Origin of the sequence: Kitasatospora sp. NPDC093806, from assembly GCF_040683335.1 — a bacterium.
Classification (GTDB): domain Bacteria; phylum Actinomycetota; class Actinomycetes; order Streptomycetales; family Streptomycetaceae; genus Kitasatospora.
In genome coordinates, this window is record NZ_JBFBDO010000016.1 from 1 (window position 1) to 104,192 (window position 104,192).

Genomic DNA, 104,192 nt, shown 5'->3' on the forward strand with positions numbered 1-104,192 from the left:
GACCTCCCCCTCACCGCCTTCGTCCTCTTCTCCTCCGCCGGCGGCATGGTCCTCGCCGCCGGACAGGCCAACTACGCCACCGCCAACGCCTTCCTGGACACCCTCGCCACCCACCGCCACGCCGAGGGCCTGCCCGCCACCGCGCTGGTCTACGGCCTTTGGGAGACCCGGACCGGGCTGAGCGAGTGGCTGCAGGAGTCGGACCTGGAGCGGATGCGCCGCCAGGGCCTGCCGCCGCTCACCGAGGCCCAGGGCCTGGCCGCCCTCGACACCGCCCTCACCACCGCCCACCCCGTCCTCGTCCCGTTGCGCATCGACCCGGCCGCCCTGCGCAACCGCACCGACGAACTCCCCGCCGTCCTGCGCGCCCTGCGCCCCGCACCCGCCCGCCGGGCGGCCGGGGTGCGGCCGGCCCGTTCCTCCGCCGGTCTGGAGGCGCGGCTGGCCGGGCTGTCGGCGGCGGAGCGGCAGGAGCGACTGCTGCTGCTGGTCCGGGAGCAGGTGGCGACGATCCTGGGGTACGCGGCGGCCGGGGAGATCAGCCCGGAGAAGCCGTTCCAGGAGTTCGGCTTCGACTCGCTGACCGCGCTGGAGTTCCGCAACCAGCTGGGTGCCACGACCGGGCTGCGACTGCCCGCGACGCTGGTCTTCGACTACCCGACGGCGGCGGCGCTGGCCGGTTACCTGGCGGGGCAGTTCGGGGAGGGCGCGGACGACGCCGCGGCGGACCTGCGACTGTTCGCCGATCTCGACCGGATCCAGCAGTCGATCACCCGGGAGGGCCTGGACGCCGTCGTGCGCAGCCGGCTGGGCTCGCGGCTGCGTGAGCTGCTCGCCTCGCTGGACGCGGCGGAGGGCGCGTCGCTGGGCGGGGCGGAGGTGGCGGACCAGATCGCGGCCGCGTCCGACGACGAGATGTTCAGCTTCATCGAGGAGCTGGGGATCTGAGGGACGGCCGGACACCCGGCCGGTCAGCCCACCCGGCTGACCGGCCGGGTGTCCGGAACGACGGACCGTTGATCGTCGTTCGGACAGACGTGTGGGCCGGGTGCCTCTCCCGCACCCGGCCCACACCGCTCACCGCTTCACCAGCCGTCGCTCAGTCCGCCGTCCGGCCGCCCTTCAGCAGCAGGACGGCGGCGATGGCCGCCACCGCGCAGGCGCCCGCCCCGGCCGCGTAGGCGATGTGGGTGCCGTCGACGAAGGCCGTGCCGATCTCGGTGACGACCTGCGGGCGGATCCGCTCCGGTAGCTTGGCCGCGTCCGAGAAGTCCCCGGCGGCGATCCGGTCGACCGCTTCGGGGGGCAGCGGCAGGCCGGCCAGGGCGGTGCGCGCCGAACTGGCGAGGTGGTGCGAGACGAGGGTGCCGGAGACGGCGACGCCGAACACCGAGCCGACCTGGCGGGCGGTGTAGCCGACGCCGGAGCCGGTGCCGGCCCGCTCCTCGGGGACGGCGCGCAGCAGTGCCGCGGTGACCGGCGGGCCGGCCAGGCCGGCGCCGAGGCCGAGCAGCATGAACTGCCACCAGTAGCTGCCGAAGCCGTCCTGGTAGTGGACCAGCCGCAGGCCGAGCAGTCCGCCGCCCATGGCGAGCGCCCCGGCGAGGGCGGTGAGCCGGACGCCGACGCGTTCGGCGACGACGACGCCGACGATCGAGGCGACGGTGACCATCGCCGTCATGACCACGGTACGCAGGCCGGCCTGGACCGGGCTGAGCCCGTTCACCTCCTGCAGGGTGAGCATGAGCAGGAAGACGGCGCCGAACATGGCGCCGAAGACGGTGAAGTTGATGATCGCGCCGGCGGTCACGTGCGGGTGCCGGAAGAAGGCGAGCGGCAGCATGGGGCTGCGTCGCCGGGCCTCCCAGACGCCGAAGGCGATCAGCGTCACGGCCGCGCCGGCGAAGCAGCCGACGATCCGGGCCGAGCCCCAGCCTGCCGAGTTGCCCTCGATCAGGGCGTAGGTGAGCAGCCCGATGCCGGCCACGAAGAGCAGCTGGCCGAGCACGTCGACGGCCTGTCCGGCGTCGGGGCGGGCGCGCGGCAGCAGCTTGGCGAGGACGGCGACCGCGGCCAGGCCGACCGGGATGTTCACCCAGAACACGCTCTGCCAGCCGTACTGTTCGACCAGCACGCCGCCGACCAGCGGTCCGGCGGTGAGGGCGAGGCCGGCCACGGCGGACTGGATGCCGACCATCCGGGCGCGGGCGGCCGGGTCGGCGAACAGCTGGGTGATGATCACCATGGAGACGGGCATCAGCGCCGCGCCGGTGACGCCCTGGGCGGCGCGGGCGGCCAGCAGCATGCCGACGGAGCCGGAGACCGCGCACCAGGCGGAGGTGAGGGTGAAGCCGAGGAGCGCTCCGACGAACAGCCGCTTGGCGCCGATCCGGTCGGCGAGCGCGCCGGCGCCGAGCAGCAGGCAGGAGAAGGTGAGCAGGTAGGAGTCGACGACCCACTGGAGTCCGCTGACGTCGGCGCCGAGCTTGTCCCGCAGGTCGGGCAGCGCGACGTTGACCACGGTGGTGTCGAGGAAGACCAGGAAGAGCCCGCTGAACAGGGCGATGAGCAGCAGCGGGGAGACCGGTGCCGTCCCGGTCTCCCCGCCGGCCGTCGTCCGGTCGCTTCCCGCGGTGGTCTCAGCCATTGCGCGTCCGTCCTTCCCGCAGCCCGTCCTGGGCCGTCCCCTGCGCCGTCCCCTGTGCTGTCCCCTGCGCCATTCCCTGCGCCCGGGCCCGGTACTCGGTGGTGTCGTGGGCGCTGAACACGTCGGCCCCGCCGCCGCGGCGCAGTTCGCGCAGCCGGGCGACGTTGGGCAGCCGGTCGGGCACGGTCTCGACCTTGCGCTGGAAGGCGTTGAGGCCGGGCGTGCACCAGGGCTGGTCGGCGATCTCGCCGTGGAACATGTAGGCGTCCCCGGCGTGCAGCAGCGGGCGGTCGCCGGTCTCGACGGCGACGCCGACGTGGCCGCGGGTGTGGCCGGGCAGCGGGATCAGCAGGATCTCCGGCGGCAGTCCGGGCAGCTCGCGGACCGACTCGAAGCCGAACCAGCGCTCGCCCTCGGTGAGTTCGTGGATCTCCCAGTTCGGGCCGTGGGCCCACTGGCTCTGCCGGTAGCGGCCGCGCTCCAGCTTGCTGGGCGGGTTCATGGCGGCCCGGTACTCGGGGCCGTAGACGTGCACCCGGGCGTCGGGGAAGTCGGCGAGCCCGCCGGTGTGGTCCCGGTCGAGGTGGGTGAGGACGATGTGCCGGACGTCCCGGGGGTCGTAGCCGAGCTCCCGCAGCTGCTGGACGGCCGTCTCCTCGGGCCGCAGGACGGGGCGCGAGCGCAGCAGGAAGGCGCGGCCGAGCCGGCCGACCGGGTCGGCGATGTCGCGGGTGCCGAAGCCGGTGTCGACCAGCACCAGGCCGCCCTCGGTCTCCACCAGCAGGCAGTGGCAGAGCATGTGGGCGGCCTGGAAGTAGCTCCCCTCACCGTTGACCAGTCGACGCGAGGGCGGCCGGTAGGTACCGAAGTTGAGGTGTCTGACGAGCATGTCCCGTCCTTTCTCTGGTGGTTCGGAGGTGGCGCGCGGCGTCCGCCCCCGGAATGCTTACCGCGTACGGCCGGCCTGGTGGGCCAGAAACCGCAGATAGCCCCGCAGCAGCGGGGCGGCCGGGCCGGTCACGGGCAGCCAGGGGGCCCGCTCGCGGTGCCAGGGCAGCGGGGGCGGCGCCTCGCCGGTGAGGGCCTCGGCGAGGTGGCGGCCGGTGGCGGTGGCGAGGGCCAGGCCGTGGCCGCAGCAGCCGCCCGCGTACCAGGTGTGCTCGTCGATCCGTCCGACCACGGGCAGGTCGTCGCCGGTCATGCCGACCTGGCCGGTCCACCGGTGGGTGACGGCGGCCGGTACCGGCAGCCGCCGGGCGAGCCAGTCCCAGCCGCGCCGGTGGGCGGCGGGGTCGGTGGTGGGCGGGATGCGGACGGGGCCGCCGCCCATGACGAGCCGTCCGTCGGGGGTGAGCCGGTAGTAGGGGGCGAGGGTGGTCGCGTCGATCACCGCTTCGGGGCCGATCAGCGCGCGGTCGGCGGCGGTCAGCGGGGCGGTGGCGACGGCGTGCAGTTGCAGCGGTGCGACGGTGCCGACCGGCAGCCGCAGCGAGCGGGTGAAGCCGTTGACCGCGATCACCGTGTGCCGGGCCCGTACCGTGCCGTCGGGGCAGTCGAGTTCGCCGCCGCCGAGGGTGCGGACCGGGCTGTGGTCGAAGCGGCGCAGGCCGCGCCGGGCCAGGTCGGCGGCGAGGGCGGTGGTCAGGGCGGCCGGGTCGAGGGTGGCGGCAACCGGGTGGCGCAGCGCGGCGCGGAACCGGCCGGGCCGGTCCACCGGTTCGACGGCGAGGCCGAGTTGGCGGTAGGCCTCGGCCTGGGCGGCGAGCCGTTCCTCGGCCGGGCCGGTGGTGGCGACGATCAGCTGTCCGTCGGTGGTGAGGCCGCAGTCGGCACCCAGCTCCTCGGCCAGTTCGACGGTCTGGCGGACCCAGTCCTCGCTGGCGAGGTAGCAGGCGCGGGCGGTCTCGTCGCCGAAGCGCTTGCGGGCGCGGTCGATGGCGGGGCCGATCCGGGGGCCGACCAGGCCGGTGCCGCGCCCGCTCGCGCCGGCGGCCGGCCCGGCGGCGTCGAGCAGGACGACGTCCAGGCCGGGGTCCCGGCGGAGCAGGTGGTGGGCGGTGGCGAGGCCCGTGAGGCCGGCGCCGACGATCGCCACGTCGGCGGTGATCCGGCCCCGGACGGGGGGCGCCGCCGCGAGCGGTACGGGCCGCCAGGGCGGCTCCTCGACCGGCGGCGCCCCGTCCCGGACCGTGCCGCCCCGCACTGCCCCGTCCCGCACCGGGCCGTCCGGCGCCGATCCGGGCGTCACAGTTCCGCCGCCAGCGTCCGGAACCGGCGGTCGTGCCAGAGCAGCGGCCCGTCCCCGTCCCGTTCCTCGGCGGTGGCCGTCCGGACGGAGACCACGTGCCCCACCACCAGGCTGTGGTCCCCGTAGACGCGCTCGTCGGCCAGGGTGCAGACGGCCCGGCCGAGGGTGCCGCCGAGCACGGGGACGCCGAGCTCCCACTGGAACTCCACCCCGGTGAACTTGGCCGACCCGCCGCTGCCCGCGAAGACGGTGGCCAGTGCGGCCTGACCGGCCCGCAGCAGGTGGACGGCGAAGGCCCGCCGGCTGCGGAGCGCGGCCAGGGTCGCCGAGCCGGTGGAGAGGCAGGCGAGCACCATCGGCGGCCGCAGCGACACGGTGGTGACGGCCGAGGCGGTGAGCCCGAGCGGTTCGCCGTCCGGGCCGCAGGTGGTGACCAGGGTGACGGCCCCGGCGAGCTGCTGGTACAGGCCCAGGCAGGTCTCCGGGCTGCGGTCCCCGGCGCCGCGGACGGCGAACGCGGTGGTGGCCCGCTGAGCCGTCATGACCGCGCGGAGTCGGCGGTCTCGGGCTCGACCACGATCTCCTGCGCGTCGCCGAGCAGGCCCTCCAGGATGGTGACGATGTTGGTGCGCAGGGCCGCCTCGGCGACCGGGTCGAGGATCGCGGCGAGGGTCGGGATGCCGAGGTCGAAGTCGGCGAGGAAGCGGACCAGGGTGCCCTCGCCGTCGGCCTCGATCAGCCAGTCGCCGCTGAACTCGGCGAAGTCGCCGGTGACCTGCTCGAAGGAGATGGCCAGCTGCTCCGGGTGGAAGCTGTCCCGCTCGGACCACTTGAGCAGGCCGTTGCGGAAGTGCACGGTCCACTCGGACAGCACGGTGCCGTCGGCGGCCGGCGGCAGCACGACGACGCTCTCCACGGTGCGGGTCAGTTCGGGGTAGCGGGCGAAGTCGCTGATCCGGCGGTACGCCTCGGCGGGCGCGACGGCCGGGGAGAGGACGTGGATGCTCACGCTGGGCATGGTGATCCCCTTTCGGAGAATCTGGTGGGTCGGTGGGAGACGGTGGGGCGGTGCGGCCGGGCTCGGTCAGACGCGGGCGGCGACGGCCGCGAGCGCCTCGTCGAGCACGGTCAGGAAGAGCTGGATCTCGTCCTCGGTGAGGATCGCCGGCGGGGTGAAGCGCAGGACCTCGGAGGCGTTCAGCGAGTGGTTGAGCAGGATGCCGCGGTCCATCAGCTCCAGCAGCAGCTCACCGACGAAGCGCTGTTCGGCGGGCTGGACGGCGATCAGCAGGCCGCGGCCGCGCACCTCCCGGACGAGCCGCGGGGCGCGCTCGGCGACGATCCGGCGGATGTCGGCGAGCAGCCGCTCGCCGAGCTCGGCCGCCCGTTCGACGATCTTCTCGTCGCGGATGGTCCGCACGGCCGCGAGGGCCGCCGCGGTGGCCAGCGGCGAGGCGCCGAAGGTGGAGGTGTGCAGGATCGGGTCACGGCCGAACGGGCGGTAGACGTCGGGCCGGGCGAGCATCGCGGCCGCCGGCACCACGCCGCCGGACAGGCCCTTGCCGACCAGCAGGATGTCCGGGACGACGCCCTCGGCGTCGCAGCCCCACCAGGTGCCGAGCCGGCCGAGGCCGGTCTGGATCTCGTCGACGATCAGCAGCGCGCCGAACTCCCGGCAGGCGTCGGCGACGTCCTTCAGGTAGCCGGGCGGGGGGATCCGGACGCCGCCCTCGCCCTGCACCGGCTCGACGATCACGCAGGCCCGGCCGACCCGCTCGGCCAGCGCCGCGCGCATCGCGGCCGCGTCGCCGTAGGGGACCTGGCAGGTGTCCGGCAGCAGCGGTTCGAAGGGCTGCTGGTACTGCCGGTTGGCGGTGACGCTGAGCGCGCCCATGGTCTTGCCGTGGAAGCCGCGCTCGGTGGTCACCAGGGCGGTCCGGCCGTGCGCGCGGGCCAGCTTGAGGCCGGCCTCGGTGGCCTCGGCGCCGGAGTTGACGAAGTGCACGAAGTCCAGGTCGCCGGGGGCGACGCCGGCCAGCGCCTCGGCGGCCTCGGCGGCGACCGGCTCCAGGAAGACCCGGGTGCCGAGCGGGTGCCGGTCCAGCTGGCGCCGGACCGCCTCGACCACCCGCGGGTGGCGGTGGCCGAGGATGAACACCCCGTACCCGCCGAAGTCCAGGTAGCGCTTGCCGTCGGCGGCGGTGATCCAGGCGCCCTCGGAGTGCACCTCGACGACGGTGCCGAGCATCCGGGCCAGCGAGGCCTTGCCGGCGCCGAAGTGCCGTTCGTAGCGCAGCCCGGTCAGCTCCGGGTCCACGTCCGGGGCGAGAACGTCGTCGGTGGTCAGGACGTCGTCGGTGGTCACGCGACGGCCTCCCGCTCCGGCATCTTGCTGGTGATCCAGAAGTCCGAGGCCCGGGCGAAGGCCTCCACCAGCCGGTCGTGGCTGACCGCGTCGGCCATCCCCAGCTCGGCGAAGGAGGACTCCATGGTGGAGGCGACCTGGAAGAGCATCATCAGCTCGACGAAGCCGCGGAACTGCTGGCGCAGCACGCGCGGCATGGAGTCCTCCATCAGCGGCAGGATCAGCCGGTCCAGCGCCTCGGTGGGCATCAGGCGCGGCGGGTGCTCGGGCGGCATGCCGTAGCGCTCGGCGGCGAGCAGGGCCTGCTCGACGCACTCGCCGAGGGTCAGCGACTGCCGGCCGGCGGTGAGCCAGAACTCGCCGCTGGTGGTGCCGCGGCGGACCAGCCGGCCGACGGCCTCGGCCACCACGTCCTGCGGGACGGTGTCGATCGGCGACTCGGGGCCGGCCGGCAGGACCGGGACGGTGCCCAGGATCACCGAGGAGATGACCTTGTGCAGGCCCTGGAAGCTGGAGATCTCGCCGGTCTTGGAGTGGCCGCTGACCACCGACGGGCGGACGATCACGACCGGCTGCCCGCTGTCGCGGACCACCTGCTCGGCGGCGACCTTGGAGTCCACGTACGCGGCCGGGCCGATCTCGCGCTTCTCCTCGCTCTGCGGGCGGGCGACGAAGGCGGTGCTGACGAAGTGGAACGGCACGTCGGCCTGCCGGGCCAGGGCCAGCATGTGCTCGGTGCCGGTGACGTTCGCCGCGAACAGCTGCTCGCGGGTGGAGGCCCAGCCGGTGCGGGCGGCGGAGTGCAGCACCACGTCGGTGCGGCGGGCCAGGTCGCGGAAGCCCTGGGCGCCGAGGCCCAGGTGCTCGTCGGTCAGTGATCCCGCCAGTTCCTCGACCCGGGGGTCGTCGACGGCGGTGCGGTGCCGCAGCGCGATCAGGTGGTGGTCCGCGGCCAGCTCCTCGATGAAGGCCCGGCCCAGCACCCCCGTCGCACCGGTCAGCAGCATGGTCGGCTTGCTCATGTTCCCGTCCTCTTGCGTCGTTTTCCCGTCCCCCAGCGGGGATTTCCAGCACCCTCGGACGTCGTCCGGCGCCCGCGGGCCTTGTCCGGCGCCCCGTCCTCGACGGGCCTAGAGGATCTCCAGCGCCCCGCCGGCGAGGTGGGCGATCAGCGGGTCCGCCATCCGGCCGCGGGCCGGCGGGTGGAGCCCGAGCCCGTTGACGGCGGCGGCGAGGTAGCCGACGTCGCCGGAGCTCATGAAGTTCAGGCCGCCGAGCAGTTCGACGGCGCGCGGCACGACCCGGGCGATGGCGTCCTGCGCGGCGTAGCGCACGTGCAGCGAGTCGACCAGCAGGTCCGGCGCGCAGCGCTCGGCGCCGGTCTGCCGGGCGACGTTCTCGACCGCGGCCATCGCCGCCTCCAGCTCGGTGACCAGCCGGATCCGCTCGTTGGCGGGCACCTTCCCGCTGGCCAGCACGCGCTCGACCAGGGCGCTGGCGGCGCCCAGGTAGCTGGCGGTCATGAGCAGTTCGAACCAGACGAAGCCGGTGGTCTGGATGTCGTCCAGCACCTCGCCCTCGGGCACGTCGGTGCGCACCACCAGGTCCTCGGGGACGACCGCGTCGACGACGGTGACCTGGTCGCTCTCGGCGCCGGCCAGGGCGAAGGAGCCCCAGAACGGCGCGACGCTCAGGCCCGGGTCGGTGGCCGGGATCAGGACGACGGCGAGCTGCTCGCCGGTGCCGTCGGTGCGCGGGACCATCACGCTGGCGGTGAGCAGGTCCATCGAGCGGGCCAGGCTGCACGGCCGCTTGGCGCCGTTGACCACCAGGCCCTGCTCGGTGACCCGGGCGGTCATGCTGGGCTGGAGGATGCTGCTGCCGGGCCGTCCCTCGGCGAAGCCGGAGGCGAGCAGCAGCTTGCTGTCGACGATGCCGGAGAGCAGCATCCACTCGAAGCCGTTGCCGGTCTCGCTCAGCACGACCAGGCTGGCCAGCGAGAAGTGGTGCATGGTGGTGGCGACGGCGAGCGAGGGCGAGCGGGAGCCGATCGCCCGCTGCACCCGGCAGGCGGTGAGCGCGTCGGCGCCCTTGCCGCCGTGCTGGGTGGGGACGAGCAGGCCGGCGCCGCCGGACTCCCGGAACAGTTTGATCCCGGGGCTGTCGGCGTTCTCCAGCTCGCCCAGCGGCAGGCCGGCCAGCTCGGCGTCGAGCCCTGGCAGCAGTGCCTCCAGGGCGGCCCGCTCCCGGTCCAGGAATCCCATGTGTGCTCAACCTCTCGGTGCGTTCGGGTGCTGTGCTGTGACGATCGCCGTCCGCGGTGGTGGCGCGGCGGCGGGTCGGCGGTGCGGCGGCGGTACGGCGGTCCCGCGGTCCGGTGGTGTGGCGGCCGCTAGATCGCGTTGGCGAGGTGCATCAGGCGCAGGATCGCGCCGAGGCTCGGCCGGCCCTCGAAGGCCAGGTACTCGGGCAGGACGGCGTGCGGGTCCCACTTCTCCTTGTAGGCGACCTGGGTCGCCGAGGGGTAGACCTTCTCGCCGTGCTCGGCCAGGAAGCGGACGATCCGGGCCACCATCGGGCTGGCGCCGGGCGGTTCGTGGGCCGGGTCGAGGGCGGTGAACGGGGTGAAGCCGAGGTGCAGCCAGCCGGCGCCGTCCTCGCTGAGCGCGGTGATGGCGTGCGAGTTGATCGCCTCCATCACCCCGGGCGGGGCCTCCCGCCGGCGGCGGGTGAGGTCGTGCAGCCAGCCGGGCCGGGTGCCGTAGACCGGCGAGTAGGAGATGTAGCCGATGACCGCGCCGTCGATCCGTCCGACGAACAGGCGGCGCAGCGGGGCGACCTCGCCGGTGCGCTCGCCGACCATGAAGGTGAGCTCCTTGGCGAAGCGGCCCTTGCCGCGCAGCCAGTCCCGGTCGAGTTCGGTGAGCTCGGCGTCGACGGCGAGCGGGTCGTCCTCGGTGACGACGAGTCCGCTCCGGCCGGCCTTGGAGATCTTGTTGCGCAGCCGGACGAACTTGGAGCCGCGCAGGGTGAAGCGGGACAGGTCGATCGCGTAGGAGGCGCCCATCTGGTTCACCGTGAAGCCGCCGGTGGCGTAGAGCTCGGTGTCGGACTCCTGGAGCTGGATGGCGAGGACCTTCTTGCGCCGGGAGGCGGCGTGCTTGCGGAAGGCGGCGAGCAGGGCCGGCCGGTCGCGGTCGGCGGCGAACGGACCGGCGAACTGGACCAGGTAGCGGCCGGCGGTGCGGTAGGCGACGCAGCCGTCGATGCCCTCGGCGGTGAAGTACTCGGTCCGCGCGTTCAGGGCCAGGAAGGCGCTCGGGTTGTCGGCGTACCGTTCGAGGATCTTGTGGACGTCCTCAAGCACGGGAGTGGCTGACGGCATCGGCGGTGCTCCTCACGGTGGTCGTCCGGCTCTGCGCGGCCGCCGCGGCCGTCTGCCGGTACGCGGCCTCGAACTCCGTGAAGGCCGGGTGCGGCTTGGGTTCGAAGGAGGTGTCCAGCGGCTTGAGCGAGTTGCCGAAGATGCCGCGGTCCCCGAACAGGTGGATCGGCAGCGCCAGCAGCGCCCACTCCGGTTCGACCAGCCAGGCCCAGAGGCCGGCGATCGCGGCGGAGGTCAGCAGGCTGTGCATGACGTTGTAGGCCACGTAGTAGCCCTTGGCGATCTCGCCGTCGGGCGACCGGCGGAAGGCGATCGCCCCCGGGATGTACCCGACCAGGTCGATGATCAGGAAGAGCCCGATGAACACCGGCCAGCGAATGTCGCCCAGGTGTGTCATGGCCAGGAAAACGGCGACACCGAGCCCGGCCAGCCATTCCAGCCTGGTCCACTGGAACGTTTTCTTTGTCTCGAAGCGATTCAGCGCATCCATTCCCAACCCCACCTCGGTACCCGCACGGGCGGCTGCGGAACCCGCCGCGGCGAAAGTCTGCGCCATGCCGCCCGCCCGGGATAAGGAGTCCGATCCCCCTGATCCCCCCCTTTCTTTCCGGCCGGGCGGCGCGGCCGAGTAGGGGTGTCAAGAGGGAACCCGGCGGGACGGCGGCCCAAACGACCGGAACAAGTCATTCCGTATACCCCCCGGCCGCGCCGCGCCCCGGGGCCCGGAGCTCCGTGCCGTGCCCGGTCGGCACCGGCCCGGCAGGGGTCCCGCCCCATCGATAGGGGGGCCACCCACCCCACCCCCCGTCCCCGCGCCCACCGGCGGGTTCGCCGCCCCCGGCGCCCGCCCGGGGCGGTCCGACAGATGGCCGAAAAGCGGCGCACGGGTGGCCGAACGCCGAAAACTAGGACAGATTCCCCCATCGGGCCCCCGACCTCCGCGATACGCTCCCGTAGCGTATGAAAATCCTCTACAGTCCGCCTCACGTCCGGGACACCCCGCCCCGCGCGCCCCGCGCGCGACGGAACGCGTCGCCCGGACGTGCGCCCGGCCGGCGGTCTGGATTGTTATGCAAGCTTTGATGACTTCTTCACTTTGAACACGGGGCACGGGGCATAGGGTCGCCACATCGGCGTTTCTCTGAGCAGAAACACCACCAGGCGGCCACGGTTATCACCTTGCAACAAATGCGTCGGCCTGGTAATCGCTCGCAGCCGTTGGACAATAGGGGGATCAGCGCAATGGCGCCGGTGGAGATGAACGAGGCACTGGACGCCCTGAGGGGGATCTTCTCGGAGAGCAAGAACCGCCGTGGACGCACCATCGTGGTCAGCGGCTCGCTGGCCAGCGGCACCGCCGAGCTCGTGCACGCGTTCTGCGAACAGGTCCAGGACTCCGAGGCACTGCTGCTCACGGCGACGGGTTCGTACTCCGAACGCTCGGTCCGACTCGGGGTGTTCAGCCAGCTGGTGCACAACGCGCCACTGCCGGCCGAGGTCCTGCGCAGAGTCGCCGAGGCGGTGGCCGACCAACCGGCCCGAGAACCCGGTCCCGGCGCGGACGGCGGCCCGCGCCGGGAGACCGGGATCATCCAGGAGGCCTGTGACACCCTGCTCAAGCTGGCCGAACACCGCCGGGTCGTCCTCGCCGTCGAGGACCTGCACTTCGTCGACCAGGCCTCGCTGCGCGCGCTGCTCTACCTCCGGCTGCGGATACGTTCCACCCGCACCCTGCTGCTGCTCACCGAGTGGACCGACTCCTTCACCACCCCGGCGGCCCTGCGGGTCGAACTGACCCGGATGCCGCACCAGCGGATCGTGCTGGACTCGCTCTCCGAGGACGGCGTCGGCCGCCACCTCGCCGCGACCCTCGGCCCGCGCACCGCCGCCCGGCTGGCCGGCACCTACCACCGGCTGACCGCCGGCAACCCGATGCTGGTCGGGGCCCTGATCGAGGACAACGCCCACGCCGGCGAACCGGCCGGCACCCTCCCGGTGGTCGGCGTGGCCTTCGAACAGGCCGTGCTCACCTGTCTGCACCGCTGGGAACTCGGGCTGGTCGACATCGCGCGCGGGGTCGCCATCCTCGGCCCGCACGCCTCGCCCTACCTGATCGGCCGGCTGCTCGGCTCCCCGCCGGATGGCATCGCCCGCGGCCTCAAGGTGCTCGCCGAGGCCGGCCTGCTGGAGGACGGCCACTTCCGCCACCCGGCCGCCGCGGCCCTGGTGCTGAAGAACCTCCCACCCGAAGAGGCCTCCCAACTCCACTCGCGCGCCGCCGAGTTGCTCTACGAGCACGGCGCCACCGCGGTGGACGTGGCACACCACCTGATCGCCCTCGACGACATCCCCGGCCCCTGGGCGGTGGGCCTGCTGCGCGAGGTCGCCCGGACCGTCCTGGTGGTCGAGGACGACGCCCGGCTCGCCACCCAGTGCCTGGCCCTGGCGCTGCGGCACTGCGCCCCCGGCCCGCAGCAGATCTCCGTCGCCGCCGAACTGGCGATGGCCCGCTGGCGCACCAACCCGTCCGCCGCGATCCGGCTGACCCCGCTGCAGGACGCGCTCTCCGGCGGCCGGCTGAGCGAGCGCGACACCGCGATCGTGGTCCGCAACCTGCTCTGGCAGGGCGACCACGAGCAGGCCGTCAAGGCGCTCACCTGGCTGCACGACGGCTCCTCCCGCCCGGACCCGCAGACCACCGCCGAGCTGGACCTCACCTACCAGTGGATCTACGGCCCGCGCCGGCCCCACGGCGCCGGTGCCGGCACCGGCGCCCAGCCGGACGGCCCGTCCGCCCCGGGCACCGGAACCGACAGCGACCCGTGGAGCCGCGCCGCCTCCTTACTGTCCACCGCGCTGCACGAGTGGCACCGCGAGGAGCTGGTCGAGAGCTCCTGGCACCTGCTCAGCAGCTCCCGGCTGAGCGAGACCTCGCTCGGCGTGCTCGCCACCACCCTGCTCTCGCTCGCCTACGCGGACGAGGTCGAGTGCGCCGCCTCCTGGTGCGACAGCCTGATGGCGGAGGCCGTCCGCCGCCGGGCCCCCGCCTGGCAGGCGATGCTCAGCGGCATCCGGGCCGACCTCGCCCTGCGCCGCGGCAAGCCGGCCCTGGCCCGCACCTACGCCCGGGCCGCGCTGGACCAGGCCACCGCGCAGAGCTGGGGCCTGCTGATCAGCTACGCGATCTCCACCCTGGTCATGGCGGCGACCGCGATGGGCGAGCACGCCGAGGCGGACACCGTGCTCCAGCACACCTCGCCGAGCTCCATGTTCGAGACCGTGGTCGGCCTGCGCTACCTGCACGCCCGGGGCCGGCTCTACCTGGAGACCAACCGGGTGCTCGCCGCGTTCAGCGACTTCCGCAAGTGCGGCGACCTGGCCCGCGAGTGGGGCATCGACATCCCGGCGATCACCCCCTGGCGCGGCGACCTCGCCCAGGTGCACCTGCGGCTGGGCGACAAGGACAAGGCCCGGGAGCTGGTGAACGAGCAGCTCGCCCGCCCCGGAGCGGTCGGCACCCGGCTGCGCGGCGTCTCGCTGCGGATCCTGGCGGCGAGCACCGAGGGGCCGCACAAGGTGCAACTCCTGCGCGATGCTGTCAGTCAGCTACGCGCGTCCGGCGATCACCTGGAGACCGCCCGGGCGATGGCGGACCTCTCGCACGCCTACCGGGCGGTCGGCGACCTGGGCAGCGCCCGCCGGGCCGCCCACCTGGCCCAGGAGGAGGCCGACATCTGCCAGGTCCCGGCCCTGTGCGCGGGCCTGCTGGAGTACACCGCCGAACCGGCCGTCGAGCCCGGCCGACCCGCCGCGGTCACCGAGCAGCCGCCGCTGCACACGCCCGACGAGCGGTTCTCCGGCCTCAGCGACGCCGAACTCCGGGTCGCCGCCCAGGCCGCCCTCGGCTACACCAACCGCGAGATCGGCATGCGGCTGTTCATCACCCCGAGCACGGTCGAGCAGCACCTCACCCGGGTCTACCGCAAGCTCCAGATCAACGGCCGGCGCGACCTCCCGCTGGAGCTGCTGCGCAACGCGACCGAGCCGGCCGACGCCCTCGTCCCGGCCGGCGCCGGGCAGCAGCGGCACGCCGGGTAGCCGACGGGAGGGTGGGGCCCGGCCGGAACGTTCCGGCCGGGCCCCACCCGTACGCGGCCTCCGGCCGTACCCTCACCCGGAGAAGATGAGCCTTCCTCATCTTGGTGATTGGCCCGGCGAACGCCCGATGCGGCACAGTGACCCCATGAGCGCGGACACGAGGAGTCACTGGACCGCCGGGGCCGGCCCGGGGCGGCGCCGCCCGGTGCAGCAGCGCAGCCTGGAGCGGTACGAGCGGATCCTGGACGCCTGCGCCGCGCTGCTCGACGAGGCCGGGGCCGCCGCGCTCACCACCAAGGAGGTGGCCCTCCGGGCGCGGGTGCCGATCGGCACGCTGTACCAGTTCTTCGCCGGCAAGGAGGACCTGCTCGCCGCCCTGGCCGCCCGCAACCTCGACCGCTACCTGCACCGGCTCGACGAACGGCTGCGGAGCGGGCCGCCGCTCGGCCCGGCCGGCTTCACCGACCTGGCGGTGGAGGAGTTCGTCGCGATGAAGCGGACCGTCCCCGGCTTCGGCCAGGTGGACTTCGGGCTCGCCGGCGCGGCCGCGCCGAGCGGCGTCCGGGACGACCTGCACCTGCTGGACGTCGAGGTCGACAACAACACCGCCGTCGCGCTGCGGCTCCAGGCGCTCGGCGGCGAACTGTTCGCGACGGCCGACCCGGCGGCCCTGACGCTCGGCCTGCGGGTGGCCCTGGAGGCGGCGGACGCGGTGCTGAAGCTCGCCTTCCGCAGCGACCCGGATGGCGACCCGGCGATGATCACCGAGTGCAAGCGGCTGGTCCGCTGCTACCTCGTCGAACAGCTCGGGTCGCGCTGAGCGACGCTGTTCGCGCGGAGCCCGGCCGGGTGGCCGCGCGCCGTTGCGGGCCGGGCGGGGCGGCAGCAGAGTGGAGTCAGGTGGACGGCCGGACGGCCGCCCCGGCGACCAGCGGCACCCGAGCACACCCGAGCACACCCGAGGAGCAAGACCATGCACGCAGCGGTAGGCGACCAGCTCCACATCCACAGCCGGGCGGTGGGCATGGTCGACCGGAAGGGCGAGATCGTCGAGGTGCGCGGCCAGGACGGCCAGCCGCCGTACGTGGTCCGCTTCGAGGACGGCCACGAAGGCCTGGTCTACCCGGGCCCCGACTGCAACATCGAACCCCGCGAGGCGCTCCACTGACCCCAGCGGCCACCGCCCCGGGCCGGCCCGGCCCGGGGCGGTGAGTCGTGCCGTCACTCACGGAGGCGGACCCGGCGCTGCCCGGGCCGCTCGCCGCCCTCGCCCCACTGCTGGACCAGTACGGCTACCCGGCGGTGGCGCTGTTCGTGCTGCTCGACAACTGCGGCGTCCCCGCGCCCGGCCAGACCATCCTGGTGCTGGCCGCCGTCTACGCCGGAACCGGACACCTGAACTTCGCCGCCGTGGTGGTGATCGCCTTCGTGGCGGCGGTGGTCGGCAACACGCTGGGTCACCTGATCGGCGCCACCGGCGGCCGGGCCTTCGTCCACCGCTGGGGCCGCTACGTCTGGCTCACCCCGGAGCGGATGGCCCGCGCGGAGGCGTTCTTCGCCCGGCACGGCGGCAAGGTGGTGACCGTCGCCCGGTTCATCGACGGGCTGCGGCAGACCAGCGGCATCATCGCCGGGACCACCGGGATGCCGTGGCCCCGGTTCCAGGTGTTCAACCTGCTCGGCGCGGCGCTCTGGGTGGGCGTCTGGTCCGGCTTCGGCTACCTGGCCGGCGCCCACATCGGCACCGTCTACCGGACGGCGGTCCGCTACCAGCTGTGGCTGCTGGTCGGGTTCGGCGTGCTGGTCGTCCTGCTGGCCGCCCGGCAGCTGCTCCGCCGCCGACGACGGCAGCGGAGCACCGGGGATTCCTAGCCGTCGGCTCCTAGCGCAGCCGGAAGACCTCGAAGGCCACCGCGAACCTGGTCCCCAGCCGGCTGCCGACGCCGCTGCCCGCGCCCTCCAGGAAGCCGCGCGCGTCCGCCATCCCGCCGCCCAGCCCGGCCAGGTACGCCCGGTGGGCCTCCAGCGAGGCCACCCCCCGGTCGAAGTGCTCGGTGGTGTCGACCGCGTGCGTCGACTCCGGCGAGGAGGCCGCCCAGATCTGCCGGACGCCGCCCCACGGCTCGTGGCCCTCCTCGACCAGCTCGCGGAAGACCCAGCGGTTCCCGGCGTCCCCCACCGCGGCCAGGGTGGCCCGGCCGACCGCGATGTGGTCGGCCTGGTTGAGGAAGGACCCGCCCCAGGTGTCACGGAAGTTGCTGGTGATGACGATGTCCGGGCGGTGCCGGCGGACCGCCCGGGCGATGTCGCGGCGCAGCGGCAGCCCGTACTCGATCACGCCGTCGGGGTGGCCGAGGAACTCGACGGTGTCGACGCCGACGATGGCGGCGGAGGCGATCTGCTCGGCCTCCCGCAGCGGGCCGCACTCGGCGGGGTCCATCCCGTCGATCCCGGCCTCGCCGCTGGTGACCATCACGTAGACGACCCGCTTGCCCTGGGCGGTCCAGCGGGCGACGGCGGCGGCCCCGCCGTACTCCATGTCGTCGGGGTGGGCGACGACCACGAGGGCGGTCTGCCAGTCCTCGTCGACGGGTTCGAAGGGCGCGGGGGTCTGCTGCTCGGTCATGGGTGGTGCCGCCTCTCGGTCGTACGGTCCCCAGCGGTTCCGACGGTTCCGACGGTTCCGGTGTTACGGATGGTGGAGGTGGTGCAGATGCTTCAGGTGGTTCTGGTGGTCCCGGTGGTGACTCTAGAAGATCATCGGGCCGGTCGGCAGGCGATCGCGGCAGCCGGGCGGCTCGGCGGGGCTTGCCCCTGACGCGCGGGTCAGGGGTTAGCGTCCGGGCACCCCGCGGCGGACCGGCCGCCGCGCCGGCACCCCTGGAGCGCCCGCCATGTCCTCCGTCCCGCCCGCCGCCCTCCCGTCCACCGCCCGCGAGGTGCGGCTCGCCAGCGCGCCCGACGGGCTGCCCGGCCCCGGGCACTTCACCGTGCTGGACGCCCCGCTCGCCGCGCCGGGCCCGGGCCAGGTGCTGGTCCGCAATCTGGCCTTCCTGGTCTTCCCCGGTCTGCGCTCGCTGATCGGCGGCGAGCTGGCGGAGCTGACGGACGCCCCGCTGCCGCCGATCGGACCGGGCCAGCCGCTGTTCGGGCCGGCCCTCGGCGAGGTGCTGGCCGCGCCCGAGGACGGGCCGCTGCGCCCGGGCGACCTGGTCACCCACCTGCTCGGCTGGCGGGACCACGCGGTCGCCGACGCCGCCGCGTTCACCCGGGTGGCCGACCCGGGGCCGGACCGGCTGGCCCTGCTCTCCCCCTCGGTCGCCGCGTACGGCGCGCTGACCCGCGCGACCGGGGTGCGGGCCGGGGACGTCGTGCTGGTCACCGGCGCGGCGGGCGCGGTCGGCACGGTGGCCGGGCAGCTGGCCCGGCTGCTGGGCGCGGCCCGGGTGATCGGCACCGCCGGCTCACCCGCCAAGGCCCGGCGGCTGACCGGGGAGCTCGGCTACGACGCCGCCCTGGTGCGCGGCGCGGGCCCGATCGCCGAGCAGCTCGCCGCGGCCGCGCCGGACGGGATCGACGTGCTGATCGACCTGGTCGGCGGCGAGCAGCTGACCGCCGCCGTGGACGCCGCCCGGCCGGGCGCGCGGTTCGCGCTGGTCGGGGCGCTGTCCGGGCAGCTGGACCCGGCGCGCCGGGGCGCCAGTTCACCGGCGGTGGTCGACACCTTCCGGCTGCTGGCCCGCAACGTCACCGTCCACGGGATCGGCGGGCAGCGGTACGCGGACCTGGAGGAGGAGTGGCTCCGGCGTCTGGTCGGCTGGCTGCGGGCCGGCGAGCTGGTCGTCCCCCGGACCGTGGTGCGGGGCATCGACCGGGCGCCCGAGGCGTTGTCCCGACTGTTCGACGGCGACGTCTTCGGCGTCACGCTCGTCGAGTTGTAGCGGACGCGCACCCAAAGCCAGGGGGACGGATGAGGATCGGCGACGCGGCGGCGGCTGCGGGGACCACGCCCAGGGCGCTGCGCTTCTACGAGCAGCGCGGGCTGCTGCCGCCGCCCGCCCGGACCTCCGCCGGCCAGCGCGAGTACGGGCCGGCGGAGGTGGCCCGGGTGCGGGTGATCCGGGCGCTGCTGGCGCTCGGGCTCACCGTCGACGACCTGGCCGGCCGCGCGCACCGGCTGGACCTGCTCGTCGGTGACGTGCCGCGCGGCTGCGCGTCCGTCGCCGAGGCCGGCCCGGACACCTTCGCCCCGGTGATCGAGCGGCGGCTGGCCGCCCTGGACGCCGAGATCGCGCGGCTGACCCGCCTCCGCGAGGCCTTGGCCCGGCACGCGCCGGGCGGTTCCGGGTAGGCGCCCCCGGCCACCGCCCAAGTTCCAGAGAGTTCTCTGCAGAGAAAGCTATGCAGAGAACTCTCTGCATCTTAGGATCGCCGTATGACCACCGAGCCCCCCACCGCACCCGAGCCCGCTTCCACGCCCGAGCCCCCTTCCGCACCCGGGCGCCCGCAGCGCCGGCTGGACGCGCGCAGCCTGCGCGGGCTCGCCCACCCCCTGCGGATGCGGATCTTCGAACTGCTCAACCTCGACGGCCCCGCCACCGCCACCCGGCTCGCCGAGCGGCTCGGCGAGAACACCGGCACCGTCAGCTGGCACCTGCGCCACCTCGCCGAACACGGCTTCATCGAGGAGGAGGCTGGCCGCGGCACCAAGCGCGAACGCTGGTGGCGGCGCGTCCCCGTCTCCAACTCGCTCGACATCGGCGACTTCCGCGACGACCCCGACACCCGCGGCCCGCTCGCGCTCTACCTGCACCAGCTCGTCCAGCAGTACTTCGACCGGGTCAACGACTACGTCACCGAGGACTGGCCGGACGAGTGGCGTGACGTCGGCACCATCGCGGACTGGAGCCGGCTGCGGCTGACCCCGGCCCAGCTCCGGGCACTCAACGAGGAGCTGGCCGCCGTCGTCGACCGCCACACCCCCGCCCCGGACGCCGAACCCGACCCGGCGGCGCTGCCGATCGTGGTCCAGCTCCAGTCCTTCCCGCGCCGCCCGCGCACCTCCGACAACGAGGACGAGCGGCAACGGAGCGCCGGGTGAACCGCGCCGCGCCCGGCGGGCTGCTCCGCCGGCACCGGGACTTCCGGCTGCTCTGGTGCGGCGAGACCGCCGGAAAGTTCGGCGCCTCCGTCACCGGCGTCGCCATGCCACTGATCGCCGTCGCCGAACTGCACGCCTCCACCTTCGAGATCGGCCTGCTCGGCGCGGCCGCCTGGGCCCCCTGGCTGCTGGTCGGCCTGCCGGCCGGCGTCTGGGTGGACCGCCTGCCGCGCCGCCCCGTCATGCTGGCCGCCGCGGCCGTCTCGCTGCTGCTGTTCGCCGCCGTCCCGGTGGCCGGCTGGACCGGCCGGCTCAGCACCGGCCTGCTGCTGGCCGTCGCCCTGCTCACCGGCACCGCGGCGGTCTTCTTCCAGACCGCCTACACCGCCTACCTGCCCGACCTGCTCGACCCCGCCGACCAGTCCGAGGGCAACGCCAAGCTGCACGGCAGCGCCTCCGCCGCCCAGATCGCCGGCCTCGGCTCCGGCGGTCTGATCGCCCAGCTGGCCGGCGCCGTCAACGGCATGTTCGCCAACGCCGCGACCTTCCTCGTCGCGCTGCTCTGCCTGGGCCGGATCCGGCACCGCGAGACGCCGCGCCCCCGGTCCGCCACCGGCCGGTCGCTGCGGCGGGAGGTCGCCGAGGGGCTCGGGCTGCTCGCCGGGGACCGCTGGCTGCGCGCCCTGACCCTGTTCGGGGCCGCCTCCAACCTCGCCCTGATGGGCTACCAGTCGATCCAGGTCGCCTTCCTGGTCCGCGAGGTCGGCCTGGCCTCCGGCACCGTCGGCGGGCTGATCGCGGCCGCCGCGAGCGGCGGCGTGCTCGGGGCGTTCGCCGCCCGCCGGGTCGCCGCCCGGATCGGCACGGCCCGCGCGATGCTCCTGTCCGAGCTGGGCCTGCCCGCGCTCGCCCTGCTCATCCCGCTCACCGGCGCCGGTCCGGGCGTGCTCTGGTACGCGGTCGGCGGGTTCAGCGTCTCGGCCGGGGTGGTGGCCGGGAACGTCATCAAGGCGGGCTTCCAGCAGCGCTACTGCCCGCCCGAGCTGCTCGGCCGGCTCAGCGCCAGCGCCGCCGTCCTCAACTACGGCACCATCCCGCTCGGCGCCCTGCTCGCCGGCCTCCTGGGCACCGCGCTCGGCCTGCGCCCGGCGATGTGGCTGACCACCGCCGGCGTCCCGCTCGCCGCCCTCGTCCTGCTGTTCTCCCCGGTCGGCCGCACCCGCGACCTCCCCACCACCCCGTCCCCGGCGGAGCCGCACCCGACACCACCGGACCGGCGGCGCGGGATCAGCCGTAGCCGAGCGTGAACCCGACCGTCTGCTCCTCCGAGTTCCGGCCGCCGGTGGTCCTCCCGCCCTCGCACCTCGTCCCAGAGACGACGGCCCGGCAGACGCCGACCGGCAGGTTCCCACCCGCCGCCGCCGCCGTCGTGCGTCGGGTCCGCCGAGGGTTCCCGGGCCGGGACGGTCGAACCGGCGGACGGACGACCGGACACCCGTGTTCGCCCGGCGACGGGTGCGCTCGGCTCGGCGGGCCCGGAGTGGCGGCGGGCCGTACGTTGGCTGCATGGCACAGCGTGCGCCGGGCGGGCGGCCCGGCCCTCCGCCGGCGCCCGGCTGGCTGACCGCCGGGCTGCGGCCGGCGCCCGCGCCGGTGCCCTGGGCGGCGGTGGCCCGCGCCGCCGTCGCGCTCGCCGCGCCGCTCGCCGTCGGCTTCGCGGCCGACCGGCCCGCGTACGGGGCGCTGGTCTCGATGGGCGCGCTGTCCGCCGTCATCGGCGACACCGCCGACGCCTACCGGATGCGGTTCTTCAACATCGCCGTGCCGCAGCTGTTCGGCGCGGCCGGCGTCGCCCTCGGCACCCTGGTGTACGGGAGCGACTGGACGGCCGTGGCCGTGCTCACCCTGGTCGCCCTGGTCTCCGGGATGATCTCCTCGATCGGCTCGGTCGCCTCCGTCTCCGGCCTGCTGCTCCTGCTCAACGCCGTCGTCGGGGCCGGGCTGCCGATGCCGCAGCCGTGGTGGAAGGCCCCGCTGCTGCTGACCGTCGGCGGCGCCTTCGTACTGCTGCTCACCCTGTTCGCCTGGCCGCTGCGCGGCGGCGTGCCGGAACGGGCGGCGGTCGCCGACAGCTACCGGACGGTCGCCGCGTTCGTCCGGGCCGCCGGCACCCCGGAGCACGACGAGCGACGGCAGGACGTCACCCGGTCGCTCGACTCCTCCTACGACCTGCTGCTCGCCCACCGCACCCGCCGGCACGGCCGCTCCCCCGGGCTGAGCCGGCTGATCGCCCAGCTCAACGCGCTGATGCCGATCGTCGAGGCGACCTCCGCCGCCAAACTGCGCCCGGCCCGGCTCGGCCCGCTGCCGGAGGCGTACCCGGCGGCGGTGCTGGCGCTCGCCGACACCGTCGAACGGGGCCGCGCACCCGGCCCGTCCCCGCCCCGGGACCTGGCGCTGCCCGCGCCGACCGGCCCCTCCGAACGGGCCCTGGACCAGGCGCTGCGCTACGCGGCCGCCGTCGACGTCGAACCGGACCGCGCCCACCCGCACCACGCCACCCCCGCCCCCGACCGGCTGGGCAGCCCCGCCGCGCCCCGGGTGCGGGCCCGGCGCGCGGCCCGGGCGGCGCTGCTCTCCGGCGCGTCCTGGCACTACGGCCTGCGGCTGGCGCTCTGCATCGGCCTGGCCCAGGTGCTGGTCTCGGTGCTCCCGGTACCCCGCTCGTACTGGGTGGCGCTGACCGTCACCTTCGTCCTGAAGCCCGACTTCGGCTCGGTCTTCTCCCGCGCCGTGCTGCGCGCGGCCGGCACCGCCGCCGGACTGCTGATCGCCATGCCGGTGCTCGCCGAGGTGCCGCGCGGCTGGTGGGACGTGCCGACCACGGCCGTGCTGGCGATGCTGATCCCGGCGTTCTCGGCGAAGGGCTACGCGTTCCAGACGGCGGCGATCACCCCGGTGATCCTGCTCCTCTCCGACCTGCTCAACCACCAGGGGTTCGGGCTCGTCCTGCCCCGGCTCTACGACTCGCTGATCGGCTGCGCGATCGCGCTGGTGGCCGGCTACCTGTGCTGGCCGGAGTCCTGGCACACCCGGATCGGCGACCGGCTGGCCGACGCGGTCGCGGACGCCGCCGGGTACGTGGCGCTGGCCTTCGCCGCCGCGCCCGGGCGGGACCAGCTGTCCCGGCCCCGGCAGCGGCGCCGGCTCTACCGGGACCTCTCGGGGGTGCGCTCGGAGTTCCAGCGGGCGCTCACCGAACCGCCGCCGACCGGGACCAGGGCGGCGGCCTGGTGGCCGCTGGTGATCGCGGTCGAGCGGGTGGTGGAGGCCACCACCGCGACCCGGGTCCGGGTCGAGCACGGTGAACCGCCGCCCCCGCCGGAGGAGGTCGCCGCGATCGCCGCCGACCTGACCGCACTGGCCGCCGCGATCCGCACCGGCACCCCGCTGCCCGCCCGGCCCGAGGCGGAGGCCGAGGCGCCCGCCGAGGTCCTCGGCCCGCTGCGCCGCGAGGTCCGGGCCGCCTGCGCGATCGCCTCCCCCGTCCTCGGCTGAACCCGGCCGGCCCGCACCGCCCGCCGCCCGCTCGGCCCCGCACTGGTCAGCCCCGCCCGCTCAGTCCTGGATCCGCCGCCAGGGCCGGTCCGCCTCCAGCGCGAACGCGAGCTCCAGCAGCACCCGCTCCTCCCCGTGCGCCGCCGACAGGTGCACCCCGACCGGCAGCCCGTCCGCGGCCGCCCCGACCGGCAGCGCGAGCCCCGGCCCGCCCGTGACGTTGTTGACCGGTGTGAACGCCACGTACCGGGTCAGCCGGGCGAGCAGCTCGTCGAACGCCACGTTCGGGCTCAGGTGCCCGATCGGCGGCGCGACGTGCGCCAGCACCGGCGACAGGATCACGTCGTACGTCTCGAACATCCCCGCGTACGTCCGCTCGGCCTGCCGGAGCCGCCGCACCACGCCCGGCACCCGCGCGAACTCGCGGTGGAAGAGCCGGCGCAGCCCGGTGGTGAGGCCGTCCAGCTCGCGGGCCCGGAAGCCCGGGTCGACGGTGAGCCGGCCGGTGGCGGCGATCAGGAAGGCGAGGTAGCCCCAGTACAGGACGAAGTCGCGGGAGAACTCCTCGCCGAACGGCAGGGTCGCCGGGGTGACGTGGTGGCCCATCGCGGCCAGCCGGCCCGCCGTCTCCTCGACCGCCGCGCGGGTCGGCCCGTCGGTGGTCGCGGTCGGCGAGTCGGTGACCAGGCCGATCCGCAGCGGGCGCTCGCCCGGGCCCTCGACCAGGCCGAGCGGCGGCAGCGCGGGGTTGCGGCGGTGCCGTTCGGCGGCGGCGAGGAAGACGGCGGTGTCGCGGACGGACCGGGTCAGCACGCCGTCGGTGATCAGGTCGACGGGCAGCCGGCGGCCCTGGTCGTTGGGGACGGTCCGGCCGCGGGTGGGCTTGAGGCCGACCAGGCCGCAGCAGGCGGCCGGGATCCGGATCGAGCCGCCGCCGTCGTTGGCGTGGGCGATCGGGACGACGCCGGCGGCGACCAGGGCGGCCGCGCCGCCGGAGGAGGCGCCCGCGGAGTGCGAGGTCTTCCAGGGGTTGCGGACCGGGCGGGCCTCGGCGTACTCGGTCGAGGCGTTCAGCCCGAACTCCGGCAGCCGGGTCTTTCCGAGCACGCTCAGACCGGTGCCGAGGAACTGTTCGGCGAACCCGGCGGTGCGGCGGGCGGGCTTGGCGCGGAAGGCCGAACTGCCCTGCCCGGTGGGCATGCCGCGCAGGTCGGTGTTGTCCTTGAGGAAGCTGGGCACGCCGTACAGCGGGCTGTCCGGGCCGGCGTCGGGCCCGGTCCGGGCCCGCCCGTACGCGGCGAAGGCGACCGGGGCGAGCACCGCGTCGATCCGTTCGGCGCGGGCGGCCGCGGCGGCGGCCAGCTCGTCCGGACCGACCTCGCCGGCCCGGACCCGGGCGGCCAGCGCCACCGCGTCGTCCTCTCCCAGCGCGTCGTCGCCGTACGCGTGCACCCGCTCCTCGGCCATCCGGACTCCCCATCCCTACCGGTCGGTGTCGACACCCCGCGGCAACCGACCTACCCGTCGGTAATGCCGCGCGGGCTGTGCAGTCTAGGCCCGCCCGGGCCGCCCGGAACACCCCGCCGCACCGGCTCGCCGGGCACGATCACCCCGCACCGCCCGTTTCGTCCTGCGACGCCCCTGGGCTCCCGACCGCCGGGCCCGACTCCCGGCAGCCCGCGTCACCACCGAAAGCTGGTCAGCGCATGATCGAGCTCGACTACGACGACACCGGGTTCCGGCGCAACGGCGCCCCGCACCGCATCGTCGCCGGCGCCCTGCACTACTTCCGGGTCCACCCCGACCTGTGGGACGACCGGTTGGCCCGCCTGCGCGCCCTGGGCGTCAACACCGTCGACACCTACATCCCGTGGAACTTCCACGAGCTCCCCTCCGGCGAGCTGGACTTCACCGGCTGGCGGGACGTCGCCCGGTTCGTCCGGCTGGCCCGGGAGCACGACCTGGACGTCATCCTCCGCCCCGGCCCGTACATCTGCGCCGAGTGGGAGTTCGGCGGCCTGCCGGCCCGGCTGCTGGCCGTCGACGGGATCCGGCTGCGCAGCTCCGACCCGGCCTTCCTGGCCGCGGTGGACGGCTGGTTCGACGCCCTGGTGCCCGAGCTGCTGCCGCTGCTGGCGAGCCGGGGCGGCCCGGTGGTGGCCGTCCAGGTGGAGAACGAGTACGGCAGCTACGGCAACGACGCCGCCTACCTGGCGCACCTGCGGGACGGCCTGGTCGCGCGCGGGGTGGACTGCCTGCTGTTCACCGCCGACGGGTCCGAGGACTTCATGCAGCAGGGCGGCGCGATCCCGGGCCTGCTGGCCACCGCCACCTTCGGCTCCCGCGCGCCCGAGCGCTTCGAGGTGCTCCGGCGCCAGCAGCCGAAGGGCCCGCTGGCCGCGATGGAGTTCTGGATCGGCTGGTTCGACCGGATCGGCGAGCCGCACCACGTCCGGGACGTCGCGGAGACCGCCGCGTCGCTGGACGAGCTGCTCGCCACCGGCGCCTCGGTCAACCTCTACATGGCGCACGGCGGCACCAACTTCGGCCTCTGGGCGGGAGCCAACCACTCCGGCACCGGCCCGGACGCCCCCGGCTACGAGCCGACCGTCACCAGCTACGACTACGACGCGCCGATCGGCGAGGCCGGCGAGCTGACCCCGAAGTTCCACGCCCTGCGCGAGGTGATCGGCAAGTACGTCCCGCTCCCGGAGGGCGAACTCCCCGCCCAGCCGCCCCGGTTGGCGCCGCGCCGGCTGGACCGCGCGACCGGCCGGGTCCGGCTGCTGGACTCGCTGGACGCCCTCTCCACTCCGGTGCGCCGGCCCGCCCCGGAGCCGATGGAGCGGGTCGGCCAGTCCCTCGGCCTGATCCACTACCGCACCCACGTCCCCGGCCCGCGCCCGGAAATGCCGCTGCGGATCGACGGCATCGGCGACCGCGCCCAGGTCTTCGCCGACGGCCGCCCGCTCGGCACCCTCCACCGCGACGACCCCGGCGCGACCCTCCCGCTGGCCACCGGCCCGGCCGGCGCCACCCTGGACATCCTGGTCGAGGCCCTCGGCCGCGCCAACTACGGGCCGCAGCTCGACGACCGCAAGGGCATCCGGCGCGGCGTCTCGCACGAGCGCCAGCGCCTGCTCGGCTGGGAGATCCGCCCGCTCCCGCTCACCGACCTGTCCGCGCTCGCCTTCGACGCGGCCGCCGAGGCCGCCGACGACGACCCGGCCTTCCACCGCTTCGAGACCGAGCTCGACGCCCCGGCCGACGCCTTCGTCGCCCTCCCCGGCTGGGGCCGCGGCCTGCTCTGGCTCAACGGCTTCCTGCTCGGCCGCTACACCGAGGAGGGCCCGCAGCGCACCCTCTACGCCCCCGCCCCGCTCTGGCGGCCGGGCCGCAACACCCTCGTCCTGCTGGAACTCGCCCGCCACGCCGAGGCCCTCGAACTCCGCGACCACCCCGACCTCGGCCCCACCACCCGCGCCCCCAGCGCCGACTACTGACGACTGGGCATCCGTGCCGCCGACCGACCGAGTGGTTCAGGCCAGGCCGGCGGCACGCGCGAGATCCTCGAGCAGGAGATCCGCGACCACCTCCTCGACCACCGCGATCCGCAGCTCGAGCAGGCTCGGGGCGAGATCCGCGTCCCACGGCGCCGGCGTGATCCGGCCGAGGTCCGGACCCCGCCGGACCCGGCCGGCCGTCTGCCGATAGTCCTTGGCCGACAGCCGCCACGGCTCGGCGGCAGTCTTGGCCATCACATACGCGGCGATCCGTACGCCCTCACCGTCGAAGTCGCCGTGATAGCGAAGCGGTGCTCCGTGCTCGGCGAGCAGCCTCAGCAACCGGACCACCGCGGTGGTGGGCCAGCCCGAGGTGCAGACCAGGGGCGGGCAGGAGGAGCCGAACCGCTTCAGCGCGAGCGCGAGCACGCTGGGGTTCTCCGTCACATGGACGGGGACGGCCGGGAAGACGACCTCTCCCGGGACACGGAGCTGGGCGAGCGTCAGGCTGAGCGGGTGCGCCGCATCGGCGCAGATCCGGGCGATCCTGGCAACCGGACCGTCGCCGAGCGGGCGGAGTCCGGCCGTGAGCACGGTACTGGAGAGCTGGTCGTCAGCCACGCCGGCGCGGCCCCAGAGGCTGCGCCGTTCGTTCGCGCCCTCCGGAACCGGCGTGTCGTGAAGGGCTGCGAGTGCCTTGAGCACCAGGGTCGAGAGCCGGGTTCCGTCGTCCAGCGCGTGCGAGTCCCCGTCGACCACCCTGGCGGCGAGCACCGGGAGCGGCTCACCGTCGGCCGGCAGTCCGGCCAGGACCGCCAGCGCGGCGGTCAGCAGCGCCCGTGTACGATCGGCCGAGCCGTCGACGAGCCCTGCTGCCCGCAATTGGGCGGCCCAGTCCACGAGGGCCGGCTGGGCCCGGACGACCTCGTGGCCGGCCAACCAGTCCCAGAGTGCGAGCCGCTCCCCCCGGCTCTGTTCCCGTTCGGTCCTCCGGTCACCGATCGGGCCGACCAGCTCGGCCACCAGCTGCCGGACGGTCAAACCGCAGACTTCGGACAAGGCGACGTCGAGCTGTGCCAGCCGGACCGTCGGCCGGGGTCCGGGCAGGCGGTCGAGGCCGAGGAGGTCTGCGACCGCCTCCTGGCCGGCCGCATCGAGCGGACCGACCCGCACCCGGCCGACCGGACCGCCGGCCGACATCCGGTGATGGAGGGCCCGCCAGAGCGGCCGCAGCTCCGGCCGGTCCAGCCCGTGGCCCACCTGCTTCTTCGTCATGACAGTGTCGACTCCTGGTCCGTCCGACCGGGGACCGGCTCACCCTCGTCCGGGATCAGGTCGGCCCCGGTCCAGACGAACCGCGCACTGGTCACGGCGTCGTCGCCGTCGCTGCCGGCAATCAACTGATGCACGGCGATCCCGGGCAGCTCCTGGTAACTGCACCACTCATGGTCAGAGGTGAGCAGCAGGTCGAGATCGAGCCCCGCGAGCAGACCGAAAACCTGACCGCGGTTGGTGCTGTCGACGCCGACGAAGACCTCGTCGAGCAGGATCAATCGTGGAGCCGCGGCGACGGCCTCGTAGTGCGCGGCCACCGCGGCGAACAGCGGCAGGTGCAGAGCGATCGCCTTCTCGCCACCGGAGAGCGCTCCGTGCAGCTTCTTGGTGAGCAGTTGCCAGCTGGCGCCGTTGCCTCTGTCAAGTTTGACCACGAACTGGTGCCAGGCCGTGTAGTCGAGGACCTCGGCCAGTTGTTCCTCCCACGTGGCCGCCGTGTTCTTTACCTTGGCCTCGTCGATCCGACCGCGGAAGAAGGCGAAGAGCGCCTCCCGGTCGGCCTCGGTGATCCGGGCCGGGTCCTTCAGCAGCAGTTCCCGGGCCGCCCGGGTGCCCGGGGGCAGGTCGGGGTGGATCTGCCACACCAGGCGGACCGCCACCTTCGACGCCGTCCGGACACGGGCGAGGTGGCCGTTCATCCGGTCGACCAGGTCGGTGGCTTGCCGGATGCGGGAGGCGAGATGGCGTCGGGTGTCGCCCGTCAGGGTTCGTTCGAACAGGTCGCGCTCGGCTGCGGTGATGTCGTCGCTGCTGCGCTTGCGGTCCTCGGTGAGCATGGCCAAGAGCCCCGCGGCGCCGGTGCGGATGCCGTCGACGGAGGCGGTGAGCAGGTGGATGTCCTCGTCGGCCTCCAGCTCCACGTCCGCCCGGCCGCCGAGGCTCTGCCGGGCACGGTGGACGGCCTCCGACAGCCTGTTGAGGGAGTCGCCGAGGTTCCGGGCGCTGTGAGGGATGCTCGGCCAGGCCGCCGCGACATCCCGCGCCGCGTCCAAGGTGGCGCGCGTACCGTCCTCGCCGGTCAGCGCGACCGCGCGGCCCGCGTCCTCCGGCAGGCCGAGCACGCACAGGTGGCGGAACCTGCGGGCGGCGGCGTCACGCGACTCGACCGACCGCTCGTACTGCTCGACGTCCTGCGTCATGGTCGTGCGCAGCGCGCCGATCCGGCCCTCCAAGGTGATCAGCTCGGCGGTCAGATCGGCAGCCTCCCGGCGGCTACGCGCCTGAGTCAGCCGGAGATCGTCGAGGCGGGCAGCAAGCTGCCGGTAGTCCTCGCCGACGCTGCTCTCGACGGCTTCGAGGGTGGCCGCGAGCCCCCGGGCCTCGGCCTCGGCGCCCGTCGCCGCCTCCGAGCTCTCCAGGGCGGCGGCGCGCACGCTGTCCGCGTGGCGTTGGGCGAGGCCCCAGGCGCTGTGTGCGGTGGCCCAGTCCAGGTGACCATCCAGCCAGATGTCGGCCTGCTCGCGCAGCGCGGTCACGGCTGCGGCGACCCGGTCGAGGGCGACCCGGTCGGTTGGCAGGCCGTACTCCGCGGAGATCCCGGCAAGTGCCCGTTGGGCACGGGCCACAGCGGTCTCCCGATCGGCGAGCCGGGTGACCGCGTCCCGGACCGCTTCCTCCCGGGTGCCAAGGTCCGATTCGGCTCGTTCCCTGGTCCGGGTCGCCTCGGCGAGGGCCTGGTGACCGGGCCGCGCGCGGAGGTCCGCGGCAAGCCGGTCGCGGCGTTCGGTCAGAGCACGGAGCACCTGCTCGTGCGTCTCGGCGGCGGTTTCGGCCTCGGCGAGCCGGACGGTCAGTTCGGCGATCCGGCGCTGTCGGGCACGCTCCCGGGCAGCCGCGCCGAGGTAGCAGGCCTCGTGCTTGGACCAGGTCCCGGTGAGCGGGGCGAGCCGCCAGGCACCGTCGGCGGCGACGGCTACCGGGTGATCGGCCGGAAGGTGGGGCCCATACGCGACGCCGGCGAGCAGCCGGCGGATGACGCCGGCCGGGACGGGCGCGTCGGACTCCGGCCGCAGGACGTCGAGCAGGGACGAGCCGGACACGGCGTCCGCCAGACCGGGAAGGGCGTAGGTGTCGTGGCCGGGTGCCGTGACCGCGCCGTCGGGTGTCACCCAGGCGTCCAGCAAACCTGCTGCCTCCAAGGCCGCCTCCACGCCCGCCTGTTCGGCGGCGGCCGCCTCAGCGCGGAAGGCCACCAGGCGCCAGAGCGGTGCGCCGGGAAGGTCGGCCCGATCGCTCGTCCGGAAGGCCGGTGCCGCCGGTACCAGCTCTGTCTCGGCCGCCGTCCGGGCCAGTTCGTCGGAGATCCGCTGCCGGTACTCGAGGGCGGCCTCACGATCGGCGGTGGCGGTGGTCTCAAGGGCGGTGAGAGTCTTCTCCACCTTCCGGGCCGCCGAGTTGACCAGGTCAAGCACGGCTGTCTCGGTGGCCGCGCGGGCGGCGAGTTCCTCCGGATCGTCGATGACGAGTTCGGTGCATTCGTCCACCGCCCACTGCCGGAGCCGGCCGGCCTGCTCGTCCAGGGCGGTGTCGTGGGCTCGGACGGCCTCGTCGAGCCGACCGGTCGCGTCGGAGAGCCGCTCACGGGCCTGTTCCAGGTGTCCTTCGGCGGTCTGCCGGTCGGTCCGGGCCTGCTCGTGACGGCCGAGCGCCGAGCGGACCTGGCCGATCTGTTCCTGGCGCACCGATACGGCGCCGCGGAACAGCACGCGGGCGCCGCGCACCCGGCCGGCCACCTCGGTGGCCGGGGCGGCGACCACCGTCGGCCGCAGGGCTACGGACGGCGGCTCCGCCGGGCCGTCCAGCAGCCTCCGGGCCTCGCCACACACGGACTCCATCGCCGCCCGCCGCGCGGCGGCCCGGCTGTCCTCCTCGGCGGCGCGGACGTGCGCGAGATGATGCTCGACCTGCCGTCGGACCGATTCGGCTCCGTCCTGTTCCGTCTCTGCCGCCCGGCGCTTCACCTCGGCGCTCTCCCGCAGGTTCCTAGCGACCCGTTGTGCCTGGTCAGCGCGGCGGCGCAGCTGGTCGATCTCCTGTCCTTCCCGGTATACCTCGGAATCGAGCAGCCCTTGGATCGCACCCTCGACCTCCTGCCCGGTGTGCTCGGCCGCCGTCCGGGCAATCTCCACCTCGGTCCGCCGGTCGAGCGCCGTCGCGTGGTCCTGCTCGCTCTCCCGGACGACCCTGGTGAGGTTGTCCATCTCGGTGGTGGCCGAGATGAGCGCGGCGGCCCCGGCCCGCAGGACGCGCCGGGCGTATCCGCGCTGCTGGCTCGCCACCGCGTCCGCCGCCGCAACCTCCTCGTCGAGCGACCTGAGGTGCTCCCGTTGCCGGTCCAGTCGCTCGAAGCCCTCGGCGAGTTCGGTGATCTCGCCCTCGCCGAGCGGCGGCAGCGCCCGCGAGAGCAGCGAGGAGAGCAGTGCCGGGTCGAGGCGTTCGGAGAGCTTGGGGGTCCGCAGTTGGAGGAGTGCGGTGATCAGGGCGTCGTAGCGCTGCTCGCTCAGGCCGGGGAAGAGCGTGGTCCGGACGGCGGTCCGGTAATCTGCAGCGGCTCCGTGTACCTCGCCGTCACCCCGCAGGGCCTCGGCGAGCGCGGCTTTGGTGAGCGGCTGGCCCGCTCCGTTGACGAGGTCGAGTCCGCCGGGTCGGCTGACGCGCAGGGTGGTGGTGAAGTAGTCCGCGGTGACACCGGCGGTGTGCACGCTCGCCTGGAGCCGTGCCCCGCAGGTGAACCAGCGGGGCTGCCCGCCCCGCACGGTGCGGAACTCCACCCAGACGTAGCCGATACGGGTCTTGCCGGACGCGCCCTCGCCCATGAGATTCCAGTGCATGGTGCGTTCGGAGCCGCCGAACGTGGAGAGCCGGTTGGGCCGCAGGTTGGCGTCGAACAGGAAGGGCAGCAGTACTTCCAGGGCCTTGGACTTGCCGGTGCCGTTGTGCCCGCGCAGGAGCAACCGGCCGTCGTGGAAGGTGAAGGTCTCGTCGAAGTAGCGCCAGACGTTGAGGATGCCCGCCCTGGTCGGCTGCCAGCGAGCCGTCCGATCGAACGTCTCGGTGTCGGGCTCGGCCGTCCGGGCCGGAAGTTCCGTCACGTTCATCGAGGGTCCTCCTCCTGGGTGGTCGGTGGCTCGGTCATCGCCACGCGGTAGCGGGCCGCGGCGGGACGGGCGACTGTCCGGGAGCCGGCCTGCCGGACGAGCCCGAAGTCTGCGAGGACGCGCACGGCGTCGGTGGCCAGCCCTTGGGGACCGTCGGCGGTCTGGTAGGTCTTCGCCCAGGTGGGGTGGCGACGCAGCAGTTCGGCCGCCTCGGCCGCGAGTTGTTCCGGCAGCAGGCCGCCGGGCGCGGCGATCAGGGGTTCGAGCAGGAGGAGCGCGGTGACCCGCGCGGTGGCCGAATCGTCCGGGAACCTGCTGTCGGTGGCGATCCCGTCGGGGTCGACGAGCAGCAGCCCGTCGGCCCGTTCCTCCAGGACGAAGCCGCCCTGTTCCGCGGCGCGGCGGACGATCTGGCGTCCGGTCGGCGTGGTGAGGTAGGCCAGTTCCTCGGCCGACAGGTCCTCGTGATGAAGCACCGGGTCGTCGAGGAGGCGCCGGAACACGGTGTGCCGCAGCCGGAGGTTGCGTTGGGTCTCCGAGGCCGGGGGCCGTCCGTCGTTGCCCGAGCCGCCGTAGCGGTGTTCGTGGAGCGTCTCGGTGAGCAGTTCCTCGAAGCGCCGCGGCACCTCTCCAGGTGGCACGGCCAGGCGGGAGGGGCCGACGGGGGCCGAGATAAGGCGGGTGAGCACGGTGGTGTCGACCCGGTAGAGCACCTTGGCCTCGGCCGACTCCGCGAAGCTCTCGGTGGCGCCGTCCAGGACGAGGAGCGCCCCGTAGGACTCCAGCAGTTTCAGCGCGTCGACGAGGGCCATGCGCTCCGAACCACTGGCGGTGTCGAAGGACGGCAGCGCCTCGTCGGTCGCACAGGCCTGGACGACACGATCGGCGAGCAGGCCGATGGTGATCACCGGCACTGGTAGCAGCTCCGCCGCGGCGACACAGAGCAGGGTGTAGCGGCGGCGGTCGAACGGGGACCGGCCGTGGCGTAGGCGTTTGGCGGGGCGGGAGGCGTCCCGGCTCCCGAGGACCTTGAACAGGCGGGCGTAACCGAGGCGGGGTTCGACCACGAGGTGCCAACCGCAGTGGTAGTCGAACCACCTGGCCAGCAGCGACTGGCGACGCCGGACCAGCTCGAAGGCGACCGGGTCGGCCCGGTCGGTGATCAGCGGCCGGCCCAGCAGGAGCCGGATGCCGCGGGCCACCTCCTCGCGTTCGGCGACGACCAGTTGGTTGGCGAGCGAGCTCATTCGGCGGCATCCAGTCGGGGTCTCCGGGAAGCGGCCGATCCCGGCCGTCCGATCTCCACCAGGTAGTCGGGTCCCTCCAGCCGCCCGCGAACGGTTTGGAGCACGGCGCTCCGGCCGTCCGGGGCGGGCCACAGGACGATCTCGATCCGGCCGTCCGAGGTGACGGCCCGACGGGCACCGCTGCTGTCCACGGGGCCGGCCAGCGCCCGGCCCAGGAGTTCCAGCAACCGTTCGAAGACGAGGTGATCAAGTCGACCGAAGTGGGAGAGCCGCACCGGGCCCTCCGTCCGCAGGAAGTCCCAGGCCGCCTCCACTTCGGCGCGCTCCTTGCGGGCACGTTCCGCCCGGGCGGCCTTGAGCGCCTCGATGTCACGCACCCTGCCGGTCCGGGTAAACCGCTCGGTCCGCCCGCTGGTTCGGAGCAACGCGGACACCTGGACCGGCGGGGCCTGCGCCCATGCGGTGGACGAGGGCACCAGCTCCGGGTCCTGGTGGGCGAGGTGGTGGTGACGGGCCGGGCCGAGGCCGAACGCGGCCGACCAGAGGCGGTGCAGGTCGTCGTCGGTCGGCGCGGCCGTGAACCATCTGGCCAGCTCCCGGTAGTCCTCGGCCGCGCTGGAGGAGCGTCGCCGCGACTCGGTGATCCGGTCGAGCACCTGGAGCAGCGTCACGATCGCCCGGCGGGCCACGTCGTGCAGCCGTTCGACCCGGGGACGGGCCCCGTCACTGGGCAGGAACCAGGCGCGCAGCCCCTCCCAACGGGCCCTGCGCCGCCCGAGCCAGTCCCCGCTCTGCTCGGATCCCGCGGTCGGCGGCAGTTCGGCCCCGCGCAGCGCCCGCGCGTGCAACAGGCTCACTCCGTGCCGCTCGACCCGGGTGACAGCGGAGGCGACCCGCTGTCCGCGCTGGTCGAGGTTGAGCAGGAACTCCTGGAGATAGGTCACCGTGGCGGCCTTGACCTCGCGGAAGGTCGAGAGGTCGGCGCCCTCGGTGCGCAGCAGGCGCTGCAGCTCACCGTTGAACGCCTTGGTGTTCGCGAGCAGCGCGTCGAGGTGGCCTTCCAGTTCGTGCAAGGTGCTGTAGATGCGCCGGTCAGGCGAGGCCGGCTCGTCCAGCAGCAGGCAGAGTTCGTCGAGCCGGTCGGCGATCGCCTCCAGCACGGCGGTCTGGAGCGCGCCGGTCGAGGTCAGCACCGACAGCGCGTGCTCCATGCCGGCGAGCGCGGCCTCGCCCATCCTGGTCAGCGAGTACTGGAGATTGCGGCGCTCGTACTCCTCGGCGGTGCGGTAGTTCTCGGCGTGGTTCTGCACGACGTCGAGCAGTCCCCAGCCCTTGAGCTGCCGTAGCCGCTCCTGCAGGTCCGCGTCCTCTACCGGGTCGAGCCAGCCGACGGTCCGCAGCCGGGCCCGGACCTCGTCGAGACCGAGTGCGGTCTCCAGCCGCTCGTTCGCGGCACCGAACGCGCGCAGGATCGCGGTGTGGACCTCGGCGCGGTCGCCGGTCGTGAACCGGAACATCCCTGATGGCACCCGTCGCACTGCGTCCCCTCCCCTCGGGCCGTCGGCCCGTCCCAACCGTATGTGCCCGCATCAGCCGGGTACCGCCGGTCCCCCGAATCCCGCCCGGCCACCGCCCCGGTGTGCTAGGAGAGCCGGGCCCGGTGCTCCGGCCGCTCCAGCCGGTCCATCACCGTCTGGTGGGCCCGCCAGCCGTCCGGGAACTTCGGCGGCACGTCCAAGTGCACCGGGCTGCTTCGGGGGTGCCGGTCGAGCAGGTCCCGGATTCCTGCCCGGGCCACGACGATGCAGGCGAACCGGTGCCGGGACAGCAGGACGCACAGGCGCCCGGTCTCCATGTGGAAGGCGGAGGCGTCCGGCCGGCCGGAGAGCGGGTGCCAGACCAGGGTGACGTCGAACTCCCGCCCCTGGAGGCGGTTGGCGGTGTCCACGGTGATCTCCGTGAGGCCGCGTTCGGCCAGCCGGGATCTCACGGCGTCCACCTGGATCGTGCGCGCCGCGCCGATGGCGATCCGGGACTGGTCCAGCGGATCGCCGTTGACCAGCGCGCCGCGTTCCAGCAACCGGGCCGCCGTCGCGGCGAGCGCCTCGGCGGTCTGCGGGTCGTGGTCGAGGGTGTGGCGGCCGGGGAGTTCCAGGTAGCCCCAGCCGGTGGCGGCGGCCTGGCCGAGCACCTGGTCCTCCGGCGTCGTCTGATGGGGCACGCTGCCGTAGTCGAGGACGCGATCGCCCGTCGTGGTCCCAGACTCGAAGGGGTAGAAAGGGTAGAACGCCTTCTCCACGAGGGGCGCGGCCATCGCGGGCAGCCGCCAGGAGATCGGCAGCTGGTGCCTGCGCAGGCTCGGCTCGTGGGCGAGGGTGACGTCGACGGCGTTGCGCAGCGGGTCCCAGCTGAGGCCGTGCCAGCGGTCGGTGTCCACGGTGGCGAACGGGTCGAGCTGACCGGGGTCGCCGACGAAGAGCACCTGCGAGTCGGGCGCGTCGAACAGTGGGGCGGTGGCGAGCAGGTTATCGGACCGCATCTGGTAGGCCTCGTCGACGATGGCCCAGCGCCAGGTCCCGGACTTCCCGGCGTCGACGCGTGCCCACTTGGCGGCCGTGGACACGACGACGGGCAGGTCGCGCAGGGCGTCGATACCGGCGGCGCCGGTGACGTTCGGGTGGCGGGCCACCCGTGCGGGCAGCACGAACTCGGACTTGTGCAGCCGTCCGACCGGCAGGTCCGGGTACTCCCGGGCGATGTTGTCCACGAGGTCGTCGACCTGCTCGTTGGTCTGGGCGACGATCATCACCTGGTGGCCGGCCGAGGTGAGGTGACCGGCGGCGCGCTTGACCAGGGTGGACTTTCCGGCGCCCGGCGGGGAGTCGACGACCACCCCACGACCGGCGGCCGTGTCGAGGTCGGCCAGGATCCCGGCGACCGCCCGGTCGGCGCGGGCGCCCGGGCTCGTGTCGTCGACAGCGGGCGTGCGGGGGCGCGGAACCGGTGTCATGGACGTGGTCGGGTTCACTCCCACTCCTCCTCGGCGTCCTCTTCGGTGGGTTCGTAGGGTTGGCGCGGTCCCCCGTGGGTCCACGGGGTGTCCTCCTCCGCGGGCAACGCCGTCGGCATCGTGTCCAGGCTGAGCACCGTGTAGGTCAGCTGCTCGTCCGTTTCGGCGAGCGTGCCGGGCGGGGCGGGCGGCTTGCGCTTGTTCGCGAAGCCTCCGCTGAGCTGGAGCACCACCAGGTGGGTGCCGTCGTGCGGGGTCACGTCGATGATCTCGGCGGACTGGCCCGGCCGGGCGGGGGAGATCACCTTCGCCCCGGTCTCGAGGCGCAGCGGGCGGTCGGTGCGGATGGTGATCGTCGGCCGCCAGAGCGGACTCCTCGCACCGGGGAGGAGCCGGTCCTCGTCCCGGGCGACGACTCTCCCGCTGAACGCCTCGCCCGTCAGCTCGTACTCGGCCATCACCAACGGGTCGTCGTAGGCGCGTTCGACGGCGTACCGCGTGGCCGCGTCCTCCAGCCGCGCGAGCCGCCGGGCCGCGCCCACCGCGCGATCGCGCCGCCCCTGCGGGTGGCCGTGCTCCTCCAGGTAGGCGGCGTACTCGGTGAACCAGCGGCGGTCGTAGGCCCACCGGGCGGCGACGCGCCCGCCCTCGGGCAACGCCCGGGCCAGGCCGACACCGCGCCAGACGAGGTCCCAGGTCGGCCGAAGCTGTGCCAGCAGCGCGAGGTCGATCCGCTCGCCCACCCGTTCCCGCACTTGGCCCGCGGTCTCCTCGAACCGGTCGAACAGGTCGTGCAGGACGGTGTCGAAGCCCGGCTCGGTGGCCGGGCCGGCGGGCGGCCACGCCAGCGGGTCCTCGGCGGCCCGGGCGGCCTCGGCGCCGCTGCTTCCCTCGGGCGGGTCGATCCAGGCGACCAGCGCCGCCAGGTGGGAGTCCTCGGCGGAACTCTGGCCGGTCGCCCAGTGGGCGGTGAGGAGGCGGCTCGCCGCGAGCATCGTGCTGGAGCCCGGGAACTCCGCCTGGTCGGCGAGCCAGGTCAGCCACTTTCCGAGCCGTGGCACGTCAGGATGCACGGCGTGCGGGCCCTCGGTGGCGCGCAGGCGGGTGAGCCGACCGAGGAGGCGGACGTAGGCGATGCCCTCGCCATTCGGGACGAGGAGCTGCGGCGCGCGCAGGGCGCGCTCCCGCTCCTCCTTCTCCTTGCCCCGCCCGGCGGTGTAGGTCTCGGTATCGGCGCGGCAGTCCTCGATGTACGGCAGGAGCAGCGCGGCGAGTTCCTCGACGAAGCGGAACCGCATGTCGCGGTCTCTGGGCCGGCGGACCGTCAGCAGGAGCGGATGTTCGGGGTCGGTCCCGGCCAGGGCCGCGAGCGGTGCGCAGGCCTCCCCGGCGAGCGTGAGCGGCACCAGGACGAAGGGCTTCTCGTCGAGGTGCTGGTGCCGGACGGTCGTAAGTGGCTGGGCCCTGCCGCTCTGGGTCGCACGCAGGGTGGCGACCGTGGTGAGCATGCTCATGCGACCTCTCCTCGGCGCAGCCGGTGCAGGTGTTCCGCGGCGAGCAGCAGCTCGACGGTCTCGGTGGCCTCCTCGCCGGCCACCAGCACGCCGTCGAGATAGGCGAGGGCGGTGCTCGTGGAATCGATGCCGGGCAGGTCGTTCCGCAGCGCGCCGCCCAATCGGGCCGGGGCCGCGAACGCGTCCGCCTCGTCGCGGCAGTGGTGCGCCATCTCGCAGAAGGACAGGCAGTCGGGGACGTAGGCGGCGTCCAGCCTCCCCACCGTGTCCCGGAGTTCGCCGGGTTCCCGTTCGGTGTCCAGCGTCGCCGCGGCCGGCAGATCGCGGACCAGGTCCTCGGCCCGGTGCAGCCGGTTCAGCTGGAACTCCAGCGCGTCGAGCTCCTGCCGCAGGTCGACCTGGCGGAGGTAGGGCCGGTTGGAGAAGTCCTTGGGGCAGACGAGCAGGAAGGTGTCGGCGATCTGCCCCTGATCGAGCCCGGCGGCCCGGAAGGCCTGCCGCAGCGCGAGCACGTGCACTGCGGCCTGCTTCGCGGTCTGCGCGACCGCCGTCGGATTGGCCTGGCCGTCGATCGCGGGGAAGGACCGGATGGCGACGATGTGGAACCTTCCGTCGATCCGGTGGGTGAGCACGTCCGGCTCCAGGTAGGCGAGTCGGCCCGCCACCTCCAGGGTGAGGACCGGGTTCTGGAGGATCAGCCGCTCCTCGTCACCGGCCGCGACGCGTTCGATGAGTCCCCGGGTCTCCCGCTCACGCGTGGCGAGCGTGGTGACGCCGCCGACGTCGGTGAGGTCCTGCAGTTTGGCCTCCTCGACCGGGACGCCCAGTTCCTCGCGGAGCAGCCGGATCAGTTCGGCGTACGAGCCCCACCGCACGGAGGACTTGAACGCCTCCTCCCGGGCGATGGCGAAGGGGGACTGCCCGAAGCGGGGTTCGTGACCCATCCTCCGGGCCAGGGCGGTCTTGTCCACCCCCGAGGCGTCCAGGACAGCCCGGCGCGAGCAGGCCGGATTGGCGGTCAGAGCGGTGATCTTCCGCGCCGTATACGGCTGCGGCGGCCGGTCTCCGCGCAATCGGGAGAGTCGGTCGGGGGGTTCGGGCTGCTGAGGAGGCATCGTCTCGTCTTCGAAAGGTTCGAGGGGTCCGGGGGCGGCGCGAATCTCCTGCGGCACCGGGGCGGCTACGGGGCGCCGCCTCCGCTGCGGAGGGCGTCGTGCAGCTCCCGGGTACCGAACAGTTGCTGGACGTCGCTGAGTTGTTCGCGCGCCCGGCGCGCCGCCACGACCCGCTCCCGGTCGTCCTCGGCCTGGTGGACGGAGCTCTCGGTCCGCGCGGCGGAGAGGACCCGGGCCGGGTCCGGCCGGGCGGCCTCGTCGTATGCGCCGGGGATGGTGAGGGCGAAGCGTCGCAGCAGTCGCCAGGCGGCTTCGGACGGCGGATGTCCCGCGTCGGTGAGCCGTTGGATCTGCTCGGCGGTGCCGATGGCGTGACGCAGGAAGTCGGCACGCTGGCCCAACGGGGTACTGAGGCGCCGTTCCAGCGGCCAGACGGAGACGGCGAGCAGGCCTCGGGCAGGGGTGAGCCGGTCGTGATTCAGGGCGGCGCAGATGTAGTAGGGACGGGAGTACCCCTGGGCGGTGAAGGAGCGCTCCTCGTCACGGCGGAGCGAGGCCAGCTTGGTGGCGATCAGCGGCTCGGCGAAGAACGCCTCGTACGCCGAGGAGATGAGCTTGGGCGACGCGGGCGCGCCGAGCACGGTAAGCGCCTGGTACACCTGCTCACGCACCGGGATCGCCCCCTGCCCCGGTCGCCCGGTCGATTGCGGTTGCTCGACCGGTGGACGCGCGGTGACGGGCGCGGCCTCGGCCACCTCCTCCTCGTCCAACGCGGCTTCCCAGGCCTCTTCCGCCGCGCGCAGCTGCTTGCGGATCCGCGCGCTCTCAGCCTTGTCGCCGGCACGCCGCGACTCCCGCCACTGGGCGCGCAGGACGGCAAGGCGCTCTTCGAGTTCCTCGACTGATGCGGCCATGGCGGCAGCCTAATGCATCACCCATCGACTTCCAAGATCAACCAATACTTTCCAAGAAACGTATCCAAACACTTCCAAAGTTTGCGCTATGGTCGTGGCACGGAGCACCGTGGCGAGACGCGGTGCCCCACCGTCATGGAAGGGGATGGCATGGGCGACCGCACGCGCTGGCGCAGGCCGCACTGGATGGTCGGCGACGACCGCCTGGTACGCATCGGCCCGGGAACCGGGGGTCAGGAGAACCACATCTGTCCCGAGCGGGACGCCGCCAAGGCGCACCCCGCGGTCACCCTGCGCGTGCCATCCCAGCTTCCTGACGAGACGTTGGAGACCTTCACCATCGGGCCGGTCGCCGAGGTTCTCGACCTGGTCGAGTTCGGCGGGGCGTCACCCGATCAGGCCCTCGGTTCGCTGGCCGTCCGCAAGCGGCCGCTGCACCCCGCACACCGCGCCTACACCGAGCACGCCGTGCGGCGGTACGTCGCCCGCGAGGAGTCGCCGGGGCTCGTCCCGGTCCGCCCGTACTGGGTGGTCCGCCGGGAGAACGGGCTGCGCTGGGAGCTGTACGCCTGGTGGCGCCGCTACCGGTCGCCGGACGGCTCGGTCCGCGAGTTCCGACGGCTCCGCCATGGTGGCGCCCGTTCGTCGACTCCCGGCGAGATCGCGATCGCCGCCTACGCCGCCGCCTTCGGGACCGAGTCCGCCTGGCCCCGCCGCTGGCGGGAGGAGTTCCGGCCGACCGGACGCGCGTCCCGGCCCCGCCGCGTCCGGATCGTCGAGGTCGGTCTGGACGACGGCTCGTCCGTGGTCCAGTTCGAGGGCACCGTCGAGGAGGCCAAGGCCTACTACGACGCCCACGGCGACCCGCAGGTCCGAGCCGTCATCCAGGGCGGGGAGGCCCGCCCCGGCTCCGCGTGCGCGGAGTGCAAGTTGTTCACCGGGTGCGCCGCCGTACCGCGGATCCCCGGTGTCCTCGCGATCTCCGCCCAACGGGCGCCGCTGCGCGAGGTCTCGGCCAGCGCTCTCCGCTACCACGACGTCTGCCCGGCCCAGGCGCTCCTGCGCCGGCTGCACCTGCCGAAGGAGGACGAGTACACCGACGCCGCAAAGCTCGGCCAGGCCGTGCACGACTGGATCGACCGGCTCCACCGCCGCCCCGGCCACCCGCCCTGCTCGGTCGCCGACATGCCGCCGCCCGGCCATAACTGGACCTCCGGGCGGTGGCAGGTGCCGGACCCGGACGCCGAGGCCGGGCGCGCCATGCTGCTGCACCACGTCGACGCCTGCCCCTTCCACGATTCCGCACTGATCGAGGAGGTGGAGTCGGAGGCCGTGCGCGCCGTCCACGACACCGCGGCCCAGGCGCTCGTCATCAGCAAGCCGGACCTGCTCTATCGGGAGGACGGCTCCTGGGTATGGCGGGAGCTCAAAACCACCCGCCGGACGCCACGCCCCGATGAGGACCTGCTGGACCGCTACCCGCAGCTCGCCCTAGCCGTCACGCTGCTCGCGGAGGGTGCACTCGGCGGCGACCCGACCGGCTCCCGGGTGGAGGTGGAGATCCTCCGGCCGGATGGTGCCCACCCCCACGTGATCGACCCCACCGATCCCGAGCGGCTCGCCAGGGCCCGGTCCGTGCTGCGCCGGCTCGCCGGTCCGTGGCGGGACGACCGGTCCTGGGCCGCACGTCCCGGAAACCACTGCCGGCAGTGCCCGGTGTCCAGGTGGTGTCCCGACTCCGCCACCGCCGACACCGCCCGAGCCATCTCCACCGTCCCCGCTGAGGAGGGCGCCGCATGAACACCACCACCGACACCGACGAGGCCCTGCTCCGGGAGCTCGCCTCCGCCCTCGCCGAACTCTCCCGACGACGCACCGTGCCCAACCCGGTCTACCCGGCCAAGGTCCAGAACGCCTACAACCGGCTGGTCCTGCACTGTCTGCGCAACGGCGATGACCCACCGGGCAGCGTCCCCGAACTGGCCCGCTGGGCCCGGGAACGCCCGCTCGCCGGCTGGCCGCTCCGGCTGCCCCCGGAAACCCGCCCACCCGGACGCTTCCTCTGTGACCCCGAGACCAGGCTGCCCACCCAGCTCTGCCTGGAGTGGGAGGTCGACGCCGCCGACCCCGCCGCCGAGCTGATCGAGAACGAGCTGCTCCACCAGGCCATCGCCGCCTGCCGGGCCGCCCGCAGCCCGCGCGCCTACACCGGCTTCCGCACCCTGCTCACCACCAAGCCGGTCCTGACCGCCGCCGAACTCGCCCTGCTGGGCGGCGACCCCGAATTCGGGATGCTGCTCCACGGCGTCCTCAAGCGGTGCTACGAACCCGTGCCGGCCTCCTACCTGGTCAACGGCTCCGGAAGGACGTGCGAGCGCTGCGGCTGCCTCATGGTCCCGCTGTCCGACGGCGGATACCGGTGCGAACTCGACCGGTGCCGTCGCGACGGCACCGGCAACGGCGGCAGGCCGATCCGCGCCGACAACGGCGGGCTGCTCCAACTCGGCCGTCCACTGCGGATGTTCGTCACGAGCCCGGGCTTGGCCGAGACCGACCTCCAGGCCGCGCTCCGTCGACAATTCGGCATCACCGCCGAGATGTGGCCCGAGTTCGACGCCTACGACCTGCGCGTCCCGTTGCCGGACGGCCGGCACTGGGCGGTGGACGTCAAGGACCGGGTCAACCCCGTCCTGCTCGCCCGCACCGTCGCACCGCTGCGCGCCGAACCTCCGTACGACCGGGCCTTCCTGGTCGTCCCGCACTACCGCTTCCGGGAGAACGAGGCGTACGGACGGCAGTTCCGGCGCCATCTGCCCGCCGACCTCGCCGACCGCTTCGAGCTGCTTGACGACCGGGCCTTCCTGCGCCTGGTCCGAGCCGAGACGTCAGGCCCCCTCGCCACCGCCCGCCCCGGGACGACGAACACCCCCGCCGAAGGAGACACCCATGCGTGACCGCCGTGGCTGGCACCGACGCTGCTCCCCGCAGCAACTCCGCGAGGTCTGGCCGGAGAGCCTCGGCCCGTTCCGGCCCGCCGACCTCCTCGACGTCGAACTCGGTCTCCACCTCCTGCAGAGCGTGACGCCCATGCGCACCGCCCTCGACGTGTGGCCGCTGCTCGGCGGCTACCCGTACAGCGAGGTGTTCGGCGACGTGCGGACCGATGAGCAGCGGCTGCGAGTCCTGCGCGCCCGCCACCGGCTCTGGGACCTGCGCCGCCGCACCGCCTGGGTGGAGTCCCTCACCTCCTACCTGGCGGTGCCGCAGGAACTGCGCGGTTTCGACCTGGACGGACCGGAGTCGGTCCCCCGCCGCCGGATGCCGGCGCGCGCCGCCCAGCGGTTCGAGGTCTTCGAGGAGATCCTCGGCCTGGCACCCGAGTACGCCACCCGCTCCACGCCCCTTGCCGAGCCCGGCGAGTACACCTTCCGGGTGGACGACCGGATGCATTCGGTGGTGTTCCCCAAGGATCTGCTGACCGACGTCCGGCCGCGCCCGCACGCTCTCGGCACCCTCCCCTCCGGCCGCGGCGCGCCCATCGGGATCGACTGGGCGGACCTCGTCAAGGCGGCCGAGGCGATGGACGCCGCGGAGGCCGCCGCACCGGGTGAGGCCCCGAGCGACTGGTCCGGCCGTCTCGAACGGGTCCGGCTGCTGATCCGCGACGAGGAGCTCGGCCGGTTCGTCGAGGGCCGACGACTCCGGATCGGGCAGCTGCTCCATCTGGTGGGGATGGTGGGCGCCGGCAAGTCCACCCTCCGGGACATCCTCACCTATCACGTGGTCTCCGGGGCCCCGGACCGCCGGGTCACCATCGTGGTCGGCGACGTCGCCGAAACCCTCGCGGTGGTGGCCCAGTTCGAGCGTCTCGGCGTGCGGGCCGCGCCCGTCCTCGGCCAGTCCACGCGAGAGCGTAACCTCAGCCGTCTGCACCGTCGAACGGCGGCGGGCGCCGAGACCATGCTCGGCCACGACCACCCGGGCTTCGCGTACCTGAGCAGCGCATGCCCGGTGGACGCCCTGCGCGGTCTGGAGGCGCGTCGCCCACTCGGCATCCGGCAGGCGCCGTGCACCGGGCTTTTCACAGTTCCGGACACGCCCGTCGGAGATCCGCGGCTCGACGAGGAGAATCCGACCGGCCGTCGCTTCGACCAGCCGAAGCCACAACGACGTCTCTGTCCACTGTGGAACCGCTGCCCCCGCCACCGCGGTGCCCGTGACCTGGTCGACGCGCAGGTCTGGGTCGCCACCCCGGCCGGGCTGGTGCACAGCACGGTCCCCCAGCATCAACACGACGAACAGCTGCGCTACCTCGAACTCGCCTGCCGGCTCAGCGATCTCGTGATCGTCGACGAGGCCGACCGGGTCCAGATGCAGCTCGACACCGCCTTCGCGCCCGCCAGCACCCTGGTCGGCCGGTCCCCCGACTCCTGGTTCGACGAGGTGGCCGTCCACAAGTTCCAGCAGATGGCCCGGGACGGGCGGCTCCAGCTCTCGGCGCGCGACGTCGACGACTGGAGCAACGCGGTGAACACGGTCAGCGCCGCGACCGACCGCCTCTACGCGCTCCTGGTCAAGGACGAGCGGCTGCGGAACTGGATCAGCGTCGACTACTTCAGTGCGTTCACCCTGCACAACCTCCTGCTCGACAGCTGGTTCCCCGGCCGCGGGAAGGGACAGCAACCACCTCAGGAGGCCCAGGTCCTGGACCACGCCCTGCAGGACTTCCGGGACGACCCTCTGCACGAGCGCCCGGCCTCCGCGGACGAGGTCACCCCCATCGTCAACACCCTGGTCCATCTCGCGCTGGAACTGCTGCACGCGCCCCACGGGGCACGCACCCGCGACCGGCTGCGCGACACCCTGGAGGGCCTCGTCGGCCGCGAGTCCGGCGTGCTCGACCGGATCGACGTCCAGGCCCGGCGCTTCGAGTTCACCCTGATCCTCGCCGCCCTGCACAGTCGACTCGACTTCATGACCACGCTCTGGCCCCGGGTCGAGGCCGCACTCCACCTCGAGAGCGCCTCCAACGTGCTTTCCCGCAGGCCGCCCAAGGACTACGAAGCGGTCATCCCGGAGTCGCCGATGGGCAACGTCCTCGGTTTCCAGTTCCGCCTCGACGAGCGGGAACGCGACGGCGATCGCAGCGGCGAACTCCGTTTCTTCCACTGCAACGGGGTGGGGCGGGAGCTGCTCGTCCGGCTCGGCGACCTGTGCGCCGTCGACGGCCGGCCGGGCCCGAACGTCCTGCTGATGTCCGCCACCAGCTGGGCCGGCACCTCCAGCCGGTTCCACCTGCACACCGAGGTCGGCGCTGTCCTGCGGCCCAGGGACGAGGAGGTCGCGGCCGTCCTGCGGACCGAGTTCCGCAAAGAGTTCCTCCACTGGCCCGGCGGCGACCGGCCCCGGCCCCTCCGGCTGTCCGGCTGCGACCCCGAGGAGCGTCCGCAGGCGCTGCTGGAGATGCTCCGGCAGCTCGCCGTCCCCGACCGCAGCTTGCCCGGTTCCCTCAGCATGCTGGACACGGAACTCGGTGAGATCGAGGACCCGGAGCGGCGCCGCCTCCTGCTGCTCGTCGGCAGCTACGACGAGGCGCGCCTGGCCGCGGAGTTCATCAACCAGATCCCCGAGTGGACCGGCCGAGTCACCCGGCTCGTCTCCGACGACGCGGACGCCGACCATGCCTGGACGAGGCTGCCGCAGGACTCCGCCGTACGCACCCTCCCCCGAGGGGACGTCCGAACGTTTCCCCGGACCGGCGGGGAGGTCCTGGTCGCGCCGCTGCTCGCGGTGGAACGCGGGCACAACATCGTGCTCGGCTCCGGCAAGGCCGCGATCGGAAGCGTCTACTTCCTGGCCCGGCCGCACCCCCGCCCCGACGACATCTCACTCGCCGTCCAGACCATCAACGACTGGGCCGCCCGCCGACTGCGCGACCTGGACGGCACCTTCCGGCAGGCGGCGCTGGCCGCGGCCAGTCCGGACCGCGCCGCCGTCGCGTTCCGCAGCAGCGCCTTCCGCCAGTGGGCCCGCTACCTGACCCGTCGACTCGCCTGGTCCAGCCTGCGCGAGGACGAGAAGACCGCCTTCACCTGGGACCAGCTCGTCGTGATGTGGCAGGTCATCGGGCGCCTGGTCCGTGGTGGTGTGCCCGCCCGGGTGGTCTTCGTGGACGCCGCGTTCTCCCCCCGGGAAGCCGGCTTTCAAGCGGCGGACACCCCCGACACCAGCCTGCTGGCCAGCATGCACTCCGTGCTCGCCCCCTACTTCGACGAACCCGTCGACGAGGACGCCGCCGAACCCACCGCCCTCGACAAGTCGCTCGTCCGGGAGCTGTACGAGCCGCTCTACCGCGCGCTCGCCGACATGGGCTGACCGGCCTCACCCACACCCTCACCAAGTCCCCGGCAAGGAGAACACCCGTGGAGTACCAGCGCATCAGGACCGCGGCCTACCGGCCCGATCCCGACCGGGGCGGCCTCACCGTGCCCATGCACTGCCTCGACCTGCCCGCCGCATGGCAGGAGCCGCTGCTGGCCCTGCGGGCCGGCGGCCGTACCGAGTATCGCAAGGGACAGCCCCGACGGGTCCCAACCAAGCAGATCAACCAGCTGCTTCGGGCCACCGCGCCCGACATCGTGACGGTCGACGGCACCGCCACGTTCGGGGCCGAACGCCCCTGGCTCTACTGCGCGCAGGCCTACCCGCAGCCTGTGACCAACCTCTTCGTAGCCGCCTGGCTGCGGAGCCTCCAGCGCGTTCCGGACAATCCGGAGGGCGCCGGCCGGCTGGCGGACTGCTTCCGGGACCTCGACACCGGTTCGCTGCGCTGGCAGGCCCGCACGATCGACCTGCTGGCACGGCGGCTCTCCCCGGGCGGCACGGCGGAGCCCGCGCCGCACGTCTACCGGCTGCTGGCCGACCACCTCGCCGCCCGAATCGCGGCGCAGGCCCCATACGAGCACGGTGGGCAGCGGCTCGCCTTCCACCAGGTGGCCGGACTAGGCGGGTCCAGGGGCGCGGGCAGCGGCGGCGCGGAGCTGATGTCATGGCCGCCGATCGAGTTCCGCGGCAAGCGTGGCACCGGCTCGCCCGCGTACTACTCGGCGGTGCTCCGGGTAACCGTGCGCACCGTTCCGTTCTCCCCGGTCCCCCGGGTCCACCTGAGCACGGGTGTCCGCCGGTTCGTCAGCGGCCAGGTCTGGCTCCCCTACCGCAAGGGCGCCTCGGTCTACCTGCTTCCGGACTCCTCCCTGATCCCGAACGGTCCGGCCTCTCAGCGCTTCTCCGTCGCGACGCTGGAGTACCGCAACGGCGCCACCGGCTGGCGCCAGGGCGGGGCGGGTGGTCTGCTCGCCGCCGTCACCGCGCTCGGTGAACTCCCCTCCCCGGACCGGCTGGTGAAGGAGGCCGACGCCTGGGTCCACGGCCGTGACGGGGTCCGACTCGCCGTCGGCCACCAGACGGCCATGGGCTCGCACGTTGTCAATGCCGGTCTGATGCCCAGTGAGCGACGTAGGCTCGTCGAATGGGCCGAACAGGCGCTCCTCCCTGACCTCCTGCCGGTCCCGCACCTGGAACGCAGCCGGCTCGCCCGGCCTCCGCGGAAGCACCTCGGGAAGCTGCCGGCCATTCCCAAGAAGGACACGGCGCCGGAGAAGCTGGCCGCGATCCTCGACACACACGGGCGGGTGTCGGCAGCCAACGCCGCCACCCGGCGCGCTGCGGTGGCCGAGGCACTGCCCGGCGCCGAGCTGGTCGGCGTCCTGCTGTACCAGTCCGACGGTCAGCGCGACCGATTGGTCGCCGCCGCCGAGAAGGGACTCGGCCTCACGGACGCCCGGGCCGGCCACGACTCGGACACCTGGACGTGGAAGACCCCCGAGCTCACCGTTCGGCTGCACGCCCACCCGCTGGGCGCACTCGGCGCGCCGCTCGGTCGCGATCGCGTCCCGCGGATCGGCGCGGAACACGAGGAAGCGATCGCGGTCCGCCGCCGGCTGATCGCCGCCGAGGCGGCCGCGCTCCGCGAGCGGGTACCCGGTGCCCGACTGGCCCTAATCGAACTGGACGGCGGGGAGGTGTTCCGCGGCGCCAAACGGCGGATGGACCCGAAGCACGCGATCCGCCTCGGCTGCGCCGACGCCGGGCTGGTCACCCAGTTCATCCGGCCGCTGGATCCGGACGCCGACCCCGAGCAGGCCGGCGCGGAGGCCGCCATCCGGGCCGATGCCGCGTGGGCGGACGGGCTCCGACAGCTCGGCCTGCGGCTCGTCCCGCAGCACTCCCTGGGCGAGCTCATCCCCTCCGAACTCAACCAGGTCGCCTTCCACCTGGTCGAGCGGCGCAGCGACGGCCCCACCGGGAAGCCGCAGTTCACCCCGATTGCGGTACTGATCCGCCCAGGTGACGGCTGCGTCCTCGGCCGAAGCACCGACCTGCCCGAATGGGTCCCCTACCCCGAGCTCCTGAGGTCGCTCACCGGCCGGGTACGCGCCGACGAACTGCGCACCGCCGAGGCACAGTCCGCCCACACCGCGGCGTTCGTCAAGAAGACGCTGGACCGCCTCCGCAGCACGCCCACGCTGGTGCTCGCCCACGCCCAGGACGTCCGCAAGCGCTGGCCCTGGTTGCGCAACGACGGCCTGACGCCGGACCGCCTCGGTCTCGACGGCGGTCCCGCGCAGCGGATCCGGGCGTACGGCAAGGGGCTGCGGCTCGTCCGCGTCGCCGACGCCACCCGGGACGAGACGGCGCAGTGGTGGGCGGAGCGGGAGGAACTCACCCCGGAGCTGGCCGGACAGCGACGCGGCGGCATCGCGAAGGGTCTCTGGGTCCCGACGGAGCCGGAGTCGCCCGGGCGCGTCTTCTACAGCACGGCCGACAAGTCGAGCACCCAGACCGGCATCACCAACGACGACGCCAAGCTGACCCCACACGTCAACCCCGGTGGCCGCGACGCCCACCGGCCCACGGCGAACGCCTGGAACCCCAGCCTGCTGGAGTTCACGGTCGCCTGTCTGCAGCCGGGGGACGACGCCGAGGCCTGGGCGGCCTTCGTCCACCAGCAGCGGTTCGGCGAGGACTACCGCGACGCGCTCGGGCTGCCGCTGGTCCTGCACCTCGCCCGGCTGGCCGACCAGTACGCGCTCCCCCACGAGGAGGACGACGTGGTGGATCCGGCCGCGCCCGCGGCCCAGCTGCCCGAAGCGACTGGCGAGGCGGAACAGTTGATGTTGGACCTCGACGGCGAGGAGTGATCGAACACCCGTAGGGCCCGGGGGAGTCCACCACTCCCCCGGGCCCCGTCGCGTCGTCGGCGGGTACTACTCCACCGTCACGCTCTTGGCGAGGTTGCGGGGCTTGTCGACGTCGCGCTTGAGGGCGACGGCGGCGTGGTAGGCGAGCAGTTGGAGCGGGATGTTGAGGAGCAGCGGGTCCAGCTCGGGCTCGCTCTTGGGCACCAGGACGCAGTGGTCGGCGAGCTTGGCGTCGGGGCGGCGGTGGGCGACCGCGAGCACCCGGCCGGAGCGGGCCTTGATCTCGCCGAGGGTGGTGAGGTTCTTGTCGAGCAGCTCGTCGTCCGGGACGAGGGCGACGGTCGGCAGCTCGGGGCTGATCAGGGCCAGCGGGCCGTGCTTGAGCTCGCTCGCCGGGTAGGCCTCGGCGTGGACGTAGGAGATCTCCTTGAGCTTCTGCGCGCCCTCGCGGGCGACCGGGTAGCCGCGGACCCGGCCGATGAACATCATGCCCTCGGACTCGGCGTACTCGGCGGCGAGTTCGGCGATGGCGTCGCTCTGGGCGAGGACCTCGCGGATCTGGTCGGGCAGCGCCTTGAGGGCGGAGACGATCCGGCGGCCGTCGGCGGGCGAGAGGTCGTGGATCCGGCCGAAGTGCAGGGCGATCAGCGCGAAGGCGACGACCGTGGAGGTGAACGCCTTGGTGGAGGCGACCGAGATCTCCGGGCCGGCGTGCAGGTAGATGCCGCCGTCGCACTCGCGGGCGATGGCGCTGCCGACGGTGTTGACGACGCCGAGCACCCGGCCGCCCTTGCGCTTGACCTCCTGGACGGCGGCGAGGGTGTCGTAGGTCTCGCCGGACTGGCTGACCGCGATGTAGAGGGTGTCGGCCTCGATGACCGGGTTGCGGTAGCGGAACTCGGAGGCGGGCTCGCTGTGCGCGGGGATCCGGGCGAGCTCCTCGATCAGCTGGGCGCCCATCTCGCCGGCGTAGTAGGCGGAGCCGCAGCCGAGGATCTTGACCCGGCGGATCTCGCGCAGTTCGCGGGCGTCCAGGTTGAGGCCGCCGAGGTGCGCGGTGGCGAACCGCTCGTCGAGCCGGCCGCTGAGGGTGCGCTCGACCGAGCCGGGCTGCTCGTGGATCTCCTTGAGCAGGAAGTGCTCGTAGCCGCCGGTGTCGTAGGAGTCGATCTCCCAGTCGACGGTGGACGGCTGGCGGTGGGTGGTGCGGGCGTCCTCGGTGAAGGTGCGGAAGCCGTCGGCGCGGACGGTGGCCAGCTCGCCGTCCTCCAGGTGCACGACCTGGCGGGTGTAGCGGACCAGGGCGGAGACGTCGGAGGCGGCGAACATCTCCTTCTCGCCGATGCCGAGCACGATCGGGCTGCCGTTGCGGGCGACCACGATGCGGTCGGGCTGCTCGGCGTCGAGGACGGCGATGCCGTAGGTGCCGACGACCTTGCCGAGGGCGGCGCGGACGGCCTCCTCCAGCTCCACGCCCTCGGTGGCGTGGGCGGCGATCAGGTGGGCGAGGACCTCGGTGTCGGTCTCGGAGCGGAAGACGGCGCCCTCGGCGGTGAGGCGCACCCGCAGCTCGTCGGCGTTCTCGATGATGCCGTTGTGGACGACGGCGATCCGCTCGGCGTTGTCCAGGTGCGGGTGGGCGTTGGCGTCGCTGGGGACGCCGTGGGTGGCCCACCGGGTGTGGCCGATGCCGGTGGTGCCCTTGAACCGGGCCGGGATGTCGGCGGCGAGGTCGGCGACCCGGCCCTTGACCTTGCGGCTCTTGATGCCGCCGGTGCGCCCGGTGACGGCGACGCCGGCCGAGTCGTAGCCGCGGTACTCCAACCGGGCCAGGCCCTCCAGCAGGAAGGGGGTCGCGTCCTTGGGGCCGATGTAGGCCACGATTCCGCACATGGGTGGACTCCTTGGAAGCAGAGGGCAGGGCGTTCGGGACGGGGCGTCCGGGGCCGGTCAGCCGTAGACGATCCGGCGCAGCTGGCGGGCCGAGAGCCCGGGGGCCGCGACGCGGCGGGCCGGGAGCTCCTCGGCGAGCCGGGCGAAGATCTTCTCGTTGGTCAGGCCGCGGGCCTGCAGCTCGCCGTGGCGGCGGCGGACGTACTCCTCGGTGGTCTCCGAGAAGTACGCCAGCACCTCCGCCACCACCCGCGCCGCCTCGCGGGGCCCGAGCGGGCTGGTCCGGGTGAGGTGGGCGAGCAGGTCTTCGTGAGGGTACGAGGGGCCGGGTGAGCTGGACACGAGTGGGGAGCTTAGGCCGGGGGACGCGCGGAGATCAAAGATCCTGCCCGATTTCGGGCAGGGATCGCCGGGTTCCACTCGGGCGCCGCACTCGAACGGTCCTCGAATGGCCCCATTCCCCACTGCCACACCCTTGTAGCGGCTCCTACCACCACGTAGCGTGATTCTCCGCATACGCAATACGCAATTCGCACTACGCAGTACGGATCGGGTCGGAAGAGAAGATCGGAAGAGAAGAACCGGAGGCTTGCCGATGTGCGGGATCACCGGATGGGTCGCCTACGAGCGTGACCTCACCCTCGAACGTGCCGTGCTCGACGCCATGACGGCCACCCAGCTCTGCCGCGGTCCGGACGCCGGCGGCGTCCACCTGGAGCGGCACGCCGCCCTCGGCCACCGCCGCCTCGCCGTGATCGACATCGAAGGCGGCGTCCAGCCGATGGCGGTCGAGTACGACGGCCGGCTGCTGGCCGCCCTCACCTACAGCGGGGAGGTGTACAACCACCGCGAGCTGCGCGCCGAACTGGAGGCGGCCGGCCACCGCTTCCGCACCCGCAGCGACACCGAGGTGGTGCTGCACGCCTACCTGGAGTGGGGCGAGCAGTTGGCCGAGCGGCTCAACGGCATGTTCGCCTTCGCGATCTGGGACGCCCGCAGCGAGGAGCTGCTGCTGGTCCGCGACCGGATGGGCGTCAAACCGCTGCACTACCACCCGACCCCGGACGGCGTGGTGTTCGGCTCCGAGCCGAAGGCGCTGCTCGCCCACCCGTCGGTGCGCCCGGTGGTGGACCTGGACGGGCTGCGCGAGCTGCTCGCGCTCACCCGCACCCCGGGCCTCACCCCCTACCGGGGCATCGTCGAGGTCCGACCCGGCCACGTGGTGCGGGTGCGCCGCGACGGCATCAGCGTCCGCCGCTACTGGGCGCTGGAGGCCCGCGAGCACACCCAGGACCTCGACACCACGATCGGCACCGTCCGCGCGCTGCTGGAGGACATCGTCCACCGCCAGCTGGAGGCCGACGTGCCGCTCTGCTCGCTGCTCTCCGGCGGCCTCGACTCCAGCGCGGTCACCGCGCTGGCCGCCCGGGCGCTGGCCGCGGCCGGCGCCGGTCCGGTCCGCTCGTTCGCCGTCGACTTCACCGGGCAGACCGAGCACTTCCACCCCGACGCCCTGCGCTCCACCCCGGACGGCCCCTACGCCGAGCTGCTCGCCCGGCACGTGGGCGCCGACCACCGGGTGATCGAACTGGACAGCGCCACCCTCACCGACCCGGCCCGCCGGCTCACCACGCTGCGCGCCCGGGACCTGCCGGCCGGCGTCGGCGACCTGGACACCTCGCTGCTGCTGCTCTTCCAGGGGGTGCGCGAGCGCTCGACCGTCGCGCTGTCCGGGGAGTCGGCGGACGAGCTGTTCGGCGGCTACCGCTGGTTCCACGACCCGGCGGCGGTGAACGCCGACGACTTCCCGTGGGCGTCCGCCATACCGGGCCTCGGCGGGCCGGGCGCCGCCCCCCGCGAGCATCTGCTGGACCAGGGGCTGCTCGGCAAGCTCGACCTGGCCGGCTACCGGCACGCCCGGTACCGGGAGGCGCTCGCCGAGGTCCCGCACCTGCCGGACGCCGACCCGTTCGAGCGGCGGATGCGCGAGGTCGGCTACCTCCACCTGACCCGCTTCGTCTGCGTGCTGCTGGACCGCAAGGACCGGATGAGCATGGCCAACGGGCTGGAGGTGCGGGTGCCGTTCTGCGACCACCGGCTGGTCCAGTACGTCTTCAACACGCCGTGGTCGATGAAGCACTTCGACGGCCGGGAGAAGAGCCTGCTGCGGGCCGCCGTCCGGGACCTGCTGCCGCCCGAGATCGCCGACCGGGTGAAGAGCCCCTACCCGACCGTGCAGGACCCGCGCTACCCGGAGCTGCTCCGCCGCGAACTCGCCGCGGTCGCCGCCGACCCCTCCTCCCCCGTCCACGCCCTGCTGGACCGGCGGACGCTGGCCGAGGCGCTGGCACCGGCCGGCGACCCGCAGGCGTTCCGGCTGTCCGCCGACCTCGCGCTCGACCTGAACGCCTGGCTGACGGAGTACCAGGTCGCGCTGGAGCTCTGAACGGTCCGCCCGGACCCCGGACGGCGCAGCGGAGCGCGCTGCGCCGTCCGGGTCGCGTAACAGCCCGGCCACCCGCCTCGTTGACCTGCCGTGACGTGCGGTAGCGTCGCCGACACCTCCCGAATGGCGGCCGAAAACACGGATTCCGCGGCCCGTGCCGTCAGGATGGGGAGCGTCCCGTCCGTCTCGATCCGCCGGGGGATCTCCGTCATGCAACCGCGAGCCTTCGCGATCCTCACCGCACTGCTGCTGGGTGTCCTGGGCCTGGGGTCGGTGGCCGTCACCGACTGGACGCCCGACCAGGCCGTCGCGGCGGAGACCGGACCGGCCGTCCCGGGGGCCGCCGGGACGGCCGCCGCGGCGCAGCCCGCCGCGGTCGCGTCGGCCACCCCGACCGGCGACCCGGCGGTGTGGACCCGCTCGACGCTGCGCAACAAGCTGATGACCGAGATGGACGCCACCGACCCGGGCGTCGCGCTGGCCGACCTCGACCGGATCACCAAGCAGCTGCCGTACACCGTCCGGTTCTGCCACCCGATCGCGCACGAGCTCGGGCACGCGGCGGTCAAGCGCTTCAACGCCGACTTCCAGAAGGTCATCTCCTTCCCGCACGAGACCTGCGCGGCCGGCTACCTGCACGGCGCGGTCGAGGAGATGCTGAACGCCTCCACCCAGCCCGAGACCGACCTGGTCAAGCTGTGCGCGCCCAAGAACAGCGGCCCGTGCATCCACGGCGTCGGCCACGGCACGATGTTCGTCGCCAAGCAGGACGTCCCCCGGGCCCGCGAGCTGTGCAACAAGTTCACCACCGACCAGAACCGGATCCGCTGCTCGGAGGGCCTGTTCATGCAGCTCTTCGGCCCGGACGAGGAGGACGAGAAGGCGAAGGCCAACCTGCCCGCCGACAAGCTCGCCCAGGACCCGCTCTACCCGTGCAAGGACCAGCCCTCGCTGTTCCAGTCCGCCTGCTTCTTCTACGCGCCGACCTTCTACCTCTCCTCGCACGACTACCCGAACCACCCCGAGGTGTACGCCGAGGCACTGAAGTGGTGCCTGGGCGGCAAGGCCTCCGGCGGGGCGACGGACTGCAGCCGGGGCGTCGGCTCGCGCACCATGAAGTACAACCTCGACCGCGAGGACTGGGCCGCCCAGCAGTGCGCCACCGCCGCCGACGGCTGGCAGCGCAAGGCCTGCGCGGAGGGCCTGGTCAGCTACTACACCGTCAACTACACGGACGGCGGGGCGGCCGGGCGGCTCTGCGCCAAGATCTCCGACAAGGAGATGCAGGGCTACTGCCGCTCGGCGAGCGGGCTGTCCGCCTCGCTCGACTGAGGACCGTCCCACCTGTCGGGCCCGCGCCGCACGGCGCGGGCCCGTTTTCGTAGGATCGCCGCGTTCGGGTGCGCCGAGGACGCCGCGCCACCGGGCCCCGCACCACTTGGAGCCGCCGCATGACCTCCGACGACTTCCGCCACGCCGCGCACACCGCCGCCGACCTGGTCGCCGACCACCTCGCCGAGCTGCCCGCCCGCCCGGTCTGGCAGCCCATGCCGGAGGCCGCCCGGCAGGCCCTGCTCGACGCCCCGCTGCCCGCCGACGGCCGCCCGCTGACCGAGCTGCTGGCCGCCGTCGGCCGGGACGTCCTGCCGTATCCGATGGGCAACGGCCACCCGCGGTTCTTCGGCTGGGTCAACTCCGCGCCCGCCCCGGCCGGCGTGCTCGCCACCCTGGCGGCGGCCGCGATGAACCCCAGCTCGGCCGGCGGCGACCACGCCGACGTCCACCTGGAGCGGGCCGTGGTCCGCTGGATCGCCGAACTGGTCGGCTTCCCGCACCCGGCCGGCGGCGGGCTGCTCACCTCCGGCACCTCGATGGCGACGATCGTCTGCCTGGCCGCCGCCCGCAACCGGGCCGCCCGCGCCGCCGGGTGGGACGTCCGCGCCGACGGCCTGGCCGGGATGCCGCCGCTGGTCGGCTACGTCACCGGCGAGACCCACTCCTGCGTCCGCAAGGCCGCCGAGCTGCTGGGCCTGGGCAGCCGCTACCTGCGCACCGTCGCCACCGGCCCGGACGGGCGGCTCGACGTCGCCGACCTGCGCGCCGCGATCGCCCGCGACCGGGCGGCCGGGCTGCTGCCGTTCCTGGTGGTGGCCTCGGCCGGCACGGTCGGCACCGGCGCCGTGGACGCCTTCGAGCCGATCGCCGACCTGTGCGCCGAGGAGCGGCTGTGGCTGCACGTGGACGGCGCGTACGGGGCGTTCGGCGTGCTCGACCCGGTGATCGCGCACCGCTACGCCGGGATGGAGCGGGCCGACTCGCTGGCCCTGGACCCGCACAAGTGGCTCGGCGTCCCGGTCGACTGCGGCTGCGCGCTGGTCCGCGACCCCGCCGAGCTGCGCGCCGCGTTCAGCCTCGTCCCGTCCTACCTGCGCGACGAGGCGGCCGGCGAGCTCGGCTGGTTCTCCGAGTACGGCACCGAGCAGACCCGCCCGTTCCGCGCGCTCAAGGTGTGGGCCACCATCGCCCACCGGGGCCGCACCGGTCTCACCGAGGACCTCGCCCGGTGCACCGCGCTGGCCCGCCGGCTCGGCGAACTGATCGACGCCGACCCGGAGTTGGAGCTGCTCGCCGAGGTGCAGACGTCCATCGTGGCGTTCCGCTACCGCGCCCCCGAACTGTCCGGCCCCGACCTGGAGGCGGTCAACCGCGAACTGCCGCTCGCCGTCCAGCGCCGCGGCCGCGCCTTCCTCACCGGCGCCCGCCTCGCCGACCGCGAGATCCTCCGCGCCTGCCTGCTCAACCCCCGCACCACCGACCCCGACCTCCACCTCCTCCTCACCGAGATCAAGTCCGCCGCCCACGAACTCCGCCGCTCCACCACGGCCGGTCGGCACCATTAACCGACAGGTCACGGGGGATTCGTGATCGTGAAACACCGGCGCGGCAGATTGATGGCATGGAGCACACGGAGAAGCCGACGACCGGATCCACGCAGACCGCCCCGAACCCCTCCCGTGCCCAGCGGCGCGGCGCCCGCGGGCATCGCTGGCGACGCGACACGGTGGAGCTCGCCGCCGTGTTCCTCTCGGTGACCGCCGCCGACCTGGTGGCCAAGCTCGTCGTGCACGGGCCGGACGGGCCGGTGGTGCTCGCCGTCTCCGCGGTCACGCTGCTCGCCACGGCGCTGTTCCACACCTGGTGGTCGCACCGCCACCACCTGCACGGCCCGCCGGCCCCGGACGCGCCCGCGCCGCCGGACGCCGCCGAGGCGGAGGCGGGAGCGCTGCGGGGCCCACTGCACGACTTCGAGGAGACCGCGCTGTGGCGGGTCCGCACCACCGTGCAGGACTCCCCCGGCAGTCTGGCCCGGGTGTGCACGGCCTTCGCCGAGCGGCAGGTGAACATCGTCTCGATGCAGTCGCACCCGCTGCCGGCCGGGGCCGTGGACGAGTTCTTCGTCCGCGCGCCGCACTCGCTCACCCGGGCCGACCTGGCCGGGCTGGTGGCGGCGGCCGGCGGGCACGACATCTGGACCGACCCGGCGGACGCGCACGACCTGGTGGACGTGCCGACCCACGTCCTGGCGCTGGCCACCCGGACCGCGCTGGACGCCGCCGAGCTGCCGATCGCGCTGCGGCAGCTGTTCGGGCAGTGCAGCATCCGGCAGTTCCCGGGCGCGGCCGCGCGCGGCGGCGCCGGGGTGGACGGGCACGTGATGCGGCTGCCGGTGCCGTCCGGGGAGCTGATCGAGCTCACCCGCCCGCACCTGCCGTTCACCCCGACCGAGTTCGCCCGGGCGCAGGCCCTGGTCGAGCTGGACACCCTGCTCGGCCCCCGGGTGCCGGACGTCCGGGCCCGGCTGACGCTGCCCGCCGGGGCGGCGCTGACCGTGCGGCGGGCGGACCCGGACGACAAGGCGGCCGCGCTGGCGATGCACCACCGCTGCTCCCCCGACACCCTGCGCAAGCGCTACCACGGGCCGGTCCGGGACGCCGACCGCTACCTGGACCACCTGCTGGACGCCCGGCACGGGCAGACCCTGGCGGTGGAGGCGGCGGACGGGCGGCTGGTCGCCCTCGGGCACCTGATGTGGGACGACGACAGCGCCGAGGTCGCGGTGCTGGTCGAGGACGCCTGGCAGCGGCGCGGGCTGGGCCTGGACCTGATGCGGCGGATGTCGGCGCTGGCGCTGGAGGCCGGGGTGGAGACGGTGTACGCCGTCACCCAGTCGTCCAACAGCGGACTGATCGCGACCATGCGCCGGCTGGCGGCGCCGCTGGACTACCAGGTCGAGGAGGGCACCCTGGTGATCACCGCGCACCTGGCGGAGGCCGCCGAGGAGCTCCCGGTGCCCTGGCAGACCCGCCCGGGCCGGTGAACGAACCGGGCTGGTGAACGAACCGGGCACATCGGGTAATCCCAAGGTCATTTCTTCACCACATCCTCACCAAGCACCCCACCGGCCCCGGGCCGGGCGGCCCGCGCGCCGCCCGGCCCGGGGCGCGTGCGGTCCGGCGACCCGCCCCCGGGGAACCGGCGGGGCCCGGTTCGGCGTCCCCGACGGCGAACGGCCCCTCCGTACACCGCCGACCCTGACCCCGCGTCAGGTCCGCCCGGGCGGGGTCTCCGGGGACGTCGCAGCAGGCGGCGTGGGGTCCGGAGGGTCGAGCCCGGTGGCGGAGTCGGTAGGCTGATCCCGTCCCCGCCGCCCGACGGCCCGTAGTCCGGCCCCCGGGCGGTGCCGCAGCAAGGAGGAACCACTGAGCATGGCAGGCACCGAATCGGAGCCCACAGGCGCACGCGACGCCTCGCTGCCGGCCCGCGCCAAGATCGCGGTCACGGCCGGCCGGGTGGCCGCCGCCGTGTCCCGCAAGGCCGGGCGCGGAAGCGGCTCGGTGATCGGCGGCAAGGTCGCCCTCAAGCTCGACCCCGATCTGCTCGCCACCCTCGCCGACCACCTCGACGTGGTGCTGGTCAGCGCGACCAACGGGAAGACGACGACCACCCGGCTGATCGCCGAGGCGCTGCGCGCCGCCGGCCCGGTGGTCTCCAACGCGCTGGGCGCCAACATGCCGGCCGGCATCACCTCCGCCCTCGCGGGCGGCTCGGAGGCCCGCTTCGGCGTCATCGAGGTCGACGAGAAGTACCTGGCCGGCGTCGCCCGGGACACCCGTCCCAAGGCGATCGCCCTGCTCAACCTCTCCCGCGACCAGCTCGACCGCGCCGCCGAGACCCGGATGATGGCCGAGAAGTGGCGCGAGGGCCTGCAGAACACCGAGGCCGTGGTGATCGCCAACGCGGACGACCCGCTGGTGACCTGGGCCGCCTCGTCCTGCAAGAAGGTGGTCTGGGTGGCCGCCGGGCAGGCGTGGAAGGAGGACGCCTGGTCCTGCCCCGCCTGCGGCGGTGTGATGCAGCGGCCCGGCGACGACTGGTTCTGCCAGGAGTGCGGCTTCCGCCGTCCCAACCCGCACTGGGCGCTCCAGGGCACCCACGTGATCGACCCGCAGCGCGGCGCCTGGCCGATCCAGCTCCAGCTGCCCGGCCGGGCCAACCTGGCCAACGCCACCAGCTCGGCCGCGGTCGCCGCGGTGTTCGGGGTCTCCCCGCAGGTCGCGCTGGAGCGGATGCGCTCGGTCACCGCGGTGGCCGGCCGCTACGACGTGGTCCAGTACCAGGGCCGCGACATAAGGCTGCTGCTGGCCAAGAACCCGGCCGGCTGGCTGGAGACCTTCTCGCTGATCGACGGCCCGCCGGCGCCGGTGGTGCTCTCGGTCAACGCGCTCGACGCGGACGGCACCGACACCTCCTGGCTGTGGGACGTCGACTACGAGCGACTGGCCGGGCACCCGGTGTTCGTGCTGGGGCAGCGCAAGCTGGACCTGGCGGTGCGCCTGGAGGTCGCCGGGCTGCAGTTCCACGTGGTGGACTCGCTGGAGCAGGCCGTCCGGATGGCCCCGCCCGGCCGGATCGAGGCGATCGCCAACTACACCGCCTTCCAGCAGCTGCGCAAGGTCGTGGCCGGCTGATGCCGGACCGGTCCCCGCAGCCCCCAGCAGCCCACCGCACGTACGTCATGGAAGGCCTTCGAGGATGAGTGAGAGCAGCCTGCGCGTGGTCTGGGTCTACCCCGACCTGCTCAGCACCTACGGCGACCGGGGCAACGCCCTGGTCGTGGAGCGCCGGGCCCGCCAGCGCCATCTCAACGTGACCCGGATCGACGTCCGCTCCGACCAGGCGGTGCCCACCAGCGGGGACATCTACCTGATCGGCGGCGGCGAGGACCGCCCGCAGCGGCTGGCCGCCGAGCGGCTGCGCAACGACAGCGGGCTGGTCCGGGCGGCCGAGAACGGCGCGATCATCCTCGGGGTCTGCGCCGGCTTCCAGATCCTCGGCCACGAGTTCATCAACGACCTCGGGCAGCGCGAGCCGGGCCTCGGCCTGCTCGACGTGTGGACCACCCGCGGCGAGGGCGCCCGCTGCGTCGGCGACGTGCTCGCCGACGTGGACCCGGCGCTCGGCCTGCCGCAGCTGACCGGATTCGAGAACCACCAGGGCATCACCCACCTCGGCCAGGGCGTCAAGCCGCTGGCCACCGTCACCGCCGGCCGGGGCAACGGCACCGGGGACGGCACCGAGGGCGCCTGGCGGGACACCGTCTTCGGCACCTACCTGCACGGTCCGGTGCTGGCGCGCAACCCCGCCGTCGCCGACCTGCTGATCAAGCTGGCGCTGGACGTGAACGCGCTCCCGCCGGCCGACACCACCTGGTACGACGCGTTGCGCGCCGAGCGCATCGCGGCCACTTCGCGCCCCGCGTAGTACGGTCCCCGGGCCCGTCCGCCCGGAATAGGGGTGCCCGCGATGCGGGCATCCGTTCCGCGGGCGGGCCGGGACGTACGACAATGGGGCTGCCTACTGCACACCCTCCTCGGCAGCAGGCTGCAATTCCGCGCGGGGGCGCCGACGGCGCCGCTCCCGCGTCGGCTCCTGCCCGGCCGGACGCAGGGGCCGTATGCTCGACTCCACGGCCGGTTCCGGATGTTCTGTCCGAATCGGCCGGTCCTTCACCCGACGGTCACCTCCCCGCCAATCCGGGGTGGGATCCGCTCGCTACGGTGGCGGTTCGTCGTTCCAGCCTGTAGTCCGGCCGTTCCTCGGTTCTGCTCGGGAGTTGCAAAGCAATGCGTATTGGAGTGCTGACCAGCGGCGGTGACTGCCCCGGCCTGAACGCGGTGATCCGGTCCGTGGTCCACCGGGGGGTGGTCGACCACGGCGACGAGATCATCGGGTTCGAGGACGGCTGGCGCGGTTTCCTGGAAGGACACCACCGGCCCCTGACCCTCGACTCGGTGAGCGGCATCCTCGCCCAGGGCGGCACCATCCTCGGTTCCTCCCGGGTGCAGCCCAGCCACCTGCGCGACGGCGTCGAGCGCGCCAAGCAGTACTGCGCGGACCTCGGCCTGGACGCGGTGATCCCGATCGGCGGCGAGGGCACCCTGAAGGCCGCCAAGCTGATGAGCGACGCGGGCCTGCCGATCGTCGGCGTGCCGAAGACCATCGACAACGACATCGCCTGCACCGACGTGACCTTCGGCTTCGACACCGCCGTCTCGGTCGCCACCGAGGCGCTGGACCGGCTGAAGACCACCGCCGAGTCGCACCAGCGCGTCATGGTGGTCGAGGTGATGGGCCGGCACACCGGCTGGATCGCGCTGAACGCGGGCATGGCGGCCGGCGCGCACGCGATCGTCGTCCCGGAGCGCCCGTTCCACATCGAGAAGCTGACCGCCGTCGTCCGGGAGCGCTTCGACCGGCAGAAGAAGTTCGCCATCGTGGTCTGCGCCGAGGGCGCCAAGCCCGAGCCCGGCACCATGCACTGGGAAGAGGGCAGCAAGGACATCTACGGCCACGAGCGGTTCACCGGCATCGCCACCCAGCTCTCCGGCGAGCTGGAGCACCGGCTCGGCAAGGAGGCCCGTCCGGTGATCCTCGGCCACACCCAGCGCGGCGGCACCCCGACCGCGTACGACCGGGTGCTCGCCACCCGGTTCGGCTGGCACGCGGTGGAGGCCGTGCACAAGGGCGCGTTCGGGCACATCACCGCGCTGCAGGGCACCAACATCAACCTGGTGCCGCTGGGCGAGGCGGTGGCCGAGCTGAAGACCGTGCCGGCCGACCGCTACCTGGAGGCCGAGACGGTCCTCTGACCGTCCGCCCCCGAAGGCCCGGATGAAGGTCCGGACGAAGGTCCGGACGAAGGTCCGGAGCCCCGGCCCCCGAGCGCGTGCGCCTCGGAGGCCGGGGCCGTTCCGTTCCCGGCAGCTGCCCCGCCGGGACCGGCCTAGAAACCGGTGTCGTAGGTGTACCGGGAGCTGTGGTCGAGCATGTCGGCCGGGGTCACCGTGTTCCACGGCTTCATGGCCTCGTTGAGGTCGACCACGTCCGGGGTGCCGGCCGTCGGCAGGTAGGTCTTGGAGGGGTTGCGCTTCTGCCACTCCGACCAGAGCTTGTCGACGAAGCAGTGGTGCAGCCAGAACGCCGGGTCGTTGGGCGACATGCCGGTGGCCATCTGGCCGCCGATCCAGACGTGCACCCGGTTGTGCAGGTTGACCCCGCGCCAGCCCTCCAGGTTGTTGCGGAAGCCGGACGAGGAGCTGTTCCACGGCGCGGCGTCGTAGGTGGTGATGGCCAGCACCGACTCGGTGTCGGCCCGGGTCGGCAGCTGGGCGACGCCGACGGCGAGCTGGCGGCGCAGGTAGGTGCGGCTGTCGGTGTTGACGTTCAGCCGCCAGTTGCCGGTGGAGAAGGCGAACGGGCCGGTGGTGACCTGGCCGTCGCTGCTGCGGCCGTTGCCGCCCATGAAGTCCGCGCCCCAGATGCTGGAGGTGGTGCTGCGGTCGGCGGTCCAGTCCCAGTACGGGAGGTTCACGCTCGGGTCGATGGCCTGCAGCGCCTGCTCGAACTGGAGCAGGTACTGGCGGTGCCAGGGCAGGAAGGACGGCGAGCGGTGCCCGGTCCGCTCGCCGTTGTCGACGTCGCTCAGGATGAACTGGTTGTGCGTGGTGACGAACGGGTCGTAGCCGCCGTTCGCCTTGAGCGCCAGTACGGCGTTGACGAAGGCCCGCTTCTCGGCGGCCGTCAGGGTCGCCTGGTTCTTCCGGACTCCCATGAGTCCCCCCTCGATAAGTGGTGTCGGTATCGGCTGGTGGCCGGAAATCAGGCGGTGACGACGGGCACCAGCGTGGCGCCCTGCAGGTCGTTGACCGCGGCCCGGGCGAGCGCGCGCGGCGTCGCGAAGGTCTGGTAGTGGTTGACGACGCTGATCCAGGTGCCGTCGGCGTTGCGCATCATGTGCAGCTCGTCGCCGTCGATGGTCACCTCGAAGCCGGTGCCGGTCCCGGCGCCGGTGCTGCCGTGGCTGCCGTGCTGGCCTCCACCGCTGGTCGGACGGCCCTGGATCCGGCGGCCCTGGAAGACCTCGTCGAACCCTTCGGACGCGCCGGGGTCGGCGGCGGTGGCCGCTCCGCCCCCGGGGCCCGCGACGCCGATCACGACGGTGCCGGCGGCGACCGTCAGTGCGGCGGCCGCTCCCTGCAGCATCCGGCGACGGGTCAGGTCCGTGCCGTGGGTGTCCTCGGACATGGTGATACCCCCTCAGGTGCCTCGCACTTTTGTTAAGGCACTGTTCACAAACGATTGGTGAATCGTCAATCAAAGGCGATTCCTTGATCGGAGTCGCTCTTTCGATGCTCGCAAGCCTTTTTGACCTAGGGAACAGCCGATCGGCGGGGGTGCGAAGGGTTGCGTACTATTTCGGTCATCTTTCGAACACGCAACGCGGCGTGTCCGCTGCGACGCCCGTCACATCTGGCTAGCGTGACCGGTGGACCAGACCACCCACCGAACCGGAAGGAGCCCGGGCGATGGAGATCCTCGCGTACGGCGTACAGGCCGACGAGCGGCCGCTGCTGGAGGAGGCGTTCACGGGCCGGCACGAGCTGCGCTGCCTGTCCGTCTTCCTCAACCGCGACACCGCCCCGCTGGCCGCCGGCCACCCGGTGGTCAGCAGCAGCGTCAACGCCGAGCTGGACGCCGAGACGCTCGCCCGGCTCGCCGCCGGCGGGACGAAGCTGATCGCCCAGCGCTCCACCGGCTTCAACAACATCGACCTCGACGCCGCCGAGAAGCTCGGCCTCACCGTCGCCCGGGTCTCCCACTACAGCCCGTACGCGGTCGCCGAGCACGCCTGGGCGCTCGCCCTCGCCGTCAACCGGCGGCTCACCCGGGCCGCCTACCGCAGCCGCGAGTTCGACTTCCGCCTCGACGGCCTGCTCGGCCGCGACATCCACGGCATGACCGTCGGCGTGATCGGCACCGGCAAGATCGGCGAGTGCTTCGCCCGGATCGCCCACGGCTTCGGCACCGAGCTGCTCGGCTGGGACATCGAGCGGAACCCGGCCTGCGAGGAACTCGGCATGGCCTACACCGAGCTGGACGAGCTGCTCGCCCGGGCGGACCTGATCAGCCTGCACGTCCCGCTGCTCCCCGCCACCCACCACCTGATCGACGCCCGCGCGCTGGACCGGATGAAGGACGACGCCATCCTGGTCAACTCCAGCCGCGGCGGCCTGGTGGACAGCGCCGCCCTGGTCGAGACCCTGCGGGCGGGCCGGCTCTCCGGCGTCGGCCTGGACGTCTACGAGGAGGAGACCGGCGTCTTCTTCACCGACCGCTCGATCCAGGGCATCAGCGACGACGTGCTCGCCCGGCTGGTCACCTTCCCCCAGGTGGTGGTCACCTCGCACCAGGCGTACTTCACCCGCACCGCGGTCGGCCAGATCATCGAGGCCACCGTCCGCAACGTGGACGACTTCGCGGCCGGCCGGCGCGGCGAGAACACCCTCGTCCCCCGGTAGGGCGTGCCCGCGACCCCGCCCCAAGCCGCCCCCGGGGCGAGCGCCCAGGTAAGGCCCGCCTAGGCTGTACGGCGAAGCAAAACGGGCGAACCGGACCCACCCAGGGCCCGCGAGGATGGAAAGCAGGACCCGCCGATGGGCGACGGAATGTCAGGAATGCACCACCACGGGGGGATGACCCGACTCGGACCGTTCTCGCTCTCCAACGTGCTCACCTGGTCCCCCGACTGGGTGTTCCTGATCGGCAGCCTGGTGGCGCTCGCGCTGTACGTCACCGGCGTGGTCCGGCTGCGGCGGCGCGGCGACGACTGGCCGATCGGACGCACGGTCGCCTGGGTGCTGGGCACCGGCTCGGTGATCCTGGTCACCTGCACCGGGCTGAACGACTACGGCATGGTGCTGTTCAGCGCGCACATGATCCAGCACATGGTGCTCTCCATGCTGTCGCCGATCCTGCTGCTGCTCGGCGGGCCGATCACGCTGGCGCTGCGGGCGCTGCGCCCGGCCGGCAAGGGGCGGCCGCGCGGGCCGCGCGAGCTGCTGGTGGCGCTGCTGCACTCCACCTACATGAAGGTGATCTCGCACCCGGGGTTCACCATCCCGCTGTTCATCGCGAGCCTCTACGGGGTCTACTTCACCCCGCTGTTCGACTTCCTCATGCAGTACCGGCTCGGGCACATCGCCATGATGGTGCACTTCCTGGCGACCGGCCTGGCGTTCTTCTGGCCGATCATGGGCGTGGACCCGGGCCCGCACCGGCCGAGCCACGTGATGCGGATCATCGAGCTGTTCATGGGGATGCCGTTCCACGCCTTCTTCGGCGTCGCGGTGATGATGGCCAACCACCAGCTGGTGAAGACCTTCACCACCGAGAGCGCGCCGCCCGGCACCGATCTGCTGGCCGACCAGAAGCTGGCCGGCGGCATCACCTGGGCGTTCGGCGAGATCCCGACCGCGATCGTGCTGATCGCGCTGGTCTACCAGTGGATGCGCTCGGAGGAGCGGGTGTCCCGCCGCCGGGACCGCGCCGAGGACCGCAGCGGTGACGCCGAGCTGGCGGCGTACAACGCCTACCTGGCCTCGCTGGACAAGCGCAGCCAGCGCCCGGCGGCCGACGCCGGCTGAGGCCCCGGCAACAGCGGAGCACCCCGGAACCCCCGTCCGACCACCGTCGGACGGGGGTTCCGTCGTTCCCGGGCCCGTTCCGCCGCTCCGGGGCCCGTGCCGCCGCTCCGGGCCTCAGCGGGCCTGTTCCGGCGCCTGCCGGGCGAGGCCGGCGACCAGGATGTCCAGGCCGAACTCGAAGCGCTCCTCGCCGACGTTGCGGGTGAGCGACACGGCCATCGAGGTGATCAGCGGGTAGCGCTCGACCGGGATGGTCGCGAAGTAGTCCCGGATCCGCCCGGTGAACTCCTCGGTGTTCCCGCCGCCCCGGGTGGACGCCTCGTACGCCGTCGCGGTGGTGTAGAGCCCGAGCAGGTCGACCCCGTAGGAGGCGGTCTGGGCGTCCAGGCCGCCGGCCCGCAGCATCCCGAGCATGGCCTCGGCGATGTCCATCGCGTGCGGGGTGACCGGGACGTTGGCGACCACCGCGGCCTTGGCCAGATCCCGGTGCGAGAGCAGCACCTGGCGGGAGCGCCGCAGCAGGCGCTTGATCTGCTCCTGCCACTGGGCCGGGTCGGCCGGCTCCAGCTCGATCTCGGCGTAGGCGAGGTCCAGGACGAGCTCGACCAGCTCCTCCTTACTCCCGACGTGGGCGTAGAGGCTGGCCGCGCCGGTGCCGAGCTCCTGGCCGACCCGCCGCATGCTGAGCGCGTCCATGCCCTCGGTGTCGACGATCCGCAGGGCCGCCTCGACGATCCGCTCCCGGCTCAGCGGCTGGCGCCGGGGGGCCGGCTTCGCCTTCTCCCGCCACTGATCGGGCCAGCCGGGTCGCGAGGCGGCACTGGTCATGGGGGCTCCTTCGTGGTCGGTGACGGGTCCCAGATTACTTGACACGAACACCGTTCCATGGGAGAACACTGTTCGTTGAGAAAAACAGTGTTCGTTATGGCGAACGCCGTTCGTCACCCGCGCTGATTCCGCGCTGATTCCGCTCTGATTCCGGAGTGCACACACCCATGACCAGTCAGATCGCCCCTCCTCGGTCCACCGGGACCCCGCCCACCGGCTACCGGCTGCGCTGGGCCGGCCTCGCCGTCATCCTGGCCGCCGAGATCATGGACCTCCTCGACACCACGATCGTCGGCGTCGCCTCGCCCGCCATCCGGCGGGACCTCGGCGGCAGCGACGCGCAGATCCAGTGGATCTCCGCCGCGTACACCCTCGCCTTCGCCGTCCTGCTGATCACCGGCGGCCGGCTCGGCGACCTCTTCGGCCGCAAGCGCCTGTTCACCGTCGGCGCGGCCGGCTTCACGCTGGCCTCGGTGCTCTGCGCGGCCGCACCCGGCGCCGGCACCCTGATCGCCGCCCGCACCGTGCAGGGCCTGTTCGCCGCGCTGCTGATCCCGCAGGGCCTCGGCATCATCAAGGAGATGTTCCCGCCCAAGGAGATGGGCGCCGCCTTCGGCCTGTTCGGCCCGGTCCTCGGCCTCTCCTCGGTGCTCGGCCCCACCCTCGGCGGCTACCTCACCGACGCCGACTGGTTCGGCCTCGGCTGGCGGACCGTCTTCCTGATCAACCTGCCGGTCGGCCTGCTCACCGTCCTCGCGGCGACCCGCATCCTGCCAGCCGACCGCCGTACCCGCGCCGCCGGCACCGCCCGGCTCGACCCGGTGGGCGTCGTGGTGCTCAGCCTCGCCGTCCTGCTGCTGGTCTACCCGCTGGTCCAGGGCCGCGAGCTGGACTGGCCGCTGTGGACCTTCGTCGCGATGGCCGCCTCGCTGCCGACCCTCTGGCTGTTCACGCTCCACCAGCGGCACGTCCTGCGCCGGGGCGGCACTCCGCTGATCGAGCCCTCGCTGTTCGGCAAGCGGGCCTTCGTCTCGGCGCTCGCCACCGGGCTGGTGTTCTTCGCCGCGCTCTCCGGCCTGATGCTGGTCTTCACCCTCTACCTGCAGATCGGCCTCGGCTGGACCCCGCTGCACGCCGGGCTGTCGATGATCCCGCTGTCGATCGGCGTGGTCGGCGGCGCCGTGCTGTCCGGCGCCGCCCTGGCGCCCAAGCACGGCCGCCGGGTACTGCACGCCGGCATGGTCGTCGCCGCCGTCGGCGCGCTCGGGCTCTGGGCCTCGGTCGAGCACTGGGGCGCCGGCCTCACCAGCTGGGGGCTGATCCCCGCGCTCGCCGTCGCCGGTTTCGGCCTCGGCCTGATCATGGCGCCGTTCTTCGACATCGCGCTGGCCGGCGTCGAGGAGGAGGAGACCGGCTCGGCCGCGGGCGTGCTCAACGCCCAGCAGCAGCTCGGCGGCTCGATCGGGGTCGCCCTGCTCGGCACCGCGTTCTTCGGCTGGGCCGGCACCGACGGCTTCCAGCACGCGGCCGGCCGGACGTACGGGCTCACCGCCGCACTGCTCGCCGCCGCCTTCGCGGTCGCCTTCCTGCTCCCCCGCCAGGCCCGCCCCGAGGGCGAGGGGCACTGAGCGCCGGGGCGAGTAACAACCGGGAGGCCCCGGGGGTCCGTTGTGGACCCCCGGGGCCTCCCGGGTCGTTCAACTCACCTCTGGTCAGCCGAGGTTGGCCAGCGCCTCGTTGAAGGTCTTCGACGGACGCATCACGGCCGCGGCCTTGGCCGGGTCCGGCTGGTAGTAGCCGCCCAGCTCGACCGGGGAGCCCTGCACCGCGACGAGCTCCTCGACGATGACCTGCTCCTGCTCGCCGAGGGCCTTGGCGAGACCGGCGAAGGCCTCGGCCAGCGCGGCGTCCTCGGTCTGCCCGGCCAGCTCCTGGGCCCAGTACAGGGCCAGGAAGAAGTGGCTGCCGCGGTTGTCGATGCCACCGAGGCGGCGGCTCGGCGACTTGTCCTCGTTGAGGAAGGTGCCGGTGGCGCGGTCCAGCGTGTCGGCCAGCACCTGGGCGCGGGCGTTCTCGGTGGTGCGGGCCAGGTGCTCGAAGCTGGCGGCCAGCGCGAAGAACTCGCCCAGGCTGTCCCAGCGCAGGTAGTTCTCCTTGACCAGCTGCTGGACGTGCTTCGGGGCGGAGCCGCCGGCGCCGGTCTCGAACAGGCCGCCGCCGTTGATCAGCGGGACGACCGACAGCATCTTGGCGCTGGTGCCCAGCTCCAGGATCGGGAACAGGTCGGTCAGGTAGTCGCGCAGCACGTTGCCGGTGACCGAGATGGTGTCCTCGCCGCGGCGGATCCGCTCCAGCGAGAAGGTGGTGGCCTCGACCGGGGACTTGATCTCGATCTGCAGACCGGTGGTGTCGTGGTCCGCGAGGTAGGTCTTGACCTTCCCGATCAGGACGGCGTCGTGCGCGCGGCTCTCGTCCAGCCAGAAGACCGCCGGGGTGCCGCTGACCCGGGCGCGGGTGACGGCGAGCTTCACCCAGTCGCGGATCGGCAGGTCCTTGGTCTGGCAGGAGCGGAAGATGTCGCCCGGCTCGACGGCCTGCTCCAGCACGACGTCGCCCGCGGCGTCGACCAGGCGGACGGTGCCCGCGGTGGCGATCTCGAAGGTCTTGTCGTGGCTGCCGTACTCCTCGGCCGCCTGCGCCATCAGGCCGACGTTCGGGACCGAGCCGATGGTGGCCGGGTCCAGGGCGCCGTGGGCGCGGCAGTCCTCGATGACGGCCTGGTAGACGCCCGCGTAGCTGCTGTCCGGCAGGACGGCCAGGGTGTCGGCCTCCTTGCCGTCCGGGCCCCACATGTGGCCGGAGGTGCGGATCATGGCCGGCATCGAGGCGTCGACGATGACGTCGCTCGGGACGTGCAGGTTGGTGATGCCCTTGTCCGAGTCGACCATGGCCAGGGCCGGGCCCTCGGCGATCTCGGCGTCGAACGAGGCCTTGATCTCGGCGCCGTTCGGCAGCGCGTCCAGGCCGGCCAGGATGCCGCCCAGGCCGTTGTTCGGGTTCAGGCCGGCGCCCAGCAGCGCCTCGCCGTAGGCGGCGAAGGTCTTCGGGAAGAAGGCGCGGACCACGTGGCCGAAGATGATCGGGTCGGAGACCTTCATCATGGTGGCCTTGAGGTGGACCGAGAACAGCACGCCCTCGGCCTTGGCGCGGGCGACCTGCGCGGCCAGGAACTCGTTCAGCGCGGCGGCGCGCAGCACGGAGGCGTCCACGACCTCGCCGGCCAGCACCGGGACCGACTCGCGCAGCACGGTGGTGGTGCCGTCCGCGGCGACCAGCTCGATGCGCAGGGCGCCGTCCGCGGCGATCACGGTCGACTTCTCGGTGGAGCGGAAGTCGTTCTGGCCCATGGTGGCGACATTGGTCTTGGAGTCGGCCGTCCAGGCGCCCATGCGGTGCGGGTGGGTCTTGGCGTAGTTCTTGACCGACGCGGGGGCGCGGCGGTCCGAGTTGCCCTCGCGCAGGACCGGGTTGACGGCGCTGCCCTTGACCTTGTCGTAGCGGGCGCGGACGTCCTTGTCCTCGTCGGACTGCGGGTCGTCCGGGTAGTCCGGCAGCGCGTAGCCCTGCGCCTGGAGCTCGGCGATCGCGGCCTTGAGCTGCGGGATCGAGGCCGAGATGTTGGGCAGCTTGATGATGTTGGCGCCCGGGGTCTTGGCGAGGGCGCCCAGCTCGGCGAGCGCGTCGCCGATCCGCTGGTCCTCGGTCAGACGCTCCGGGAAGCTCGCGATGATCCGCCCGGCGAGGGAGATGTCGCGAGTCTCCACCTTGACGCCCGCCGTCGAGGCGTACGCCTGGACCACCGGCAGGAACGAGTACGTTGCCAGGGCCGGCGCCTCGTCGGTGTGCGTATAGATGATGGTCGAGTCAGTCATCGGTACTCCGCTTCACGTCTCCAACGTCTTGACGTCAAGATATCTCGTGATCGCCCCTCCGCTCCACCTCCCCCCGCCACGGATCAGCTCCACGGTCGTCCCGGCGCGGTCGCGCGGCAAGCGGAGCGGGTCAGCCGCGGCGGTTCCGGGCGGCCAGCCGGGCGTCGAACTCGGCCTCGTCGGCGAGGAACCAGAGCTGTCCGCCCCGGTTGCTCTCCCGGACGAAGTCGCGCAGCGCCCCGCTCGCCGCGGTGTGCCGGGAGATGTCGCCGACGATGGCGAGGCCGATCCGGTAGTTGGCGAACTTCTGCACGATGCCGCCGGCGATCCGGTTGCCCAGCGTGAAGAACTCGTCCGGGAAGCGCTCGGCCGGGACGACCGCCCACGCGGTGTCGCGGGCCCACACCTCGGCGATGACGTCCGCCGCGGCGGCCTCGTCGCGGATCGGCGGGCCCTCGGCAGGCAGTCGCAGGGCGGTGACCGGGGCGGTGGCGGAGTACTCAGACATGACGGTTCTCCGTGGTCAGTGAGTGGACGACGGCGAGCAGCTCGGCCGTGTCGGCCGGGTCGCCGAGGATGATCAGCTTCAGGGTGGCGCGCTCCTCGTTGTGCAGGGACTCCACCCGCACCGGGACGGCGTTGCCGCGCGGGCCGGAGACCAGCGCCACCAGGGTGTTGGACAGCCGGACGGCCTCCCGGGTGCCGATGCCGTCGATCTGGACGACGGTGGAGGCCTCGACGTGCAGCGGGCCGGGGACGGCCGGCGCCGCCGGGGCCCCGGACTCGGGGCCGCCCGGCTCGACGCCGGTGAACGCCTCGAAGTCCGGACGGGCGATCCGGTACTGCTTGCCGATCCTGGTCGCCCGCAGCCGGCCGTCGCGGACGTAGCCGCGGACCGTCCGGACGTGCAGACCCAGCAGTTCGGCGACCTGCTCGACCGAGTAGTACTCCGGCACCGCTCACCCTCTCGCGTGATATTTCTTCGTTACGCAAGCTACCAGAAGACAGGGAGCGATAGGGAAGGATAGGGAATCCTGTCCGGTCAGCGGTGCACCCGACCGTCAGGACTTCGTCAACGCACCGCTGCATTCGGTCAACGCTGCGTCAGGACGGTTCACCGGGCGCCCGCCGTCGCCCTAGCTTCGGAGGAGCAGTTCCGGCAGGTCCCACCACCACTCGGGAGCACCCGCATGGCCCGCGTCGTCGTCTGGCACGTCCCGGTCACCGCCACCGGACCCACCACCGCCCTCCGCCTCTTCCGCCTCCGCGACGGCCGCCGCTGCGCCGTCGCCTTCAGCTCCGCCGGCGCGCTGGCCGAGCTGCTCGGACCGGAGCAGCCCGCCGTCGAGCTCGGCGAACCCGCGCTGCGCGCGCTCACCGCGCCGCTCGGCGTCGAGGAACTCGTCCTGGATCCGCGCCTGGTCGCCCCACCGGTCACACCGGTGGCCGGCGGGGCGGCCGCCCATCGCCCCGGCGTAAGGCTCCAACGCCGGTGAGCGCGCTCCACCTCGTCCCCGAAGCACCCCGGCCGGAACCGGCCCGCCCGCTCCAGGCCCTCGCCCGGGTGAGCTACGGCCCGGTGCCGCTCGACTTCGACCGGCTGGCCGCCGAGATCCCGGCGGTGCAGAGCGGGCTGGCGCTGGCCGGCGACGCCGACCTCGAACTCCGGCTGGCCTGCACCGGGCCGGAGGAGTTACGCGCCGTCTCCACCGCGCTGCTCCGGGCCGGAGCCGCGCACGTCCACGTCGACCTGGTGCTGCGGGCGCTCGTCCCGGCCCAGCCGGCCCTGCGCTCGGTGCCCTGACGGCCCGCGCTCCCCCTGACCCGACCAGGGGGGCGCGGGCCGTCCACCGGTTACCCGGGGCGCCGGGTGAGCGCCGCGATCGCGGTCAGCAGCAGCGCCGAGCCGGCCAGCAGACCGGCGGTGAGCGGTTCGCCGAAGCAGGCGACGCCGAGCACGGCCGCGGTGGCCGGCTCCAGCAGCACCAGGACGGCGGCGGTGGCCCCCGGCACGGCGGCCAGCCCGGCGAAGTACCAGCGGTAGGCCAGCAGCGTCGGCACCGTGCCGAGGAACAGCAGCGCCGCGCCGGTGAGCAGCGGCGTCCCGGTGGACGGCAGTAGACCGCCGCCCGCCGCTTCCGCCCAGGCGAGCGGCAGCAGGCAGAGCAGTCCGGTGGTGAACGCGCCGGTCGAGGCGCGCGCCTCGCCGCCGCCGCGGGCCCAGAGGGTCAGCCCGCTCTGCCCGGCCCCGCCCAGGACCGCGAGCGCGACCCCGAGCACCGGGCGCGGACCGGCCGCCGGGGCGGCCACCAGCAGGGTCAGCCCGCCCAGTGCGAGCAGGTTGGCGGCCACCGCCCGGCCGGTCAGCCGCTCGCCGAGCAGCAGGTGGGCGCCGAGGCTGGTGAGCACCGGGCCGGCGCCGATGGTCACCAGGGTGCCGAGCCCCAGCCCGGCGTACCGGACCGAGCCGAAGTAGGCGCACTGGCTGACCGCTAGGCCGAGCCCGGTCAGCACGGCCGCGCGGGGCGAGGCGGCGGCGGCGCTCCGCCGGGCGGCGGGCAGCAGGGCGAGGCAGCCGGCCGCGACGGCGAACCGCCAGGCGCAGACGGCGACAGGGCCGAGCCCGGCGGCGCCCATGAGCAGCGCGGCGACGGCTCCGCCCACGCCCCAGGCGACGGCGGCGGCCGAGATGGACAGCAGGCCGTGCCGGACCGGCACGGCGAGTCGAGTGGTCATGCGTTCGTTCTCCACGACGGGGTGCCGGGCGGGGCCCGGCCGGATGAGGTCCACCGGTGACGCGGGCGGCACTCATCGACCCGGCGGCGGCAGGGCCTCCGGGGTGGTGTGCGTGGAGTGGGCCGCCCGCTAGCGGACGGGCGGCGGCAGGATCTTGAAGCGCATGGACGGCAGCTTACTCAGCCGATGCCCTGGCGGTCCGGGCGGAGGGCGAAGGACCGCACCTCGGGGTCGGTCAGCTCGGCCGCCACCGCGCGGTCCAGCAGGGCACGCTGCTCCAGGAGTTCGGGGCGGCGGTGCTCCGGCGCGATGCGCAGCAGGTCGTCCAGAGCGGCGGCCAGCCGGCGGGTCACCTGGGGGTGGCCGGCGCCGCAGAGCCGGATCTCGGTGAACGCGAGGTCCACCACGTTGCGCCAGTCCGGCACCGGCTCGACCAGCCGGATCACGCCCGCCCGGTCCCGGTGCGAGAGGTCCCCGAAGCTCTCGTGGACGAGCATCGCTAGCAGTTGGTGGATCCGGTCGACGGACTGCACGGCGGTGGTCGGGTCGTTGACCGCCGGGGAGAGCGCCCGGATCGCGATGTCGACCAGCTGGCGGAAGCCGAAGCTCAGGTCCTGGTGCATGGTGCGGTCGACGCCGACGTTCAGCGCCCAGGCGATCCGCCGCGGCGGCGGTGGCCGGTCGCCGGCCACCCGCACGACCGGGGTGCCGGGGGCGATGAAGTCGCCGATCCGCGGCACCAGGTGGAGCACCGCGTCGTGCTTGCGGGCGATCCGCAGCAGCCGCCCGATGTTGACGTCCCGCAGCACCCCGGAGCGGCCCTCGTGCAGCAGGGTGAGCGCGTCCTCGGGCACGGCGGGCGGCGGCGGGCCGGTGGCCGTCAGCCGGTAGTGGAGCAGCACGGTCACCGACTCGTTCGCGACCCGGTCGATCACGTGCGGGACCCGCAGCAGCCGCATGGTGGACTGCACGTACAGCACGAACAGGGCCAGGCTGAGCAGGATCAGCAGGACGGCCGCCAGGCCGGAGAAGACCGGGACGGAGGTGACCTTCGCCGGGTCGGTGGAGTCGTCGTAGCTGAGCTGGACCAGCAGGGCGAACAGGAAGGTGGCCAGGCAAACCGAGAAGGTGGCCTTGGTGAGCCGGCTGCGGACGTAGAGCCGCAGGACGCGCGGGGAGAACTGGCTGGCGCCCATCTGGAGGGCGACCAGGGAGATCGAGAAGACCACGCCGATGAACGTCAGCATGGCCGAACTCACCGTCGAGACGACGGCCTTGGCGGCGCCGCTGAAGCGCATCAGCTCGTCGGCCGAGCCGGTCTCGGCGACCGTCTGCGACACCACCGCCTCGTCCAGCTCGGCGGTCAGGCCGGCCAGCAGCACGGCGGCGAGGCAGGTGAGCAGCGGCGCGAACCAGAACGACTCGCGCAGGTGCTCGCGCAGCGGTGAGAGCGGTCGGTACCGGACCGGCGGACGCGGCCCGGGCTGTCGGTCGGTCATCGCCCCAGGTTAGGACGCGTCCGGTGGATCAGGCCGGGGCCGCGCCGCCGCCGAGCAGGGTGCGCAGGGTGAGGGCGTCGGGGGCGGCGGCGGTGAGCAGGACGGCGTCGGGGGGCGGGAGGCGGAGGAGGACGGCGTCGGCGCCGGGCGGGGGCTCGGGCGGGGGCGGGTGGCCGACGGTGAGGAGCTGGCCGGTGCTGCGGTGCGGGCCGAGGACGGCGGGGCCGTCCCAGCCGGGGGCGCCGGGGCCGAGGTCGGTCTGCTGGTCGAGCAGCAGGCGGCCGGCCCGGCGGACGGTGAGGCGGGAGGTGAGCCGGCCGGGGACGGCGCCGCGGACGCGGTCGTGGTGGCGGCCGAGGACCTGTTCCTCGCGGTAGCGCAGCCGGGCGCCGGGGGCGAGGGTGATCCGGGTGTGCAGGAGCAGGTGGCTGCCGCTCGCGGCGATCACGGGTTCGGGGCGCCAGTCGAGCCGGGCGTCCGCGCCGACGGTGAGGTGGACGGCGAGGTGGGCCGGGCCCGGCTGGGGGCCGGGCAGGCTGAGGGTGGCGGCGGAGCTGGTGACGGTGAGCGCGGCGCCGTCGGCGACCTCGGCGGTCAGGGTGAGGTGGTCGCCGCCGAGCGGGGCGGCCATCGAGCCGATCAGCACCACGTGGGCGGCGCCGTCGGTGTCCCGGGTGCGGCGCAGCGCGATCGGTCCGGCGCCGGCCAGGACGGGCAGGGCGACGGTGCCCCGCCCGTCCGGCTCGGCGCGCAGCCGGGCGTGGGCGCGCAGGCCCGCCGTCGCCGGAGCGGCTGTCACCGGGGGGCCGCGCGCCAGTCGGCGAGGCGCTCGCGGACCCAGGCGGTGACGGGGGCGACGCCGTCGGCGGCGGTGAGCGAGCAGAACACGGTGGGCAGGGTGCCGCGCTGGGCGGCGGCGTCCCGGGCCATCACCGAGAGGTCGGCGCCGACCAGCGGGGCGAGGTCGGTCTTGTTGACGACCAGCAGGTCGGCGCCGGTGACGCCGGGGCCGCCCTTGCGCGGGACCTTGTCGCCGCCGGCGACGTCGATGACGAAGATCTGGTGGTCGACCAGGCCGCGGCTGAAGGTGGCGGTGAGGTTGTCGCCGCCGGACTCGACCAGGACCAGGTCGAGCGGGCCGACCGCGGCCTCCAGTTCCTCGACGGCCTCCAGGTTGGCGGAGATGTCGTCGCGGATGGCGGTGTGCGGGCAGCAGCCGGTCTCGACGGCGGTGATCCGCTCGGGCGGCAGGACGGCGTTGCGGAGCAGGAACTCGGCGTCCTCGGTGGTGTAGATGTCGTTGGTGACGACGGCCAGCGAGAGTTCGGCGCGCAGTTCGCGGCAGAGCGCGGCGACGGTGGCGGTCTTGCCGGAGCCGACCGGGCCGCCGAGGCCGATCCGCAGGGCGCGGCGGCGGACGGCGCCGGTGGCGGGTTCGGTGTAGCTGTGGCGGGCGGGGGCGTCGACGGGGTCGGCGTGGTCACGATGCAAAGAGGCGGACCTTCCAGGTGTGGTGCTGTTCGGCGTGGACGTCGAGCAGCGGGGCGGAGGCGGCGGGCAGCGCGTCCGGGCCGTCGTGGGCGGCGGCTTCGGCGGCCGCGGCGGCCCGGGCGGCGACGGCGTCGAGCTCGGGCGCGAGGCGGGCGAGGACGGCGGCGAGTTCGTAGGGGTCGAGGCCGAGTAGGCGCAGGCAGGCGGTGGCGGGGCCGTTGACGCTCTCGTGGGCGGCCGCGGTGGCGGCCTGGAGGGGGGTGAGTCCGGCGGCCGCGGCGGCGGTGCCGAGGACGACGGGCTGGTGCGGGCCGCCGGGGTAGTCGGCGGCCAGCCGGTCGAGGGCGGGCTGCGGCCCGCCGCTGCGGGCGGCCCGCAGCAGCTGGCGGCCGAGCCGTCGGCCGGTGGCGCGCAGGGCGGGCGAGGGGGTGCGGGCGTCGGCGGCCTCGTCCAGGACGGCGGGGTCCTGGCCGCCGGCGGCCGCGGCGGCGAGGGCGGCGGCGGTGAGGCCGGTGGTGTGCAGCCGTCCGGTGAGGAAGGCGGCCGTGCTGGGGCCGTCGTGCACCCGGCCGGCCCGGACGGCGGCCTCGGCGCCGCCGGAGTGGGCGTGTCCGCCGGCCGGGAAGCGGCCGTCGGCGAGCAGCAGCAGCGCCGCCAGGGCGCCGCTGCCGCCCGTTTCGGTGCCGCTCAAAAGAGGAAGTACCGCTGGGTGAGCGGGAGTTCGGTGACGGGCTGCGGGGTGACGGGTTCGCCGTCGATGGTGACGGTGAAGGTGTCGGGGTCGACCCGGACGTCCGGGCGGGCGTCGTTGTTGACCAGGTGCTCCTTGCCGATCCGCCGGGTGTCCCGGATCGCGGTGAACTCCTTGGCCACGCCGAGCTGTTCGGCGAGCCGTTCGGGCAGGCCGTGCTCGATCGCGGCGTGCGCGGTGAAGTTCACCGAGGTGCGCGCGGCGGCGCGGCCGGTGGCGCCGAACATCGGCCTGGGCAGGACGGGTTGGGGGGTGGGGATGGAGGCGTTGGCGTCGCCGATCTGGGCCCGGGCGATCTGTCCGCCCTTGATCACCAGGTCGGGTTTGACGCCGAAGAAGGCCGGCGACCAGAGCACCAGGTCGGCGAGCTTGCCGGGTTCGACGGAGCCGATCTCCCCGTCCAGGCCGTGCGCGATGGCCGGGTTGACGGTGTACTTGGCGACGTAGCGGCGGGCCCGGTGGTTGTCGGCGCGGCCGTCGCCGGGCAGCGGGCCGCGTCGGGCCTTCATCACGTGGGCGGTCTGCCAGGTGCGCAGCACCACCTCCCCGATCCGGCCCATGGCCTGGGAGTCGGAGCCCATGATGGCGATGGCGCCGAGGTCGTGCAGGACGTCCTCGGCGGCGATGGTGGAGGGCCGGATCCGGGATTCGGCGAAGGCGAGGTCCTCCGGCACGTTGGGGCTCAGGTGGTGGCAGACCATCAGCATGTCGAGGTGCTCGTCGACGGTGTTGACGGTGTGCGGCCGGGTCGGGTTGGTGGAGCTGGGCAGCACGTTGGGGTGGCTGACCACGGTGATGATGTCGGGTGCGTGGCCGCCGCCGGCGCCCTCGGTGTGGTAGGCGTGGACGCCGCGGCCGGCGATCGCGGCGAGGGTGTCGCCGACGAAGCCGGCCTCGTTCAGGGTGTCGGTGTGCAGGGCGAGCTGGGCGCCGCTGAGGTCGCAGACCCGCAGGCAGGCGTCGATCGCGGCGGGGGTGGCGCCCCAGTCCTCGTGGATCTTGAAGCCGAGCGCGCCGGCCCGCAGCTGGTCGTGCAGGGCGGCCGGGTTGACGGTGTTCCCCTTGCCGAGCAGGCCGATGTTGACCGGGAGGTCGTCCAGGGCGGCGAACATCCGGCCGAGGTGCCAGCCGCCGGGGGTGACGGTGGTGGCCCGGCTGCCCTCGGCCGGTCCGGTGCCGCCGCCGACCAGGGTGGTGACCCCGGAGGCGAGGGCCTCGTCGGCGAGTTGCGGGCAGATCAGGTGGACGTGGGTGTCGACGGCGCCGGCGGTCAGGATGCGGCCGTTGCCGGAGATCACCTCCGTCTCCGGGCCGATCACCAGGCCGGGGTGGACGCCGTCCATGGTGTCGGGGTTGCCGGCCTTGCCGAGGGCGGTGATCCGGCCGTCCCGGATGCCGAGGTCGGCCTTGACCACGCCCCAGTGGTCGAGCACCACGGCGCCGGTGATCACGGTGTCCGGGGCGCCCTCGGCGCGGCTGGTGCGGGCCTGGCCCATCGACTCGCGGATGACCTTGCCGCCGCCGAAGACGGCCTCGTCGCCGCCGCGGCAGCGGTCCTCCTCGACCTCGATCAGCAGGTCGGTGTCGCCGAGCCGGATCCGGTCGCCGGTGGTGGGCCCGTAGAGGTCGGCGTAGCGCTGCCGCCCGAGCCGCAGGGCCGGTCCGCCGGGGTGGTCAGCGGTGGTCATCGAGCGGCCCTCCGGTCTCGCCGCGCAGTCCGGGGACGACGCGGCGGCCGCGCAGCGGGACCAGTTCGACGGCGACCGGGATGCCCGGTTCGAAGCGGACGGCGGTGCCGGCCGGGATGTTGAGCCGGTGGCCGCGGGCGGCCGTCCGGTCGAACTCCAGGCCGGGGTTGGCCTCGGCGAAGTGGTAGTGGGAGCCGACCTGGACCGGCCGGTCGGCGCCGTTGAGGACGGTCAGCCGGGTCACCGGCAGGCCGTCGTTGAGTCCGATCTCGCCCTCCCCGTACAGGATCTGACCGGGGATCGGATCGTCGGGGGCGGGCGGCCCGGCGGCGCCGGTCACCGGATCGGTCCGTGCACGGTGACCAGTTTGGTGCCGTCCGGGAAGGTGGCCTCGACCTGGACGTCGGGGATCATCTCGGGGATGCCCGTCATGACGTCGTCCCGGGTGAGCACCCGGCGGCCGGAGTCCATCAGCTCGGCGACGGTCCGGCCGTCCCGGGCGCCTTCGAGGACGTGCGAGGTGATCAGGGCGACCGCTTCGGGGTGGTTGAGCCGTAAGCCGCGGGCCCGGCGGGCCCGGGCGACCTCGGCGGCCACGTGGACGAGCAGGCGCTCCTGCTCATGCGGGGTGAGTTTCATCTGCGCGCACCTTGAGAGGGGGTCCAGAGCGCGCGGACACGACGTTGTGCCGCGGTGGTGCGAAACCGTAGCCGACGAACCACCCGGGCGACAGGCCGCCTCACTCCTCCGGGGGAGCATCATTATGCGGTTGACGCCATGTGTATGACTCTATTCAGCGTCCATATTGCATGATCGACAAGCGAAGCTCAATTCGCGCTCAAATACCGAAACTACTCGCCGGTCACGTAACGGGCACATGAACAGACAGCCTCCTACCTGCGGGAATATCCGGCGAAACAGGTAAACATTCGGTAATGAAATCTGTGCAGAGGTCTCTGCATACGCCTACTGTGTGGCAACTCTCCGCGCTCCGCTTCGGAGCTCCCACAGCCTAGAGAGATTGCGCATGGCCTCCCTCAACCAGCTCACCCCGCCCGGCACGAGCACCGGCTCCGACACCGGCACCACCACCCACCGGTCGCTCCGCCGCGAGGTCGGACTGATCGGCCTCATGTGGGCCTCGGTCGGCTCGATCATCGGCTCCGGCTGGCTCTACGGCGCGAAGAACGCCGTCGTCGTCGCCGGACCGGCAGCGCTCATCTCCTGGGGCATCGGCGCGGTCGCGATCGTGCTGCTCGCCTTCGTGCACGCCGAGCTCGGCGGCATGTTCCCGGTCGCCGGCGGCACCGCGCGCTACCCGCACTACGCGTTCGGCGGCCTGGCCGGCATGTCGTTCGGCTGGTTCTCCTGGCTCCAGGCCGCCACCGTCGCCCCGATCGAGGTCGAGGCGATGATCGGCTACGCCGGGCACTGGGAGTTCGCGAAGAGCTTCCTCAACGACAACGGCACCCTCACCCCCAGCGGCTTCGTCATCGCCGTGCTGCTGATGGGCCTGTTCGTCGCGGTCAACTTCCTCGGCGTCCGGGTGCTCGCCCGCACCAACAGCGCCACCACCTGGCTGAAGATCTTCGTCCCGCTGTTCGCGATCTTCGTGCTGGCCGTGACCAACTTCCACGGCTCCAACTTCACCTCGCACGGCTTCGCCCCGTTCGGCATCAAGGGCGTGCTGACCGCGGTCAGCGCCAGCGGCATCATCTTCGCCCTGCTCGGCTTCGAGCAGGCCATCCAGCTGGCCGGCGAGAGCAAGAACCCCAAGCGCGACATCCCCCGCGCGGTGCTCGGCTCGGTCGCCATCGGCACCGTGATCTACGTCCTGCTCCAGGTCGTCTTCATCGCCGCGCTGCCCGCCGCCTCCTTCGCCAACGGCTGGGACAAGCTGGACTTCCCCGGCATCGAGGGCCCGTTCGCCGGCCTCGCGACGCTCGTCGGCCTCGGCTGGCTGGCCTGGGTGCTGTACTTCGACGCCATCGTCTCCCCCGGCGGCACCGGCCTGATCTACACCACCTCGACCTCGCGCATCGCGTACGGCCTGAGCAAGAACGGCTACGCGCCGCAGCTCTTCGAGCGCGTCGACAAGCGCGGCGTGCCGTGGTTCGGCCTGATCATGTCGTTCGTCACCGGCGTCATCTGCTTCCTGCCCTTCCCGAGCTGGCAGGAGCTGGTCAGCTTCATCGTCTCCGCGAGCGTGCTGATGTACGCCGGCGCCCCGCTGGCCTTCGGCGCCCTGCGCCGCCGGCTGCCGGACCGCGAGCGCTCGTACCGCCTGCCCGGCGGCGCGGCCATCGCCCCGGTCTCCTTCGTGGTCTCCAGCCTCATCATCTACTGGTCCGGCTGGCACACCCTGTCCCGCCTGGGCATCGCGATCGTGATCGGCTACGTCCTGCTCGGCAGCTACGCCGCCTACGCCAAGGGCCGCGGCCTGCCGAACGCGCCGCGGATGGACTGGCGTCCCGCCCAGTGGCTGCCGGTCTACCTGCTCGGCCTCGGCCTGATCTCCTGGCAGGGCGGCTTCGGCGAGGGCACCGGCCGGATCCCGATGTGGTGGGACATGGTGGGCGTCGCCGTCTTCTCGCTGGCGATCTACTTCTGGGCGATCCGGGTCGCGCTGCCGGCCGAGATCATCGAGCAGAACATCGAGGACGTCGAGGTGGTCGACGCGGGCGGTCACTGACCCCGCCGATCATGTGAAGGGGCCCGCCGGTATCTCAACCGGCGGGCCCCTTCACGCGTCCCCGGCTACAGCGACAGGACCGTGCGCAGGGCCTGCTCGACGGCGCCCTCCGGGTCCTCGGCCGGGCCCTCGGAGCGCCAGGCGACGAAGCCGTCCGGGCGGACCAGCAGCGCGCCGTCGGGACGGATGCCGTGCAGCGCGGCGAAGTCGGAGCCCGGCTCCGGGGCCAGGTCGTCCGCCGCGCCGCTGCCGATCCGGTAGGCGTCCAGCGGGACGGCCAGCCGGTCCGCCGCCCGCCGGGCGGCCGCGTGCCAGGGGGCGCCCGCGGGGCCGGTCAGCAGCACCATCGCCTGCTCGTACAGGTCGAGGGTGGACAGCTTCACCCCCGCCCGCAGCAGCCACTGGTGCGGCGCCCGGCTGCCCGGCTCGCCCGCCGACTCGAAGGCCTCCGGCACCACCGGCCCGGCCGGATCGCCGCCGGCCACCGCGCCGTCCGGGTAGCGGTAACCGAGCGCCACCGCCAGCACCCCGGCCTGCCGGCCCACCCCCGGCACCACCGCGTACCCGGGGTGGCTGTGCTCGGCGGACCGGGCCGAGGCGCGCTCACCGGTCACCCGGGCCACCGGCCGGCGCTCCCGCCCGTACGACTCCAGCAGCTCCGGACCGGCCCAGCCGCACAGCACCGCGGCCAGCTTCCAGGCCAGGTTGTGCGCGTCCTGGATGCCGGTGTTGGAGCCGAACGCGCCGGTCGGGGACATCTCGTGCGCCGAGTCCCCGGCCAGGAACACCCGCCCGGCCGAGTAGCGGTCGGCGACCCGCTCGGCCGCGTGCCACGGGGCCTTCCCGGTCACCTCCACGTCGAGGTCGGGCATCCCGATCGCCGCCCGGATGTGCCGCACGCAGCGCTCGTCGGTGAACGCCTCCAGCGGCTCGCCGTGCTCCGGGTGCCAGGGCGCGTGGAACACCCACTCCTCGTGGTTGTCGACCGGCAGCAGCGCGCCGTCCGCCTCCGGGTCGGTCAGGTAGCAGGCGATGAAGTGCCGGTCCCCCACCACCTCCGCCAGCCGCTTCGCCCGGAACGTGATGCTGACGTTGTGGAACAGCTCGCCCTTCCCGCTCTGCCCGATCCCCAGCCGCTCCCGGGACGGGCTGCGCGGACCGTCCGCCGCGATCAGGTACTCCGCCCGGACCACCCGCTCCTCCCCGGTCTCCCGGCTGCGCAGCAGCGCCGTCACCCCGTCCGCGTCCTGCTCGAAGGAGACCAGCTCGGTGGCGAAGCGGACGTCCGCGCCCAGCTCGCGGGCCGAGCGGAGGAGCACCGGCTCCAGGTCGTTCTGGCTGCACAGGCACCAGGAGCTGGGGCTGAACCGGGCCAGCCGCCCGCCCGGGTCGATCTCCCGGAACAGCCACTCCTGCTCCTCGCCGGTCAGCGAGGGGGCCTGCAGGATGCCGTGGTTCGGGGCCAGGACCGAGGCCGCCTCGCGGATCGCCGACTCGATCCCGGCCACCCGGTACAGCTCCATCGTCCGGACGTTGTTGCCTCGGCCACGCGGGTGATGCGAGGTGTCGGCGTGCTTCTCGACCAGCAGGTGCCTGACACCCAGTCGGCCCAGGAAGAGGGAGGCCGACAGCCCGACCAGCGAGCCGCCGACGATCAGCACCGGCACCCGGTCGTCAACCTTCGGATTCATCAATTGCTCCAGCCTGTACGGGAGTTGGGAGCCTTCAGGGCGGCTCGGCGGCACCCTCGACGGGCCGCGCGGACACGGCGGCCCGGTCCTTCCATCCCCCGCGGCGGGGTCGTTCTGCCGCCGCTTCGCCCGGATGGCCCGCATATCTCGCGCCACCCGGGCCCGCCGCGCACGATCGACCTCAGGCCTGGCGCCGACCTCCCGGCCGAACGCCACCGCACCACCCCTCCCGCCGCAGGCCCATCCGGTCCCGCCGGCACCGGAGCCGCCGCACCCGGCCCCCGACGCGTGCGGCCCAGAAGCAGAAAGTGGATCATGACGACTCTGTCCGAACCGCCCGCACGGCAGCACGCCGACTCCGAGACCCGCCTGCGGGTGGTGCTGATGCTGGAGATCCAGGACGGCGCCCAGCAGCGCTTCATGGACGTGTACGAGCAGCTCCGGCACCAGGTGGCCTCGGTCCCCGGCCACATCAGCGACCAGCTCTGCCAGTCCATCAACGACCCCCGGCAGTGGCTGATCACCAGCGAGTGGAGCGACCAGGAGACCTTCCTGGAGTGGGTGGACAGCCCGGCCCACCGCGAGATGGTCAAGCCGATGCACGGCTGCGTCAGCGACACCTTCCGTTCCCTGCGCTACGCCGTCCTGCGCGACACCTCGGCGGCCGGCGCCACCGGCACCCGGGCACCGCTGGAGGTGCCGGCCGACCTGCCGCGCACCGCCCCGGCCGGACAGGCCGGCCCGCCCAAGGCCGACCCCGGCCCGGACGGTGTGGTCCGGCACGCGCTCACCTTCACCGTCAAGCCCGGCAGCGAGCCGGAGGTGGCCCGGATCCTGTCCGGCTACACCTCCCCCCGGGCCGAGGTCGACGAGCACACCCGGCTGCGCCGCACCTCGCTGTTCATGCACGGCAACCGGGTGGTCCGCGCGGTCGAGGTGATCGGCAGCCTCGGCGACGCGCTGCGGCACGTCGCCATGCAGCCCGAGGTCCGGGCCGTCGAGGAGGCGATCAACCCGTACCTGGAGGAGGCCCGCCAGCTGGGCGACCCGCAGGCCGCGCGCGCCTTCTTCGCCCGGGCCGCGCTGCCCGCCGAGCACCAGGCGATCGCCGGCTCGCCCGCCTCCGGGCGGCTGCACCGGCACGCCGTGCTCTACCCGGTGCGGCCGGGCGACGGCCAGGCCGTCGCCGACCTGCTCGCCGACCACGACAACCTCGCCACCGCCGACCCGACCGGCCCGGTCGCGGCGAGCACCGTCTTCCACCGCGACGACGTCGTCGTCCGCCTGGTGGACCTGCGGGTCCCGGCCGAGGCCGACCCGGCGGCGGCGCTCGGCGTGGCCGGCGAACGCGAGGCCGCCGTCCTGGGCCGACTGCTCGACCTCGGCCCGGAGGGCGACCTGCGGACCGTCGCCGGGCTGAACGCCTTCCTCGCGGCCCGCGCCATGAACCCGGTCACCGACCGCACCTCGCAGGACTCCTGACGACCCTGACACGCCTCTCGGCCCTGCTGCCCGGCTCCCCTCCTCGGTAAGGAAGAAACCATGTCCACGCAGTACCCACGGATCGTGCACGTCTCCGAGGCACCGGAGAACCGCCGGCGCGGCGGCGACCTGCGCGCCATGCTCACCCCGACCACCTGCGGCGCGACCAGCGGGTTCATGGGCCTGGCCATCGTGCAGCCGGGCGAGCGGATCGGCGAGCACTACCACCCGTACTCCGAGGAGTTCGTCTTCGTCGTCAGCGGCGACCTGGAGGTGGACCTGGACGGCGAGACCCGGATCCTCAAGCCCGAGCAGGGCCTGATGATCCCGATCAACATGCGCCACCGGTTCCGCAACGTCGGCGACGACGTGGCCAAGATGGTCTTCCACCTCGGCCCGCTGGCGCCCCGCCCCGAGCTCGGCCACGTGGACACCGAGGAAACGACCGCGCCTCAGGAGAAGAGGGCGGCGGTCCACCCCGGCCCGCCGGAACCCGCCAAGGTGGCCTCGTGAGCCGGCGACGGGTCGCCGTCACCGGAATCGGCGTGGTCGCGCCCGGCGGGATCGGAGTCCCGGCGTTCTGGGACCTGCTCACCGCCGGGCGGACGGCGACCCGGGGCATCACGCTCTTCGACCCCGCCGGGTTCCGCTCCCGGATCGCCGCCGAGTGCGACTTCGACCCGGCGGCGCACGGGCTCGGCCCGGACGACGTCCAACGGGCCGACCGCTACGTCCAGTTCGCGATGGTGGCGGCGGACGAGGCGATCGCCGACGCCGGCCTCGACCTGGCCGCCGAGGACCCGTGGCGGATCGCCGTCTCGCTCGGCACCGCCGTCGGCGGCACCACCCGGCTGGAACACGACTACGCCCTGGTCAGCGCCGGCGGCGCCCGCTGGGACGTCGACCACCGGCACGCCGAGCCGCAGCTGCACCGGGCCTTCGCGCCCAGCACGCTCGCCTCGGCGGTCGCCGAACGGACCGGCGCGCACGGCCCGGTGCAGACCGTCTCCACCGGCTGCACCTCCGGCCTCGACGCGATCGGCTACGCCTTCCAGGCGGTCGAGGAGGGGCGTGCCGACATCTGCGTCGCCGGCGCCTCCGACTCGCCGATCTCGCCGATCACCGTCGCCTGCTTCGACGCCATCAAGGCGACCAGTGAGCGCAACGACGACCCGGAGCACGCCTCCCGGCCGTTCGACGCCCACCGGGACGGGTTCGTGCTCGGCGAGGGCGGCGCCGTCCTGGTGCTGGAGGAACTGGAGCACGCCCGCCGGCGCGGCGCCCGGATCTACGGCGAGATCGGCGGGTTCGCCACCTTCGGCAACGCCTACCACATGACCGGCCTCACCCAGGAGGGGCTGGAGATGTCCCGGGCGATCGACCACGCGCTCGACCACGCCCGGGTCGACCGCACCGACGTCGACTACGTCAACGCGCACGGCTCCGGCACCAAGCAGAACGACCGGCACGAGACGGCCGCCGTCAAGCGCTCGCTCGGCGACCACGCCTACCGGACGCCGATGAGCTCGATCAAGTCGATGGTCGGGCACTCGCTCGGCGCGATCGGCGCGATCGAGGTGGTCGCCTGCACCCTCGCGCTGGACCGCGGCGTGGTGCCGCCGACCGCCAACTACGAGACGCCCGACCCGGAGTGCGACCTCGACTACGTCCCGCGCACCGCGCGCGAGCTGCCGCTGCGTCACATCCTCTCGGTCGGCAGCGGATTCGGCGGATTCCAGTCCGCCGTCGTGCTGACAAGAACGGGGTGAGATCCATGACGTCACGTCAACAGGACCGCCGGGCGGTGATCACCGGCCTGGGCGTGGTGGCGCCGAACGGCGTGGGGGCCGACGCCTTCTGGAAGGCCACCAGGCAGGGCGTGAGCGTCCTCGACCGGATATCCCGCGAGGGCTGCGCGGACCTCCCCCTGCGCATCGCGGGCCAGGTGCGGGACTTCGACCCGCAGGCCGTCATCGACAGCCGCTACCTGGTGCAGACCGACCGCTTCACGCACTACGCGATGGCCGCCGCCGACCAGGCGGTGGCGGACGCCGGCTACCTCGCCGACCCCGAACAGCCGTACGCGGTCGGCGTGGTGACCGCGGCCGGTTCCGGCGGCGGCGAGTTCGGCCAGGGCGAGCTCCAGCAGCTCTGGGGCAAGGGACCGCAGTTCGTCGGCCCCTACCAGTCCATCGCCTGGTTCTACGCCGCCAGCACCGGCCAGGTCTCGATCCGCGGCGGGTACAAGGGCCCGTGCGGGGTGGTCGCCAGCGACGAGGCCGGCGGCCTGGACGCCCTCGCGCACGCCGCCCGGGCCGTCGAACGCGGCACCGACGCGGTGGTGGCCGGCGCCGCCGAGGCCCCGCTCGCGCCGTACTCGATGGTCTGCCAGCTCGGCTACCCCGAGCTCAGCCTCGCCGACCGGCCCGACCGGGCCTACCTGCCGTTCTCCCCCGACGCGGCCGGCTTCGCCCCCGCCGAGGGCGGCGCGATGCTGCTGCTGGAGGACGAACGGACCGCCCGGCGGCGCGGGGCCACCGTCCGGGCGTACCTGGCCGGGCACGGCGCCACCTTCACCGGCGCCTCCCGGTGGGCCGAGTCCCGGGAGGGACTGGCCGCGGCCATCCGGATCGCCCTCGACCAGGCCCGGATCCCGGCGGAGGAGATCGACGTGGTCTTCGCCGACGCCCTCGGCGTCCCGGCGGCCGACCGGGCCGAGGCGCTCGCCCTGGCCGACGCGCTCGGCCCGTACGCCGAGCGGGTCCCGGTCACCGCGCCCAAGTCCGGCACCGGGCGGGCCTACTGCGGCGCCCCGCTGCTGGACACCGCGGCCGCCGTGCTCGCCATGGAGGACGGCGTGCTGCCGCCCACCCCCAACGTCACCGAGGTCGCCCACGACCTGGCCCTGGTGACCGGCCGCGCCCGGCCGGCCGAACTGCGCACCGCGCTGGTGCTCAGCCGGGGGCTGATGGGCTCCAACTCGGCGCTGGTGCTCCGGCGCGGAAATCCCGCCTGAGAGCCCGCCCCGGGAGCCGCCCGAAGACGGCCGGAAAGCGACCCCTCCCCCACTCACCGAGCTCACTACCGAAGGGACATCCCGTGAGCAACACCCTCAGTTATCCCGAACTCGCGGCGCTCATCCAGGCCCGGGCCGGCGTCGTCATCGACCCGGTCGAACTGGAGCGCCCCGGCGCCGACTTCGACGAGTTCGGCGTGGACTCCCTCGGTCTGCTCGGCGTGGTCGGCGAACTGGAGAACCGGCACGGCGTCAAGGTCACCAACGGCGCCGAGTCGGCCAAGACCCCGGCCGAGTTCCTGGCGCTGGTCAACTCGGTCGTCACCGCGAAGGCGGGTGCCTGAGATGCCCGGACACACCGACAACGAGATCGTCATCGCGGCCCCGCTCGACCTGGTCTGGGAGATCACCAACGACCTGGAGAACTGGCCGCAGCTGTTCAGCGAGTACGCCTCGGTCGAGGTGCTGGACCGGGAGGGCGACAAGGTCACCTTCCGGCTCACCATGCACCCCGACGAGAACGGCCAGGTATGGAGCTGGGTCTCCGAGCGCACCACCGACCGCTCCTCGCTCGCGGTCAACGCCCGGCGGGTCGAACCCGGCCCGTTCGAGTTCATGGAGATCCACTGGGAGTACTCGGAGGTGCCGGCCGGCACCCGGATGCGCTGGGTGCAGGACTTCGCCATGAAGCCCACCGCGCCGGTCGACGACGACGGCATGGTCAACCACATCAACCGCAACTCCCGGATCCAGCTCCAGCTGATCCGCGAGAAGGTCGAGAAGAAGGCCGCGGAGGTCTGAGGATGAGCTCGCCTGCTGTTGTGGGGACCCACCGCGCGCTGATCGTCGCCCGGATGAAGCCGGACGCGGCCGGCGGCATCGCCGAGGTGTTCGCCGAGTCCGACCGGGGCGAACTCCCCGGGCTGATCGGCGTCACCGGGCGGAGCCTGTTCCAGTTCGGGGACGTCTACCTGCACCTGATCGAGGCGGACCGGCCGCCCGGCCCGGCCGTCGCCCAGGTGGTCGGCCACCCCGAGTTCCGGGCGGTCAGCGACGCGCTCACCGCGTACGTCCAGGCGTACGACCCGGCCACCTGGCGCGGGCCGAAGGACGCCATGGCGCACGAGTTCTACCGGTGGGAGCGGCGCGACTGAGCGCCGCGGTGACACGAGCGGACACCCCGTCGGGCCTCGGGCCCACGGGGTGTCCGCTGTGTGTGGGCGGGCGGCCCGGTCAGGCGGTCATCGCGGCGAGGACGGTGCGCCAGTCCTCGCCGGGCTCCGGGCGGAGCGGCCCGGCCAGCGCGTCGGCCCGGTAGCGCCAGGGGCGCAGCAGCTCCGGGTCGGCGTCCGGGGACGGCACGAGGGGGCTGGCGGAGCCGAGCAGGCGGACCAGTTCGGTGCTGAAGTCCGCCCAGGAGAGGTGGCCGGTCACCGCGTTGACGATCCGGCCCGGTGCTTCGGCGAGGCAGCCGGTGACGGCCCGGGCGAGGGCCGCCGAGTGGACCCAGGCGAGGCCGGTCCACGGGGCGTCCGCCGGCGGCAGGGCGATCGGGCGGCCGGCCAGCGCGGCCTGGTAGAGCGCGCCGGTCGAACCCCAGCGGAGCTGGTCGCGCAGCCGCCGGTGCGGGCCCCAGACGATCGGCGAGCGGACCACCGCGACCGGGCCGCGGGCGGCGCCCGGGGTGTTCAGGGTGTCCAGCAGGATCCGCTCGCAGTCGAGCTTGGCCCGGCCGTACGGGGTGACCGGCCCGGCCGAGGGGCCGCCCTCGGGGACCTCGCCCGGCGCGGGGCGGCCGTAGGCGTCGATGCTGCTGACGAAGACGAAGCCGCCTGTGCCGCGCCAGCCGTCCACCAGGACGCGCATCGCGGCGACGTCGACGGCGTGCTCGGTGAAGGTGCAGGCGGCGTGGATGACGGTGTCCACGCCCTCGACCGCCCGGCGCAGGCTGTCCGGGTCGGCGAGGTCCCCCTCGGCGACCTCGACGCCGTGCCGGGCCACCAGGTGGGCCGACTCGGGGCGGACCAGGGCGCGCACGGGGCGGCCCTGGGCGATCAGCTCCTGGAGCACGGCGGCGCCGACACCGCCGCTGGCCCCGGTGAGCAGCACCGTCCCGGCCCGGGTGGCACCCGCTCGGGTACGCGGGCCGGCGGCCCGCCGTTCGGCGTCGCGGGCGGCCAGCAGGGTCGCCAGGGCGTGCGGGGTGCGCTGCTCCAGCACGTCCAGCCCGGTCAACGGCAGACCGGTGCGGGCGCGCAACCGCTCCGCCAACTGCACCGCCAGCAGCGAATGACCGCCGAGCCCGAAGAAGTCTCCTTCGCTGGACGGCCGTTCGCCCAGCACCTGCGCGAACGCCTCCCGGACCTCCTCCAGGTGCGCCGGCGCGTCACGCTCGTCGGCACGGGCCGCCAGCAGGGTCGCCAGGGCGTGCGGGGTGCGCTGCTCCAGCACGTCCAACCCGGTCAACGGCAGACCCGTACGCGCGCGCAACCGCTCCGCCAACTGCACCGCCAACAGCGAATGACCGCCGAGCCCGAAGAAGTCCCCCTCGGTGGACGGCCGTTCGCCCAGCACCTGCGCGAACGCGTCCCGGACCTCCTCCAGGTGCGCGGGGGCGGGGGCGGGGACGCCGGGGAGGCGGGTGGGGTCGAGGGTGCCGTCGGGCCGGCGCGGGAGGGTGTCCAGCAGGGTGACGGCGGCCGGGAGCCGGTCGGGCGCGAGGGCACGGCGCAGCGCCGCGCGCAGTTCGGTACCGCTGGGGGCGGCCGGTCCGCGCACGCTGGCGTAGACGAGGGCCGGCCCGTGGGCGGTGAGGTGGAGCGCGGCGTCGGTCACCCGGGGGTCGGCCAGCAGGGCGGTGACGGCCGGATGCTCGGACTCCGCCGGTTCCAGGCGGAGGCGGGTGCCCGGGAGGCGGGAGAGCGGCCGGTCGGCGTCGGCGGCCACCGCGTCGAGCAGTCCGGCGAAGGCCTCGTGCAGCCGGCGGGCGGTGGGCTCGTCCAGGGCGGCCGGGTCGTGCTGGAGCAGGCAGCGCGGGCGCGGCCCGTCCTCGACCACCAGGGTGAGGCCGAACTTGGCGAGTCCGAGGTCGACCTCGACCGCCTCGGCGGTGAGTCCGGGGAGCGCGAGCGGCTCCGGCGGGGCGACCAGGTCGCAGCCGGCCGAGAGCAGGGGGGTGCCGTCGGCGCCCCGGGCGGCGGCGCCGAGCCGTTCGACGACCAGGTCGAAGGGGACGTCGTGGTGGGTCTGGGCGTCGAGCAGGGCCGCGCGGACGCCGGTCAGCACCTCGGTGAAGGCCGGGTCGCCGTCCGGGAGCCCGGCGCGCACCGGCAGGGTGTTGACCTGGAGGCCGATCAGCCGCCGCAGTTCGGGCCGGGCGCGGTGGCCGCCGGCGGCGCAGCCGAGCACCTGGTCGGGTTCGCCGGTGGCGGTGCGCAGGGCGGCGAAGGCGGCGGCCAGCACGACGGCGAACAGCGTGGTGCCGTGCCGGGCGCCGAGCCGGCGCAGGGCGTCGACGGTCGCGGCGGTGAGCGGGGCGCTGTGCAGGGCGGCCCGGCGCTCGGGGGTGCCGGGCGGGACGGGCCGCAGCAGCGACAGCGGGCGGGCCCCGGTGAGGTGGGCGGCCCGCTCGTCGGCGGCGGTGGCGAACCAGTCGTCGTGGACGCGCTCCCAGCGGGCGTAGTCGCCGTACTGGAGCGTGGGCGCGGGCAGGCCGGGCGGGCGGCCCTCGACGGCGGCCGCGTAGTGGGCGGCGAGTTCGGTGGCGAGGACGGGCAGTGAGCCGCCGTCGACCGCGATGTGGTGGACGGTCAGCAGCAGGGTGTGGTCGTCCGGGGCGTGCCGGAGGACCAGGGCGCGCAGGACCGGGCCGGTGGCCAGGTCGAACGGGCGGGCCGCCTCGGCGTGCAGCAGGGCGGCGGCGTCCTCGGGGCTCGCGTCGCGGACCGGGAGCGGGACCGGGGTGACCGGTGCCACCTCCTGGTACGGCCGGTCGTCGCGGTGGCCGTAGCGGGTGCGCAGCACGTGGTGGCGCTCGGTGAGGGCGGTGAGGGCGGCGGCGAGCGCGTCGAGGGCGAGCGGGCCGCGCAGCCGGGTGGCGAGCGGGACGTGGTAGCGGGGGCCGCCCTGGCCGAGGCGGTCCATCAGCCACATCCGCTGCTGGGCGTGGGAGAGCGGGGCCGGGCCGGGGCCGGTGCCGGACGGGACCGGGCCGGCGGTGCGGGCGGCTGCCCTGGTCGCCTCCGGGGCAACGGCCGCGGTGGCGGTGCGGCGGCGGGCGCGGCGGAGCAGCTCGGCCTGGTCGACGCGGTCGGTGGGGGCGGTCATCGGACGGGCTCCTCGGCGTTCGCGGCCGCTGCGGTCACTTCAGTGGCCTCGGTGGCGTCGTCGGCCTCGGCGGCGAGGAGGGCGCGTTCGATCAGGGCGGCCTGCCCGGCCACCGTGGGGTGGCCGAGGAAGTCGCCGAGCGGCAGCTCGACCCCGAGGTCCTCGCGGAGGTCGTCCACCACCCACATGGCGAGCAGCGAGTGCCCGCCCTCGGCGAAGAAGTCGGTGTCGGGCCTGGTCACCTCGCGTTCCAGGGCGCGCGACCAGGCGGCCGCGACCTCCTGTTCGATCGGCGTCAGCGGCCGGGCCTCGGCGGGCCGGGCGGCGGTGCCGTCGCCCGCGCCGGTGCCGTCCTCGCCCTCGGCCGCCAGCGCCCGGCGGTCGACCTTGCCGCTGCCGGTGAGCGGCAGGGCGTCCAGCAGCACCCAGGCGGTCGGCACCAGGTGGGCGGGGAGCCGGTCGGCGAGCCGGCGGCGGAGCGCCTCGGGGGCGGGCCGGCCGCCCTCGGCGGGGACCACGCAGGCGGTGAGCGCGGCGTCCTCCCGGCCCGCCCGGCGGACCACGACGGCCGCCTCGGCGACCTCGGGCAGGCTCCGCAGCGCGTGCTCGACCTCGCCCGGTTCGATCCGGAAGCCGCGGACCTTCACCTGGTCGTCCAGCCGGCCGTGGAACTCCAGGCCGCCGTCCGGCCGCCGGGAGACCAGGTCGCCGGTGCGGTAGGCCCGGCCGAGGCCGGGGAGTTCCACGAACCGCTCCGCCGTCAGCTCCGGCCGGCCCAGGTAGCCGAGCGCCAGCCGGCCGCTCAGCCAGAGCTCGCCGCGGGCGCCGTCCGGGACGGGCCGGCGCTCCGGGTCGAGGACGGCGGTGCGGGTGCCGCCGAACGGCCGGCCGATCGGGACCGGTCCCGCGCAGTCGGCCGGCCGGACGCGGTGCAGGGTGGCGAAGGTGGTGGCCTCGGTCGGGCCGTAGCCGTTGACCAGGTCGAGCCACGGGAAGGTGCGCAGCACGGCGCCCGCGTGCTCGGCGGCGAGCGCCTCGCCGCCGACGACCACGGTCCGCAGCACCCCGAAGATCCGCGACTGGCGGGCGGCGAGCTGGTGGAAGAGGGCGGTGGCGAGGACGGCGTGGGTGGCCCCGAACCGTTCGACGTCCCGGGCGAGGTCCTCGGCGGTGGGGCGTTCGGCGGGCACGACGGCGAGCGCGGCGCCGTTGGCCAGCGGGCCCCAGAGCTCCATGGTGGCGAGGTCGAAGCCGGCCGAGGTGCGGACCAGCATGCGGTCGCCGGGGCGGAGGGTGATCCCGTCGGGGGCGGTGACCAGCTCGGCGACGGCGCGGTGCGGCACCAGGACGCCCTTGGGGCGCCCGGTGGAACCGGAGGTGAAGTAGACGATCGCGGCGGCGTCCGGGTCGGGCGTGACGGGGTCGGGGTCGGCTCCGCTCCCGACCGGGCCGGTGGGGCCGGTCTCGGTGAGCACCAGCGAACGGTCCTCGGCCAGGCCGGCGTCGGCGAGCAGCGCCTTGTCGCCGAGGGTGAGCCGGACCTCGGCGTCGTCGATCATCCCGGTCAGCCGGGCGGCCGGGTAGGCCGGATCGAGCGGGACCACGTGGCCGCCGGCCCACCAGACGGCGAGGTGGGCGACGGCCACCCGGCTGGCGCGGGCGCAGAGCACCCCGACGGCGGTTCCGGGGGCGACGCCGCGGGCGGTCAGCTCGGCCGCCAACTGCCGGGCGGAGAGCGCCAGTTCCCGGTAGGTCAGGACGGTGGTGCCGTCGGTGACGGCGAGCGCGTCGGGGTGCTCGGCGGCCTGCCGGGCGACCAGCACCGGGACGGTGGCGGCGACGGTGACGGTGGCGGTGGCCGCCGTGGTGGCTTCGGAGAGGGCGGGAGAGGTCATGGGAGGGTCCGTTCCGGGCGCCCCGGCGGCGGGCCGGGGCGCCCTGCGACAGTGAGGAGGCGGCCGGTCAGCCGGCGGCGGCGCCCGGGCGGCGCTCGTCGATCAGCCGGGCGACGGCTCGCAGGTCGGGCTGGCGCAGCAGCAGCGGGGCGCGCAGCCGGACCCCGCACTCGTCCTCCAGGGCGGCGAGCAGCCGGGCGGCGGTGACCGAAGTCCCGCCCGCGTCCAGGAAGTTGTCCGAGGGCGTGAGGTCGGCGCGGCCGAGCAGGCCGGTGCAGAGCCGCAGCACGGTCCGTTCGGTGGGCGTGAGGTCGGCCGAGCCGGCCGGGGTGGCCTGACCGGTCGGAGCGGCGGTCGCGGTGGCGGCCTCCTCGGCCTTGAGCAGCGCGGCGCGGTCGATCTTGCCGTTGGCGTCCAGCGGGAAGGCGTCGACCAGCCGCAGCACGCCCGGCACGGCCTGCTCGGGCAGCCAGGGCCGGACCGCGCCCAGCAGTTCCGCGGCCGTCACGGCGGTCACGGCCGCCGCGTCCACCGCGTCGGCCGCCGGCTGGACGAAGGCCAGCAGCCGGGCGCCGCCCGCCGGGGCCTGGCCGGCCACCACGGCGGCGCGCCGGACCCGGGGGTCGCGCTCCAGCGCGGCCTCGACCTCGGCCGGTTCGATCCGCACCCCGCTGACCTTGACCTGGTCGTCCAGCCGGCCGAGGAACTCCAGCACCCCGTCCGGGCGCATCAGCACCCGGTCGCCGCTGCGGTAGACCAGGTCGGTGCCCTCGATCCCGTCGGGGGCGGAGACGAAGCGGCGGGCGGTGAGCTCGGGGTCGAGGTAGCCGATCGCCAGGCCCTGGCCGCCGATCCGCAGTTCGCCGGCCTCGCCGCGCGGCACCGGCCGGCCGTCCGGGTCGGTGACCAGCACGACGGCGCCGGGGATCGGACGGCCGATCGGCGGCGCGCCGGCGCCGTGGTCGGCGCCGGGGGCCATGCTGTGCACGGTGGTGGTGACGGTGGCCTCGGCCGGTCCGTAGGCGTTGTGGACGGTCGCGGTGACGTCCGGACCGGGTGCCCGGCGCAGCCGGTCGCCGCCGATCGTCAGGTGGCGCAGCGTCAGCCCGGCGGGCCAGGGCCGGTCCAGGACCGGCTCGGCGAGCGGCGTGGGCAGGACGCCGACGGTGATCCCGGCGGTGCGCCACCAGTCGGTGAGCGCGACCGGGTCCCAGCGGACCGCCTCGGGGGCGACGCAGAGCGCCGCGCCGGAGGTGAGGGCGGCCCACAGCTCCATCACGTGCGGGTCGAAGGAGACGCCGATGAGCAGGCTGTGCCGCTCCCCCGGCCCGAGTCCGGTCAGTTCGCGGTACCACTGCAGCATGGCGCCGAAGGCGGACTGGCCGACCGCGACGGCCTTGGGCAGGCCGGTGGAGCCGGAGGTGAGCACGGTGTACTGGGTGCCGGCGGGGGCGCGGCCGGCGGCCGCCCGGTCGGCGGCGAAGGCGGCGACGGCACCGGCCGCGCCGGGGGCGGTGAGCGGGCGGTGCGGCCCGTCCCGGTGGGTGGGCGGCAGCAGGGCCGGGTCGCCGATCAGGCAGACCGGGCGGAGCTGTTCGGTGACGGCCCGGAGCCGGCGCTCGCCGGGGCGCGGGCCGAGCGGCAGGTGGACGGCGCCGAGTCTGGCGACGGCCAGGGTGGCGGCGACCAGGGCGGCGGAGTGGTCGAGGCAGAGGCCGACCAGGTCGCCGGGGTGCACCCGGCCGGCCAGTTCCTCGGCCAGGTCGGCGGCGAGGCCGTCGAGTTCGGCGTAGCTGAGCACCTGGTCGCCGTCGATCAGGGCGGGAGCGTGCGGGGTGCGGTGGGCCCAGCTGGTGAAGAGGTCGAGCACGGCGCCGTCGTGGTGCGGGCGGCCGTAGGCGACGGAGCTGCCGGGCAGCAGGCCGGGCAGGCCGGCCGTGCCGGGTGCGTCGGCGGGTGCGTCGGTGTTCGGGAAGGTGGTCATGACGGGTCCTCCGGGCGTCGGTCGATGGTCGTCGGCGCGGGCTCAGCCCAGGCCCATGGCCCGGGCCACGATCACCTTCTGGACCTCGGAGGTCCCCTCGATGATGGTGGTCATCCGGACGTATCGGTAGAGGAACTCCAGCGGGTGGCCGCGCACCCAGCCGGTGGCGCCGTGCACCTGGAGCGAGCGGTCGACCGCGCGGACGGCGGTCTCGGAGGCGGTGAGCTTGGCGAGAGCGGCGTTCTCGGGGGCCTCGGTGCCGTCGTCGACCAGCCGGGCGCAGGCCAGGGTGAGCAGCTTGGAGGCCTCGACCTCGGCGCGGGTGCTCACCAGGTGCTCCTGGACGTGCTGGTAGTCGCCGATCCGGTGGCCGAAGGCCTGCCGTTCGCGGGCGTACTCGACGCCGAGCCGCAGCGCGTGCTCGGCGATGCCGTTGCACATCGCGGCGACCACCAGGCGGCCCCGGGAGAGGCTGTCCATGGCGAGCGCGGTGGCGGCGCCGATGCCCTCCTCGCCGCCGATCACGGCCTGCATCGGGGCGTGCAGCCGGTCGAGCACCAGCTCGAACAACGGCTCGCCGGACATGCCCTCGTAGCGCTGGCCGATCCGCAGGCCGGGGTGGTCCATCGGGAGGACGAAGGCGGTGGCGCCGGCGGTCGGACCGGCACCGTCGCCGAGGTCGGTGGCGGTGACGACGAGCGCGAGGTCGGCGTGCTCGGCGTTGCTGACGAAGGTCTTGCGGCCGTTCAGCAGCCAGCCGTCACCGTCGCGGACGGCGGTGGTGGTGAGCCGGAACGCGTCGGAGCCGGCCTGCGGCTCGGTGAGCGCCAGGCAGCGGGTGCGCTCGCCGCGCACCAGCGGGACGAGGTGGCGTTCGATCTGCTCGGGGGTGCCGTGCCGGAGCAGCGGGCTGGGGCCGTCGGAGCCGGCCAGCGCGTAGGGGGCGAGCGGGCAGCCGCTGCGGCCGGCGGCGTGGTGGAGCAGGACGACGGCGGTGAACGGCATGTCGGCGCCGCCGAGTTCCTCGGGGTAGTCGCCGGCGTAGAAGCCGAGCGCGGCGGAGCGCTTGCGGACGTAGGCCCGCAGGTCGGCCGGCGGCTGCTCGGCGGACTCGGTCAACTCGGCGGCGAGCGGTTCGAGTTCGCGGCGGATGAAGGTCTCGAAGGCGTCCACCAGCTCGCGGTGGCCGGCTTCCAGGACGGACGAGGGGGTGGACAGGCTCACTTCTCGCCTCCGGTCAGGGCGCGGGCCTGGTCGGCCAGGACGGGGTGCCGGAACAGGGTGCGCAGCTGGGGCCGGCTGCCCAGGTGCGGCTCCAGCCAGGCGGCGAGCCGGGCGGCGAGCAGGGAGTGGCCGCCGACCTCGAAGAAGTGCGAGTCGGCGGTGAAGCGGTCGTGGCCGAGCACCTCGCGCCAGGCCTCGGCGACCAGCAGCTGACCGGGGTCGGTGAAGGACTGCGGCTCCGGCGCGGTGGCGGTGGTGGCGGCGGGCGTCTCGGCGGCCAGCCGGGCCAGCGCGGCGCGGTCGGGCTTGCCGCCGGGCAGCAGCGGCATGGCGGCGAGCGCCGTCCACTGCGCCGGGACGAGGCCGGCGGGCAGCCGGCGGGCCAGTGCCGCGTGCAGGGCGGTCTGGTCGGGCTGCGGGCCGCCGTCGAGGTAGCCGAGCAGGCGCGGGCCGGCCGTCTCGTCGTGGTGCAGGACGACGGCGCAGGAGCGGCCGCCGAGCTCGGCGGAGGCGGCGGCCTCGATCTCCTCCAGTTCGATCCGGAAGCCGCGCAGCTTGACCTGGTTGTCCCGGCGGCCGAGGAAGCGCAGCCGGCCGGCGAGGTCGCGGTAGCCGCGGTCGCCGGTGCGGTAGACGCGCTCGCCGCCGAGGGCGGGGACGGCGGTGAACCGGGCGTCGGTGACCTCCGGCAGGCCGGGGTAGCCGTCGGCCAGCATGGCCCCGCCGATGGCGAGTTCGCCGACCGCGCCGGGCGGCAGCGGCTGTCCGCCGGTGTCCAGGACGTGCACCCGGACGCCGGGCAGTTCGGCGCCGAGCGGGATCTCGGCGGCGTCCTCCGCCTCGCCCTCCGGGTCCGCCGCGTCGGGGTCCGCGGTGGCCGGGTCGGCCGGGGCGAGGTCCGCCGCGGTGACGGTGTGGACGGTGGAGGTGACGGTGGCCTCGGTGACGCCGTAGGCGTTGAGGACGGTGACGGAGGTGCCGTCGGTCAGGCCGCGCAGGGCGCGCGCGGGCAGCCGCTCGCCGCCGAGCACCAGCAGGCGCGGGGACCAGCGGCCGTCGGCCAGCGCCTCGCGCAGGTCGGCGCGGACGGCGAGGGCGTAGCTGGTGGGCAGGTTGGCGACGGTGACGCCGCGGGCGGCCAGCACCGCGACCAGCTCGGGCCCGGTCGGCACCTCGCGCTGCGGCACCACCAGGGCGGCGCCCGCGACCAGCGAGGGCAGCACCTCCTCCAGCGCCACGTCGAAGGACGGGCGGGCGAACAGCAGCACCCGGTCGGCGGGGCTCAGCCCGTACCGGGCGGCCAGGGCGGTGCTGTAGCGGGCGAGCGCGCCGCGGCCGACCAGGACCGGCTTGGGCACGCCGGTGGAGCCGGAGGTGTGGATGAGGTAGGCGGCGCCGTCGAACACCGCGGCGGGCTCGGCCTTGGGGAACGCCGGGCCGTCCAGCAGCGCCGGGGTGAGGCTGCCGGGCAGGGCGAGGGCGCTCTGCCGGGTGGCGAGCACCAGGGCCGGGGCCAGCCGCTCCAGCAGCAGGGCCAGCCTGGCCTGCGGGTCCTCGGCGGAGAGCGGGGCGTACACCGCGCCGTGGCGCAGGCAGGCGAGCAGGGCGACGACGCTGTCCACGCCGCGCGGCAGGACGGTGGCGACCGGCTGGCCGGGGGCGACGCCGGCGGCGCGCAGACGGTCGACGAGTTCGCCGACCCGGCGGTCGAGCTCGCCGTAGCTGATCCGTTCGGGGCCGGCCAGCAGGGCCAGCGCGGTGGGGTCGTGGGCGGCCGCGGGGTCGAGGTCGGCGGGCTCGGGGGCTTCCGCGTGGACGGCTTCGGCGGCGGCCAGGGCTCCGGCGGCGTGAGCGGCTTCGGCGGCGGACGCGGCGAGGTCGGCGAGCGGGGCGTCCGGGCGGTCGAGGTAGGCGCGCAGCAGGTCGAGCAGACGCTCGGCGAGCAGCTCGGCGGTCGCCTCGCCGAACAGGTCGGCGTCGTAGTCCCAGACCAGGGTCATCCCGGCGGCGCCGTGCTTCTCGCCGACCACCCGGCGGTCGTCGGGCAGCAGCACCAGGTCGAGGTCGAAGCGGGTGGTGCCGGTGTTGAACCCCTCGTACAGGGACACCTCAAGCCCGGGCGCCTGGACGTCCGGCAGCGGCGCGTCGTGCGCGCTGAACATCACGCTGAACAGCGGGTTGTCGGCGCCGGTGGTGTGCCGGCCGAGGGCGCGGGTCAGCTCCTGGACGGGCACGTCCTGGTGCGGCAGGGCACGGAACAGCACGTCGGTGGTCTCGTCCACCGCCTCCGTCCCGGGCGCGGCCGGGTCGAGCCGCAGGCGCAGCGGCACGGTGTTGACGAACATGCCGACGGTGCCCTCGAAGCCGGGCGGGCGGTTGCCGACGGCGGTGCCGACGACCAGCTCGGGGTGGCCGCTGTGGCGGCGCAGCAGTTCGGCGAAGAGCGTGAGCAGGGTGGAGAACGGGGTGTGTCCGTCGCCCTTGGCGCGCTCGCGCAGCCGCTCGGCGAGGTCGGCGCCGATCGACTGGCGCAGCTGGCCGCCGTGGTGCCGGCGGCGGGTGCCGGGGCGGGCCAGTCCGGGCAGCGCGAGGTCGGTCGGGGCGTCGGCCAACTCGCGCTTCCAGTAGGCGAGTCCGCGTTCCCGTTCGGCCTCCCGGCCGGCCGCCGCGGCGCGCACGTGCTCCTCGTAGGAGGGGGCGGCGGGCAGCGTGACGGTGTCGGCCGTGCCGAGGACGTGGGCACGGTAGACGGTGAACAGGTCGCGCAGCAGGATCGCGAAGGAGTGACCGTCGTGCACGAGGTGGTGCTCGACGTGGATCAGCCGGTGCTGGTCGGCGCCGAGCCGGACCAGGTGCCAGCGCAGCAGCGGGGCCTGCTCGGTGTCCACCGGCTCCTCGGCCTCGGCGGCGAGCAGGGTCCGGAAGGTGGCCTCGGGGTCGGGTTCGGCGCTGAAGTCGCTGGTGCGCAGGCGCGGCTCGGTCCGGGTGCCGACCCGCTGGAGCGGCAGTCCCTGCTCCTGGGCGACCAGTTCGAGCCGCAGGCCGGGGTGGTGGGCGAGCACGGCGGTGAGGCCGGCGCGCAGCGCGTCGGTGTCGAGCTGTCCCCAGAGGTCGAGGACGGCGGTGAAGTTGTAGGCGCGACTGCCCGGCTGCATCTGCTCGTGCAGCCAGACGATCTCCTGCGAGGAGGAGAGTGCGAACATGGGCAACTCCCTGGTGGTGTCGGGTTGTTGTTCGGTTCGAGGAGCGGGCGGGTGGGCCGGGTCGGGCCCGCCCGGGGCCGGCCGGCGCCGGGGGTGGTGGCTCGCCGGACGGGCTGGTGGCGTCAGGGGGCGACGGGGTGGGACGGCCGGGGCTCGGGCGGCCCGGGCCTCAGGCGGTCGGGTTGAGGTGGCGGCGCACGGCGCCGAGCAACGTCCCGAAGGCCTGTTCCGCCGCGGCCTCCGGGTAGCGGTCGCGGTCCCAGGCCAACCGGATCAGCAGGTCGTCGCCGTGCGAGGCGGAGACCGCGAGCGGGACGGGCAGCGGGCGGCCGGCCAGGTGGACCTCCCGCCCGGTGACCCCGTCCAGCGCCAGCGGCGGGCGGCGATGCAGGTCCTCGAAGGTGAGCAGCCCGTCCAGCGCGCCGGACCAGCGCGCCCCGGCGGACCGGGCCGCGCGGACCACCTCGTCGAACGGGGTGTCGGCGTGGTCGAGGTCGTCCCACCAGGCGTCGGCGAGCGCGTCGAGGTCGCGCGGCGGGCCGGGCGGACCCGGGTGGACGACCGTGTTGAGGAAGCAGCCGAGGACGGGGGTCGCCTCGGCCGGGCGGCCGCCCCACGGGTAGCCGAGCGCGAGCGTCCGGTCGGTGCCGCCCGCGAGGTGGTGGGCGGCGGCGGCCACGGCGTCGAGCAGGGCGGGGAAGACGCCGCCCCGGGCGGCGCCGGTCACGGCGGGCAGCCGGTCGGTGAGCATGCCGGTCGACCAGGCGGACCCAGCCGGGTCGGCTCCCTGCCGCGGCGCGTCGGCCTCGCCGAGGACGCCGAGCCGGGCGGCCCAGTGGGTCTGCGCGGCCTCGCCCGCGGCCTGCGCCTCGGCCGCCAACTGGAGCTCCACCGCCGCCCGGTAGGCCGCGGTCCGGTCGCCGTCGTCGCCGCCGTCGCCCTCCTCGGCGCTGTCGCCGTCCGCCGCGTAGGCGATGGCGAGCCCCTCGGTGACCAGGCCGAGCGACTGTTCGTCGCAGGCGGCGTGGTCCAGGGCGACGGCCAGCAGCTCCTCCTCGTCGTCCGGCGCGGAGGCCAGCAGCAGCCGCAGCACCGACCCGTCGAGCGGCCAGTCCAGCAGCGCGCGGCGCAGCGCCGCCCGGGCGGCTCCGTCCGAGAAGTGCGGGTCGGCAGGGTCGGCCGCGCCGTCCGGGTCGGTCACCGCGCGGGCCACCTCGACGGACGGTTCGCAGAGCCGCAGCACCGGGGTGCCGCGCAGCACCGTGAAGCTGCCGCGCAGCGCCGGGTGGTGCGCGGCCAGCCGGACGGCGGCCCGGCGCAGGCGCGGCAGGTCGACGGTGCCCCGGGGGAAGGCGAAGAACAGCGGCACGATGTCGGTCCGGCCGCGCGGGTCGCTCCGGCGGGTGATCAGGAAGCGCCGCTGGGCCCCGGTGAGCGGGAGCAACTCCGCTGCGGTGTCGGCGACTTCGGCGATGGAGCGGTAACGGGCGAGGTAGGCGGCCGTGATGCTGGAGGGCACGGAAGGGTCTCCGCTTTCGGATCAGGGTGTGCGGGATTCCAGGGACGGTCGGTGCGGTCGGTGCATTCGGTGCGGTCGGGTCGGGTCAGCGGGGCGGGAGCACCTCGGCGGCATCGGCGGCGTCGGCCGGTTCGGCCGGCTCGGCCTCCGGTTCCGGCGCGGACGGCAGGTCGCGCAGTCCGCGCAGCGGCGAGAACAGCAGCGGCACCGGCACCACCAGGAAGCCCACCGCGCAGACCCAGAGCGCGGCCCGCGGCCCGGCCGCCTCGGCGACGGCGCCGCCGAACAGCGCGCCCAGCGGCAGGGTGCCCCACACCAGGAAGCGCATGGTGGCGTTCATCCGGCCGAGCAGCCGGGGCGGGCAGACGCTCTGCCGGAAGCTCACCTGGGCCACGTTGTAGACCACCGCGCCGAACAGGACCACCACGCCGCCGATCGCGAACAGCACGGCGCCGACTCCCCCGTCGGCGAGCGGCCAGAGCAGCGCGAACGGGGCGGTGACCAGCGGGGCGAGCCAGATGAGCCGGGCCTGTCCGATCCACCGGGCGAGCCGGCCGGCGCACAGCGCCCCGACCAGTCCGCCGACCGCGCTGACCGAGAGCAGCACCCCGATCGCGGCGGGCGAGAGGTCCAGCACCCGGACCCAGAACACGGTCTGAACGGCCATCAACACGGCGCTGAACAGGTTGGACGCGGCCGTGGTGGCGGCGATCACCCGGAGCAGCGGGTGCTTCAGCACGAACCGCACGCCCTCCGCGACCTCCGCGCGCAGCGACCGCCCGGGCTCGGGCGGCGGGATGCTCTCCTCGGCGCGGATCCGGGAGAGCAGCACCGCGGAGAGCAGGTAGCCGGCCGCGTCGGCGACGATCGCCAGTGGCGCGCCAAGCAGTTGGACCAGACCGCCGCCGAGGCCGGGACCGGCGATCTGCGCGGAGGAGCGGACCGTCTCGATCGCGCCGTTGCCCGCCACGAGCCGTTCGCGGGGCAGCAGCGCGGGGAGGAAGGACTGGTGGGCGACGTCGAAGAAGACCGTCGCCACACCGGTGACCAGGGCCACCAGGTAGAGCTGGAGCAGGGTCAGCGCGTCGACGGCCGCGGCCGCCGGGATCGATCCGACCGCGAGGCAGCGGAGCACGTCGGCGCGGACCAGGACCGGCAGCTTGCGCATCCGGTCCAGCCAGGCGCCGGCGGGCAGGCCGACCAGCAGGAAGGCGGCGGTCTCGGCGGCGGTCAGCAGACCGACCTGGAAGGGTGTGGCGTCGAGTTCGAGCACCGCCACCAGGGGCAGTGCGACCAGGGTGACCTGACTGCCCGCCTGCGCGGCGACGGCTCCCGAGAGCAGGAGTCGGAAGTCGCGACGGGCCGGCGGACCGGTACGGGGCGGTTGGGTCGTTTCGTTCATCAGCACGACTCTCGGTCGCCGATTCGCCACCGGGCAACCGGCTGGCTCGATTCCGGCCCCTCCCCGGAACGACCGGATACCGCCGCTCACACAGCCTTCCCTCACCTGCCCCTTATCCGGCCGGTTCCGGCCCGGAGCGGGCCGACGCGAGCGGGACCAGCGACATCGCGCGCGGCCCCCGTCCAGGGCGAGCTGTCCACATTATCGTCCGCTATGCGGACGGATGCTTTCCGGCCAACGGACGCCCGCCGTCAACTTGGCCGGAACGCGTGAACGCTGACGCTCAGTCACCTGACGGTGGCCCCGGCGTGATATCCGCACGCGCGAAGGCCCCCGGACCGGTGGGCGGTACGGGGGCCGGGTGGGCCTGGCGGGGTGGTTGTCAGGACGGGTCGAGGCCGGCGTCCGGGGTGCGGCCCGCCTGGGCCTGCTCGATCCGCTTGACCAGCATCGCGGCGAGCCGCCGGGTGGTCGCCGGGTCGACCGGGCCGCCCTCGGTGGTGACGGTCACCACCGTCGTGCCCGACCGCAGGACGATCGCGACACCGTCCCGGCCCGCCAGCGGTCCCTGGAACGCGCGGCTCTCCGTCCCCAGCAGACCGATGTCGGCCGCGGTGTACCGGCCGTCGCCGTACGCCGCGTAGGCCTCCTTGAGTCGCTCCTGGGCCGCCGCCCGGCCGGACAGGGTGTCGACGGCGAAGCGCGCCGTCACCTCGCCGGCGGCGAACCGGGCCGTGCCACTGAGCGGCTTGCCGGTGCAGGGCGCACTGGCCGTGCAGGTGGTCGCGTGGTCGGCGGTGTCGACCCGGCGCTTCTCCTCCTCCCAGCCGGTCATCGACTTGGCGTCGGGCAGCAGCTGGGCGACGAGCTTGGAGTCGAGCAGCAGGGTGTCGGAGTCCGGCCCGGTGGCCGGCTGCCCGCCCCCACCGGTGGCCGATCCTCCGGTGGCCGCGCCGCCGCCCGTCGCCGTGCCGCCGTCGCCGCCCCAGACCGCCGGGTGGCCCCAGACGCCGCCGTAGGGGCCCGTGAGGCCGACGACCTTGTCGGTGCCGC

The 104,192-nt window shown here is 74.1% G+C and carries 79 protein-coding genes and 1 pseudogene; 35 read left to right on the forward strand and 45 right to left on the reverse strand.

The annotated features are described in order from the left end of the window. The coding region (locus AB0N76_RS11435) for a phosphopantetheine-binding protein (RefSeq protein ID WP_363555681.1) at window positions 1–948 on the forward strand (948 nt) is incomplete at its 5' end. 151 nt (window positions 949–1,099) lie between these two features. Here AB0N76_RS11435 and AB0N76_RS11440 read toward each other — a convergent pair. The 10 genes from AB0N76_RS11440 to AB0N76_RS11485 all read right to left on the reverse strand — a co-directional run bounded on the left by AB0N76_RS11440 (window position 1,100) and on the right by AB0N76_RS11485 (window position 11,135). Continuing rightward, window positions 1,100–2,647, reverse strand: a complete 1,548-nt coding sequence (locus AB0N76_RS11440; protein ID WP_363555683.1) for a DHA2 family efflux MFS transporter permease subunit — start codon at window positions 2,645–2,647, stop codon at window positions 1,100–1,102. Beyond that, window positions 2,640–3,536 carry an MBL fold metallo-hydrolase gene (locus AB0N76_RS11445; RefSeq protein ID WP_363555685.1) on the reverse strand — a complete coding sequence of 299 codons (897 nt, stop codon included), beginning with the start codon at window positions 3,534–3,536 and terminating at the stop codon, window positions 2,640–2,642. Before AB0N76_RS11445 ends, AB0N76_RS11440 begins: the two co-directional genes overlap by 8 nt. A gap of 57 nt (window positions 3,537–3,593) precedes the next feature. Further along, window positions 3,594–4,850, reverse strand: coding sequence for an FAD-dependent oxidoreductase (locus AB0N76_RS11450; RefSeq protein ID WP_363555687.1), 1,257 nt, complete (start codon window positions 4,848–4,850; stop codon window positions 3,594–3,596). A 41-nt stretch (window positions 4,851–4,891) separates the two neighbouring features. Then, window positions 4,892–5,437, reverse strand: a complete 546-nt coding sequence (locus AB0N76_RS11455; protein ID WP_363555689.1) for a flavin reductase family protein — start codon at window positions 5,435–5,437, stop codon at window positions 4,892–4,894. After that, window positions 5,434–5,913 carry an aromatase/cyclase gene (locus AB0N76_RS11460; RefSeq protein WP_363555691.1) on the reverse strand — a complete coding sequence of 160 codons (480 nt, stop codon included), beginning with the start codon at window positions 5,911–5,913 and terminating at the stop codon, window positions 5,434–5,436. The genes AB0N76_RS11455 and AB0N76_RS11460 overlap by 4 nt, the downstream gene beginning before the upstream one ends. A gap of 66 nt (window positions 5,914–5,979) precedes the next feature. Further along, a complete protein-coding gene (locus AB0N76_RS11465; protein ID WP_363555693.1) occupies window positions 5,980–7,260 on the reverse strand; it encodes an aspartate aminotransferase family protein in 1,281 nt (426 codons plus the stop codon). Next, window positions 7,257–8,282, reverse strand: a complete 1,026-nt coding sequence (locus AB0N76_RS11470) for an SDR family oxidoreductase (RefSeq protein WP_363555695.1) — start codon at window positions 8,280–8,282, stop codon at window positions 7,257–7,259. The genes AB0N76_RS11465 and AB0N76_RS11470 overlap by 4 nt, the downstream gene beginning before the upstream one ends. A 108-nt stretch (window positions 8,283–8,390) precedes the next feature. After that, window positions 8,391–9,524: an acyl-CoA dehydrogenase family protein gene (locus AB0N76_RS11475; protein WP_363555697.1), complete on the reverse strand. Its 1,134-nt coding sequence runs from the start codon at window positions 9,522–9,524 to the stop codon at window positions 8,391–8,393. 128 nt (window positions 9,525–9,652) lie between these two features. Continuing rightward, window positions 9,653–10,645 (reverse strand): DUF2156 domain-containing protein, encoded by a 993-nt coding sequence (locus AB0N76_RS11480; protein ID WP_363555699.1) that lies wholly within the window; start codon window positions 10,643–10,645, stop codon window positions 9,653–9,655. Beyond that, window positions 10,620–11,135, reverse strand: coding sequence for a hypothetical protein (locus AB0N76_RS11485; RefSeq protein ID WP_363555701.1), 516 nt, complete (start codon window positions 11,133–11,135; stop codon window positions 10,620–10,622). The genes AB0N76_RS11480 and AB0N76_RS11485 overlap by 26 nt, the downstream gene beginning before the upstream one ends. A gap of 752 nt (window positions 11,136–11,887) precedes the next feature. Here AB0N76_RS11485 and AB0N76_RS11490 point away from each other — a divergent pair. The 4 genes from AB0N76_RS11490 to AB0N76_RS11505 all read left to right on the forward strand — a co-directional run bounded on the left by AB0N76_RS11490 (window position 11,888) and on the right by AB0N76_RS11505 (window position 16,615). After that, complete coding sequence (locus tag AB0N76_RS11490) at window positions 11,888–14,743, forward strand: LuxR C-terminal-related transcriptional regulator (RefSeq protein ID WP_363555703.1); 2,856 nt, start codon at window positions 11,888–11,890, stop codon at window positions 14,741–14,743. Window positions 14,744–14,888: 145 nt separating this feature from the next. After that, window positions 14,889–15,563, forward strand: a complete 675-nt coding sequence (locus AB0N76_RS11495; RefSeq protein WP_363555705.1) for a TetR/AcrR family transcriptional regulator — start codon at window positions 14,889–14,891, stop codon at window positions 15,561–15,563. A gap of 153 nt (window positions 15,564–15,716) precedes the next feature. After that, a complete protein-coding gene (locus tag AB0N76_RS11500) occupies window positions 15,717–15,911 on the forward strand; it encodes a DUF1918 domain-containing protein (protein WP_363555707.1) in 195 nt (64 codons plus the stop codon). A gap of 47 nt (window positions 15,912–15,958) precedes the next feature. Beyond that, a complete protein-coding gene (locus AB0N76_RS11505) occupies window positions 15,959–16,615 on the forward strand; it encodes a DedA family protein (protein ID WP_363555709.1) in 657 nt (218 codons plus the stop codon). Window positions 16,616–16,625: 10 nt separating this feature from the next. Here AB0N76_RS11505 and AB0N76_RS11510 read toward each other — a convergent pair whose 3' ends face one another. Beyond that, complete coding sequence (locus AB0N76_RS11510; RefSeq protein WP_363555711.1) at window positions 16,626–17,369, reverse strand: PIG-L deacetylase family protein; 744 nt, start codon at window positions 17,367–17,369, stop codon at window positions 16,626–16,628. A gap of 268 nt (window positions 17,370–17,637) precedes the next feature. Here AB0N76_RS11510 and AB0N76_RS11515 point away from each other — a divergent pair, with 268 nt between their 5' ends. The 5 genes from AB0N76_RS11515 to AB0N76_RS11535 all read left to right on the forward strand — a co-directional run bounded on the left by AB0N76_RS11515 (window position 17,638) and on the right by AB0N76_RS11535 (window position 23,402). After that, window positions 17,638–18,684, forward strand: a complete 1,047-nt coding sequence (locus tag AB0N76_RS11515) for an NADP-dependent oxidoreductase (RefSeq protein ID WP_363555713.1) — start codon at window positions 17,638–17,640, stop codon at window positions 18,682–18,684. 29 nt (window positions 18,685–18,713) lie between these two features. Then, window positions 18,714–19,094 carry a MerR family transcriptional regulator gene (locus AB0N76_RS11520; protein ID WP_363555715.1) on the forward strand — a complete coding sequence of 127 codons (381 nt, stop codon included), beginning with the start codon at window positions 18,714–18,716 and terminating at the stop codon, window positions 19,092–19,094. Window positions 19,095–19,178: 84 nt separating this feature from the next. After that, window positions 19,179–19,844 (forward strand): helix-turn-helix domain-containing protein, encoded by a 666-nt coding sequence (locus AB0N76_RS11525; RefSeq protein WP_363555717.1) that lies wholly within the window; start codon window positions 19,179–19,181, stop codon window positions 19,842–19,844. Further along, window positions 19,841–21,151 (forward strand): MFS transporter, encoded by a 1,311-nt coding sequence (locus AB0N76_RS11530; RefSeq protein ID WP_363555719.1) that lies wholly within the window; start codon window positions 19,841–19,843, stop codon window positions 21,149–21,151. Before AB0N76_RS11525 ends, AB0N76_RS11530 begins: the two co-directional genes overlap by 4 nt. 259 nt (window positions 21,152–21,410) lie before the next feature. Beyond that, the gene (locus AB0N76_RS11535; protein ID WP_363555721.1) at window positions 21,411–23,402 is read left to right on the forward strand and encodes an FUSC family protein; all 1,992 of its coding nucleotides are present in this window, start codon (window positions 21,411–21,413) and stop codon (window positions 23,400–23,402) included. A 60-nt stretch (window positions 23,403–23,462) separates the two neighbouring features. Here AB0N76_RS11535 and AB0N76_RS11540 read toward each other — a convergent pair whose 3' ends face one another. Further along, window positions 23,463–24,869, reverse strand: coding sequence for an amidase (locus AB0N76_RS11540; RefSeq protein ID WP_363555723.1), 1,407 nt, complete (start codon window positions 24,867–24,869; stop codon window positions 23,463–23,465). Window positions 24,870–25,108: 239 nt separating this feature from the next. On the opposite strand from AB0N76_RS11540, the gene AB0N76_RS11545 reads away from it, so the two are divergent. Continuing rightward, complete coding sequence (locus AB0N76_RS11545) at window positions 25,109–26,905, forward strand: beta-galactosidase family protein (protein WP_363555725.1); 1,797 nt, start codon at window positions 25,109–25,111, stop codon at window positions 26,903–26,905. A gap of 36 nt (window positions 26,906–26,941) precedes the next feature. On the opposite strand, the gene AB0N76_RS11550 is transcribed toward AB0N76_RS11545, so the two are convergent. The 8 genes from AB0N76_RS11550 to AB0N76_RS11585 form a co-directional block, all read right to left on the reverse strand. Next, complete coding sequence (locus AB0N76_RS11550) at window positions 26,942–28,180, reverse strand: TIGR02679 family protein (RefSeq protein WP_363555727.1); 1,239 nt, start codon at window positions 28,178–28,180, stop codon at window positions 26,942–26,944. Then, entirely contained in the window at window positions 28,177–32,337 is a 4,161-nt protein-coding gene (locus AB0N76_RS11555; protein ID WP_363555729.1) for a TIGR02680 family protein, read from the reverse strand. The genes AB0N76_RS11550 and AB0N76_RS11555 overlap by 4 nt, the downstream gene beginning before the upstream one ends. Then, window positions 32,334–33,584: a TIGR02678 family protein gene (locus AB0N76_RS11560; protein ID WP_363555731.1), complete on the reverse strand. Its 1,251-nt coding sequence runs from the start codon at window positions 33,582–33,584 to the stop codon at window positions 32,334–32,336. The genes AB0N76_RS11555 and AB0N76_RS11560 overlap by 4 nt, the downstream gene beginning before the upstream one ends. Then, on the reverse strand, window positions 33,581–35,101 hold the full coding sequence (locus AB0N76_RS11565; RefSeq protein ID WP_363555733.1) for a TIGR02677 family protein: 1,521 nt from the start codon (window positions 35,099–35,101) through the stop codon (window positions 33,581–33,583). The genes AB0N76_RS11560 and AB0N76_RS11565 overlap by 4 nt, the downstream gene beginning before the upstream one ends. A gap of 125 nt (window positions 35,102–35,226) precedes the next feature. Next, window positions 35,227–36,594 carry an AAA family ATPase gene (locus AB0N76_RS11570; protein ID WP_363555838.1) on the reverse strand — a complete coding sequence of 456 codons (1,368 nt, stop codon included), beginning with the start codon at window positions 36,592–36,594 and terminating at the stop codon, window positions 35,227–35,229. A gap of 14 nt (window positions 36,595–36,608) precedes the next feature. Further along, on the reverse strand, window positions 36,609–38,108 hold the full coding sequence (locus AB0N76_RS11575; RefSeq protein ID WP_363555735.1) for a hypothetical protein: 1,500 nt from the start codon (window positions 38,106–38,108) through the stop codon (window positions 36,609–36,611). After that, window positions 38,105–39,079: a hypothetical protein gene (locus AB0N76_RS11580; RefSeq protein WP_363555737.1), complete on the reverse strand. Its 975-nt coding sequence runs from the start codon at window positions 39,077–39,079 to the stop codon at window positions 38,105–38,107. Before AB0N76_RS11580 ends, AB0N76_RS11575 begins: the two co-directional genes overlap by 4 nt. Window positions 39,080–39,288: 209 nt before the next feature. Then, complete coding sequence (locus tag AB0N76_RS11585; RefSeq protein ID WP_363555739.1) at window positions 39,289–40,137, reverse strand: hypothetical protein; 849 nt, start codon at window positions 40,135–40,137, stop codon at window positions 39,289–39,291. Between the two features lie 150 nt (window positions 40,138–40,287). Here AB0N76_RS11585 and AB0N76_RS11590 point away from each other — a divergent pair, with 150 nt between their 5' ends. From AB0N76_RS11590 to AB0N76_RS11605, 4 genes are read left to right on the forward strand one after another with little or no spacing between them, the layout of a single operon-like run. Continuing rightward, window positions 40,288–41,937, forward strand: a complete 1,650-nt coding sequence (locus AB0N76_RS11590) for a PD-(D/E)XK nuclease family protein (protein ID WP_363555741.1) — start codon at window positions 40,288–40,290, stop codon at window positions 41,935–41,937. Next, window positions 41,934–43,091 (forward strand): hypothetical protein, encoded by a 1,158-nt coding sequence (locus tag AB0N76_RS11595; RefSeq protein ID WP_363555743.1) that lies wholly within the window; start codon window positions 41,934–41,936, stop codon window positions 43,089–43,091. The genes AB0N76_RS11590 and AB0N76_RS11595 overlap by 4 nt, the downstream gene beginning before the upstream one ends. Further along, a complete protein-coding gene (locus AB0N76_RS11600; protein ID WP_363555745.1) occupies window positions 43,084–46,512 on the forward strand; it encodes a signal recognition particle in 3,429 nt (1,142 codons plus the stop codon). The genes AB0N76_RS11595 and AB0N76_RS11600 overlap by 8 nt, the downstream gene beginning before the upstream one ends. A gap of 47 nt (window positions 46,513–46,559) precedes the next feature. Then, the gene (locus AB0N76_RS11605; protein WP_363555747.1) at window positions 46,560–49,397 is read left to right on the forward strand and encodes a DUF3962 domain-containing protein; all 2,838 of its coding nucleotides are present in this window, start codon (window positions 46,560–46,562) and stop codon (window positions 49,395–49,397) included. Window positions 49,398–49,463: 66 nt separating this feature from the next. On the opposite strand, the gene glmS is transcribed toward AB0N76_RS11605, so the two are convergent. Both glmS and AB0N76_RS11615 read right to left on the reverse strand, forming a co-directional pair. Further along, window positions 49,464–51,290 carry a glutamine--fructose-6-phosphate transaminase (isomerizing) gene (glmS, locus tag AB0N76_RS11610; RefSeq protein ID WP_363555749.1) on the reverse strand — a complete coding sequence of 609 codons (1,827 nt, stop codon included), beginning with the start codon at window positions 51,288–51,290 and terminating at the stop codon, window positions 49,464–49,466. A gap of 57 nt (window positions 51,291–51,347) precedes the next feature. Next, complete coding sequence (locus tag AB0N76_RS11615) at window positions 51,348–51,632, reverse strand: hypothetical protein (protein WP_363555751.1); 285 nt, start codon at window positions 51,630–51,632, stop codon at window positions 51,348–51,350. Window positions 51,633–51,885: 253 nt separating this feature from the next. On the opposite strand from AB0N76_RS11615, the gene asnB reads away from it, so the two are divergent. The 7 genes from asnB (at window position 51,886) to AB0N76_RS11650 (ending at window position 61,946) form a co-directional block, all read left to right on the forward strand. After that, window positions 51,886–53,736 (forward strand): asparagine synthase (glutamine-hydrolyzing), encoded by a 1,851-nt coding sequence (gene asnB, locus AB0N76_RS11620; protein ID WP_363555753.1) that lies wholly within the window; start codon window positions 51,886–51,888, stop codon window positions 53,734–53,736. Between the two features lie 210 nt (window positions 53,737–53,946). Continuing rightward, on the forward strand, window positions 53,947–55,068 hold the full coding sequence (locus tag AB0N76_RS11625; RefSeq protein ID WP_363555756.1) for a hypothetical protein: 1,122 nt from the start codon (window positions 53,947–53,949) through the stop codon (window positions 55,066–55,068). 119 nt (window positions 55,069–55,187) lie between these two features. After that, a complete protein-coding gene (locus tag AB0N76_RS11630) occupies window positions 55,188–56,636 on the forward strand; it encodes a pyridoxal-dependent decarboxylase (RefSeq protein ID WP_363555758.1) in 1,449 nt (482 codons plus the stop codon). Between the two features lie 56 nt (window positions 56,637–56,692). After that, window positions 56,693–58,114: a GNAT family N-acetyltransferase gene (locus tag AB0N76_RS11635; protein ID WP_363555760.1), complete on the forward strand. Its 1,422-nt coding sequence runs from the start codon at window positions 56,693–56,695 to the stop codon at window positions 58,112–58,114. A 388-nt stretch (window positions 58,115–58,502) separates the two neighbouring features. After that, on the forward strand, window positions 58,503–59,765 hold the full coding sequence (locus AB0N76_RS11640) for a MurT ligase domain-containing protein (protein ID WP_363555762.1): 1,263 nt from the start codon (window positions 58,503–58,505) through the stop codon (window positions 59,763–59,765). A 64-nt stretch (window positions 59,766–59,829) separates the two neighbouring features. After that, the gene (locus AB0N76_RS11645; protein ID WP_363555764.1) at window positions 59,830–60,558 is read left to right on the forward strand and encodes a glutamine amidotransferase; all 729 of its coding nucleotides are present in this window, start codon (window positions 59,830–59,832) and stop codon (window positions 60,556–60,558) included. Window positions 60,559–60,920: 362 nt separating this feature from the next. Beyond that, window positions 60,921–61,946, forward strand: coding sequence for a 6-phosphofructokinase (locus AB0N76_RS11650; RefSeq protein ID WP_363555766.1), 1,026 nt, complete (start codon window positions 60,921–60,923; stop codon window positions 61,944–61,946). A gap of 134 nt (window positions 61,947–62,080) precedes the next feature. Here the strand turns inward: AB0N76_RS11650 and AB0N76_RS11655 are convergent, their stop codons facing one another. Together AB0N76_RS11655 and AB0N76_RS11660 are read right to left on the reverse strand one after the other, a co-directional pair. Then, window positions 62,081–62,908: a tyrosinase family protein gene (locus AB0N76_RS11655; protein ID WP_363555768.1), complete on the reverse strand. Its 828-nt coding sequence runs from the start codon at window positions 62,906–62,908 to the stop codon at window positions 62,081–62,083. A 47-nt stretch (window positions 62,909–62,955) separates the two neighbouring features. After that, on the reverse strand, window positions 62,956–63,381 hold the full coding sequence (locus AB0N76_RS11660; RefSeq protein WP_363555770.1) for a tyrosinase cofactor: 426 nt from the start codon (window positions 63,379–63,381) through the stop codon (window positions 62,956–62,958). 281 nt (window positions 63,382–63,662) lie between these two features. On the opposite strand from AB0N76_RS11660, the gene AB0N76_RS11665 reads away from it, so the two are divergent. Together AB0N76_RS11665 and AB0N76_RS11670 are read left to right on the forward strand one after the other, a co-directional pair. After that, window positions 63,663–64,655 (forward strand): 2-hydroxyacid dehydrogenase, encoded by a 993-nt coding sequence (locus AB0N76_RS11665; protein ID WP_363555772.1) that lies wholly within the window; start codon window positions 63,663–63,665, stop codon window positions 64,653–64,655. A 156-nt stretch (window positions 64,656–64,811) separates the two neighbouring features. Next, the gene (locus tag AB0N76_RS11670; RefSeq protein WP_363555774.1) at window positions 64,812–65,780 is read left to right on the forward strand and encodes a cytochrome c oxidase assembly protein; all 969 of its coding nucleotides are present in this window, start codon (window positions 64,812–64,814) and stop codon (window positions 65,778–65,780) included. Between the two features lie 114 nt (window positions 65,781–65,894). Here the strand turns inward: AB0N76_RS11670 and AB0N76_RS11675 are convergent, their stop codons facing one another. Then, the gene (locus tag AB0N76_RS11675) at window positions 65,895–66,608 is read right to left on the reverse strand and encodes a TetR/AcrR family transcriptional regulator (RefSeq protein ID WP_363555776.1); all 714 of its coding nucleotides are present in this window, start codon (window positions 66,606–66,608) and stop codon (window positions 65,895–65,897) included. Between the two features lie 167 nt (window positions 66,609–66,775). On the opposite strand from AB0N76_RS11675, the gene AB0N76_RS11680 reads away from it, so the two are divergent. Then, window positions 66,776–68,236, forward strand: a complete 1,461-nt coding sequence (locus tag AB0N76_RS11680; protein ID WP_363555778.1) for an MFS transporter — start codon at window positions 66,776–66,778, stop codon at window positions 68,234–68,236. A gap of 84 nt (window positions 68,237–68,320) precedes the next feature. Here the strand turns inward: AB0N76_RS11680 and AB0N76_RS11685 are convergent, their stop codons facing one another. From AB0N76_RS11685 to AB0N76_RS11695, 3 genes are all read right to left on the reverse strand, one after another. Next, window positions 68,321–70,540: an NADP-dependent isocitrate dehydrogenase gene (locus AB0N76_RS11685; RefSeq protein ID WP_363555780.1), complete on the reverse strand. Its 2,220-nt coding sequence runs from the start codon at window positions 70,538–70,540 to the stop codon at window positions 68,321–68,323. Between the two features lie 130 nt (window positions 70,541–70,670). Beyond that, a complete protein-coding gene (locus tag AB0N76_RS11690; protein ID WP_363555782.1) occupies window positions 70,671–71,048 on the reverse strand; it encodes a DUF4180 domain-containing protein in 378 nt (125 codons plus the stop codon). After that, window positions 71,041–71,496 (reverse strand): helix-turn-helix domain-containing protein, encoded by a 456-nt coding sequence (locus AB0N76_RS11695; protein ID WP_363555784.1) that lies wholly within the window; start codon window positions 71,494–71,496, stop codon window positions 71,041–71,043. Before AB0N76_RS11695 ends, AB0N76_RS11690 begins: the two co-directional genes overlap by 8 nt. A 234-nt stretch (window positions 71,497–71,730) precedes the next feature. On the opposite strand from AB0N76_RS11695, the gene AB0N76_RS11700 reads away from it, so the two are divergent. After that, window positions 71,731–72,036, forward strand: a complete 306-nt coding sequence (locus AB0N76_RS11700) for an SAV_915 family protein (RefSeq protein WP_363555786.1) — start codon at window positions 71,731–71,733, stop codon at window positions 72,034–72,036. Continuing rightward, a complete protein-coding gene (locus tag AB0N76_RS11705; protein WP_363555788.1) occupies window positions 72,033–72,344 on the forward strand; it encodes a hypothetical protein in 312 nt (103 codons plus the stop codon). The genes AB0N76_RS11700 and AB0N76_RS11705 overlap by 4 nt, the downstream gene beginning before the upstream one ends. A 50-nt stretch (window positions 72,345–72,394) precedes the next feature. Here AB0N76_RS11705 and AB0N76_RS11710 read toward each other — a convergent pair whose 3' ends face one another. The 8 genes from AB0N76_RS11710 to AB0N76_RS11745 all read right to left on the reverse strand — a co-directional run bounded on the left by AB0N76_RS11710 (window position 72,395) and on the right by AB0N76_RS11745 (window position 79,344). Continuing rightward, entirely contained in the window at window positions 72,395–73,276 is an 882-nt protein-coding gene (locus tag AB0N76_RS11710; RefSeq protein ID WP_363555790.1) for a DMT family transporter, read from the reverse strand. Between the two features lie 179 nt (window positions 73,277–73,455). Continuing rightward, window positions 73,456–74,775, reverse strand: a complete 1,320-nt coding sequence (locus AB0N76_RS11715) for a DUF2254 domain-containing protein (RefSeq protein WP_363555792.1) — start codon at window positions 74,773–74,775, stop codon at window positions 73,456–73,458. Between the two features lie 28 nt (window positions 74,776–74,803). After that, on the reverse strand, window positions 74,804–75,574 hold the full coding sequence (locus AB0N76_RS11720; protein WP_363555794.1) for an urease accessory protein UreD: 771 nt from the start codon (window positions 75,572–75,574) through the stop codon (window positions 74,804–74,806). After that, the gene (ureG, locus tag AB0N76_RS11725; protein ID WP_363555796.1) at window positions 75,571–76,266 is read right to left on the reverse strand and encodes an urease accessory protein UreG; all 696 of its coding nucleotides are present in this window, start codon (window positions 76,264–76,266) and stop codon (window positions 75,571–75,573) included. Before ureG ends, AB0N76_RS11720 begins: the two co-directional genes overlap by 4 nt. Continuing rightward, a complete protein-coding gene (locus AB0N76_RS11730) occupies window positions 76,256–76,957 on the reverse strand; it encodes an urease accessory UreF family protein (RefSeq protein ID WP_363555798.1) in 702 nt (233 codons plus the stop codon). The genes ureG and AB0N76_RS11730 overlap by 11 nt, the downstream gene beginning before the upstream one ends. After that, on the reverse strand, window positions 76,954–78,705 hold the full coding sequence (locus AB0N76_RS11735) for an urease subunit alpha (RefSeq protein WP_363555800.1): 1,752 nt from the start codon (window positions 78,703–78,705) through the stop codon (window positions 76,954–76,956). The genes AB0N76_RS11730 and AB0N76_RS11735 overlap by 4 nt, the downstream gene beginning before the upstream one ends. After that, on the reverse strand, window positions 78,692–79,045 hold the full coding sequence (locus tag AB0N76_RS11740) for an urease subunit beta (RefSeq protein WP_363555802.1): 354 nt from the start codon (window positions 79,043–79,045) through the stop codon (window positions 78,692–78,694). Before AB0N76_RS11740 ends, AB0N76_RS11735 begins: the two co-directional genes overlap by 14 nt. Next, window positions 79,042–79,344: an urease subunit gamma gene (locus tag AB0N76_RS11745; protein ID WP_363555804.1), complete on the reverse strand. Its 303-nt coding sequence runs from the start codon at window positions 79,342–79,344 to the stop codon at window positions 79,042–79,044. The genes AB0N76_RS11740 and AB0N76_RS11745 overlap by 4 nt, the downstream gene beginning before the upstream one ends. A gap of 388 nt (window positions 79,345–79,732) precedes the next feature. Here AB0N76_RS11745 and AB0N76_RS11750 point away from each other — a divergent pair, with 388 nt between their 5' ends. Next, window positions 79,733–81,397, forward strand: a complete 1,665-nt coding sequence (locus AB0N76_RS11750; RefSeq protein ID WP_363555806.1) for an APC family permease — start codon at window positions 79,733–79,735, stop codon at window positions 81,395–81,397. Window positions 81,398–81,462: 65 nt separating this feature from the next. Here the strand turns inward: AB0N76_RS11750 and AB0N76_RS11755 are convergent, their stop codons facing one another. Then, entirely contained in the window at window positions 81,463–83,088 is a 1,626-nt protein-coding gene (locus AB0N76_RS11755) for an FAD-dependent monooxygenase (protein WP_363555808.1), read from the reverse strand. Window positions 83,089–83,403: 315 nt separating this feature from the next. On the opposite strand from AB0N76_RS11755, the gene AB0N76_RS11760 reads away from it, so the two are divergent. The 7 genes from AB0N76_RS11760 (at window position 83,404) to AB0N76_RS11790 (ending at window position 88,740) form a co-directional block, all read left to right on the forward strand. Beyond that, window positions 83,404–84,570 carry a SchA/CurD-like domain-containing protein gene (locus tag AB0N76_RS11760; RefSeq protein WP_363555810.1) on the forward strand — a complete coding sequence of 389 codons (1,167 nt, stop codon included), beginning with the start codon at window positions 83,404–83,406 and terminating at the stop codon, window positions 84,568–84,570. A 60-nt stretch (window positions 84,571–84,630) separates the two neighbouring features. Beyond that, window positions 84,631–85,083, forward strand: coding sequence for a cupin domain-containing protein (locus AB0N76_RS11765; RefSeq protein ID WP_363555812.1), 453 nt, complete (start codon window positions 84,631–84,633; stop codon window positions 85,081–85,083). Beyond that, the gene (locus AB0N76_RS11770) at window positions 85,080–86,339 is read left to right on the forward strand and encodes a beta-ketoacyl-[acyl-carrier-protein] synthase family protein (RefSeq protein ID WP_363555814.1); all 1,260 of its coding nucleotides are present in this window, start codon (window positions 85,080–85,082) and stop codon (window positions 86,337–86,339) included. Before AB0N76_RS11765 ends, AB0N76_RS11770 begins: the two co-directional genes overlap by 4 nt. A gap of 5 nt (window positions 86,340–86,344) precedes the next feature. Continuing rightward, complete coding sequence (locus AB0N76_RS11775) at window positions 86,345–87,586, forward strand: beta-ketoacyl synthase N-terminal-like domain-containing protein (protein WP_363555816.1); 1,242 nt, start codon at window positions 86,345–86,347, stop codon at window positions 87,584–87,586. Between the two features lie 83 nt (window positions 87,587–87,669). Beyond that, complete coding sequence (locus AB0N76_RS11780; RefSeq protein WP_363555818.1) at window positions 87,670–87,930, forward strand: acyl carrier protein; 261 nt, start codon at window positions 87,670–87,672, stop codon at window positions 87,928–87,930. A gap of 1 nt (window position 87,931) precedes the next feature. Continuing rightward, window positions 87,932–88,387, forward strand: coding sequence for an SRPBCC family protein (locus AB0N76_RS11785; protein WP_363555820.1), 456 nt, complete (start codon window positions 87,932–87,934; stop codon window positions 88,385–88,387). 20 nt (window positions 88,388–88,407) lie between these two features. Then, window positions 88,408–88,740 (forward strand): TcmI family type II polyketide cyclase, encoded by a 333-nt coding sequence (locus AB0N76_RS11790; protein ID WP_363555823.1) that lies wholly within the window; start codon window positions 88,408–88,410, stop codon window positions 88,738–88,740. Between the two features lie 79 nt (window positions 88,741–88,819). On the opposite strand, the gene AB0N76_RS11795 is transcribed toward AB0N76_RS11790, so the two are convergent. The 8 genes and pseudogenes from AB0N76_RS11795 to AB0N76_RS11830 form a co-directional block, all read right to left on the reverse strand. Further along, the gene (locus tag AB0N76_RS11795; RefSeq protein ID WP_363555824.1) at window positions 88,820–91,912 is read right to left on the reverse strand and encodes a condensation domain-containing protein; all 3,093 of its coding nucleotides are present in this window, start codon (window positions 91,910–91,912) and stop codon (window positions 88,820–88,822) included. Continuing rightward, window positions 91,909–93,807: a non-ribosomal peptide synthetase gene (locus AB0N76_RS11800; RefSeq protein ID WP_363555826.1), complete on the reverse strand. Its 1,899-nt coding sequence runs from the start codon at window positions 93,805–93,807 to the stop codon at window positions 91,909–91,911. The genes AB0N76_RS11795 and AB0N76_RS11800 overlap by 4 nt, the downstream gene beginning before the upstream one ends. Before the next feature lie 67 nt (window positions 93,808–93,874). Beyond that, entirely contained in the window at window positions 93,875–95,791 is a 1,917-nt protein-coding gene (locus AB0N76_RS11805; RefSeq protein WP_363555828.1) for a non-ribosomal peptide synthetase, read from the reverse strand. A gap of 42 nt (window positions 95,792–95,833) precedes the next feature. Beyond that, complete coding sequence (locus AB0N76_RS11810; protein ID WP_363555830.1) at window positions 95,834–97,015, reverse strand: acyl-CoA dehydrogenase family protein; 1,182 nt, start codon at window positions 97,013–97,015, stop codon at window positions 95,834–95,836. Further along, window positions 97,012–100,218, reverse strand: coding sequence for an amino acid adenylation domain-containing protein (locus AB0N76_RS11815; protein WP_363555832.1), 3,207 nt, complete (start codon window positions 100,216–100,218; stop codon window positions 97,012–97,014). Before AB0N76_RS11815 ends, AB0N76_RS11810 begins: the two co-directional genes overlap by 4 nt. A gap of 169 nt (window positions 100,219–100,387) precedes the next feature. Continuing rightward, a complete protein-coding gene (locus AB0N76_RS11820) occupies window positions 100,388–101,737 on the reverse strand; it encodes a condensation domain-containing protein (protein WP_363555834.1) in 1,350 nt (449 codons plus the stop codon). Between the two features lie 85 nt (window positions 101,738–101,822). Continuing rightward, window positions 101,823–103,139, reverse strand: a complete 1,317-nt coding sequence (locus AB0N76_RS11825) for an MFS transporter (protein WP_363555836.1) — start codon at window positions 103,137–103,139, stop codon at window positions 101,823–101,825. Between the two features lie 382 nt (window positions 103,140–103,521). Next, a pseudogene (locus AB0N76_RS11830) lies at window positions 103,522–104,192 on the reverse strand (hypothetical protein); the annotation flags it as partial.

Coding starts and splice junctions, on each gene's coding strand:
- AB0N76_RS11440 (WP_363555683.1), bottom strand. CDS start 2,647: ATGGCTGAGACCACCGCGGGAAGCGACCGGACGACGGCCGGCGGGGAG.
- AB0N76_RS11445 (WP_363555685.1), bottom strand. CDS start 3,536: ATGCTCGTCAGACACCTCAACTTCGGTACCTACCGGCCGCCCTCGCGT.
- AB0N76_RS11455 (WP_363555689.1), bottom strand. CDS start 5,437: ATGACGGCTCAGCGGGCCACCACCGCGTTCGCCGTCCGCGGCGCCGGG.
- AB0N76_RS11460 (WP_363555691.1), bottom strand. CDS start 5,913: ATGCCCAGCGTGAGCATCCACGTCCTCTCCCCGGCCGTCGCGCCCGCC.
- AB0N76_RS11470 (WP_363555695.1), bottom strand. CDS start 8,282: ATGAGCAAGCCGACCATGCTGCTGACCGGTGCGACGGGGGTGCTGGGC.
- AB0N76_RS11475 (WP_363555697.1), bottom strand. CDS start 9,524: ATGGGATTCCTGGACCGGGAGCGGGCCGCCCTGGAGGCACTGCTGCCA.
- AB0N76_RS11480 (WP_363555699.1), bottom strand. CDS start 10,645: ATGCCGTCAGCCACTCCCGTGCTTGAGGACGTCCACAAGATCCTCGAA.
- AB0N76_RS11485 (WP_363555701.1), bottom strand. CDS start 11,135: ATGGATGCGCTGAATCGCTTCGAGACAAAGAAAACGTTCCAGTGGACC.
- AB0N76_RS11490 (WP_363555703.1), top strand. CDS start 11,888: ATGGCGCCGGTGGAGATGAACGAGGCACTGGACGCCCTGAGGGGGATC.
- AB0N76_RS11495 (WP_363555705.1), top strand. CDS start 14,889: ATGAGCGCGGACACGAGGAGTCACTGGACCGCCGGGGCCGGCCCGGGG.
- AB0N76_RS11500 (WP_363555707.1), top strand. CDS start 15,717: ATGCACGCAGCGGTAGGCGACCAGCTCCACATCCACAGCCGGGCGGTG.
- AB0N76_RS11510 (WP_363555711.1), bottom strand. CDS start 17,369: ATGACCGAGCAGCAGACCCCCGCGCCCTTCGAACCCGTCGACGAGGAC.
- AB0N76_RS11515 (WP_363555713.1), top strand. CDS start 17,638: ATGTCCTCCGTCCCGCCCGCCGCCCTCCCGTCCACCGCCCGCGAGGTG.
- AB0N76_RS11520 (WP_363555715.1), top strand. CDS start 18,714: ATGAGGATCGGCGACGCGGCGGCGGCTGCGGGGACCACGCCCAGGGCG.
- AB0N76_RS11525 (WP_363555717.1), top strand. CDS start 19,179: ATGACCACCGAGCCCCCCACCGCACCCGAGCCCGCTTCCACGCCCGAG.
- AB0N76_RS11535 (WP_363555721.1), top strand. CDS start 21,411: ATGGCACAGCGTGCGCCGGGCGGGCGGCCCGGCCCTCCGCCGGCGCCC.
- AB0N76_RS11540 (WP_363555723.1), bottom strand. CDS start 24,869: ATGGCCGAGGAGCGGGTGCACGCGTACGGCGACGACGCGCTGGGAGAG.
- AB0N76_RS11545 (WP_363555725.1), top strand. CDS start 25,109: ATGATCGAGCTCGACTACGACGACACCGGGTTCCGGCGCAACGGCGCC.
- AB0N76_RS11550 (WP_363555727.1), bottom strand. CDS start 28,180: ATGACGAAGAAGCAGGTGGGCCACGGGCTGGACCGGCCGGAGCTGCGG.
- AB0N76_RS11555 (WP_363555729.1), bottom strand. CDS start 32,337: ATGAACGTGACGGAACTTCCGGCCCGGACGGCCGAGCCCGACACCGAG.
- AB0N76_RS11560 (WP_363555731.1), bottom strand. CDS start 33,584: ATGAGCTCGCTCGCCAACCAACTGGTCGTCGCCGAACGCGAGGAGGTG.
- AB0N76_RS11565 (WP_363555733.1), bottom strand. CDS start 35,101: ATGTTCCGGTTCACGACCGGCGACCGCGCCGAGGTCCACACCGCGATC.
- AB0N76_RS11570 (WP_363555838.1), bottom strand. CDS start 36,594: ATGACACCGGTTCCGCGCCCCCGCACGCCCGCTGTCGACGACACGAGC.
- AB0N76_RS11575 (WP_363555735.1), bottom strand. CDS start 38,108: ATGAGCATGCTCACCACGGTCGCCACCCTGCGTGCGACCCAGAGCGGC.
- AB0N76_RS11585 (WP_363555739.1), bottom strand. CDS start 40,137: ATGGCCGCATCAGTCGAGGAACTCGAAGAGCGCCTTGCCGTCCTGCGC.
- AB0N76_RS11590 (WP_363555741.1), top strand. CDS start 40,288: ATGGGCGACCGCACGCGCTGGCGCAGGCCGCACTGGATGGTCGGCGAC.
- AB0N76_RS11595 (WP_363555743.1), top strand. CDS start 41,934: ATGAACACCACCACCGACACCGACGAGGCCCTGCTCCGGGAGCTCGCC.
- AB0N76_RS11600 (WP_363555745.1), top strand. CDS start 43,084: ATGCGTGACCGCCGTGGCTGGCACCGACGCTGCTCCCCGCAGCAACTC.
- glmS (WP_363555749.1), bottom strand. CDS start 51,290: ATGTGCGGAATCGTGGCCTACATCGGCCCCAAGGACGCGACCCCCTTC.
- asnB (WP_363555753.1), top strand. CDS start 51,886: ATGTGCGGGATCACCGGATGGGTCGCCTACGAGCGTGACCTCACCCTC.
- AB0N76_RS11625 (WP_363555756.1), top strand. CDS start 53,947: ATGCAACCGCGAGCCTTCGCGATCCTCACCGCACTGCTGCTGGGTGTC.
- AB0N76_RS11630 (WP_363555758.1), top strand. CDS start 55,188: ATGACCTCCGACGACTTCCGCCACGCCGCGCACACCGCCGCCGACCTG.
- AB0N76_RS11635 (WP_363555760.1), top strand. CDS start 56,693: ATGGAGCACACGGAGAAGCCGACGACCGGATCCACGCAGACCGCCCCG.
- AB0N76_RS11640 (WP_363555762.1), top strand. CDS start 58,503: ATGGCAGGCACCGAATCGGAGCCCACAGGCGCACGCGACGCCTCGCTG.
- AB0N76_RS11645 (WP_363555764.1), top strand. CDS start 59,830: ATGAGTGAGAGCAGCCTGCGCGTGGTCTGGGTCTACCCCGACCTGCTC.
- AB0N76_RS11650 (WP_363555766.1), top strand. CDS start 60,921: ATGCGTATTGGAGTGCTGACCAGCGGCGGTGACTGCCCCGGCCTGAAC.
- AB0N76_RS11655 (WP_363555768.1), bottom strand. CDS start 62,908: ATGGGAGTCCGGAAGAACCAGGCGACCCTGACGGCCGCCGAGAAGCGG.
- AB0N76_RS11660 (WP_363555770.1), bottom strand. CDS start 63,381: ATGTCCGAGGACACCCACGGCACGGACCTGACCCGTCGCCGGATGCTG.
- AB0N76_RS11665 (WP_363555772.1), top strand. CDS start 63,663: ATGGAGATCCTCGCGTACGGCGTACAGGCCGACGAGCGGCCGCTGCTG.
- AB0N76_RS11670 (WP_363555774.1), top strand. CDS start 64,812: ATGCACCACCACGGGGGGATGACCCGACTCGGACCGTTCTCGCTCTCC.
- AB0N76_RS11675 (WP_363555776.1), bottom strand. CDS start 66,608: ATGACCAGTGCCGCCTCGCGACCCGGCTGGCCCGATCAGTGGCGGGAG.
- AB0N76_RS11680 (WP_363555778.1), top strand. CDS start 66,776: ATGACCAGTCAGATCGCCCCTCCTCGGTCCACCGGGACCCCGCCCACC.
- AB0N76_RS11685 (WP_363555780.1), bottom strand. CDS start 70,540: ATGACTGACTCGACCATCATCTATACGCACACCGACGAGGCGCCGGCC.
- AB0N76_RS11690 (WP_363555782.1), bottom strand. CDS start 71,048: ATGTCTGAGTACTCCGCCACCGCCCCGGTCACCGCCCTGCGACTGCCT.
- AB0N76_RS11700 (WP_363555786.1), top strand. CDS start 71,731: ATGGCCCGCGTCGTCGTCTGGCACGTCCCGGTCACCGCCACCGGACCC.
- AB0N76_RS11710 (WP_363555790.1), bottom strand. CDS start 73,276: ATGACCACTCGACTCGCCGTGCCGGTCCGGCACGGCCTGCTGTCCATC.
- AB0N76_RS11715 (WP_363555792.1), bottom strand. CDS start 74,775: ATGACCGACCGACAGCCCGGGCCGCGTCCGCCGGTCCGGTACCGACCG.
- AB0N76_RS11735 (WP_363555800.1), bottom strand. CDS start 78,705: ATGACCACCGCTGACCACCCCGGCGGACCGGCCCTGCGGCTCGGGCGG.
- AB0N76_RS11745 (WP_363555804.1), bottom strand. CDS start 79,344: ATGAAACTCACCCCGCATGAGCAGGAGCGCCTGCTCGTCCACGTGGCC.
- AB0N76_RS11750 (WP_363555806.1), top strand. CDS start 79,733: ATGGCCTCCCTCAACCAGCTCACCCCGCCCGGCACGAGCACCGGCTCC.
- AB0N76_RS11755 (WP_363555808.1), bottom strand. CDS start 83,088: ATGAATCCGAAGGTTGACGACCGGGTGCCGGTGCTGATCGTCGGCGGC.
- AB0N76_RS11760 (WP_363555810.1), top strand. CDS start 83,404: ATGACGACTCTGTCCGAACCGCCCGCACGGCAGCACGCCGACTCCGAG.
- AB0N76_RS11765 (WP_363555812.1), top strand. CDS start 84,631: ATGTCCACGCAGTACCCACGGATCGTGCACGTCTCCGAGGCACCGGAG.
- AB0N76_RS11775 (WP_363555816.1), top strand. CDS start 86,345: ATGACGTCACGTCAACAGGACCGCCGGGCGGTGATCACCGGCCTGGGC.
- AB0N76_RS11785 (WP_363555820.1), top strand. CDS start 87,932: ATGCCCGGACACACCGACAACGAGATCGTCATCGCGGCCCCGCTCGAC.
- AB0N76_RS11795 (WP_363555824.1), bottom strand. CDS start 91,912: ATGACCGCCCCCACCGACCGCGTCGACCAGGCCGAGCTGCTCCGCCGC.
- AB0N76_RS11800 (WP_363555826.1), bottom strand. CDS start 93,807: ATGACCTCTCCCGCCCTCTCCGAAGCCACCACGGCGGCCACCGCCACC.
- AB0N76_RS11805 (WP_363555828.1), bottom strand. CDS start 95,791: ATGACCACCTTCCCGAACACCGACGCACCCGCCGACGCACCCGGCACG.
- AB0N76_RS11815 (WP_363555832.1), bottom strand. CDS start 100,218: ATGTTCGCACTCTCCTCCTCGCAGGAGATCGTCTGGCTGCACGAGCAG.
- AB0N76_RS11825 (WP_363555836.1), bottom strand. CDS start 103,139: ATGAACGAAACGACCCAACCGCCCCGTACCGGTCCGCCGGCCCGTCGC.